Annotated in this window: 113 protein-coding genes, 1 tRNA gene and 2 pseudogenes (2 of these 116 cut by a window edge); 51 read left to right on the top strand and 65 right to left on the bottom strand. The window is 68.0% G+C overall.

Going from position 1 to position 111,528, the window contains the following annotated elements:
- From N1027_RS06880 to N1027_RS06865, 4 genes are all read right to left on the bottom strand, one after another.
- Window positions 1–248, bottom strand: partial view of a hypothetical protein gene (locus N1027_RS06880; RefSeq protein WP_259506431.1) — the 5' portion only. The gene continues 367 nt to the left of window position 1, outside the view; only the first 248 of its 615 coding nucleotides appear in the window; the start codon lies at window positions 246–248; the stop codon falls past the left edge of the window.
- A 92-nt stretch (window positions 249–340) separates the two neighbouring features.
- Window positions 341–643 carry a YbaK/EbsC family protein gene (locus tag N1027_RS20265; RefSeq protein WP_443669351.1) on the bottom strand — a complete coding sequence of 101 codons (303 nt, stop codon included), beginning with the start codon at window positions 641–643 and terminating at the stop codon, window positions 341–343.
- Between the two features lie 263 nt (window positions 644–906).
- Window positions 907–1,497: an NADPH-dependent FMN reductase gene (locus N1027_RS06870; protein WP_259506429.1), complete on the bottom strand. Its 591-nt coding sequence runs from the start codon at window positions 1,495–1,497 to the stop codon at window positions 907–909.
- A gap of 152 nt (window positions 1,498–1,649) precedes the next feature.
- The gene (locus N1027_RS06865) at window positions 1,650–2,162 is read right to left on the bottom strand and encodes a hypothetical protein (RefSeq protein ID WP_259506427.1); all 513 of its coding nucleotides are present in this window, start codon (window positions 2,160–2,162) and stop codon (window positions 1,650–1,652) included.
- Window positions 2,163–2,271: 109 nt separating this feature from the next.
- Between N1027_RS06865 and N1027_RS06860 the strand changes: the two genes are divergently transcribed.
- Complete coding sequence (locus N1027_RS06860) at window positions 2,272–3,240, top strand: aldose 1-epimerase family protein (RefSeq protein WP_259506424.1); 969 nt, start codon at window positions 2,272–2,274, stop codon at window positions 3,238–3,240.
- A gap of 20 nt (window positions 3,241–3,260) precedes the next feature.
- Here the strand turns inward: N1027_RS06860 and N1027_RS06855 are convergent, their stop codons facing one another.
- On the bottom strand, window positions 3,261–4,766 hold the full coding sequence (locus tag N1027_RS06855; protein ID WP_259506423.1) for an MFS transporter: 1,506 nt from the start codon (window positions 4,764–4,766) through the stop codon (window positions 3,261–3,263).
- A gap of 96 nt (window positions 4,767–4,862) precedes the next feature.
- Here N1027_RS06855 and N1027_RS06850 point away from each other — a divergent pair, with 96 nt between their 5' ends.
- The gene (locus tag N1027_RS06850; protein ID WP_259506422.1) at window positions 4,863–5,486 is read left to right on the top strand and encodes a TMEM175 family protein; all 624 of its coding nucleotides are present in this window, start codon (window positions 4,863–4,865) and stop codon (window positions 5,484–5,486) included.
- Between the two features lie 25 nt (window positions 5,487–5,511).
- Here the strand turns inward: N1027_RS06850 and N1027_RS06845 are convergent, their stop codons facing one another.
- Entirely contained in the window at window positions 5,512–6,768 is a 1,257-nt protein-coding gene (locus N1027_RS06845; protein ID WP_308199782.1) for an MFS transporter, read from the bottom strand.
- A gap of 61 nt (window positions 6,769–6,829) precedes the next feature.
- On the opposite strand from N1027_RS06845, the gene N1027_RS06840 reads away from it, so the two are divergent.
- Window positions 6,830–7,561 (top strand): GntR family transcriptional regulator, encoded by a 732-nt coding sequence (locus tag N1027_RS06840; RefSeq protein ID WP_259506421.1) that lies wholly within the window; start codon window positions 6,830–6,832, stop codon window positions 7,559–7,561.
- A 121-nt stretch (window positions 7,562–7,682) separates the two neighbouring features.
- Here N1027_RS06840 and N1027_RS06835 read toward each other — a convergent pair whose 3' ends face one another.
- The gene (locus tag N1027_RS06835; protein ID WP_259506420.1) at window positions 7,683–8,438 is read right to left on the bottom strand and encodes an alpha/beta fold hydrolase; all 756 of its coding nucleotides are present in this window, start codon (window positions 8,436–8,438) and stop codon (window positions 7,683–7,685) included.
- Window positions 8,439–8,581: 143 nt separating this feature from the next.
- Here N1027_RS06835 and N1027_RS06830 point away from each other — a divergent pair, with 143 nt between their 5' ends.
- The 5 genes from N1027_RS06830 to N1027_RS06810 all read left to right on the top strand — a co-directional run bounded on the left by N1027_RS06830 (window position 8,582) and on the right by N1027_RS06810 (window position 11,655).
- Window positions 8,582–9,013 (top strand): YchJ family protein, encoded by a 432-nt coding sequence (locus tag N1027_RS06830; RefSeq protein WP_259506419.1) that lies wholly within the window; start codon window positions 8,582–8,584, stop codon window positions 9,011–9,013.
- Between the two features lie 25 nt (window positions 9,014–9,038).
- Window positions 9,039–10,253: an alpha/beta fold hydrolase gene (locus tag N1027_RS06825; RefSeq protein ID WP_259506418.1), complete on the top strand. Its 1,215-nt coding sequence runs from the start codon at window positions 9,039–9,041 to the stop codon at window positions 10,251–10,253.
- Window positions 10,254–10,327: 74 nt separating this feature from the next.
- Window positions 10,328–10,582 (top strand): hypothetical protein, encoded by a 255-nt coding sequence (locus N1027_RS06820; RefSeq protein WP_259506417.1) that lies wholly within the window; start codon window positions 10,328–10,330, stop codon window positions 10,580–10,582.
- A gap of 11 nt (window positions 10,583–10,593) precedes the next feature.
- Window positions 10,594–10,941, top strand: a complete 348-nt coding sequence (locus N1027_RS06815) for a hypothetical protein (protein ID WP_259506416.1) — start codon at window positions 10,594–10,596, stop codon at window positions 10,939–10,941.
- A gap of 75 nt (window positions 10,942–11,016) precedes the next feature.
- On the top strand, window positions 11,017–11,655 hold the full coding sequence (locus tag N1027_RS06810; RefSeq protein WP_259506414.1) for a DUF5701 family protein: 639 nt from the start codon (window positions 11,017–11,019) through the stop codon (window positions 11,653–11,655).
- A 55-nt stretch (window positions 11,656–11,710) separates the two neighbouring features.
- Here N1027_RS06810 and N1027_RS06805 read toward each other — a convergent pair.
- Window positions 11,711–11,784: transfer RNA gene (locus N1027_RS06805), tRNA-Arg, on the bottom strand.
- Between the two features lie 222 nt (window positions 11,785–12,006).
- Here N1027_RS06805 and N1027_RS06800 point away from each other — a divergent pair.
- Both N1027_RS06800 and N1027_RS06795 read left to right on the top strand, forming a co-directional pair.
- Window positions 12,007–12,396 (top strand): VOC family protein, encoded by a 390-nt coding sequence (locus tag N1027_RS06800; protein WP_259506412.1) that lies wholly within the window; start codon window positions 12,007–12,009, stop codon window positions 12,394–12,396.
- A 48-nt stretch (window positions 12,397–12,444) separates the two neighbouring features.
- A complete protein-coding gene (locus tag N1027_RS06795; protein WP_259506411.1) occupies window positions 12,445–15,525 on the top strand; it encodes a DEAD/DEAH box helicase in 3,081 nt (1,026 codons plus the stop codon).
- Here N1027_RS06795 and N1027_RS06790 read toward each other — a convergent pair.
- A complete protein-coding gene (locus N1027_RS06790; RefSeq protein ID WP_259506410.1) occupies window positions 15,522–16,043 on the bottom strand; it encodes an NADPH-dependent FMN reductase in 522 nt (173 codons plus the stop codon). The genes N1027_RS06795 and N1027_RS06790 overlap by 4 nt on opposite strands.
- An 82-nt stretch (window positions 16,044–16,125) precedes the next feature.
- A complete protein-coding gene (gene ald / locus N1027_RS06785) occupies window positions 16,126–17,250 on the bottom strand; it encodes an alanine dehydrogenase (RefSeq protein WP_259506409.1) in 1,125 nt (374 codons plus the stop codon).
- Between the two features lie 143 nt (window positions 17,251–17,393).
- Here ald and N1027_RS06780 point away from each other — a divergent pair, with 143 nt between their 5' ends.
- Both N1027_RS06780 and N1027_RS06775 read left to right on the top strand, forming a co-directional pair.
- A complete protein-coding gene (locus N1027_RS06780) occupies window positions 17,394–17,915 on the top strand; it encodes an Lrp/AsnC family transcriptional regulator (protein WP_259506408.1) in 522 nt (173 codons plus the stop codon).
- A 20-nt stretch (window positions 17,916–17,935) separates the two neighbouring features.
- Entirely contained in the window at window positions 17,936–18,475 is a 540-nt protein-coding gene (locus N1027_RS06775; protein ID WP_308199781.1) for a gluconokinase, read from the top strand.
- A 62-nt stretch (window positions 18,476–18,537) separates the two neighbouring features.
- Here N1027_RS06775 and N1027_RS06770 read toward each other — a convergent pair whose 3' ends face one another.
- From N1027_RS06770 to N1027_RS06735, 8 genes are all read right to left on the bottom strand, one after another.
- The gene (locus N1027_RS06770; RefSeq protein WP_259506407.1) at window positions 18,538–21,564 is read right to left on the bottom strand and encodes an alpha/beta hydrolase; all 3,027 of its coding nucleotides are present in this window, start codon (window positions 21,562–21,564) and stop codon (window positions 18,538–18,540) included.
- A 254-nt stretch (window positions 21,565–21,818) separates the two neighbouring features.
- A complete protein-coding gene (locus N1027_RS06765) occupies window positions 21,819–22,361 on the bottom strand; it encodes a nucleoside deaminase (protein ID WP_259506406.1) in 543 nt (180 codons plus the stop codon).
- Window positions 22,362–22,551: 190 nt separating this feature from the next.
- The gene (locus N1027_RS06760) at window positions 22,552–23,772 is read right to left on the bottom strand and encodes a cation:proton antiporter (RefSeq protein ID WP_259506405.1); all 1,221 of its coding nucleotides are present in this window, start codon (window positions 23,770–23,772) and stop codon (window positions 22,552–22,554) included.
- A 77-nt stretch (window positions 23,773–23,849) separates the two neighbouring features.
- On the bottom strand, window positions 23,850–24,962 hold the full coding sequence (locus N1027_RS06755) for a bifunctional 2-methylcitrate synthase/citrate synthase (protein WP_259506404.1): 1,113 nt from the start codon (window positions 24,960–24,962) through the stop codon (window positions 23,850–23,852).
- Between the two features lie 51 nt (window positions 24,963–25,013).
- A complete protein-coding gene (gene prpB, locus N1027_RS06750) occupies window positions 25,014–25,919 on the bottom strand; it encodes a methylisocitrate lyase (RefSeq protein ID WP_259506402.1) in 906 nt (301 codons plus the stop codon).
- Window positions 25,919–27,427 (bottom strand): MmgE/PrpD family protein, encoded by a 1,509-nt coding sequence (locus N1027_RS06745; protein ID WP_259506401.1) that lies wholly within the window; start codon window positions 27,425–27,427, stop codon window positions 25,919–25,921. Before N1027_RS06745 ends, prpB begins: the two co-directional genes overlap by 1 nt.
- Entirely contained in the window at window positions 27,424–28,131 is a 708-nt protein-coding gene (locus N1027_RS06740) for a GntR family transcriptional regulator (protein WP_259506400.1), read from the bottom strand. Before N1027_RS06740 ends, N1027_RS06745 begins: the two co-directional genes overlap by 4 nt.
- 219 nt (window positions 28,132–28,350) lie before the next feature.
- Window positions 28,351–29,730: an ATP-binding protein gene (locus tag N1027_RS06735; RefSeq protein WP_259506399.1), complete on the bottom strand. Its 1,380-nt coding sequence runs from the start codon at window positions 29,728–29,730 to the stop codon at window positions 28,351–28,353.
- A 206-nt stretch (window positions 29,731–29,936) separates the two neighbouring features.
- Between N1027_RS06735 and N1027_RS06730 the strand changes: the two genes are divergently transcribed.
- From N1027_RS06730 to N1027_RS06715, 4 genes are all read left to right on the top strand, one after another.
- Complete coding sequence (locus N1027_RS06730) at window positions 29,937–31,190, top strand: methyltransferase domain-containing protein (RefSeq protein ID WP_259506398.1); 1,254 nt, start codon at window positions 29,937–29,939, stop codon at window positions 31,188–31,190.
- Window positions 31,191–31,231: 41 nt separating this feature from the next.
- Window positions 31,232–32,110, top strand: a complete 879-nt coding sequence (ypfJ, locus tag N1027_RS06725; protein WP_259506397.1) for a KPN_02809 family neutral zinc metallopeptidase — start codon at window positions 31,232–31,234, stop codon at window positions 32,108–32,110.
- A gap of 47 nt (window positions 32,111–32,157) precedes the next feature.
- Window positions 32,158–32,511: a tryptophan synthase subunit alpha gene (locus tag N1027_RS06720; protein ID WP_259506396.1), complete on the top strand. Its 354-nt coding sequence runs from the start codon at window positions 32,158–32,160 to the stop codon at window positions 32,509–32,511.
- A 118-nt stretch (window positions 32,512–32,629) separates the two neighbouring features.
- Window positions 32,630–32,932, top strand: coding sequence for a Fe-S cluster assembly protein HesB (locus N1027_RS06715; protein WP_259506394.1), 303 nt, complete (start codon window positions 32,630–32,632; stop codon window positions 32,930–32,932).
- A 48-nt stretch (window positions 32,933–32,980) separates the two neighbouring features.
- On the opposite strand, the gene N1027_RS06710 is transcribed toward N1027_RS06715, so the two are convergent.
- The 3 genes from N1027_RS06710 to N1027_RS06700 form a co-directional block, all read right to left on the bottom strand.
- Entirely contained in the window at window positions 32,981–34,408 is a 1,428-nt protein-coding gene (locus tag N1027_RS06710) for a pyridoxal phosphate-dependent decarboxylase family protein (protein WP_259506393.1), read from the bottom strand.
- Window positions 34,409–34,498: 90 nt separating this feature from the next.
- On the bottom strand, window positions 34,499–34,762 hold the full coding sequence (locus tag N1027_RS06705) for a hypothetical protein (protein ID WP_259506389.1): 264 nt from the start codon (window positions 34,760–34,762) through the stop codon (window positions 34,499–34,501).
- Between the two features lie 107 nt (window positions 34,763–34,869).
- Complete coding sequence (locus tag N1027_RS06700) at window positions 34,870–35,034, bottom strand: hypothetical protein (RefSeq protein ID WP_259506387.1); 165 nt, start codon at window positions 35,032–35,034, stop codon at window positions 34,870–34,872.
- Between the two features lie 105 nt (window positions 35,035–35,139).
- Between N1027_RS06700 and N1027_RS06695 the strand changes: the two genes are divergently transcribed.
- From N1027_RS06695 to N1027_RS06685, 3 genes are read left to right on the top strand one after another with little or no spacing between them, the layout of a single operon-like run.
- Window positions 35,140–35,373 carry a hypothetical protein gene (locus tag N1027_RS06695; protein ID WP_259506385.1) on the top strand — a complete coding sequence of 78 codons (234 nt, stop codon included), beginning with the start codon at window positions 35,140–35,142 and terminating at the stop codon, window positions 35,371–35,373.
- Window positions 35,374–35,393: 20 nt separating this feature from the next.
- Entirely contained in the window at window positions 35,394–35,897 is a 504-nt protein-coding gene (locus N1027_RS06690) for a tetratricopeptide repeat protein (RefSeq protein ID WP_259506383.1), read from the top strand.
- A 46-nt stretch (window positions 35,898–35,943) separates the two neighbouring features.
- The gene (locus N1027_RS06685; RefSeq protein WP_259506382.1) at window positions 35,944–36,129 is read left to right on the top strand and encodes a hypothetical protein; all 186 of its coding nucleotides are present in this window, start codon (window positions 35,944–35,946) and stop codon (window positions 36,127–36,129) included.
- Between the two features lie 39 nt (window positions 36,130–36,168).
- Here the strand turns inward: N1027_RS06685 and hpaD are convergent, their stop codons facing one another.
- Genes hpaD through N1027_RS06655 form a run of 6 tightly spaced genes read right to left on the bottom strand, consistent with a single transcriptional unit; the run spans window position 36,169 to window position 43,837 of the window.
- The gene (hpaD, locus tag N1027_RS06680; RefSeq protein ID WP_259506381.1) at window positions 36,169–37,233 is read right to left on the bottom strand and encodes a 3,4-dihydroxyphenylacetate 2,3-dioxygenase; all 1,065 of its coding nucleotides are present in this window, start codon (window positions 37,231–37,233) and stop codon (window positions 36,169–36,171) included.
- Window positions 37,234–37,262: 29 nt separating this feature from the next.
- Window positions 37,263–38,777, bottom strand: a complete 1,515-nt coding sequence (gene hpaE / locus N1027_RS06675) for a 5-carboxymethyl-2-hydroxymuconate semialdehyde dehydrogenase (protein WP_259506380.1) — start codon at window positions 38,775–38,777, stop codon at window positions 37,263–37,265.
- Window positions 38,774–39,742, bottom strand: coding sequence for a 4-hydroxy-tetrahydrodipicolinate synthase (gene dapA, locus N1027_RS06670; protein ID WP_259506379.1), 969 nt, complete (start codon window positions 39,740–39,742; stop codon window positions 38,774–38,776). The genes hpaE and dapA overlap by 4 nt, the downstream gene beginning before the upstream one ends.
- On the bottom strand, window positions 39,739–40,410 hold the full coding sequence (locus N1027_RS06665; RefSeq protein WP_259506378.1) for a GntR family transcriptional regulator: 672 nt from the start codon (window positions 40,408–40,410) through the stop codon (window positions 39,739–39,741). The genes dapA and N1027_RS06665 overlap by 4 nt, the downstream gene beginning before the upstream one ends.
- Entirely contained in the window at window positions 40,407–41,858 is a 1,452-nt protein-coding gene (locus tag N1027_RS06660; RefSeq protein ID WP_259506377.1) for a fumarylacetoacetate hydrolase family protein, read from the bottom strand. Before N1027_RS06660 ends, N1027_RS06665 begins: the two co-directional genes overlap by 4 nt.
- Before the next feature lie 38 nt (window positions 41,859–41,896).
- A complete protein-coding gene (locus tag N1027_RS06655; RefSeq protein ID WP_259506376.1) occupies window positions 41,897–43,837 on the bottom strand; it encodes an FAD-binding monooxygenase in 1,941 nt (646 codons plus the stop codon).
- 102 nt (window positions 43,838–43,939) lie between these two features.
- Here N1027_RS06655 and N1027_RS06650 point away from each other — a divergent pair, with 102 nt between their 5' ends.
- Window positions 43,940–44,284, top strand: a complete 345-nt coding sequence (locus N1027_RS06650; RefSeq protein WP_259506375.1) for a cupin domain-containing protein — start codon at window positions 43,940–43,942, stop codon at window positions 44,282–44,284.
- Window positions 44,285–44,333: 49 nt separating this feature from the next.
- Window positions 44,334–45,308 carry an aldo/keto reductase gene (locus N1027_RS06645; RefSeq protein ID WP_259506373.1) on the top strand — a complete coding sequence of 325 codons (975 nt, stop codon included), beginning with the start codon at window positions 44,334–44,336 and terminating at the stop codon, window positions 45,306–45,308.
- Window positions 45,309–45,318: 10 nt separating this feature from the next.
- Here N1027_RS06645 and N1027_RS06640 read toward each other — a convergent pair whose 3' ends face one another.
- The 4 genes from N1027_RS06640 to N1027_RS06625 form a co-directional block, all read right to left on the bottom strand.
- Window positions 45,319–46,362: an NAD(P)-dependent alcohol dehydrogenase gene (locus N1027_RS06640; protein ID WP_259506372.1), complete on the bottom strand. Its 1,044-nt coding sequence runs from the start codon at window positions 46,360–46,362 to the stop codon at window positions 45,319–45,321.
- 101 nt (window positions 46,363–46,463) lie between these two features.
- Window positions 46,464–47,015, bottom strand: a complete 552-nt coding sequence (locus N1027_RS06635) for a MarR family winged helix-turn-helix transcriptional regulator (RefSeq protein WP_259506371.1) — start codon at window positions 47,013–47,015, stop codon at window positions 46,464–46,466.
- The gene (locus N1027_RS06630; protein WP_259506369.1) at window positions 47,012–47,908 is read right to left on the bottom strand and encodes an N-acyl homoserine lactonase family protein; all 897 of its coding nucleotides are present in this window, start codon (window positions 47,906–47,908) and stop codon (window positions 47,012–47,014) included. Before N1027_RS06630 ends, N1027_RS06635 begins: the two co-directional genes overlap by 4 nt.
- An 81-nt stretch (window positions 47,909–47,989) precedes the next feature.
- Complete coding sequence (locus N1027_RS06625; RefSeq protein ID WP_259506367.1) at window positions 47,990–48,508, bottom strand: putative immunity protein; 519 nt, start codon at window positions 48,506–48,508, stop codon at window positions 47,990–47,992.
- A gap of 111 nt (window positions 48,509–48,619) precedes the next feature.
- On the opposite strand from N1027_RS06625, the gene N1027_RS06620 reads away from it, so the two are divergent.
- Together N1027_RS06620 and N1027_RS06615 are read left to right on the top strand one after the other, a co-directional pair.
- Entirely contained in the window at window positions 48,620–48,793 is a 174-nt protein-coding gene (locus tag N1027_RS06620; protein WP_259506365.1) for a CsbD family protein, read from the top strand.
- 120 nt (window positions 48,794–48,913) lie between these two features.
- Window positions 48,914–49,488 (top strand): annotated as a pseudogene (locus N1027_RS06615) (metallophosphoesterase family protein).
- Here N1027_RS06615 and N1027_RS06610 read toward each other — a convergent pair.
- Window positions 49,439–49,696, bottom strand: coding sequence for a hypothetical protein (locus tag N1027_RS06610; protein WP_259506363.1), 258 nt, complete (start codon window positions 49,694–49,696; stop codon window positions 49,439–49,441). The pseudogene N1027_RS06615 and the gene N1027_RS06610 sit on opposite strands and share 50 nt — an antisense overlap.
- Before the next feature lie 272 nt (window positions 49,697–49,968).
- On the opposite strand from N1027_RS06610, the gene N1027_RS06605 reads away from it, so the two are divergent.
- The 4 genes from N1027_RS06605 (at window position 49,969) to N1027_RS06590 (ending at window position 52,984) form a co-directional block, all read left to right on the top strand.
- Window positions 49,969–50,409, top strand: a complete 441-nt coding sequence (locus N1027_RS06605; protein WP_259506361.1) for a hypothetical protein — start codon at window positions 49,969–49,971, stop codon at window positions 50,407–50,409.
- Window positions 50,410–50,514: 105 nt separating this feature from the next.
- Window positions 50,515–51,267, top strand: coding sequence for an alpha/beta fold hydrolase (locus N1027_RS06600; protein ID WP_259506359.1), 753 nt, complete (start codon window positions 50,515–50,517; stop codon window positions 51,265–51,267).
- The gene (locus N1027_RS06595; RefSeq protein ID WP_259506357.1) at window positions 51,264–51,947 is read left to right on the top strand and encodes an alpha/beta hydrolase; all 684 of its coding nucleotides are present in this window, start codon (window positions 51,264–51,266) and stop codon (window positions 51,945–51,947) included. Before N1027_RS06600 ends, N1027_RS06595 begins: the two co-directional genes overlap by 4 nt.
- Window positions 51,944–52,984, top strand: a complete 1,041-nt coding sequence (locus N1027_RS06590) for an NAD-dependent epimerase/dehydratase family protein (protein ID WP_259506355.1) — start codon at window positions 51,944–51,946, stop codon at window positions 52,982–52,984. The genes N1027_RS06595 and N1027_RS06590 overlap by 4 nt, the downstream gene beginning before the upstream one ends.
- Here the strand turns inward: N1027_RS06590 and N1027_RS06585 are convergent, their stop codons facing one another.
- Entirely contained in the window at window positions 52,985–55,777 is a 2,793-nt protein-coding gene (locus tag N1027_RS06585) for a helix-turn-helix transcriptional regulator (protein WP_259506353.1), read from the bottom strand. It abuts the gene before it with no gap.
- Between the two features lie 139 nt (window positions 55,778–55,916).
- Between N1027_RS06585 and N1027_RS06580 the strand changes: the two genes are divergently transcribed.
- From N1027_RS06580 to N1027_RS06570, 3 genes are read left to right on the top strand one after another with little or no spacing between them, the layout of a single operon-like run.
- On the top strand, window positions 55,917–56,840 hold the full coding sequence (locus N1027_RS06580) for an alpha/beta fold hydrolase (RefSeq protein WP_259506351.1): 924 nt from the start codon (window positions 55,917–55,919) through the stop codon (window positions 56,838–56,840).
- Window positions 56,837–57,865, top strand: coding sequence for an SLAC1 family transporter (locus N1027_RS06575; RefSeq protein ID WP_259506349.1), 1,029 nt, complete (start codon window positions 56,837–56,839; stop codon window positions 57,863–57,865). The genes N1027_RS06580 and N1027_RS06575 overlap by 4 nt, the downstream gene beginning before the upstream one ends.
- A 30-nt stretch (window positions 57,866–57,895) precedes the next feature.
- Complete coding sequence (locus N1027_RS06570; RefSeq protein WP_259506347.1) at window positions 57,896–58,300, top strand: nuclear transport factor 2 family protein; 405 nt, start codon at window positions 57,896–57,898, stop codon at window positions 58,298–58,300.
- A 21-nt stretch (window positions 58,301–58,321) separates the two neighbouring features.
- On the opposite strand, the gene N1027_RS06565 is transcribed toward N1027_RS06570, so the two are convergent.
- The 3 genes from N1027_RS06565 to N1027_RS06555 are packed head-to-tail and all read right to left on the bottom strand — an operon-like array spanning window position 58,322 to window position 61,752.
- Window positions 58,322–59,509, bottom strand: a complete 1,188-nt coding sequence (locus tag N1027_RS06565) for a fumarylacetoacetate hydrolase family protein (protein ID WP_259506346.1) — start codon at window positions 59,507–59,509, stop codon at window positions 58,322–58,324.
- Window positions 59,506–60,963 (bottom strand): aldehyde dehydrogenase (NADP(+)), encoded by a 1,458-nt coding sequence (locus N1027_RS06560; RefSeq protein ID WP_259506344.1) that lies wholly within the window; start codon window positions 60,961–60,963, stop codon window positions 59,506–59,508. Before N1027_RS06560 ends, N1027_RS06565 begins: the two co-directional genes overlap by 4 nt.
- Before the next feature lie 51 nt (window positions 60,964–61,014).
- Window positions 61,015–61,752 (bottom strand): FadR/GntR family transcriptional regulator, encoded by a 738-nt coding sequence (locus N1027_RS06555; protein WP_259506342.1) that lies wholly within the window; start codon window positions 61,750–61,752, stop codon window positions 61,015–61,017.
- 131 nt (window positions 61,753–61,883) lie between these two features.
- Here N1027_RS06555 and N1027_RS06550 point away from each other — a divergent pair, with 131 nt between their 5' ends.
- From N1027_RS06550 to N1027_RS06535, 4 genes are all read left to right on the top strand, one after another.
- Window positions 61,884–63,140 carry an ABC transporter substrate-binding protein gene (locus tag N1027_RS06550; RefSeq protein ID WP_259506341.1) on the top strand — a complete coding sequence of 419 codons (1,257 nt, stop codon included), beginning with the start codon at window positions 61,884–61,886 and terminating at the stop codon, window positions 63,138–63,140.
- A gap of 71 nt (window positions 63,141–63,211) precedes the next feature.
- On the top strand, window positions 63,212–64,132 hold the full coding sequence (locus N1027_RS06545) for a carbohydrate ABC transporter permease (RefSeq protein ID WP_259506340.1): 921 nt from the start codon (window positions 63,212–63,214) through the stop codon (window positions 64,130–64,132).
- Window positions 64,129–64,962 carry a carbohydrate ABC transporter permease gene (locus tag N1027_RS06540; RefSeq protein WP_259506339.1) on the top strand — a complete coding sequence of 278 codons (834 nt, stop codon included), beginning with the start codon at window positions 64,129–64,131 and terminating at the stop codon, window positions 64,960–64,962. Before N1027_RS06545 ends, N1027_RS06540 begins: the two co-directional genes overlap by 4 nt.
- A 14-nt stretch (window positions 64,963–64,976) precedes the next feature.
- Window positions 64,977–66,161: a mandelate racemase/muconate lactonizing enzyme family protein gene (locus N1027_RS06535; RefSeq protein ID WP_259506338.1), complete on the top strand. Its 1,185-nt coding sequence runs from the start codon at window positions 64,977–64,979 to the stop codon at window positions 66,159–66,161.
- Between the two features lie 14 nt (window positions 66,162–66,175).
- Here the strand turns inward: N1027_RS06535 and N1027_RS06530 are convergent, their stop codons facing one another.
- On the bottom strand, window positions 66,176–67,102 hold the full coding sequence (locus N1027_RS06530; protein ID WP_259506337.1) for a serine hydrolase: 927 nt from the start codon (window positions 67,100–67,102) through the stop codon (window positions 66,176–66,178).
- Window positions 67,099–68,061, bottom strand: a complete 963-nt coding sequence (locus N1027_RS06525; protein ID WP_259506336.1) for a LysR family transcriptional regulator — start codon at window positions 68,059–68,061, stop codon at window positions 67,099–67,101. Before N1027_RS06525 ends, N1027_RS06530 begins: the two co-directional genes overlap by 4 nt.
- 115 nt (window positions 68,062–68,176) lie before the next feature.
- Between N1027_RS06525 and N1027_RS06520 the strand changes: the two genes are divergently transcribed.
- The 3 genes from N1027_RS06520 (at window position 68,177) to N1027_RS06510 (ending at window position 73,403) form a co-directional block, all read left to right on the top strand.
- The gene (locus N1027_RS06520) at window positions 68,177–70,699 is read left to right on the top strand and encodes a transglycosylase domain-containing protein (RefSeq protein WP_259506335.1); all 2,523 of its coding nucleotides are present in this window, start codon (window positions 68,177–68,179) and stop codon (window positions 70,697–70,699) included.
- Between the two features lies 1 nt (window position 70,700).
- Window positions 70,701–72,497, top strand: a complete 1,797-nt coding sequence (locus N1027_RS06515) for a peptidoglycan D,D-transpeptidase FtsI family protein (protein WP_259506328.1) — start codon at window positions 70,701–70,703, stop codon at window positions 72,495–72,497.
- A gap of 72 nt (window positions 72,498–72,569) precedes the next feature.
- Complete coding sequence (locus N1027_RS06510) at window positions 72,570–73,403, top strand: enoyl-CoA hydratase-related protein (RefSeq protein WP_259506326.1); 834 nt, start codon at window positions 72,570–72,572, stop codon at window positions 73,401–73,403.
- An 85-nt stretch (window positions 73,404–73,488) separates the two neighbouring features.
- Here the strand turns inward: N1027_RS06510 and pbp4b are convergent, their stop codons facing one another.
- Entirely contained in the window at window positions 73,489–76,116 is a 2,628-nt protein-coding gene (gene pbp4b / locus N1027_RS06505; RefSeq protein ID WP_259506324.1) for a penicillin binding protein PBP4B, read from the bottom strand.
- 415 nt (window positions 76,117–76,531) lie between these two features.
- On the opposite strand from pbp4b, the gene N1027_RS06500 reads away from it, so the two are divergent.
- A complete protein-coding gene (locus N1027_RS06500; RefSeq protein ID WP_259506322.1) occupies window positions 76,532–77,260 on the top strand; it encodes a hypothetical protein in 729 nt (242 codons plus the stop codon).
- Window positions 77,261–77,797: 537 nt separating this feature from the next.
- On the opposite strand, the gene N1027_RS06495 is transcribed toward N1027_RS06500, so the two are convergent.
- From N1027_RS06495 to N1027_RS06485, 3 genes are read right to left on the bottom strand one after another with little or no spacing between them, the layout of a single operon-like run.
- Window positions 77,798–78,367 (bottom strand): TetR/AcrR family transcriptional regulator, encoded by a 570-nt coding sequence (locus tag N1027_RS06495; protein ID WP_259506321.1) that lies wholly within the window; start codon window positions 78,365–78,367, stop codon window positions 77,798–77,800.
- Complete coding sequence (locus N1027_RS06490; RefSeq protein WP_259506320.1) at window positions 78,364–78,909, bottom strand: carboxymuconolactone decarboxylase family protein; 546 nt, start codon at window positions 78,907–78,909, stop codon at window positions 78,364–78,366. Before N1027_RS06490 ends, N1027_RS06495 begins: the two co-directional genes overlap by 4 nt.
- On the bottom strand, window positions 78,906–79,340 hold the full coding sequence (locus tag N1027_RS06485) for a hypothetical protein (RefSeq protein ID WP_259506319.1): 435 nt from the start codon (window positions 79,338–79,340) through the stop codon (window positions 78,906–78,908). Before N1027_RS06485 ends, N1027_RS06490 begins: the two co-directional genes overlap by 4 nt.
- 271 nt (window positions 79,341–79,611) lie before the next feature.
- Here N1027_RS06485 and N1027_RS06480 point away from each other — a divergent pair, with 271 nt between their 5' ends.
- The 3 genes from N1027_RS06480 (at window position 79,612) to N1027_RS06470 (ending at window position 82,669) form a co-directional block, all read left to right on the top strand.
- Window positions 79,612–80,316 carry a helix-turn-helix transcriptional regulator gene (locus N1027_RS06480; protein ID WP_259506318.1) on the top strand — a complete coding sequence of 235 codons (705 nt, stop codon included), beginning with the start codon at window positions 79,612–79,614 and terminating at the stop codon, window positions 80,314–80,316.
- Window positions 80,317–80,428: 112 nt separating this feature from the next.
- Entirely contained in the window at window positions 80,429–81,082 is a 654-nt protein-coding gene (locus N1027_RS06475; protein WP_259506312.1) for a hypothetical protein, read from the top strand.
- A 1,278-nt stretch (window positions 81,083–82,360) separates the two neighbouring features.
- Window positions 82,361–82,669 carry a helix-turn-helix domain-containing protein gene (locus N1027_RS06470; RefSeq protein WP_259506310.1) on the top strand — a complete coding sequence of 103 codons (309 nt, stop codon included), beginning with the start codon at window positions 82,361–82,363 and terminating at the stop codon, window positions 82,667–82,669.
- 43 nt (window positions 82,670–82,712) lie between these two features.
- On the opposite strand, the gene N1027_RS06465 is transcribed toward N1027_RS06470, so the two are convergent.
- The 6 genes from N1027_RS06465 to N1027_RS06440 form a co-directional block, all read right to left on the bottom strand.
- A complete protein-coding gene (locus tag N1027_RS06465; protein WP_259506308.1) occupies window positions 82,713–83,165 on the bottom strand; it encodes an ester cyclase in 453 nt (150 codons plus the stop codon).
- A 30-nt stretch (window positions 83,166–83,195) separates the two neighbouring features.
- Window positions 83,196–83,651, bottom strand: a complete 456-nt coding sequence (locus tag N1027_RS06460) for an SRPBCC domain-containing protein (RefSeq protein ID WP_259506306.1) — start codon at window positions 83,649–83,651, stop codon at window positions 83,196–83,198.
- Between the two features lie 67 nt (window positions 83,652–83,718).
- Complete coding sequence (locus N1027_RS06455; RefSeq protein WP_259506304.1) at window positions 83,719–84,408, bottom strand: DUF998 domain-containing protein; 690 nt, start codon at window positions 84,406–84,408, stop codon at window positions 83,719–83,721.
- Window positions 84,409–84,488: 80 nt separating this feature from the next.
- Window positions 84,489–85,052 (bottom strand): TetR/AcrR family transcriptional regulator, encoded by a 564-nt coding sequence (locus N1027_RS06450; protein WP_259507920.1) that lies wholly within the window; start codon window positions 85,050–85,052, stop codon window positions 84,489–84,491.
- Between the two features lie 71 nt (window positions 85,053–85,123).
- Complete coding sequence (locus N1027_RS06445) at window positions 85,124–85,909, bottom strand: maleylpyruvate isomerase N-terminal domain-containing protein (RefSeq protein WP_259506302.1); 786 nt, start codon at window positions 85,907–85,909, stop codon at window positions 85,124–85,126.
- Window positions 85,910–86,127: 218 nt separating this feature from the next.
- Window positions 86,128–86,736: a TetR/AcrR family transcriptional regulator gene (locus N1027_RS06440; protein ID WP_259506300.1), complete on the bottom strand. Its 609-nt coding sequence runs from the start codon at window positions 86,734–86,736 to the stop codon at window positions 86,128–86,130.
- 96 nt (window positions 86,737–86,832) lie between these two features.
- Here N1027_RS06440 and N1027_RS06435 point away from each other — a divergent pair, with 96 nt between their 5' ends.
- On the top strand, window positions 86,833–88,029 hold the full coding sequence (locus N1027_RS06435; protein WP_259506298.1) for an epoxide hydrolase family protein: 1,197 nt from the start codon (window positions 86,833–86,835) through the stop codon (window positions 88,027–88,029).
- A 19-nt stretch (window positions 88,030–88,048) separates the two neighbouring features.
- Here N1027_RS06435 and N1027_RS06430 read toward each other — a convergent pair whose 3' ends face one another.
- Together N1027_RS06430 and N1027_RS06425 are read right to left on the bottom strand one after the other, a co-directional pair.
- Window positions 88,049–88,573 (bottom strand): GrpB family protein, encoded by a 525-nt coding sequence (locus N1027_RS06430; protein ID WP_259506297.1) that lies wholly within the window; start codon window positions 88,571–88,573, stop codon window positions 88,049–88,051.
- A gap of 45 nt (window positions 88,574–88,618) precedes the next feature.
- Window positions 88,619–89,485: an AraC family transcriptional regulator gene (locus tag N1027_RS06425; RefSeq protein ID WP_259506296.1), complete on the bottom strand. Its 867-nt coding sequence runs from the start codon at window positions 89,483–89,485 to the stop codon at window positions 88,619–88,621.
- Window positions 89,486–89,995: 510 nt separating this feature from the next.
- On the opposite strand from N1027_RS06425, the gene N1027_RS06420 reads away from it, so the two are divergent.
- A complete protein-coding gene (locus N1027_RS06420; RefSeq protein WP_308199780.1) occupies window positions 89,996–90,610 on the top strand; it encodes a pentapeptide repeat-containing protein in 615 nt (204 codons plus the stop codon).
- A 9-nt stretch (window positions 90,611–90,619) separates the two neighbouring features.
- Here N1027_RS06420 and N1027_RS06415 read toward each other — a convergent pair whose 3' ends face one another.
- Window positions 90,620–91,042, bottom strand: a complete 423-nt coding sequence (locus N1027_RS06415; RefSeq protein ID WP_259506294.1) for a hypothetical protein — start codon at window positions 91,040–91,042, stop codon at window positions 90,620–90,622.
- 253 nt (window positions 91,043–91,295) lie between these two features.
- On the opposite strand from N1027_RS06415, the gene N1027_RS06410 reads away from it, so the two are divergent.
- From N1027_RS06410 to N1027_RS06400, 3 genes are all read left to right on the top strand, one after another.
- Window positions 91,296–92,147: an alpha/beta fold hydrolase gene (locus N1027_RS06410; RefSeq protein ID WP_259506293.1), complete on the top strand. Its 852-nt coding sequence runs from the start codon at window positions 91,296–91,298 to the stop codon at window positions 92,145–92,147.
- Window positions 92,148–92,226: 79 nt separating this feature from the next.
- On the top strand, window positions 92,227–92,703 hold the full coding sequence (locus N1027_RS06405; RefSeq protein WP_259506291.1) for a RidA family protein: 477 nt from the start codon (window positions 92,227–92,229) through the stop codon (window positions 92,701–92,703).
- A gap of 167 nt (window positions 92,704–92,870) precedes the next feature.
- Window positions 92,871–93,710 (top strand): alpha/beta fold hydrolase, encoded by an 840-nt coding sequence (locus tag N1027_RS06400; protein WP_259506289.1) that lies wholly within the window; start codon window positions 92,871–92,873, stop codon window positions 93,708–93,710.
- 30 nt (window positions 93,711–93,740) lie between these two features.
- Here the strand turns inward: N1027_RS06400 and N1027_RS06395 are convergent, their stop codons facing one another.
- The 3 genes from N1027_RS06395 to N1027_RS06385 form a co-directional block, all read right to left on the bottom strand.
- Window positions 93,741–96,485 carry a helix-turn-helix transcriptional regulator gene (locus tag N1027_RS06395; protein WP_259506288.1) on the bottom strand — a complete coding sequence of 915 codons (2,745 nt, stop codon included), beginning with the start codon at window positions 96,483–96,485 and terminating at the stop codon, window positions 93,741–93,743.
- Between the two features lie 152 nt (window positions 96,486–96,637).
- A complete protein-coding gene (locus tag N1027_RS06390) occupies window positions 96,638–97,471 on the bottom strand; it encodes an NAD(P)-dependent oxidoreductase (RefSeq protein ID WP_259506286.1) in 834 nt (277 codons plus the stop codon).
- Window positions 97,472–97,491: 20 nt separating this feature from the next.
- Complete coding sequence (locus N1027_RS06385; RefSeq protein WP_259506285.1) at window positions 97,492–98,421, bottom strand: SDR family NAD(P)-dependent oxidoreductase; 930 nt, start codon at window positions 98,419–98,421, stop codon at window positions 97,492–97,494.
- A gap of 158 nt (window positions 98,422–98,579) precedes the next feature.
- Between N1027_RS06385 and N1027_RS06380 the strand changes: the two genes are divergently transcribed.
- Window positions 98,580–99,338, top strand: a complete 759-nt coding sequence (locus tag N1027_RS06380) for a GNAT family N-acetyltransferase (protein WP_259506284.1) — start codon at window positions 98,580–98,582, stop codon at window positions 99,336–99,338.
- A 31-nt stretch (window positions 99,339–99,369) separates the two neighbouring features.
- Here N1027_RS06380 and N1027_RS06375 read toward each other — a convergent pair whose 3' ends face one another.
- The 5 genes and pseudogenes from N1027_RS06375 to N1027_RS06355 all read right to left on the bottom strand — a co-directional run bounded on the left by N1027_RS06375 (window position 99,370) and on the right by N1027_RS06355 (window position 101,556).
- Entirely contained in the window at window positions 99,370–99,639 is a 270-nt protein-coding gene (locus N1027_RS06375) for an RNA polymerase sigma factor (RefSeq protein WP_259506283.1), read from the bottom strand.
- A 71-nt stretch (window positions 99,640–99,710) separates the two neighbouring features.
- A pseudogene (locus N1027_RS20110) lies at window positions 99,711–99,884 on the bottom strand (hypothetical protein); the annotation flags it as partial.
- Window positions 99,881–100,459, bottom strand: a complete 579-nt coding sequence (locus tag N1027_RS06365; RefSeq protein WP_259506282.1) for a hypothetical protein — start codon at window positions 100,457–100,459, stop codon at window positions 99,881–99,883. The pseudogene N1027_RS20110 and the gene N1027_RS06365, both read right to left, overlap by 4 nt.
- 102 nt (window positions 100,460–100,561) lie before the next feature.
- On the bottom strand, window positions 100,562–101,059 hold the full coding sequence (locus tag N1027_RS06360) for a hypothetical protein (protein WP_259506281.1): 498 nt from the start codon (window positions 101,057–101,059) through the stop codon (window positions 100,562–100,564).
- A 35-nt stretch (window positions 101,060–101,094) separates the two neighbouring features.
- Window positions 101,095–101,556, bottom strand: coding sequence for a MarR family winged helix-turn-helix transcriptional regulator (locus tag N1027_RS06355; protein WP_259506280.1), 462 nt, complete (start codon window positions 101,554–101,556; stop codon window positions 101,095–101,097).
- Window positions 101,557–101,618: 62 nt separating this feature from the next.
- Here N1027_RS06355 and N1027_RS06350 point away from each other — a divergent pair, with 62 nt between their 5' ends.
- Both N1027_RS06350 and dinB read left to right on the top strand, forming a co-directional pair.
- Entirely contained in the window at window positions 101,619–101,987 is a 369-nt protein-coding gene (locus N1027_RS06350) for a VOC family protein (protein ID WP_259506279.1), read from the top strand.
- A gap of 151 nt (window positions 101,988–102,138) precedes the next feature.
- Window positions 102,139–103,335: a DNA polymerase IV gene (dinB, locus tag N1027_RS06345; protein ID WP_259506274.1), complete on the top strand. Its 1,197-nt coding sequence runs from the start codon at window positions 102,139–102,141 to the stop codon at window positions 103,333–103,335.
- Window positions 103,336–103,369: 34 nt separating this feature from the next.
- Here the strand turns inward: dinB and N1027_RS06340 are convergent, their stop codons facing one another.
- From N1027_RS06340 to N1027_RS06330, 3 genes are all read right to left on the bottom strand, one after another.
- A complete protein-coding gene (locus tag N1027_RS06340; RefSeq protein WP_259506271.1) occupies window positions 103,370–105,532 on the bottom strand; it encodes a CapA family protein in 2,163 nt (720 codons plus the stop codon).
- Window positions 105,529–106,650 carry an alanine racemase gene (alr, locus tag N1027_RS06335; protein WP_259506270.1) on the bottom strand — a complete coding sequence of 374 codons (1,122 nt, stop codon included), beginning with the start codon at window positions 106,648–106,650 and terminating at the stop codon, window positions 105,529–105,531. The genes N1027_RS06340 and alr overlap by 4 nt, the downstream gene beginning before the upstream one ends.
- 164 nt (window positions 106,651–106,814) lie before the next feature.
- Window positions 106,815–107,759: an MBL fold metallo-hydrolase gene (locus N1027_RS06330; RefSeq protein ID WP_259506269.1), complete on the bottom strand. Its 945-nt coding sequence runs from the start codon at window positions 107,757–107,759 to the stop codon at window positions 106,815–106,817.
- 140 nt (window positions 107,760–107,899) lie between these two features.
- Here N1027_RS06330 and N1027_RS06325 point away from each other — a divergent pair, with 140 nt between their 5' ends.
- On the top strand, window positions 107,900–108,883 hold the full coding sequence (locus N1027_RS06325) for a helix-turn-helix domain-containing protein (RefSeq protein WP_259506268.1): 984 nt from the start codon (window positions 107,900–107,902) through the stop codon (window positions 108,881–108,883).
- On the opposite strand, the gene N1027_RS06320 is transcribed toward N1027_RS06325, so the two are convergent.
- Entirely contained in the window at window positions 108,790–109,374 is a 585-nt protein-coding gene (locus N1027_RS06320) for a dihydrofolate reductase family protein (RefSeq protein ID WP_308199779.1), read from the bottom strand. The two genes, N1027_RS06325 and N1027_RS06320, sit on opposite strands and share 94 nt — an antisense overlap.
- A gap of 68 nt (window positions 109,375–109,442) precedes the next feature.
- Here N1027_RS06320 and N1027_RS06315 point away from each other — a divergent pair, with 68 nt between their 5' ends.
- Window positions 109,443–110,009: a TetR/AcrR family transcriptional regulator gene (locus N1027_RS06315; RefSeq protein ID WP_259506266.1), complete on the top strand. Its 567-nt coding sequence runs from the start codon at window positions 109,443–109,445 to the stop codon at window positions 110,007–110,009.
- A 71-nt stretch (window positions 110,010–110,080) separates the two neighbouring features.
- Here the strand turns inward: N1027_RS06315 and N1027_RS06310 are convergent, their stop codons facing one another.
- Both N1027_RS06310 and N1027_RS06305 read right to left on the bottom strand, forming a co-directional pair.
- A complete protein-coding gene (locus tag N1027_RS06310; protein ID WP_259506265.1) occupies window positions 110,081–111,328 on the bottom strand; it encodes an MFS transporter in 1,248 nt (415 codons plus the stop codon).
- Between the two features lie 168 nt (window positions 111,329–111,496).
- On the bottom strand, window positions 111,497–111,528 hold the 3' portion of the coding sequence (locus N1027_RS06305; protein ID WP_259506263.1) for an SDR family NAD(P)-dependent oxidoreductase. It continues 718 nt past the right edge of the window; the window shows 32 of its 750 coding nt (coding positions 719–750); its start codon lies beyond the right edge, outside the window; the stop codon is at window positions 111,497–111,499.

Genomic DNA, 111,528 nt, shown 5'->3' with positions numbered 1-111,528 from the left:
ATGGAGCAATAGGCCTGGCCGAGGCTCTCCGGATGCGACCACACCGCCGCCGCGTCGGCCTCGGCGAGCGAACTCCGACGCCCGATGCGCACGGTCGGGGTTCCGGTCGCGGCAGCCGCGGCGACCATCGATTCACCGGCCGCCAGCACATCCGACGGCGTGAAAGAGGTGAACTCCGGCCAGGCCGCAAGATCGGGATGCCGCAATTGCCGGCGCTGATACCACCGGATCGAATGGGAAAGACTCATCCCTCCATCTCAGGCCCCGACGTCGACCCGAGGGCGCATCCTCACGTTTCCCTCGCGCGGTGCGCCGCGATCCTGACGAGCTCCTGCCGCGATCAGCCCTCGATCGGCTTCGCCAGCCCCTCGACCACCTCGACGCCCGGCAACCCGGCCAGCACGGCGCCCGGAAGAATCAGCTTCGACCGCCGGATGCCGCTGCCCACGATGATGGCCGGGCTCGACGCCGCCCGGCCGTCCACGAGCACCGGCCAGTCCGATGGCAGCCCGATCGGCGTGATCCCGCCGTATTCCATGCCGGTGAGACCCACGGCGCGGTCCATCGGCAGAAACGAGGATTTACGCACGTCGAGCCGCCGGCGCACGGCGCCGTTGACGTCGGCGCGGGTGGTGGCGAGCACGACGCACGCTGCGATGCGCTCCTCGCCCTCCGCTTCCCCGCCACCACGACGCAGTTCGCGAGGGTGTCGGCGGCGGGCCCGTAGCTCTCCTGGGTCGCTGCCGTGTCGGAGACGGACGGATCGATCTCCACCACGCCCACCTCATCCTGAACCCCGGATGCGACGAGCGCTTCCCAGACCGGCGGAGCGACGAGATCGGGGCGGGTGGCGACGGGAACGGTGGTCAGCGCACCGAGCGTGAAGAGGGCCATGCCACGATTCTGCTACGCCGCAGTGTGCTGGGCGGACTGCCGGCGCTGCAGCGACTCGAGCGCCGAGCCGAGCACCACCAGCTCGTCGGCCACCGCCGCGAGGTTCCGTTCCTGCGCCTCGATCGGCTGGAACGCGCCCTCGTCGTCGAGCTGACGGGCGGCGAACGGAATCTCGACGGCCGCCGAGGCGGGCACCAGCCCCACGGCGGCGAGCACCGGCTTCAGTGCGAGCACGCCGCGCGTGCCGGCCGAGATGCCGCCGTAACTCACGAAGCCCACGGGCTTCCGGAACCACTCGTTGTGCAGGAAGTCGATCGCGTTCTTCAGCGCCGGCGAGAAGCTGTGGTTGTACTCGGGCGTCACGAACACGAAGCCGTCGGCCGCGTCGACGCGCTCGCTCCACTCCAGCGTGTGCTGGTGCGTGTAGTTCTGCAGTCGTGGATGGTTCGGCTCGTCCATCAGCGGCAGCGCCACCTCGGCGAGATCGACCAGATCGACCTCGACTCCGTCGTGACCGGCGAGGGCGTTGCTCACCCATTCGGCGATCGGCAGTCCGATGCGCCCCGGGCGCACACTTCCGACCACAACCATGATGCGTGTCATGCGAGAACCCCCGCTGTCTCCGGTCACCCGGCTCGATGTGTGATTTCGTTCAGCTGCATTAACGACATCAGGTGGGAACGAATTCCCTCGAGCAGGACTTTCGGAGACAGCGGGGGTTCAGCGGAGGCGGATGGGCCCCGTCCAAGCGGCGGTCAGTTGCAGGTGACAGGGACGCCGTTGACGATGTGCTCTCCCGGACCGAGGTCGCCACAGGTGGCGATCAGCGCCGAGGTGCCGGCGACTATCGCGACGATGAGGATGATGATCCCGATGATCGAGAGCACGATGCCGACGATCGAGATGATGAGACCGGCCTTGGCGGGGCCATTCGGCACACCGGCAGCCTTCGATTGGCGCCCGCCGATGATGCTGACGATGAGACCGGCGACGGAAGCCGCGAACGGGATGATGACGAGCCCTACCAGAGAGAGCACCAGACCCACGATGCCGAGCGTCTTGCCCGGAACCGGAGCGGCGGGGGCGCCGTAGCCCGGCTGATAGGCCGGGGCTCCGGGTGGGGGCGCGGACTGGTATTGCGGAGCCGCCGGCGGCGGAGGTGGAGCGGCGTCGTACGGCGGTGCCGCGGGAGGCGCCGGCGGGGGAGGCGGAACAGGCTGCTGCGGCGGAACCGAAGCGCCGCTGGGCGGCTGATTCTCGTCGGTCATGAGCGGACTACCCTTCTCTGGACGAACCAAGATGATTCGAACAGTACCGCTAAGCGGCTTCCCCGTCGCGGTTTTCGCCGGTCCGGCGCGTTTCCGCGGAGGCGCTAGCGTGGAGGGCGAACATCCGTTGCTGAAGGAGAACCCGCCCGTGGCCGCAGTCCGCCCCTTGTCCGGCGCCCGCATCGATCTCGAAGCGGGCGACTATCGCGCCTCGATCGCTTCGATCGGCGCCACTCTGCGCGTGCTGCAGCACCGCACCCGAAACCTGGTCGTGCCGTTCGAGGTCGACGAACAGCGCCCGGCCTACCGCGGCGTCACCCTCGCGCCCTGGCCGAACCGCGTGGTCGACGGCCGGTACACCTTTGCTGGAGTCGAGGAGCAGCTCGCCCTCACCGAGCCGGCCCGCTCGCACGCTCTGCACGGACTCGTCTCCTGGCTCGACTTCGGCATGGTCGACCGCACGCCCGAGAGCGTCTCGCTGGTGGCCGCGATCGAGGCGCAGACGGGATATCCGCACCGCCTCGAACTGCGGGTCGACTACCGACTCGACGAGGAGGGTCTGCACCAGACCGTCACGGCACGCAACCCGGGCGCCGAGCCCGCCCCCTTCGGAACCGGACCGCATCCGTATCTCGTCGCCGGCCCCGGCCACGTCGACGACTGGACCCTGTCGCTCCCCGCCGAGGAGGTGCTCACCGTCACTCCTGAACGGCTCATCCCGATCGGGCTCTCCCAGGTCGCGGTCGAAGACGGCGGCGTCTTCGACTTCCGCGAAGCCCGCACCATCGGCGACACCTTCATCGACCACGCCTTCACCAATCTGCATCGCAACGGCGGCACGGCCGTCGTGGCCGTGACGGCACCCGACGGCACGGGCGTCGCCATGAGCTTCGGCCCCGAGTGCGAGTGGGTGCAGATCCACACGGCCGACACCCCCGTGCCCGAGACCAGCCGCATCGGCCTCGCCGTCGAACCGATGACCTGCCCGCCGGATGCGTTCAACTCCGGTCACGACCTCATCGTGATCGCTCCGGAGGAGAGCGCGTCGGCTAGCTGGACGATCTCGGCGATCGGCTAGGCCCGAACCTCAACCCCCAGTCAGGCCGCCTGCGCGGCCGGGCTGACCTCAGCGGCGGTGTCATCCGCATCCGGAAGGCTCGCCCGGCGGTAGGCCTTGTGGTGCCGCGGGATGAACACCGTGAACACCACTCCCACCACGGCGGCGACGGCGGAGATCACGAACGCCAGTTGGAACGCGGATGCGCTCGGCGTCGTGACGTCGCCGACGGTCACCAGATTCGTGGAGAGCACCACGCCGAGTACCGCACTTGCCACTGTGGAGCCGAGCGTGCGCATCACCGAGTTCAACCCGTTCGAGGCCGCCGTCTCGGTCGCCGGCACGGCGCCCATGATGAGGTTGGGCATCGAGGCATACGCGAACCCGACGCCGAAGCCCACGGCCGTCGCGATCACGATGGTGTGCCAGACCTCGCTCATCAAGAAGATCGCCAGCACGTAGCCCACGGCGATGATGGCGATGCCGAGCAGCAGGCTCGTGCGCGCTCCCCGAGCGCGGGTCAGGCGGGCGGCGACGGGCGACATGGCCCACATGATGAGGCCGCTCGGCATGAGACAGAGGCTTGCCACGAGCATCGTCTGGCCGAGCCCGACCCCGGTGCCGGTGGGCGCCTCGAGGAGTTGCGGCAGCACGACCGTGCTGGAGAAGAAGGCGAAACCGACGGTCACCGAAGCGAGGTTCGTGAGCAGCACGGTGCGACGTGCCGCCACCCGCAGGTCGATCAGCGGACTGGTCGTGCGCAGCTCGAACCAGCCCCAGAGCACCAGCACCACGGCGCCGCCGATGATCGTGCCGAGCGTGGCCGGGCTCCCCCAGCCCCAACTGCCGCCCTTCGAGACGCCGAGCAGGATGCCGACGAGACCGATTCCGAGACCGACCGCGCCGATCACGTCGAAGCTGCCCTCACTCCGCAGTGTGCTGACCGGAATCAACTTCCACACCAGCAGGAAGCCGAGCGCCGCCAGCAGGCCCGACACCACGAACAGGAAGTGCCAGTCGAGGTACTGCGAGATGACCGCGGAGACCGGCAGACCGACTGCACCTCCGACGCCGAGCGTGGCACTGACCAGAGCGACCGCACCACCCAGCCGGTCGCGGTGCAGCACGTCGCGCAGGATGCTCACGCCGAGCGGGATCACGCCGATCCCGGCCCCTTGCAGGGCACGGCCCACGATCAGCGGCAGGAGGCTCGAGGAGAGTCCCGCGATCACCGAACCGGCCACCACCAGCACGAGAAGTGCGAGCACGACGCGGCGTTTGCCGTAGAGATCGCCGAGCCGGCCCGCGATCGGTGTGGAGACCGCCGCCGCGAGGAGGGTGACCGTCACCGCCCAGAGCGAGTCCTCGACCGAGACGTTCAGCAGCTCGGGGAGCTCCGGCACCAGCGGCGTGAGCAGCGTCATCATGAACGCGGCCACGAGGCCGGTGAAGGCGAGGGCGAAGACCACCGCTCGCTGGTTGACGGGTCGGCGCAGCCGTGCGCGTTCCGCCTCGGTCGGCCCGTCGTCGTGTGTGCTGTCAGTCACGAAAGTAATTGCCCCCAGTCAAGTAGTCAGGGGGGTCAACCTCACCTCGTGCGGGAGTATTCCACCCGGATTCCGCGGATCGCGATAATAAGGGGCATGCACACTGAGCGCGGCTTCGATCGGCTGGTCAACTTCAGCGACGCGGTGGTGGCGATCGCGATCACCCTGCTCATCCTGCCGCTGGTCGACACCGCGACCGAATTGAACGACAAGACGGTGTCGGAGTTGCTGGTCGACAACTGGCTGAAGCTGCTCGTCTTCGTCATCAGCTTCGCCGTGATAGGGCGGTTCTGGCTCGCCCACCACCGCATGTACGAGAACATCGCGGGCTACAACAAACCGCTGCTCTGGGTCAACCTCTTCTGGCTGCTCACGATCGTCTTCCTGCCCTTCCCCACCGAGCTGATCGCGGCGGGCAGCGGCGACAACTCCCCCGCGACCTCGGCGCTCTACGTCGGCACGATGGTGCTGTCGAGCTTCTCCGGCACGGGACAGATGATCATCATCCTGCGAAGCCCCGAACTGCAGACGCCCGAGGCGCGCGGCACGCTGACCCTCGTGCCGTCGCTGGTCGCGTCGTCGATGATGTTCGCGGTGTTCCTCGTGGTCGTGATCTTTCCGCAGCTGGGATTGTTCTCCCTGTTCGGGCTCGCCCTGACGGGGCCTGTGCAGGCCATCGTCGAGCGCGTGCGGAGGCGCTCCGCGACGCCGGTGGCCTGATCACCCCGCCGACCGGGGCCGCGGTTCAGAGGCGGTCGTGTTCGGCGGAGGCGCGCGGGATGAGCGGCACCGCCACCGCCGGGAAGAGCGCCACCGCCACGAAGGCGAGCGGGAACCCCACCAGCCCGATCAACGCGCCCACCGCCGGCCCCACGACCGAGGCGCCGACGAACTGCGCGGTGTTCTGCGCCCCGAGCGCCCGGCCGGCCCAGGCCGAGCCGGCGACCTCGGCCACCGAGGTGAAGGCGAGCCCGTTGTCGGCCACCGTGATCGTGGTGGCGAGCACGAACATCACGGCCACCACCGCCCACGGGGCCGACACCACGTCGAGGCCGGCGAGCACGAGCATCGCCGCCGCCGCCGCGATCGCGACGTAGGCCAACGGCCGAACCCGGCTGCCCATCCGGTCGCTCAGCACGCCAACGGCGATACGCCCGAGCGCGCCCACGAACTGCGCGACACCCACCAGCACCCCGGCGGTGAGCGCATCCAGGCCAACATCGGTGATGAGCCAGACCAGCCCGAAGGTCGAGAGGGTGAACTGCGGCACCACGAGCAGCACCGAGACGGCGTGGATGCGCCACAGGAAGCCGCTCGAACGGTAGGGGTTCTGGGGGCGACGAGTGGGCGCATCCGTCGATCTCGCCCGGGGAACGGATGCACGCGGCGGATTGATGACGCCGATCGCGCAGGCCACCGCGAACACCGCGGTCATGACGAACGGCACCGCCAGCGCAGCGCCCACGCCTGCCGTGCTCGCGAGGGTCGGCACCAGCAACGCCGAGATCGTGACGCCGAGCGGCTGCGCCATCTGGCGCACACCCATGGCGAGGCCGCGGCGGTCTTTGGGGAACCAGCCCACCACGACGCGCCCGCTCGCCGCGTTCGCGCTGGCGGAGGCCGCGCCGCCGAGCAGGAGGAACAGCCCCAGCGCGATGTAACCTTGCGCCTGCATGGCCCCGAAGGCGGCGAGCGCGGTGAGAGCGAGGCCGCCGGCGATCACCCATTTCTCGCCGATGCGGTCGGCGAGGGCGCCCCAGGCGATCAGGGTGAGCACCATGCCGATGGTGGGCGTGGAGGCCAGGAACCCGGCTTCGGCGAGCGTCAGGCCGCGTTCGGTGTGGAGCAGCGGGATCAGGAAGGCGGGGGTGCTGACGAAGACGGTGCCGGAGATCTGGGCACCGAGCCCGAGGGCGAGCACGGTCCAAGCGCGCGCCGCTCGCGGAAAGGGGGCGCGCGGCGCGGCAGCGCGTGGTGCTGGGGTTCGGAGGTCATCGTGCACTATCCTGACGGTACACCATTTTGGTATACCACCCTGGTGTACCGTTCGCGATCGGGAGCAGATGACCCCCACCAGCCCACCCACCCCCCAGGGTTCCCTCGCCGACCCCGGATCGCAGACCCTGCACCTCTACGAACGGCTGCGCTCCGCCGTGCTGAACCTCGACCTGATGCCCGGCGAGCGACTCACTGAACGGGGTCTCGAGGCCACCTTCCACGCCTCGCGCACACCCGTGCGCGCCGCGCTCATGCGCCTCGAGACCGAAGGGCTCGCGCAGCGCGACGGGCGGGGGTGGATCGTGGCGCCGATCGACATCGACGAGATCCGCGCGTTGGCCGAACTGCGCGAAGCCGTCGAGACGGCAGCGGTGCGGTTGGCTGTGCTGCGCGCATCCGACGCCGACGTCGCTGGGCTCGCCGAACTGCTCGAGACGGCGCGACCAGGGGGCGACGAGGAGGAGGTCGTGCGGGCGGGCGGCGACTTCCACGTCGAGCTCGCATCGCTCTCGGGCAATGCGCCGATGACGGACGCGGTGCGCGGCGCGATGACGCGGCTCGCCCGCACCCGGTGGCTCGAGGTGCGCACCGCCGAGTCGCGGGAGCACGCGTGGGGCGAACACCGCGCCGTGGTCGACGCATTGCGGGAGCGCGATGCCGAGCAAGCGGCGCTCCTGCTCGCGTTGCACATCCGGTCGACGAACGAGAGGCTCGTCGATCACCTGGCCGGCGAGCGCCGCCGCCTGCGGGCTACCGGCCTCTCGATCGTGGAGGCCCCACCGCGCTCCACACCGTAGTGGCGTTCCCCTCGCGCCACGCCGGACTTCTCCAACCCTCCCGGCAGCCCCCGCCCGTAGCAGCCGCGGCCGCCATCTCGTTTGGAGAAGTCCGCACCCCGCACTCACCTGAGGCCGCGAGTCAGGGGTGGGACTGCAGGAACTCCACCGTCGCCTGCTTGAAGACGCGCGAGGTGATGGCGTCGAGGTGGTTGCGCCCGGGGAGCGACAGGAACGAGGCGTGCGGGATGCGTGCCGCGAGCTGTTCCGATTCGGCGGCGATGTCGTCGTCGCTGCCCGCCACGATCAGCATGTCCTGGCGCGGAATCCTCGCCGCCGGGCGGAACTCCCGCCGTCGCACCGCCTCGGCCAGTCGCAGCAGCGCGTGCGGATCGTTGTCGCGCGTGGCCCGCATCATGGCGAGGTAGCGGGCGGTCACCGGTTCATCCACCGCTGCCGACCGTTCCACCGCGGCGCGCGCCTGAGCCAGGTCGAAGCCCACGAAGGAGCCCGACACCGGAAGCCCGCCCAGCACCAGCGAGCGCACGCGGTGTGGATGCCGCAGCGCGAACTCCCAGGAGAGCCGTGCCCCCAGCGAGTAGCCGAGCAGGTGAGCGTGTGCGACGCCCGACTCGTCGAGCACCGCCACCAGATCGGCGAGGAAGCGCGACGGACCGTAGGCGCTGATCGCCCGCGGCCGATCACTCTCGCCGTGGCCCCGCAGATCGACGGCGATGCCCGAGAAACCACCCTCGGTGAGCGGACGGGCCCAGCCGGCCCGCAACCAGTTGCCGTCGCGGCTCGACGCGAAACCGTGCACGAGCAGCACCGGCGGATGCGTCGGGTCGCCGAACCGCTCGTAGGCGATCCGCACGCCCTGCGACAGAACGACAGGCACCCTTCGAGCCTAAACCGCCCACGCGACAGCCCAGCCCGGTGCCCGAATCCCTGGCGGGTCGCGGCCGGCGCTCTACAGGGCGCCGCACGCCCGCCGCGATCCGGCACTCGCCCAGTGCCCCGACCGTGGCCGATAATGAACGCGTGCCACCCGCATCCGACGCCGCCCGGCCGATCGCCGACACGGCGCGTTGCCCGTGCCTGAGCGGAGACGTCTACGGCGAGTGCTGCTGCCCGTTCCACCGCGGCGAGTCGCACGCTCCCACCGCCGAGCGGCTGATGCGCTCGCGGTACTCCGCCTTCGCGGTGGGCGACCCGGCCTACCTGATGGAGACGTGGCATCCTGACTCCCGGCCGGGCGATCTCGAACTCGACCCGGCCATCCGTTGGTTCCGGCTCGACATTCTCGGCCGTACGGGCGGCGGAGTGTTCGACTCCGAGGGAACGGTCGAGTTCGAGGCATACTACCGCGTGCGCTCGACGGCCCCCGACGCTCCCTCCACGTCTGGCTCGCAGCACGAGAACAGTCGTTTCAGGCGCACCGGCGGCCGGTGGTTCTATGTCGACGCCGCCTGACCCCGATACGAGACGTCGAGGGCGTGTGATCCGCCGCATCCTCACCGGCGTGGGTCTGGTGCTCGCCATCGGGCTCGGACTGGCGATCGCCTCCGGGTTCTGGACCGCCGACCGCCGCATCGCAGAAGGGGCTCTGGAGGAGGCGACCGAGGCGCCGTTCTATCGGTTGCCCGATCCGGTGCCGTCGGCCGCACCGGGAACCGTCCTCCGTTCCGAACCGATCCTCAGCGCACCGAACGGCGCGAAGGCCTGGCGCATCCTCTACCACTCCACCGATGTGCACGGCACCGACATCGTGGTCTCCGGCGTCGTCGTGGCGCCCGACGCCCCGGCCCCGCCCGGTGGCCGACCGATCGTCTCCTGGGCTCACCCCACCACGGGTGCCGCCCAGCGCTGCGCGCCGTCGCTCGGCATCGACCCCTTCGACCTCATCGAGGGACTGCCGCAACTCCTCGACGCCGGGTACGTGGTGGCGGCGTCCGATTACTCGGGCATGGGGGCCGCCGGTCCCCCCTCTTACCTGATCGGCGACACCGAGGGCAACAACGTGCTCGACGCGGCCCGCGCCGCCCGCGCTCTCGACGGCACGGATGCCGGCACCCGCCTCGTGCTCTGGGGCCACTCCCAAGGTGGCCAAGCCGCGCTCTTCGCGGGGCAGCGAGCCCCGGACTACGCACCCGAGCTCCAGCTCCAGGCGGTCGCGGTCGCGGCTCCGGCCACGAACCTCGCCGAGTTGCTGAAGGCCGATGTCGGAGACGTGTCGGGCGTGACGATCGGGTCATACGCCTTCGCGGCATACTCCTCCGTCTTCGGTCCGTCGACGCCGGGCACGACGCTCGACTCCATCCTGACGCCGGAGGGCGCCGCGGCGACCGACACGATGGCAGGCCTCTGCCTGTTCGGCCAGAACAAGCAGTTGCACGACATCGCGACACCCCTGATCGGCACGTACCTCGCGAGCGACCCCGGCACCACCGAGCCCTGGGCCACCCTGCTCGCCCAGAACACCCCGGGCGGAACCCGGCTGCCCGTGCCGTTGTTCGTGGCGCAGGGCGACACCGATCAGCTGGTGCGCCCCGAGATCACGGCGCAGTTCGTCGCCGAAGAGCGCGCGCTCGGCACGGAGGTGACGTACGAGACCATCGGCGACACCGGGCACGGGCTGGTCGCGCTGCGGGCGGTGCCGAAGCTCGTCGACTGGCTGAAGACCGCGGCCGCTGACGGCACCGCGGGCCGCTGAGTCTCGCGAAGAGGGTTGCGGATGCGCGAAAGCGGCGCACGATGGAGAGCACCGAGACGAGATCGGAGCTCCCCATGACCGCACCGAGCGACCGCGACAAAGACCCCAACCTCGACGAATACGCCTACGAGCACCGAGTGGAGGACTCCCGCGACCCGGACTACCCCGATGGCTCCGGCACCGGTACCGGGGGCTGGGACGATGCCGTCGCCGGCGCCGACGAGCACGCCGACAACCCGCATCCGGATGCCGACGGCGACGTGACCGACATCGACGACCCCGCCGCTCCCGACGACCCGACCGGCGTCATCGATCCTAAAGCCGACTGAGAGGACCGACGATGGTCGTGAAACTGAACCGCGCCGCCGTCTCCCACGCGCGCTCGCTGATCGAGGCGGGCGACGTGGTGCACGACGAGCACGACGGCTGGGGCAAGGCCGCGCCGAGCGCCGCCGACGAGAACGCCTTCATCGACAAGCACGGCTACGGGGAATACGCGAAGTGGTTCCTCGGCGTCGACTCCGAGAAGTCGGAGGAGACCAAGGGCCGTTACAGCTTCCCGTACGGCGACTTCACGAAGGTGCGCCGTGGCGGTGTGATCGCGGCCGAGGATCGTGCCGCACAGAACGACCACGACGACATCGCGAAGGCCGCGAAGCGTTTGCTGAACCTCATCGACGGCGAGTAACACCACTCCGGGAACATTCGGCGCGCGCCGGAGGTTGCCTCCAGCACTCCCCGCAACGAAGAGGTGCTGCCGAGCATGACCATCACGCCCGTTTCGATGACCCCCACCCCGACCGTGCGCGAGCAGGTCGATCGCCTGATCGAGGCGGGTCTGCCCGCTGCCGCAGGCATCAGCGCCGAAGAGCTGCGCAGCCTCGCATCCGGTCTTCGCGCGGGGCCTGACGCCATCCTGGCCATCCACCCGCGGCTCGCCCCGGCGAGCGCTTTGGTGCCGCTTCTCACCCGCAACGGGAAGCCCGGCTTCGTGGTGGGCGACATGGCCGACCTCGACGAGTTCACTGCCGTCGATGGCGTCGACCTGCCCGATCGCCCGCTCTACCTCGTCCACGACATCGATCGAGGCGACGACATGTCGAACTGGAGCCCCGCCGAGGCGCTGCCCGAGATCGTGGCGCGCGGTCGCCGGCCGCTCACGGTGCACGAGGGAATCAGCTGGTTGCTGCAACAGCCCGAGCAGCTGCAGCCGGGCAAGTGCTTCATGACCATCGGATCTCGGCTCGTGCGCGACGGCGCCCTGGATGCCCGCACTCCCGCCCTCTGGATCAGCGGCGGCACCGGCCGCGACGGTCGCGCGCGCCGCGGCGCCCCGAAGCTCGGCTGGTGCTGGGCCCGCAACCGTCACACCTGGCTCGGCTTCGCCTCCACCCCGCGCTGAAACGACGAAGACCCCGAGTCGATGACTCGGGGTCTTGCTGTGGTGGCATGTTCTGTGCGCCCTAAGGGATTCGAACCCCTGGCCTTCTGATCCGTAGTCAGACGCTCTATCCAGCTGAGCTAAGGGCGCAGTATGCGGATGACTTCTCCGCACGAACATCAGAGCCTAGCACGCCCGGAATGGGCGTCAAAGTCAGCCCCCTGGCCCCGCCGTTCTGGGGCGCGTACCCTCGGGATCACGACGAAGCGGGGACACCGACCCGCGATTCACGACGCCCTGTTCAGCCCTGCCGCGATTTGCCTCTCGGCGCTCCTCACCGAGTCTCCACTCAATGACGAGGAGACGATTGCGATGCTGAAAGAACTCCACACCGTGCTGCCCGCGAGCGACCTGCAGCGGGCGCGAGGCTACTACCACGACAAGCTCGAACTCGACCCGAACGAAGAGCTCGACGGCGTGCTCATCTACCGTCCGGACGAAGGCTCCGCGTTCGAACTGTACGAGACCGAGAACGCCGGCACCGCCCAGAACACCCAGATGGGCTGGATGACCGACGACCTGAAATCGGAGGTGAAACGGATGCGCGACCACGGCGTCGTCTTCGAGGAGTACGACTTTCCCGAGATGACGACCGTCGACGGCATCGTGACCATGCCCGACGGATCGATGGCCGCGTGGTTCCGCGACAGTGAGGGCAACTTCCTCTGCGTGTCGCAGCGGGCGCCCGCGATGGGCGGCTGAGCGGGGCGACCGGACCCCAGTGACGGAGGCTGGTGAGACGATGGACTCATGCCCGACGCCTCTCCTGCCTCCCGCGGCAGCAGCTGGCAGTCCGTCGTCGGCGCGCTGGCGAACGGCGGCGCCCGTGGCACCGATGCAGGCGCCGACGGCAGGACCACCCCAATGGGCCTCCAGTTCGAGGTGCGTGAGCTCTCGCCCCGCACCCACGACCGCTGGCGCGGCCCCACCGCCAAGACGGCGACCGACCCCGAGGCCGACCCGACGACCCGGGCGCCCCGCCGGCTGGGGGTGCGGCCGGTCATCCGGGCCGCATCCGGCGCCTACGTCAAAGCCAACGTCACCTGGGGCTCCTTCGCGCACCAGGTCAACCGCCTCAATCTCGATCCCGACCACCATCGCTGGTTCGCCCAGTTCGCCGCCCTGCACCGCGCGACCCGCGACGGGCTCACCCCGCCGGAGACCGACTGGCTGAACCTCGACGATTTCGCCAGCCCCCTGCTCTGGCAGCTGCTGGCCGAGGGTCAGCGCCGCGGCATCGAACTGCTCACCTCGGCGAGGGGCGGGTCGGTGCGGGTGCTGGGCCGCGCATCCGTGGGCCTGGATGCGCGACTACGGCCGGGCGGCGCGCTGCAGCTCACCCCGACGGTTGCGTTCGGCGAGAGCTCGAGCGAGAGGGCCGACACCTCCGTCGACGCCGGTGCCAATACCGGCGCGGATGCGGCGACCTCCATCGACTGGCCCGCCACCGACACCGGCCCGATCGGCGACCACGGCGTCTACGGCTACGCCCGCCTCGGCGAGCGCCCCGAGATCGTGCTGGCCCCGGCGAGCACGACGCTCACCCCGGGTGAGCTGCGCCTGCTCGGCCAGCCGACGCTGCGCATCCCCGCCGCCGAGACGGCGCAGTTCTTCGACGAGTACTACCCGAGCCTGCAGCAGGGCGTCTCCATCACGAGCCCCGATGGCTCGCTCGAGCTCCCTGAGGTGCCGCCGCCCGTTCTCGTGCTCACGGCCCGCTTCCGTTCGGGCGACGTGCTGCAGCTCGACTGGGATTGGGTGGGCCAGCGCGACGACGCGGCCGAGCGGCGCATCCTCGCCGAGACGGCCATCGAGCTCGACGCGGTGCTGGTGCGGTTCCCGCCCCGCATCGACCCGCTCTCCCCGTCGCTGACCCTTCGCGGCGTCGAGGCTGCGGCCTTCGCCGAGCGCGCCCTGCCGATGCTCGACGGGCTCGCTGGCGTGCGCGTCGACGTCATCGGACCCCGACCGGCCTACCGCGAGCTCGACGGGCATCCCGACGTCACCATCACCATGGTCGAGTCGCTCAAGCGCGACTGGTTCGACCTCGGCATCGTGGTGAACATGAACGGCTACCGAATACCGTTCGGCCCGCTGTTCAAGGCCCTCGCGAAGGGCCAGACGAAGCTGCTCATGGTCGACAAGACCTACCTGCGACTCGACCACCCTGCCTTCGATCGCCTGCGGGAGTTGCTCGAGGAGTCGGGCACGCTCGACGAGTGGGAGACCGGCGTGCGCATCAGCAAGCACCAGGTGAGTCTCTGGAGCGACTTCGACGACCTCGCCGACGAGTCCATCGAGGCCGAGACCTGGCGGGCCGCCGCCGCGGGTCTCCGCGACGTCGAGTCGGTCGAGCCCACGCCGCTCCCGGCCGGGGTGAACGCCGTGCTCCGCCCCTACCAGAAGGCCGGATTCGACTGGCTCGCCTTTCTCTGGCGCCACCGCCTCGGCGGCGTGCTCGCCGACGACATGGGGCTCGGCAAGACGCTGCAGACCCTCGCGCTCATCGCTCACGCTCGCGAGACGGCTGCGGCGGCGGCCGAGAGCACGACGGCGACAGCGCCCACATCGACGGGCGGGCCGGATGCCGCGTCCCGCCCGTTCTTGGTGGTGGCCCCCACGTCGGTCGTGTCGAACTGGGCCGACGAATCGGCCCGCTTCACCCCCGGCCTGACGGTGCGCCCCGTCACCGCGACCCAGGCGAAGAGCCCCGCCTCCCTGAGCGAGGTCGCCCACGGAGCTGACGTCGTCGTGACCAGCTACACCCTCTTCCGCCTCGACTTCGAGGCCTATCAGGCCCTCGATTGGGCGGGCCTCGTGCTCGACGAGGCGCAATTCGTGAAGAACCACGCCTCGAAGGTGCACGCCCGCGCCCGCGAGCTCGACGTCGACTTCACCCTCGCCATCACCGGCACCCCGCTCGAGAACAACCTGATGGAGCTCTGGTCGCTCTTCGACCTGGTGGCTCCCGGCCTCTTCCCGAGCCATGTGCGCTTCGCCGAGCACTACCAGCGGCCGATCGAGCGTGGCATCGACCCGCGGTTGCTGACGCGGCTGCGGCGGCGCATCCGGCCGTTCCTCCTGAGGCGCACGAAGGAGGCGGTGGCGCCCGAGCTGCCCGAGAAGCAGGAGCAGGTGCTGCACGTCGAACTCGCGCCCGCGCACCGGCACCTGTACGACACGGTGCTGCAGCGCGAGCGGCAGAAGCTGTTCGGTCTGATCGAGGATCTCGATCGCAATCGCTTCATCGTGTTCCGCTCGCTGACTCTGCTGCGCATGCTCAGTCTCGACGCGACGCTCATCGACGAGGCGCACGCATCCGTGCCGTCGTCGAAGCTCGAGGTGCTGGTCGAGAACCTGGGCGAAGTGGTGGCCGAGGGTCACCGCTCCCTCGTGTTCAGCCAGTTCACGTCGTATCTGGCGAAGGTCGCGGCCCGGCTGGATGCGGAGGGCATCTCCTACGAATACCTCGACGGTTCGACCCGCCGGCGCTCCGAGGTGATCAATCGCTTCCGCGAAGGGGATGCGCCGGTTTTCCTCATCAGCCTCAAGGCGGGCGGTTTCGGCCTCACCCTCACCGAGGCCGATTACGTCTACCTGCTCGACCCGTGGTGGAACCCGGCGAGCGAGACGCAGGCAATCGACCGCACGCACCGCATCGGGCAGACGCATCCGGTGAACGTCTACCGGCTGGTGGCCTCCGACACGATCGAGGAGAAGGTGATGGCGCTGAAGGAGCAGAAGGCGAAGCTCTTCGACGCCGTGCTCGACGACGACGCGCTCTTCTCGCAGGCGCTCACGGCCGACGACATCCGGGGCCTCCTCGCCTAAACCGTTGCGGACGCGACGGACGCGAGCCGGGAGAGATTGGCCGCATACTGCGCGGCAGCTGCGCCCACGATCTCGTCGAGCTGGTCCATCTGCCCGGCGACGAAGTAGAACCCGCGCCCCGGCACGATCGCGCCGAGTTCGACGAGCAGCGGCGCGAGATTCACCGTGGGCCCCATGGAGTGGGTGAGGTCGGCCCCGGTCAGAACCGGGATGGCGGTGACCCCCGCCAGGCCATTGGCCGGATACCGGTCGAGGAACGCCTTGAGCAGTCCCGTGTACGTCGCCTTGTAGGTCGGGGACGCGAACACCACGAGGTCGCTCGCGGCGACGCGCGCGTTGAGCGCCGCCATCGGCTCCGAGGGCCAGGCGAAGATCTCGGCCGTGTGATCGGCGAGGTCGATCACCTGGAGCTCATAGCTCCCGGGCTGCAGCAGCTTCTGCACGAGCGTCTCCGCCACCGTGCGGGTGCGGGACTCGGGCTTCGGATTTCCGACGACGACGGTGACGCTGAGTGTCATGAGTTCCCTTCCAGACCGGCGGACGGTGTTCTCCCAGTATCGCCCGCAGCGCTCGCCCCCGTCGGGAGCCGGTAACTCTCCGTCACAGGGCCTGTAGCTCGACCAGTTCTGCCAACGGCGTGTAACCGAAGTGTGGGAACGCGTCGGCCGTGCCCGCATGAGTGAGATGCCCGGCCACCGTCGAGACGGCGGGCGCGAGCGCCGCGTTGCGCGCCACCGCATCCTTCCAGCCCCGGTCGGCGAGCTGCACCACGTAGGGCAGGGTCGCGTTCGTGAGCGCGAAGGTCGAGGTCGATGAGACCGATCCGGGCATGTTCGCCACGCAGTAGAAGATCGAGTTCTCGACGCGATAGGTGGGCTCGTCGTGGGTGGTGGGGCGAGAGTCTTCGAAGCAGCCGCCCTGGTCGATCGCGATGTCGACGAGAACCGAGCCCGGCTTCATCCGGCTCACCAGTTCGTGCGACACCAGCTTCGGGGCCTTCGCCCCCGGCACCAGCACAGCGCCGATCACGAGGTCGGCCTCGAGCACGCTGCGCTCGATCTCGTAGGCGTTCGACACGACCGTCTTGGCTCGGCCGCCGAAGACCTCGTCGATGTGTCGCAACCGCGGAATCGAGAGGTCGAGCACCGTCACGTCGGCTCCTGCGGCGAGCGCCTGGGCCAGCGCGTTCTCGCCCGCCATGCCGGCGCCGATCACGGTGACCTTGGCCGGGCGCACACCGGGCACGCCGCCGAGCAGCACCCCGCGACCGCCCTTCGAACCCATCAGGTGGTAGCTGCCCACCATCACGCTCAATCGGCCGGCGACCTCGCTCATCGGGGCGAGCAGCGGCAGCGATCCGTCGGCCAGCTGAACGGTCTCGTAGGCGATGGAGGTGGCCTTCGATTCGAGCAGCGCGCTCACGAGAGGCTCGGCCGCGGCGAGGTGCAGGTAGGTGAAGATCACTTGGCCTTCGCGCATCCGGGCGTATTCGGGGGCGATCGGCTCCTTCACCTTCACGATCATCTCGGCGGTCCACACGGCGTCGACGTCGACGACGGATGCGCCCGCCGCCTCATACTCCGCGTCGGCAATCGCCGCACCGAGCCCTGCGCCCTGCTGAACCATCACCTGGTGCCCGTGCTTCACGAGCTCGAATACCCCCGACGGCGTCATCGCCACGCGGAATTCGTTGTTCTTGATCTCTTTCGGAACACCGATGATCACGGTCGTTCTCCTTCTTCACTGCGGGACGGCTTCTTCGCTTTCTGCACTGAAATTATCGAATCGATTTGGATGGATGTCACTGCTTCCGAATATAATCCGATGGAGGCGCGAATCTGAGCGCAATAGTTCGAAAGGTTCGACGGATGCCCGCAATCGACGAAATCGACGAGCGCATCGTCTGGGAACTCTGCCGCGAGGCCCGCCTGCCGAACAAGGTGCTCGCCGAGCGCGTGGGCATCGCACCCTCCACCTGCCTCGTGCGGGTGCGGGCACTGCACCAGAGCGGCGTGCTGCGTTCGTTCCACGCGCAACCCGACTGGGCCTCGTTGGGTCTGCCGATCGAGGCGATCGTGGCGGTGCGCCTCAAAGCGCAAGCCCGGGCGCAGATCAAGACCTACGCCCAGCGAGTCATCACGCTGCCCAATGTTCTGAACGTGTTCTTCCTCGGCGGGGCCGACGACTTCCTCATCCACGTGGCCTGCACCTCCACCGGGCAGCTGCGCGATTTCGTGGCCACGGAGCTGAGCATGGACAACTCGGTCGCCTCGACCCAGACCAACATCGTGTTCGACCACCTGATCGGCGTGCAGCACATGCAGGAGGGCTCGAGCTGGAGTCAGGTGCGCGAGGCCGTCGCGGCGCCACCGGCGCGCGCACTCCCCTAGGCACGCTCTAGGCTCGACGGGTGACCACGGATGCTTCGCCCGCCACCGCCCGGATCGTCGTCATGGGGGTGTCCGGCTCGGGCAAGTCGCTGATCGGCTCGGGTCTCGCCGCGCGCCGGGGGTGGGCCTTCATCGACGGCGACGACCTGCATCCGGAGCTCAACGTCGCGAAGATGACCGCGGGCATCCCTCTCACCGACGACGACCGCTGGCCGTGGCTCGACATCGTCTCGGCGACCCTGGCGGGGTCGACCGACGGCATCGTGATGGCGTGCTCAGCCCTGCGGCGGGCCTACCGCGATCGCATCCGGGCCGCCGCTCCCGACGCCGTCTTCCTTGAGCTCACGGGGTCGCGGGAGTTGCTGTGGCAACGGATGTCGGCCCGCCCCGGCCATTTCATGCCGGCCTCGCTGCTCGACTCCCAGCTCGCCACGCTCGAATCGCTGGCCCCTGACGAGGCGGGAGCGCAGGTGAGCATCGAGGGCGGTCCGGCCGAGGTGCTCGACCGGGTGGATGCCGCGCTGCGCGACGAAAGGCCCCCGGTTCCAGGAACGGAATGATCCGTTCCCTTTGCCGGGGGCCTGTCGTCATCGCCCGGTGGGAGCCGCGGCGAATCGGAGTGTTACTCGGAGTCGTGCCCCGCCATCGAACGGCGGCGACGGAGGAAGAACACCAGCACTCCTCCGGCGATCAGCACGATCGCCATCGCCGACCAGCCGGCGACCTGGAAGCCGGTGGAGGCGAGCGAACCCGAACCCGTCTCGGTCGAGGCGACGTCGGAGGCCGCCGATCCGCTCCCGGCGCCGCCACCGGTCACCGGGGGCGCCGGCGTGGCGGAGGGGGTCGGAGTGTCGGTCGGGGTGGGGCTGGGCGTGGGCGTGGAGATCGGCGCATCCGGGTCGACCACGGTGATCGTCGCGTCTGCCACGAAGGCCGATCCATACCCGGTGGCGACCAGCTCGTGGTCACCGAACGCGGTGTCCTCCGGAACCGTGGTCGTGAACGACACGGTGCCGTCGGTGCTCACCACCGAGCCGAGGTCGACCGGGTCGGAGTGCAGCGCGAGCGAGGTCGACTCGCCGACCCGGAAGCCAGAACCGGTCACGGTCACCGTGTCGCCCGGCTTCGCCGACGCCGGCGTGACCGTCAGGGTTCCCGGCTCGGCCAACGCTTCGGCGCAGGCGTCACCCGGCACTCCCACGGCGGGAGCGGACTCGATCGGCGTTCCGGGCTCCGGAGTACCCTCCGGCGGAACGGTGCCCCGCGGCGGCTCGGGCTGCACGACACCGTCGTCCTCCCTCACCTGCAGGTAGCCGTAGGAGTCTCCGATGGTCGACCCTTCCTGGGTGTTCGCGATCGTCATCTTGAACTTCGCCGTCGGCGCCGTGCTCGTCGTGGTGTCGCCGTTCATCGGAACCGGAACGGCGATGCAGACCTGACCCGGCTCGAAGGTGAGCTTCTTCATGGCGAGGTCGACCTTGCCGTTCGCGGTGCCGACGGCGCTGAACCAGGCCGTCGTGGGCACATCCTGGGCTCGCGAGAGCACGACGGGCACGTCGACCGTGCTGATTCCGTCACCCTCGTCGACGTTCACGTCGGGGATCGAAAGGAACGGACGCGTCGAGATCTTCGCGGTTCCGACCGCGGGAGCCTTCAGCGCCGAGAGATCGGAGAGCAGCACGCCGCCGGCGGCACGGGGCGCGGTGAACCGCACCTCCTGCACATCCGCCAGATCTACACCGGCGAAGGCCGACAGCGGGATCTCGATCTGCTGCAGCAGCAGCTTGCGGAGCGGCGACACGGTGCCCGGGAGCACGCTCAGCGCGTCACCGTAGGCGGCAGCGTCGACCGAGACCAGGCCGCCCTTGCCGTCGGCGAGACTCACCGTGAGGTCGGTGCCGTCGACGACCGTCTCGTCAGGCGAGACCCGGAACGACAGCTTCTCGTAGTCGCTGAAATCCTTGGCGCCCTTGGTGGTGGGCACGCGGAGTTCGCCGGCCCCAGCGGTGTCGCTCGCGGGCGTCGTGTAGGTGAAATGGAGCGCCGTCGTCGCGGGCACCGACTGCGCGAAGCTCGCCGCCGTGTAGTCCGGCATCTGCGAGGTCGTCAGAGCGGTGGTCGCACAGGGCGCGAGCACACCGGGCACCGGACGGTTCGCCTGGCTCTCGCAGGTGGCGTAGGTGCCGGCGCCGAGCACCCGAACCGTGGTGTCGGGCTTGTCGAAGTCGTTCACGTCGAGCCGCAGCGAGGCCGGCAGCGAGGCCGACACGCGGATGTCGGCACGGCCCACCGAGGCGGGCTTGGCGTCGGAACCGTCGAACATCGGCAGGAACTGGTTCTCGGCACCCATGGTGAGTCGGAAGAAGCCGGCGATGTACGCCGTGCCCACCGCATACTGCTCGTCGTCGGTCAGACGCGTCGGAGCCGTGCCGTAGCCGCAGATCGGGTTGGTCTGCGTCCTGTCCTGAGCCGCCCAGTCGTCGGACGACGAGTAGGGGTACTTGCTCGGGGTCCACGAGGTGTTGAAGAAGTTGTGGTCGGCTCCCATCACGAGCAGTGACGAACGGAGCACGTCGTCTCCGTAGGCGTCACGGGAGTCGTCGAAGAAGTGTTGACCCTGCTGGTTCGACACGTCGCCGTCGCAGTACGGCAGCACCACGGCCATCGGCACGTCGGGCAGCGTCATGCGGCCGAAGTCGGTCGGCGCGAGCGGGAGCACCGCTTCGATGCCGAACGGATGCGGCAGCTCGGCGTTCAGCAGAGCCGCGCGAACCACGCCGTCACCACCACGCGAGTGGCCCATCAGCCCGACGTGCTGCAGGTCGAGGCGACCCTTCAAAGCGGCGCTCACCGGCGCCGGTGCAGTGCCGTCGTCTGCCTGCTGGAGGAGGGCCAGATGATCGAGCACCAGCTGCCCGCGGGCCACCGCGCCGTTGTCGTCGGAAAGGGTGCCGTCGAGCGCGTTGATGGCGTTGGCCGAGATCGACACGACCGCGTAGCCCTGGCTGGCCAGGGCCTCGGCGGAGGCGTTGTAGCCGAGGTAGCTCGCAACGTCGACCTGGTCGTCGTTGCAGGGCCAGGAATCCGGGTTCCGCGTGCCACCCGAGCAGGAGGTGTGGCGTCCGTGCAGGAACGCGACCACGGGGCGTTCGCCGGCGGCGCCGACCGGCATGAAGACGGCTGCGCGCATCTCGCCCTTGCGACCGAAGCCGCGGATGTCCTCCGCCTCGTCGCCGAGGTCGTAGTCGAGTCGCTCCACGGAGAACTGGCCGTGGGTGGCCGGGTCGTCGGCCAGCGTCGCGGGCTGGGCGAGACTCATCGACTCGCTGAGCGACGTCAGACCACCTTCGGTCTCCGCGACGGGCGGCACCGTCGGGTCGCCCTCGCCGTCCCAGCCCTGGTCGATCGCCGAGGCGGTGGCCACCGCCGGGTCGGAGGTGGTGAGGGTGAGGGTGAGCCCGTCGAGCGACTCCTGGGCGATGCCGAGGTCGACGCCGTCGGCCCACAGGGTCGGCGCCGCACCCCGCAGCTCGATCGGCTCTGCGAGTGTCTTCGTGACTTCATACCCGCCGGGAACCGGGTTCACGACCCAGTCGGAACCCTGCGCCACGACGACATCCTCGGTCGCGGCGAAGGCGGGGGTGCTCATGAGCACCGGGGTTGCGGCAAGGCAGAGCGCTGTTGCAAGCGCGATCTGCCTCCATTTTCGAACGGAGGTGGACAAGGTGCTCCTCAGCAATAGGAATGGGATGCCCACCTCATTCGCCTCGCGCGGGAGCCCCACCTCCGGCGCGTGCCCGACGGTGGGTTGTTCGAAACAGTACTGAGTCCAGCAATCGTCGAGTGTCGATTAAACAGGCGGGAAACAAAGTTGTTACTGTTTGTGTACTTTCGAGCTCAGGATCAGTCCCAGAAGTCGCGATGCACGTCGGTTGCAGCCGGAAGCGCCACCGGACCGACGACCTCCACCGGGCGGCCGCCGCGGGCCAGAACCTCGCGGCTCGGCAGGGCGAGTGTCGGCACGCCGGACTGCTCCGACACGAGGGCTCCAAGCGCCTGCTCCGACAGCGCGAAGACCACGCGCGGGATGCCGGCCCAGTAGATGGCTCCGGTGCACATCGCGCAGGGTTCGGTGCTCGTGTAGAGGGTGCTCGTGGCGAGCTCGGCCATCTCGAGCCGCTGACCCGAGTCGCGCACGAGGTTCGTCTCGGCATGCCCGATGGGGTCGTGGCCGGTGTTCACGGTGTTCATCGCCTCGATCACGGTGCCGTCGGTGGTGGCGAGCAACGCGCCGAACGGGTGGTCGCCGCGGTCGCGGGCCGCCTGCGCGAGCGCGACGGCGCGCTCGAGGTGCTCGCGGTCGCCCGCGTCGAGCTCGTCGGGGTCGAGCCCGGTCGAGCTGGTGGGGCGGTGCGGGTCGGATGCGGCGGAGTCGGATGCGGCCATGCCTCAGCCTGACACGGATGCGCACCGGCCCGCGATCCGGCCTCGCCGGACACCCGTCATCCGACACCCGTCTTCCGACACCGGACTTCTCCAACCGTGGCGGCAGGTGCACCGCTCTGCGGGCGAGGTGGGCGTCACGACGGGAGTTGTCCGCGGCATCGACCGCCGAACGGCCGCGACGCCGCCCGCGTCAGCCCTCCACGGGCACGTGCACGGTCTCGTCGGGCGGCAGGCGTTGGCCGTGCAGGGCCTTGCGGCGGCGGCCGAGCGCGACGAGCGGGAACAGCAGCACCGAGAGCATCCCGGCTCCCACCAGCGCCGACGCGGTGCCCGGCTGCAGCACGCCTTCGTCGAGCCCGATGTCGGTGACCGCCACGATGATGGGCAGACCCGTGGCGCTGAACAGCGCGAGCGCCGCGCGATCGTTGCCGGATGCGCCCGGCGGCGCCGCGAGCAGGCCCGGCAGTCCGCGCACGAGGAGGAACAGCACGAGGAACACCGGCAGCAGCAGCAGAGCGTTCGGCGACGTGAGGAGTGACGTGAGGTCGAAGGTGACCCCGGTGTAGACGAAGAAGATCGGCACCAGGAAGCCGAACGCCACCGCCTCGAGCTTCGACTCGATGATCTCCTTGTCGGCCACGGGGGCACCGGCCAGCAGAACCCGGTAGAGCACGCCCGCTGCGAAGGCGCCGAGCAGCATGTCGAGCCCGAGCGTGATGCTGAGGCACACCAGTGCGGCCACGAACAGCAGCACCAGTCGCACCGCGAACTGGCCGCTGGAGTGCCGGGTGGCGGAGATGATGGCGTGCAGCCGGGTGTGCGGCCCTCGCGAGGCGAGCCAGATGGCGAGCCCGGTGATGACGACGAACGCCATCAGCACGAGCGCCGCGAGCAGCGGTTTGCGACCACTCAGAAAGAGCGAGATCGCGATCAGCGGCCCGAACTCGCCCGCGGCGCCGACCGCGGTGACCGCACGCCCGAACGGGGTCGACAGCTCGCCGGCATCCCGCAGCATCGGCATGATCGTGCCGAGCGCGGTGGAGGTGAGGGCCACGCCGATGAAGATGCCCGCCTCGACCGAAGGTGCGAGCAGCAGGCCCACGACGAGGCCGAGTGCCAACGAGATCACCCAGCCCAGGCTCGCCCGCCCGAGCGGCCGCCCCTTGATGGCCCGGAAGTCGATCTCGTTCCCGGCCATGAAGAACAGCATCGCGAGCCCGAGATTGGCGAGCACGCCGATGAACTCGTCGGCCGGCACCCAGCCGAGCACGCTCGGCCCCACCAGGAGGCCCAGCAGGATCTCGAACACCACGAGCGGCACCTTCGCCACCCGCCCCACCGCGGCCGCGACGAGCGGCGCCAGCACGGCGAGCAGCGGCACCATGACCAACGCGACCGGATTCACGTCCATGCCGACCCTCCCCGTCGTCAGGGACAGTCAACACGATCCGCGCCGGTCGCGGGGGTCACATCCGTCGCACCTGGGCGTCAGCCGGCGAGGTGGCGCTCCTCGGGCCCGTTGTACTCCGAGAGCGGGCGGATGAGCGCGTTCGACGCGAGCTGCTCCATGATGTGCGCCGTCCAGCCCGTGATGCGCGCCGCCACGAACAGCGGCGTGAACATCTCGGTGTCGAAGCCCATCAGGTGATACGCCGGCCCCGACGGGTAGTCGAGGTTCGGCTTGATGTTCTTGCGCGCCTGCATGGTCTCGTCGAGCGCCGTGTAGAGCGCCAGCAGATCGGGGCGATCGTACTCCTCGATCAGCGTGTCGAGCGCCGTCTTCATCGTGGGCACGCGCGAGTCACCGTTCTTGTAGACCCGGTGCCCGAAGCCCATGATCTTGCGTTTGGACGCCAGGGCGTCGTCGAGCCAGGCTTCAGCGCGGTCGGCCGACCCGATCTCGTCGAACACGTGCATCACGGCCTCGTTCGCCCCGCCGTGCAGGGGGCCCTTCAGCGCACCGATCGCAGCGACGACCGCCGAATAGAGGTCGGCGAGCGTCGAGGTCACTACGCGCGCGGTGAAGGTCGAGGCGTTGAAGGAGTGCTCCGCGTAGAGGATCATCGACACGTCGAAGGCGTCGACGACCACGTCGGAGGGCACCGAACCGAACGTCATGTTCAGGAAGTTCGCCGAGAAGCCGAGCGAGGCATCCGGTTCCACCAGGTCTTGCCCACGCCGACGCCGCTGGTCGTAGGCGACCATCGCCGGAATCTTGGCCAGCAGCGTCACCGACTTCGCGAGGTTCCCCTCGGGTGACGAGTCGTTCCACGAGGGGTCGAGTGCTCCCACGACGCTGACGGCCGTGCGCAGCACGTCCATCGGATGCGCCGTGAGGGGCAGTTCGTCGATGATGCGCTTCACCGCCGGGTCGAGCGCCCGCTGCGAACGCTCCGCCTGCTCGAAGGCTGCGAGCTCGGCATCGGTCGGCAGCTCCCCGTTCCACAGCAGATAGGCCACCTGCTCGAACGTGCAGTTTGCCGCCAGTTCTTGCACCGGGTAGCCGCGGTAGAGCAGCGAGTTCGTGTCGGGGTTGACCTTCGAGACCGCGGTGTAGTCCACCACCACCCCGGCGAGTCCCTTGCGGATTTCCTCTGTCATCTCACTCCTCCGTGCATCAGATCATGCGTCGCGCAGTCAAGGATGCGCCGTTCAGCGCGCATCCGGAACATCGAAATCGAAAATGGACGTGTCGAAGGCGTTGTAGGCGGCGTAGTCGAGCAGCTCGTAGAGCCGAGCCCTCGTCTGCATCGTCGGAACCTCGCTCTTCAGCGATCCTTCGGCCACCAGGGTATCGAGGCCGCGCTCGGCCGCGCCCATCGCGATGCGCAACAGCGACACCGGATAGATCACGAGGTTCACGCCCACGTCTTTCAGCTGCTGCGTCGAGAAGAGCTCGCTCTTGCCGAACTCGGTCATGTTGGCCAGGATCGGCACCGACACGGCTGCGCGCATCGCCTCGAACTCGCCGAGGTCGGCCATCGCCTCGGGGAAGATCGCGTCGGCGCCTGCATCCACCAGTTGCTTGGCGCGGTCGATCGCCGCACCGAGGCCGTCGACTCCGCGCACATCGGTGCGGGCCATGATGAGCAGGTTCGGGTCGCGACGAGCGTCGGCGGCGGCACGGATGCGCTTCACCGCGGTGTCGGCGTCGACCACGGCTTTGCCGTCGAGATGTCCGCAGCGCTTCGGGTTCACCTGGTCTTCGATGTGCAGGCCCGCGATGCCGGCGTCTTCGAGGGTCTGCACGGTGCGCGCCACGTTCATCGGCTCGCCGAATCCGGTGTCGGCGTCGATCAGGGTGGGCAGGTTCGTCATCCGCGCGATCTGCGCGCCGCGACCGGCCACCTCGCTGAGGGTGGTGAGTCCGATGTCCGGGAGCCCCAGGTCGGCGGCGATCACAGCGCCCGAGATGTAGACGCCTTCGAAGCCCTTCTCCTCGATCAGGCGGGCCGACAGCGGGTTGAAGGCCCCGGGCATCCGGAGCAGTTCGCCGGAGTTCAGGGCGGCACGGAAGGCGGCGCGCTTCTCGGCGGCGGGGATGGTGGAGTACAGCATCAGAAGAGTCCCTTCGGGAGCGGAATCGACTCGAGAAGGCCCGGGCGCGCTGCGACGGTGAGGCCCGGCAGCTCGGCGGCGTCGAGCTCGGGCAGGCGCTGCGCGAGGGCGAGGAAGCGGGCGATCTCCGCATCCTCCACCACGCCATCGGCGAGCGTCTCGAACTTGCGGATGTAGTCGGCCCGGGCGAAGGGGCGGGCACCGAGCGGATGCGCATCGGCCACCGCGATCTCGTCGGTGACGGTCGATCCGTCGGTCAGGATGATCTCCACCCGGCCGCCGAACGCCTTCTCGGCAGGATCGTTCGAGTGGTAGCGGCGGGTCCACTCGGGGTCTTCGAGGGTGCGCACCTTCTGCCAGAGCTCGACCGTGTCCGCCCGGCCGGCACGCTCGGGCGCGTAGGAGTCGACGTGGTGCCACGCGCCGTCCTGCAACGCGACGGTGAAGATGTACGGGATCGAGTGGTCGAGCGTCTCACGGCTCGCGGTCGGGTCGTACTTCTGCGGGTCGTTGGCGCCGGATCCGATCACGTAGTGCGTGTGGTGGCTGGTGTGGATGGTGACGCTGCCGATGTTGGCCGGGTCGATGAGTTCAGGATGCTCGTTGTGGAGCTTTCGGGCCAGGTCGATCCAGGCCTGTGCCTGATATTCGGCCGAGTGCTCCTTGGTGTACGTGTCCAGGATGGCGCGCTTGGCCTCGCCCTTGGCGGGCAACGGCACGCTGTAGCGCGCATCCGGTCCGTCGAGTAGCCACGCGATCACGCCGTCTTCACCCTCGTAGATCGGGGTGGGGCTGGTCTGGCCGCGCATCGCCCGGTCGACCGCTTCGACGGCCATCTTGCCGGCGAAGGCGGGGGCGTGCGCCTTCCAGGTGGAGATCTCGCCCTTGCGCGACTGGCGCGTGGCCGTTGTGGTGTGCAGTGCCTGGCCGATGGCCTGGAAGATGGTCGTGGTGTCCAGTCCGAGCAACGTTCCGATGCCGGCCGCGGCGCTCGGGCCGAGGTGCGCGACGTGGTCGATCTTGTGCTTGTGCAGGCTGATCGCCTTCACCAGGTCGACCTGGATCTCGTAGCCCGTGGCGATCCCTCTGAGCAGCGCGGAGCCGGTGCTCCCGGTGTGCTGGGCGACGGCGAGGATCGGCGGGATGTTGTCGCCCGGGTGGGAGTACTCGGCCGCGAGGAAGGTGTCGTGGTAGTCGAGCTCGCGCACGGCGACGCCGTTGGCCCAGGCCGCCCACTCGGGGTCGAAGCGGCCCTCGACGCCGAACACGGTCGATCCGGGCGTGTACGGGTGGTCGAGCGCCTGCGCCCGAGCCGCGACGGCGGGGGCACGGGTGATGGAGGCGGTGGCCACCGCGGCGTTGTCGATCATCCGGTTGATCACCATCTCGGTGACCTCCGGCGTGACCTCGACCGGGTCAGTGGCGACCTCGGCGATCTTCCACGCCAGTTGCTCCTCGCGCGGGAGATTCTCGTCGCTCGGGTGAACTCGTACCTCGTGCAGATTCATCGCGGTGTCGCATCCTTTTCTCGCACTGCTGTGCTGTCTATCAGGGAAGGGTTGCCGCCGAGTGAACGGTCGAGCGAACCCAGGGTGGATTGGAGGCTCCGGTAGAGGTGCACCCGCGTCGCGTCGGCGGCAAGCCGGGCGTCGCCGTCGACGATGGCGTCGACGATGAGCAGGTGCTCCCGCGCGGCCTCGAGCAGGCGCGCCGGGTTGTCGCGCGAGAGGCGGCGGAGGCGTGCGAGGTGCGTGCGCACCGCGGTGAGGGCTGAGACGAGGAAGGGGTTCTGCACCGCCTCGTCCACTGCGTCGTCGAAGCGCGCAACCAGGTCGTAGTAGGAGTGGCGGCCCGGATCGGGGTCGGCGAGCAACGCGGGCACCTCGCGGAACTCGTCTTGCAGAGCTCGGAACGGGGGCAGCTCGCGGCGCAGCGCTGCCAGCGACGCCGCCTGCGACTCGAGGGCCTGGCGCAGTTCGAACAGCTCGGTCACGTTCTCGGCTTCGACCGGGGTGACCACGAGACCGCGACCGCCCTGCGGCGCGGCGAGACCGTCGGCCACGAGGCGGGCAAGAGCTTCGCGCACCGGGGTGCGAGAGATGCCGAGGCGGCCGGAGAGCTCGACCTCGGCCAGCACGGTGCCGGGCGCGAGATCCCAGGAGAGGATCTCATCGCGGAGAGCGGCGTAGGCCGTCTCGCTCGCGCGCGCCATCAGCGGCCCATCCCCTGTGTATACATTATGGCCACTCTACCTCCGCGAAGGGCCCTTCTCAAGCTCTTCTGTATACAGAGCGCGGGATGCGGTGGACGCATGACGAGTCGCCATCGTCATGATGACCGTTTCGGGGGGAGGAGATGTGAACGACGGCTGTATACGGGGTTCGTTCGCTTCTCCTCCTCCCGAAACGACGCTTGCTGCCGGGTGAGGCGGTCAGCGCATCGGCACGCGCACGTCGACTCCGCCCTCCTCGGTGAGGCGGGTGCGCATGCGGGCCACGGTGGGAGCGGGCACGAAGCCGCCCGCGAAGAGCGCCTCGCCCTGCCGGAACGCCGGCGATCGCTCGAGCAGCGCAGCGGGCGCGAAACCGAAGATCGTGGCGAGTTCGGCGAGGTCGACCGGCGAGCTCATCTTCATCAGTGCCAGGTTGTCGCACTGCGACAGGATGCCCGAATGCACTTTCGAGGGCCGTTGCGTCGACAGCAGCAGCCAGAGCCCGAACTTGCGCCCTTCGGCGGCGATCTGCACGATGCGGTCGCGCACGGCGCGGCCGAGCGGGCTGTCCGGATCGGGTGCGCAGAGGTTGTGCGCCTCGTCGATCACGATCAGGATCGGGCGGCGCTGCTCGCGCTTTGCCCAAAGGTCGTCGAGCACCGACAGGGCGACGACGAGGTGCTCGTCGGGGAAGGTGAAGCCGCCGATGTCGAGCACGGTGGCATCGGGGCGCTCCTCGAGAGCGTCTGTCACGGCCTCGGTGTCGCCCGACCAGAGGTCCCACTCGAGCAGGCGGAGGTTGTCGATGCGCAGGGCGAGGGCCACCGCGGCGGGGTCGCCGGTAGCGCGCAGGCGCGGAATGATCTGGTCTTGATCTTCGATGCCGTACTCGAGCTCGAGGTGCATCAGCGCGTTGTACTCGGCACGGTCGGTCAGCGGATCGATGCCGAGCACGGCGGCCCGGGAGCGCATACTCATCTCGGTGAAGCGCACCCGGAGCGGATCGCCGCCGGCATGCTCGGGGCGCAGCACCCGGATGGCGCGGCCGGCCAGGGCGGTCTGGTCGGCTGCGTCCTGCTGCGTGGCCTCGCGCAGCTCGCGCAGGCGCACGAAGTCGCCGTTCGGGTCGAACACCACCATCGGCAGGCGGGTCGCGACGAGCAGTTGCTCGAGAACCACGCCGAGGGCGTAGGTCTTGCCCGATCCGCTCTGACCGCACCAGAAGGTGTGCCGGTTGAAGCGGCCCGGAACGAGGCGCGCCGCCACCTCGGGCGATTCGTTGAGCTGCCCGATCGCCAGGGTGGCTCCCGCGTCGGTGAAGATGTGGTCGATCGCGTCGTCGCCCGCCTCTGTGACCTCGGCGATGCGGAACGGCGCTCCGACCCGGCTGCGCATCCGGCCGTCGTCGCCCACCAGGCCGAGCAGGCGGCCGGTGCCGGAGTGCGCGCCGTCGACCGTGACCGAGACCGCGTCGACCTGACCGAGCTGAATTCGCCCGTCGGGTTCGGTGAGCGCCACGAACCCGCCGGGCACGAAGGGCACCCCGTCGAAGTGGTCGAAACGAAAGGAACGGCCGTCGAGCGACGAAGCGTGGGTCATGCGGAGCTCCTCAGCGAGGCACCGGAGCCGGTGCAGGCGGGATGCGCCCCTTCACGCGTCCTGCCGCCGATGCTAGCCGACGCCCCACCGCACACCGCTGACTTCTCCAAGCGTCGTGGCATCCGCGCCCCCATAGCTCGCCGGTGGTCGCGACGTTTGGGGATCTCCGCCGATACCGGCCGGGAGGGTTCGTAGAATGGGGGCCCATGCAGTGCTCCTACTTCGACGCCGGGCTCTGCCGGTCGTGCACGCACATGGGGCAGCCCTACGCAGAGCAACTGGCCGCCAAAGACGCCCTGTGCCGGAAGCTGCTGGCCGGGTTCGGTGCGATCGACTGGCTGCCACCCGTGGCGAGCACCGAAGCCGGTTACCGCAACAAGGCGAAGATGGTGGTGGGCGGCACTCTCGAACGGCCGACGCTCGGCATCCTGGACGGCCGCGGGCAGGGCGTCGATCTGCAGGGGTGCGGCATCCTGATGCCCGGGATCCAGGATGCGCTCCCCGCGCTCGCCGCCTTCATCACGCGCGCGGGCCTCACCCCCTACAACGTGCCGGACCGGAGTGGCGAGGCGAAGTACGTGCTCGTGACGGAGGCGCCCGGCGGCGAACTCCTGGTGCGCTTCGTGGTGCGGAACGAAGCCACGGTGGATCGCATCCGCGAGCACCTGCCGTGGCTGCAGGAGGTACTGCCGCGCGCCGTCGTCGTGTCGGTCAATCTGCTGCCCGAGCACAAGGCGGTGGTGGAGGGCGACCGCGAGATCGTGCTGACCGAGCGGGAGACCCTCACGATGCGTCTCGGCGAGGTGGCACTGCACCTGCGGCCACAGAGCTTCTTCCAGACCAACACCGCGGTCGCCGAGCAGCTCTACGCTCAGGCGCAGCGCTGGGTCGACGAGGCCGCGCCGAGCTCCGTGTGGGATCTCTACTGCGGCGTGGGCGGCTTCGCCCTGCACGTGGCCGCGCCCGGACGCCGGGTCGTGGGCGTGGAGACGAGCGCCGACGCGGTGGCGAGCGCCCGGCTGAGTGCGCGGGACGCCGGGCTGTCCGACACGACGTTCGAGGTGGGGGATGCGACCGCGTTCCTCGGCGGGAGCGCCGGCGTGACCCAGATCGCCGGTGTGGGCGAGGGCGACAACGCGAGCGCAAGCGCGGGAGGCAGCGCCGGCGTGGGCGCGAGCGAGATCGCGAGCGCGCGAGGCGGCGCCGGCCCCGGCGATACCGCTTTCCCCCGGCCGGAGCTCGTGATCGTCAACCCGCCCCGCCGCGGGATCGGGCCCGACCTCGCGGCGCGGCTCGACGCATCCGGAGCCCGCACCGTCATCTACTCGAGCTGCAACCCGGTCTCACTCGCGAAAGACCTCGCTGCCATGCCCTCGTTCGTGGTGCGTCGAGCGCGCATGCTCGACATGTTTCCGCAAACCGGGCACCTCGAGGTGATCACCCTGCTCGAGAGGCGCTGAGGTTCTCGCCAGGCGGCGTCCGACGGCGTAGCGTTTCGGCCATGACCTTCAACGACAACTCGAAACTCGATTCGGGCAAGGTCTCCAAACGCGGGCGCAACGCGGCGATCGGGGGCGGAAGCGCGGTCGTGGTGGTGGGGTTGTTCATCCTCTCCCAGGTGCTCGGCATCGACCTCATGGGGATCGCGGGCGGGGGCGGGGTCGGGGTCGGCGGCACGCAGACCGAGGAGACCCTCGACTGCCCCAGCGGGGCCGCCGCGAACGCGAGCACCGACTGCCTCATGGTGGGCGCGGCCACCTCGCTCGACGTCTACTGGGCCGACACCGCACCGGCGCTGGGCGTGGAATACAGCACCCCCGAGTTCGTGCTCTTCGACCAGGCGACGAGCACCGGATGCGGCCAGGCCTCGAGCGCCACCGGCCCGTTCTACTGCCCGCCGGATGCGACCCTCTACGTCGACACCTCGTTCTTCGACGAGCTCCGCAGCCGCTTCGGAGCGAGCGGCGGAACGCTCTCGCAGATGTACGTCGTGGCGCACGAGTGGGGGCACCACGTGCAGCAGCTCGCCGGCATCCTGGGCAGCACCGATCATTCGCTCACCGGCCCGGCCTCCGACTCGGTGCGCACCGAACTGCAAGCCGACTGCTTCGCCGGCGCCTGGACCGGCGCGGCCTCGACGATCGAAGACGAGAACGGTGTCACCTTTCTTGAACCGGTGACCAGCGAGCAGATCGCGGATGCGCTGAACGCCGCCTCGGTGATCGGCGACGACCGCATCCAGCAGCAGAGCCGGGGGCAGGTCGACCCCGAGAGCTGGACACACGGGTCGAGCGCCTCGCGGCAGCACTGGTTCGAGACGGGTCTCACCGGTGGCCCCGGTGCGTGCGACACCTTCGGCGTGCCCGCCTCCGAGCTGTGAGGTGCGCTCGATTGGCTACCGGGGCGGCGCGTGCTTAGGCTCGGGGGGTGAGCACGAACGAGCATCTTCCCCGCGGGCGGGCGAGTCTCGAGGTGCTGCGCGCCGAGGCGGCCGACGAGCTCGACACGATCGTGCACGAGCGGTTGCTGGCGGGTGAAGACCCGTGGGACTTCATGGAAGAGCTCCCCACGGTCGACGAGTTGGTGGTCTACCTGCTGCGTGCCGACAACATCAACGAGAACGGCGGTCAGCGACCCGGGTCGTCGCGCAACTATCGCGTACTGCGGCAGATCGCGCTCGATCACCCGGGGCTCACGCGCGCGGTCTGGCGTCTGATCGGCGACCAGGGCGCGTTTCCAGAAGGCACCACACCGGCGAACCTGGGCCGCACATCCGGATGATGCACGGGTCGCGGCACTGGCGAGTTCGGTGTGAATCGCCGCAAAGCTCCCTGATTCGGGGTTGAGACGGGCGGGTGTTCTCGGAAGGGTGGGGACCTCCCAACCGGAAGGAGAGCCCATGCTCACCCTCACCGAAAACGCCGGCGCCGTTGTGAAGAACCTCGCCGACCGCACACTCGCCGCCTCGGGCGACAGCGACACCACGACCGCGGCGGAGGGCGGACTGCGCATCTCGACCGCCGACAGCAGCAACTTCGAGGTCGCCGTCGCACCGCGCCCGCAGCCGACCGATCAGGTCGTCGAGTCGTCTGGGGCCCGCGTCTACCTCGAGCCAGGAGCCGCGGATGCGCTCAGCGACAAGGTGCTCGACGCCGAGGTCGACGAGAACGGATCGGTGCACTTCTCCCTCGGCGTGCAGTGATGCCACCCACCTGACCGCTCCCCACTGACGCCCCTCCCCCTGAGGGGGTCAGGGGGCGATCGGCACCGAATCGAGGGCGCGCTCGACGGCGGAGATCGAGAGTTGCACGTCGCGCGCATCCGTCGACCAATTGCTGACGGAGATGCGCAGCACGTCGCGCCCGCTCCAGCGGGATCCCGACATCCACACCTCTCCCTCGGCGATCAGGGCCTGCGTCACGGCCCGGGTGCGCTCGTCGCTGCCGAAGCTCACGCACACCTGAGTGAACACAACGTCGTTGAGAACCTCGACTCCCGGCAGCCGGCCCAGCGCCTCCGCGAGGTGGCGCGCGGTGGCGACCAGCCGCTCGACCAGATCGACCACGCCGTCTCGCCCGAGCGAGCGGAGCGCGGCCCAGACCGGCACGCCGCGCGCCCGTCGCGACAGCTCGGGCACGCGTTCGAACGGGTCGCTCACGCCGACCCCCTCGTGGACGAGGTAACTCGTCTCCATCGTGAACACCGCCCGCAGCAGATCGGCGCGACCCACGATCGCGATGCCGCAGTCATAGGGCACGTTGAGTGTCTTGTGCGCATCCGTCGCCCATGAGTCGGCGAGTTCGACGCCGTCGAGCAACGTTCCGCGGAGGGTCGGGCTCGCGGCGGCCCATAATCCGAACGCGCCGTCGACATGCACCCACGCCCCGTGACGACGGGCGATCGCGATCGACTCGCGCAAGGGATCGAACGCTCCCGAGTGCAGATCGCCGGCCTGCAGCACCACGATGCGCGGACCCCCGTGACCGCGTTCGACGCCTTCCGACGCATCCGTTTCGGCCAGCGCTGCAGCGAGCTCGTCGGCCCGCAGTCGCCCCTGCGCGTCGGCGGCCACGACCGTCGGCCTGCCCAGCCCCAGATATCGCAGGGCGATGTCGACGGATGCGTGCCGCTCCGCCCCCACGAACACCCGCACCCGGGGTGCGCCGCTCAGCCCCTCGGCGTCGACGTTCCAGCCCGCTCGGTCGAGCACCCAGCGGCGGCCGGCGGCGAGACCGACGAAGTTGGCGGTGGTTCCTCCGGTCGTGAAGCCGACTCCGGATGCGGTGGGCAGGCCGAGCAGGTCGAGCACCCACCGGCCGGCGACCTCCTCGAGTGCGGCGGTGGCGGGTGTGGCGTAGCGCAGTGCCGCATTCTGGTCCCACGCCCCGACCAGCCAGTCGGCGGCCAGCGCTGCCGGCAGGGTGCCGCCGATCACCCAGCCGAAGAACCGGCCGGAAGGCATGGCCATGAGGCCCGGTTCGGCCACCCGGGCCAATTCGTCGACCACATCGGCGGCGTCGCGCGGGGCATCGTCGAGCCGGGCTGGGAACTCGGCCTCGATCTCGTCGGCCGTGCGACGGGGCCGAACCGGTCGCGTCGGCATCGACGCGAGCCATTCGAGCGAATGCACCCGCGCCCGGTCGAGGGCCTTGCGGTAGTCGTCGTCGGCGGCGGACACGGCTCCACGCTACCCCCGCGGACGCGGCCGATGGAAGGCACCGACCCGGCGGTCAGGCGCCCGAGGTCAGCGTGAGCGACAGCCTCAACGTCAGCGCCGGAAGATCTCGACCAGCCGCTGCCACGGCGAGGACTTGCTCTGTGCGCCCGGCAGCCCGGAAAGCTCCTGCACCTGAACGTGCTCGCTCATGAGCACCGTGCCGGCTTCGGGCCGGATGTTCGATGCCCCGCCGCCGCTCAGCGAGGGTTTGCCGCGCTCGACCCAGCTGAGATAGGCGGCATACGGATCGGAAGAGTCCTGCTCCGCGACCACGGCAGGCTGGGAAGAAACGCTACGGCGGTAGTGTCTGCCCATCCTGATCCTCCTACAAGAATCGTCGCGTGTTTGGCGCGTTTTCGCACCACACGTCTCGATTCGTTACCTGTTTGTTTCATGTGTACACCTCGCAGCGAGGCGCTCCATCAGGCGGAGAGGGGCAGCAGCTCCTCGTGCTCGATCTCGTCGAAGCTCCACACGAGACCGTCTCCCCGGCACTCGATGCACAGCTCCACCAACTCGTCGACGAGGGCCTGCATCGGGTCGGCGCCCGAACCCTCGCAGCGTTCGCAGATCTCCATGTTGTTCATGTCGCCATTGTGCGCCGCACCACCGACATTGGAAGCGGCCACGCCGTGCGCACCCGTTTCGCTCAGTCGGCCCATCCGATTCGGCGAGCGCTCCGAACCTCCTTCATGGGCGAACCCGACATCTACTTCGTGCAGGTCGACGACACACGCTGGCACGTGCTCAGCCGACGGCACGCGGCACTCGGACCGATCGGCTGGGTGCGTCAGCGTCAGGTGTTCGAGGGAGGGCCGATCGGCAGCCCGCGAGCGAAACGTCTGTGGCTCTCACTCGAGGCGAGCCGCGACTGGTTCGCGGCTCAACTGCAATCCCCGTCCGGGAGAAATGCCGCGAACGGCTGACCGGGTGCGAGACTGGGCGGATGGAACCGATCGCCCCCGAATGGGAGGCGCGCGCCGAGCAGCTCTGGCAGCGCTTCGACGAGCTCGACGAGGACGCCTTCGTGGAGGCGATCGATTCCCTGACCTCGGAGTTGCCCGACGGCAGTGCGGTCGCCGCCTTCGAGCGAGCCGGGGCTCGCGATTCCACGGGACGCACCGGGGAGGCGATTCCTCTTTATCGAGCAGCACTGGCCGCCGGTGCGGATGCCGGAGCACTCGACTCGTCGCGCCGTCGGCAGGCCACCATCCAACTCGCCAGCTCGTTGCGGGCCCTGGGTCGGGCCGAAGAGAGCGTCGAACTCCTGAGTGCCGAAAAAGGGCAGCCCTCCGACGAGCTCGACGATGCCGTGGCGGGATTCCTGGCACTCGCGCTGGCGGATGCCGGGCGCGAGCGCGAGGCGGTCGCGGTGGCGCTCACGGCACTCTCGGGGCATCTCACCCGGTATCGCCGCTCTCTCTCGGCGTACGCCGCAGCTCTCGCCTGAACGGCGACCATGATCTTCGTCGCCGGCTCCTGCCAGGCGGCACACCATGAAGGACGAGGACCCCCTGAAAGCCACCAAACCCCCGAAGGCCACGAAACGCGGTCGCTTCCACCGGCCTGAACTCGAGACGCGCTGGGAACGGCTGTCCCGCAATCGCGGTGTGCAGGGGATCGCGGGCACCACCCTCCTCGCCGGCACCGCTGCGCTCGTCGTGGTGGCGCTCAGTCGTTGACCCGGTGGTCACGAGTGCGGCGCCGACCGGGCGTTGGGCTCAGAGCGACGAACCGAGCTTGAAACCCTGCTCGGTGTCGCCGGCGCGGGTGTAGGAGAAGCCGTCGGCGCCGACGGTCACAGCCAGTTCACTGGCCTCGGTGCGGGCGGTGACGGGCTGCGGGCGACCGTCGAGGTCGAGCACGAGCGAGGCTTCGGTGTACCAGCTCGCCACGACGGGGTTCCCCCACCAGTCGCGACGCTGGTTGTCGTGCACGTCCCAGGTGACGACCGGATTGTCGGGGTCGCCCGTGTAGTAGTCCTGCGTGTAGATCTCGACGCGGTGGCCGTCGGGGTCGCGGATGTAGAGGTAGAACGCGTTCGAGACACCGTGTCGGCCGGGGCCGCGCTCGATGCAGTCGGAGCGACGCAGGGCGCCGAGCTTGTCGCAGATGGCGATGATGTTGTGCTTCTCGTGCGTCGCGAAGGCGATGTGGTGCATCCGGGGTCCGTCTCCGCCGGTGAGGGCGGTGTCGTGCACCGTGTTCTTGCGCCGCAGCCACGCGGCATAGGTCACACCGTCGGAGTCTTTGATGTCTTCGGTCACCCGGAAGCCGAGGTCTTCGAGGTAGGCGCGGCCGAGCGGCACATCGGGGGTGACCTGGTTGAAGTGGTCGAGGCGCACGAGCGCGCCGGGGCCCTGCAGTTCGTAGCGCCAGGCGAGCCGCTCGACGTGCTCCACCTGGTGGAAGAACTCGTACGGGAAGCCGAGCGGATCGACGACCCGCACCGAGTCGCCGACACCCGCGACGAAGCCGTCCTGCCGCCGCTCGGTGCGGCAGCCGAGCTCGCGATAGTACGCCTCGGCGAGATCGACGTCTTCGGGGCTCCGCACCCGGAAGCTCAGCGCCGCGACCGCGGCGACCGGTCCTTGCCGCAGCACGAGGTTGTGGTGGATGAACTCCTCGAAGGTGCGCAGGCAGATGACGTTCTCGTCTTCCTCCGTCACCACGAGGCCGAGGATGTCGACGTAGAACTCGCGCGAGCGAGCGAGGTCGGTGACCACGATCTCCATGGAGGCAGAGCGCAGGATGTCAGGTGGGGTGGGAAGGCTGTCGTTCGTCATTGAACTGTCTTTCGTGAGGAGGATCGAGGTCAGTGGGCGCCGAAGCGGGGCGTGTGCACCGGGCCGAGGGTGATGTGCACGGCCTGCTGGTCGGAGTAGAAGTCGAGCGAGCGGTAACCGCCCTCGTGGCCGAGCCCGGAGGCCTTCACCCCGCCGAACGGGGTGCGGAGGTCGCGCACGTTGTGCGAGTTCAGCCACACCATGCCCGAGTCGACCGCCTGGGCGAAGAGGTGGGCGCGCTCGAGATCCGTGGTCCAGATGTATGCCGCCAGGCCGTATTTCACGCCATTGGCGAGGTGGAGGGCCTCCTCCTCGGTGTCGAACGGGGTGATCGCCACGACGGGTCCGAAGATCTCTTCCTGAAAGGTGCGAGCCGACGGCGCCACGTCGACGAACACGGTGGGCGCGACGTAGTTGCCGGTCGGCAGGTGGGCCGGTCGACCGCCGCCCGCCACCAGGCGCCCCTCGCTCTTGCCGATCTCGACGTAGCTCATCACCTTCGCGAAGTGCTCCGGATGCACGAGCGCCCCCACCTCGGTGGCAGGATCGTGCGGGTCGCCCACCACGATGTCGGCCGCGCGGGCGGCGAACCGTTCCACGAATTCGTCGTAGACGGGCCGCTCGACCAGGATGCGCGACCCGGCCGTGCACCGCTCGCCGTTCAGCGAGAACACCCCGAACAGCGTCGAGTCGATCGCGGCGTCGAGGTCGGCGTCGGCGAACACCACGGCGGGTGATTTGCCGCCGAGTTCCATCGACATGCCCTTCAGCGTGGGCGCGCAGTTGGCGAAGATGACCTGCCCGGTCGAGCTCTCGCCGGTGAACGAGATGAGCTGCACATCCGGATGCTTCACCAGAGCGTCGCCCGCCTCCTCACCGAGCCCGTTCACCAGGTTGAACACCCCGTCGGGCACCCCCGCCTCGCGGAAGATGTCGGCCCAGAGACTGGCCGAGAGGGGCGTGAACTCGGCCGGCTTCAGCACGACCGCGCATCCGGAGGCGAGCGCGGGGGCGAGCTTCCAGCTCTCGAGCATGAACGGGGTGTTCCACGGGGTGATGAGACCAGCGACGCCCTTGGGCTTGCGGTTGACGTAGTTGAGCTGCCGCCCCGGCACCTTGTAGGCGTCATCCGTCTGCGCCACGATCAGGTCGGCGAAGAAGCGGAAGTTCTCGGCAGCCCGCTGGGCCTGCCCGAGCGCCTGGGTGATCGGGAGCCCGGAGTCGAACGACTCCAGCTCGGCGAGCCGGGCATCCCGCGACTCCACGATGTCGGCGACGCGGTTCAGGATGCGCGACCGGGCACGCGGCAGCATCCGGGGCCACGGCCCGTCGTCGAAGGCGCGGCGGGCGGCAGCGACGGCGCGGTCGATGTCGGCCATCTGACCTGCGGCCGCCTGCACGTAGCTCGTGTTCGACACCGGGTCGAGCACGTCGAAGGTGGCTCCGCCGACGCTGTCGACGAATTCGCCGTCGATGAAGTGCCGGATGCGGTCGGGCAGGCCCTCGGGCACGTGCGGGATCGCGGGGCTCTGTGGGGAGGTCATGGTCGCTGTGCTCCGATGCTGGAGTCGCCGAGGCCGAATTCGCCGACGGGAGTGAGGTAGTCGGCACCCTGCTCGAGCAAGGCCCGGATCTTCGTCAGTCCCGCCTCGGTCGGCGTGATGAGGGGCGGCCGCACGTGGCCCGAACGGATGAGCCCGCGCTGCTCGAGCACCCATTTGCCGGGCGCCGGGTTGGTCTCGACGAACAACAGGTCGACGAGCGGATGCAGTCCGTAGTGGATCTCGCGCGCCCCCTCGATGTCGCCCGCCTGCCACAGCTCGTACATCCGCGCGTGGGCGGCCGGGGCGATGTTCGCGGTGGCCGAGAGGAATCCGGTGCCGCCGAGTGCGAGCAGCGGAAGGCAGAGCAGCTCGATGCCCGACCACACGATGAGGTCGCGGCCGCAGAGTTGGATCACTCGGGAGAAGTGCTCGAAGTCTTTCGTGGTCTCCTTGACGCCCACGAAGTTGTCGACGTCGCGGTAGAGGCGGGCGATCGTCTCGGGCGCGATGTCGACCGCGGTGCGCACGGGAACGTTGTAGGCGAGGATCGGCAGGTCGGGGAACTCGGCCGCGATCGTCTTGTACCAGACGTAGAGCGCCTCTTGCGTGGGCCGGGCGTAGTAGGGCGTGATGATGAGCGAGGCGTCGATGCCGGCATCCCGCGCTGCCGCCGTCAATTCGATGGTCTCGTCGAGCTTCGCACTGCCGGTGCCGGCCACCACGGGCACCCGGCCCGCCCCGGCGGCGATCACGGTCTCGATCGCGGCCAGGCGCTCGGCGTTACTCTGCGCCGCGGGCTCACCGGTCGAGCCTCCGATGGAGAGCCCGTGCGTGCCGTTGGCGAGTTGCCAGTTCACGAGGTTGGCGAGGCTCTCGTGGTCGACGGCGCCGTCGGCGGTGAAGGGAGTCATCAGAGGGGCGATCGATCCGCGGATCGACTGGGGGTTCGTTCGGAAGCTGGTCATCGCCTGGCGCTTTCGGTGTGGTGGGCGGCCTGGTAGGAGAGGAGGGCGTCGAGCGTGCCGGTGCGGTGGGCACGGGCGGCGAGTTCGATCTCGAGCGGCGGGGCGCCCGACTCGATCAGCTGCAGCAGTCGCTCGTGTTCATCGACGGACTCGCGGGCGCGGCCGGGCACGAAGCTGAAGGTCGAGTCGCGGAGCACGGCCAGACGCTTCCAGCCGCGGTGCACGAGGTCGAGCACGTGCGGGTTCGGGCAGTGCTCGAAGAGCACCGAGTGGAACGCCCGGTTCAGCTCGGTGAAGCGGCGCGGATCGAAATGGTCGAGGCAGTCGATCATCTCGGCGTTGATCTCGCGGGCGCGCCTGAGGTCGCTCGGCGTGACCAGGGGAGCCGAGAGTGCGGTGGCCGCGCCCTCCACCAGGCTCAATGTCTCCATCGTGTAGAAGTACTCGCGCTCGTCGACCATCGCCACCTGGGCGCCCACGTTGCGTTCGAAGGTCACCAGCCCCTCCGCTTCGAGGCGGCGGATGGCCTCGCGCACGGGCACCACGCTCACGTCGAGTTGCTTCGCGATCTGCCCGAGCACCAGGCGGAAGCCGGGCGTGTAGCTGCCGTCGTCGATGCGGGCCTTCACGAAGGCGTAGGCGCGCTCGGACTTGCTGCTGTCGCTCACCGCGTCTCCTCGTCGAAGCGCTTCTTCCACTCCGCGTTCATCGGGTAGAGACCGTCGACGCTCTCGCCCGCCGCGACCTGCGCGGCGATGAACGTCTCTTCGCGCTCCTGCGCGATCGCCGCGTCGACGACCTCTTGCACGAGGCGCGGCGGGATGACGAGAACACCGTCGTCGTCGCCCACGATGACGTCGCCGGGCTGCACCGCTGTGCCCCCGCAGGCGATGGTGAGGTCGGTGTCCCACGGCACGTGACGACGACCCAGAACGGCGGGATGCCCGCCCTGCGAATAGGCGGGGATCTCGAGCGCCGTCACCGCGGCCAGGTCGCGGATGCCGCCGTCGGTCACGATCCCGGCCGCGCCGAGCACCTGAGCGCGCAGCGCGAGGATGTCGCCGACCGTTCCGGTGCCCGCTTCCCCCCGGGCCTCGATCACGAGCACGTCACCCGGCCCGAGCGAGTCGAAGGCGCGTTTCTGGGCGTTGTATCCGCCGCCGTGCGACTCGAAGAGGTCTTCGCGGTTCGGGAGGAAACGGAGGGTGCGCGCGCGGCCGATCATTCGCTCTCCCGGATGCGTCGGATGCACGCCGTCGATCGTGACGCTGTCGAGCCCGCGTTTGCGCAATTGCGCGCTGAGCGTCGCCGTGCCCACCGAGGCCAGCTTCGACCGCAGTTCGGGCGTGAGCTCGAAGGGCACCGGAAGCGGTGGCAGCCCGGCCGCCTCCCGGCTGCCCCAGGCCTCGACCCGCTGCAGGTCGTCGATCTGCGGGCCGGCCCCGAAGGCGCCGGGAGCCACCGCACCCTGCACCACGTGCGTGACGAGCCGGCCGCTCGAGGGCGCACCCGGCGCATCCGGAGCGTCGACCTCGACCTCCACCGTCTGGCCGGGGATCACGACGCTCGAGCCGGCGGGCGTGCCGGTGAGGATGACGTCGCCGGGCTCGAGCGTGATGAGCTGCGAGAGGTCGGCGATCAGTTGTTCGAAGGGAAAGACGAGGCCGGCCGTCGTGTCGTCTTGCACGAGTGCCCCGTCGACCCAGGTGCGGATGCGCAACGCGGCCGGATCGACAGAGCGCGCGTCGATGAGGTCGGGCCCGAGCGGGGTGAAGCCGTCGCCGCCCTTCGAGCGGAGATTCGACCCCTTGTCGGCCGATCGCAGGTCGTAGACGCCGAAGTCGTTCGCCGCGGTGACCGACGCCACGTGCGCCCAGGCATCCTCTCGGGCGACATTCTTGGCGGGCTCCCCGATCACCAGGGCGACCTCGCCCTCGAAAGCCAGCAGTTCGGTGCCCGCGGGCCGTTCGATCACGCCGCCACTGGCTGCCACCGAGGTGCTCGGCTTGAGGAAGTAGGAAGGCTGCGCGGGCATGCGGCCTCGCTGGGCGATGCGGCTCGGGTAATTGAGGTGAACTGCGATGATCTTGCCCGGACGACGGTCGTTGTCGGTCATGCCAGGATCGTATATCTTTTGATACACGCTGGCCAGGGTCACTGTGTGATGGGCACCATGTTGCCTGCGAAGAACTCGGCCAGCTCGGTCGTGGCGGTGAGCGGAAGCACGTGCGCGACGTACTGGTCGGGTCGCACCACGACGACGCATCCGTCGTGCTGGTCGATCCCCCGCTGCTGCCGGATGTCGTCTCCGGGAGCGGTCGCGTAGACCTTCTCGTAGTCGATCAGCCCGAACGGCCCGGTGCGAGGCAGGAAGATCGGCGGCACGGCGCTGATGTCGACCTCGATGTGCGCCTGCGGGTAGACGACCTTGACGTCGAACACACTGTCACGGTCGGCGCCCGTCGGCGTGAACGTCATGACGGGCGACTGCGACGAGGTGCCGAGCCACTCCGCCCACATGTCGAAGGCCCGGTCGCCCTCCGGTGTCGCCACCGCGGCTCCCGGAAAGGCGTAAAGACGCCAGCGGCCGTCGGCGCGCGCGTGGTGACCGAGGTGCACGGGATTGCCGTCGGCCACCCGCACGACGGGCGCCGACTTGAAACGCTTGCCGATCGGGAAGCCCGTGGCGAGCCACTGGTGCGTCGCATCACCGATCAGCATCGAGGGCGGGTATTCGGTCATGAAGCCGGCCGGGAACTCGGCGGTGCTCACGTAGAACCGGCCCAACTCCTTCGGGTCGGCGAACTCCTCGGGCTTCTTGGCCATGAGGGTCGACCACTCCTTGTCGAAATCGATCAGGTTCTGCGCGATCACCTGGCGCTCGGCGGAATAGGTGTGGAGCAGGCTTTCGGGGCTGCGCCCGGTGAGCACAGACGCGAGCTTCCAGCCGAGGTTGAAGCCATCTTGCATCGAGACGTTCATGCCCTGGCCGGCCTTGGCGCTGTGGGTGTGGCAGGCATCGCCGGCGATGAAGACGCGGGGAATGCGATCGGGCTGCCCGTCGGACACATCGTCGAACTTGTCGGTGAGACGGTGGCCCACTTCGTAGACGCTGTACCAGGCGACATCCTTCACGTCGAGTGTGTAGGGATGCAGGATGCGGTTCGCCCGGGCGATCGCGGCCTCGACGGTGGTGGTGCGCACGGCGCCGTTGTCGTCGGCCGCCACCTCGCCGAGGTCGACGTACATGCGGAACAGATGGCCGCCCTCCCTCGGGATGAGGAGGATGCTGCCGGCCTGCGACTGGATGGCGCACTTGGTGCGGATGTCGGGGAAGTCGGTGACGGCGAGCGCATCCATCACCGACCAGGCGTGCGCAGCCGACTGGCCGACGAGCTGCCGGCCGATCGCCTCGCGCACACCGCTGCGCGCGCCGTCGCAGCCCACGACGTATTTCGCGCGCACCGTGCGCTCGTGGCCCTCGCGCTCGCCCGCAGTCGCCCGCAGAGCGACGGTGATGGGGAACTCGCCGCCGGCGCCGTCGGCACGCGCCGCGCCGTCGGCACGCGCGGCACTGTCGGCCACCTCGAGGCCGACGAACTCGAGACCGTAGTCGGGCGTCATCCGCGTCGGCGACGAGGCCATCACCTCGGCGAAGTAGTCGAGCACGCGCGCCTGATTCACGATGAGGTGCGGGAACTCGCTCACTCCCGTCGCGTCGTCGACGGGCCGGTCGCTGCGCACGATCTTCGACGGATCGGCGGCATCCGGAGTCCAGAAACTCATCTCGGTGATGCGGTAGGCCTCGTCGATGATGCGGCCCGCGAAACCGAAGGCCTGGAAGGTCTCGACGCTGCGCGCCTGGATGCCATCGGCCTGGCCGATGGCGAGCCGCCCCGGCCGGCGCTCCACCAGGCGGGTGGTGATCTCGGGGAACTGGGAGAGCTGCGCCGCGAGGATCATGCCGGCGGGGCCGGCTCCCACGATCAGCACGTCGACCTCGTCGGGGAGTTCGGCTGGGCGATCGACCCCGGTGCCGGCGGCGGGGCTCACCCGCGGATCGCCCGACACGTAGCCGTGGTGGTGGAACTGCATGAACTGCCTCGCATGTCATCGTCGACGTGTGTTCCATTATCGACTGCATCAGGCGCCCTCCGGGCCTAGCCCTACGGCCCGAAACGGGCGTACAGTCTCGCCATGGTCACCGACGACCCCGTGCTGACGAACCCCGAGCATTACCGCACGCTCTGGGAGAACGAGTTCGTGCGCGTGCTCGAATACCGCGACGAGGCCGGCGACAAGACCACGCCGCACGAGCATCCGAACACGGTGATGGTGACACTCAGCGACTTCGCACGCACACTCTCCGCAGGAGGACGCGTCTTCGATACCGAACTCGCGGCGGGTGAGGCCGTCTGGCTGCCTGCGCAAAGGCACTCCGGCGAGAACACGGGCAGCACTCCGACGCACACGATCCTCGTCGAGCTGAAGGGCGCGGCGGCAGGCGATCCCGGGGGCGGAAGCCTCGGGCCCTCGACCTGAGCCGCGACCGGCCTTCACCCCACCGCCGAGCGGGGATACAGTCGGAAGGGTGAGCGACGCGCAGCACGACCACGACGAAGGCGACGGCGACCTCTCTTCCCGACTCGGCCTCGGGCTCGCCGCGATCGGCCGGCCGGCCTACATCACGGTGGGCCGCGACGGCGACCTCGGTGCGGGCAGCGAGCGGTCCATCGAGGCGATGCGCGACCGTGCGCACGGGCTGCTCGAGGCGGCCTGGTGGCTGGGCATCCGCTACATCGACGTCGCACGCTCGTACGGCCTGGCCGAGCAGTTCCTGGGGTCGTGGCTCGCCACGAATCCGGCGCGCCGCGACGAGCTCACCATCGGCTCGAAATGGGGCTACGACTACGTCGGCGAATGGCGGATGGATGCGCCCACACAGGAGCGCAAGGAACACAGCCTGGCCATGTTCGAGCGGCAGTGGCCCGAGACCCAGGAGGCGCTCGGCACCGATCCCGACGTCTACTTCGTGCACTCGCTCACGGCCGACAGCCCCGTGCTCACTGACGAGGCGCTTCTCGACCGGCTGCGCACGCTCGCCGAGAGCGGCGTGCGGGTGGGGTTCTCCACGAGCGGCCCCGAACAGGGCGCCGTGATCGATGCGGCGTTGGCGTTGCCCGACTCGCCGTTCACGGCGGTGGAATGCACCTGGAACCTGCTCGAGCAGTCGGCCGCCCCCGCACTCGAACGCGCGAACGAAGCCCGCTGGCTCGTGGTGGTGAAGGAGGTGCTGGCCAACGGCCGACTGAGCGCAGAGGGCGGCGGCGAACCGGATGCGTCAGCGCTGGCCGCGCGCGACGAGCAGCCGCTCGAGGGGCTCGCCATCGGCGCCGCGGTGGCGCATCCGTGGGCCGACATCGTGTTGAGCGGAGCCGTGACCCGCAAGCAGTTGCGGGTGAACCTCGAGGCCAAGGCCCCGGCCGTCTCGGAGGAACGACTCGAGGCCCTCGCCGAACCGCCCGAGCAGTACTGGGCGGAGCGCGCCGCGCGCCCCTGGGCCTGAGCCCGGGAGATCAGCGCAGGGTCGCGACGTCGATCACGAAGCGGTAGCGCACATCCGAGGTGAGCACGCGCTCGTAAGCCTCGTTGATGGAGTCGGCCGCGATGAGCTCGGTGTCGGGAGCGATGCCGTGCTCGGCGCAGAAGTCGAGCATCTCCTGGGTCTCACGGATGCCGCCGATGCTCGATCCGGCGAAGGAGCGACGGTTGCCGAACAGCGTGAAGACGTGGATCGGCAGCGCCTCGGGCGGAGCACCGACGTTCACCAGGGTGCCGTCGAGCGCGAGCAGGGAGAGGTAGGCGTCGATGTCGATGACCGCGCTCACGGTATTGATGATGAGGTCGAACTCGTTCGCGAGCGAGGCGAACGTGGCCGGGTCGCTCGTGGCGAAGTAGCGGTGGGCACCGAGGCGGAGGCCGTCGTCTTTCTTGCTGAGCGTCTGCGACAGCACGGTGACTTCGGCACCCATCGCGTGCGCGATCTTCACCGCCATGTGGCCGAGGCCGCCGAGACCCACGACGGCGACCTTCTTGCCGGGGCCGGCGTTCCAGTGGGCGAGGGGTGAGTAGGTGGTGATGCCGGCGCAGAGCAGCGGCGCGGCGGCTTCGAAGGGGATGTTCTCGGGCACGCGCAGCACGAAGTGCTCGTCGACCACGACGTGGGTGGAGTAGCCGCCCTGCGTGATGGTGCCGTCTCGGTCGACGGAGCCGTAGGTTCCGGTGTTGCCCTTCAGGCAGTACTGCTCCTCGCCGGCGAGGCAGTTCGCGCACTCGCGGCAGGAGTTCACCATGCAGCCCACACCCACGCGGTCGCCGACCTGATGGGCGGTGACGTCGGAGCCCACCTCGGTCACGAAGCCCACGATCTCGTGGCCGACGGTCAGCGGGTATTGCTGCGGCCCCCAGTCACCGCGCACGGTGTGGATGTCGGAGTGGCAGATTCCGGCGTAGGCGATCTCGATCAACACGTCCTTCGGGCCGAGGTCACGGCGCTGGACGGTGGTGCGGACGAGGGGTTCGGTGGCGGACGGGGCGGCGTAAGCGTTCACGGTAAGCATTGCTGTCCATTCAACCCTGTCCGGCTGGGTGCAGCGACACGGGGAGCGGCACCCGGCGTCGTTTCGGGAGGAGCTGAGCGCAGGCGGTACGACGGCCTGGCTCAGCGGCCGACCCCGCGACCTTCGAGCGCCTCGGCCGCTGGGGTGCCGCCCGCGAGCGCAGCGAGCAGTGCGATGGCCGCGTCGACGTCGGTCTGGGCGCGCGAACCCGAGCCTCGGCCCTCATCCGCATCGCCATCCGGACCCGGCTTCTCACCGCGCGTTGCACCCGCACCCGCACCCGCAGCGGCCTCCAGTGCCGCATCGATCTGCTGGTACAGCTGCTCCTCGATCGCGCGCACCGCGGTCTCGGCCGCTCGACCCGCCGGCGTGAGCGACAGCGTGACCCGGCGCCGATCATCCGGAGCCACCTCCCGCGAAACCAGCCCGGCATCCACCAACCGATCGATCAGCCGGCTCGGATTGGTGCCGTTCTCGCAGATCAGCAGCCGGCCCACGTGCTGCAGACTCAGCGGTCCGAACTCCGCAACGACGCGGATGGCCTCGGCTTGCGACGGCGTCAGCCCGAGCGGGCGGAGAGCCGAGGCGAGCTGCCGATCGCCTTCACGCTGCAGAGCGAGCACGAGATAGCGGATCTGCTCGGCCCGCCTCATCCGCGTGCCTTGCCCGCACCGACCGCGCGCACCGCATCCGCGGCGCCCGGATCGTGGGCCGCGGCCACGATGAGCCCCGGCAGCCGTCGCGTCAACTCGTTCACGGCGCTAGTCGATTCGCGCAGGCGCGCACGGTTGCCGACCCCGGGAAGGTGGCCGCTCTCGAGGCTGTGCACGTCGTAGCTCAGATCGCCGACGAGGAGGATGGGCGCGGAGCCTGCCCGCCGCACGAGCAGCGAGAGCGAACCGGGGGTGTGTCCCGGAGTCGGAAGGAGCACGAGACTGCCGTCGCCGAAGAGATCGTGGGCGCGGGCGAACGGCCGCACGGATTCGTCGGCGGGCTCCCAGCTCACCGTCTCCCAATTCAGGCCCTCGAGTCGGATGTGCGACTCGAGCAGTCCGGCCGCTTCGGGAAGCGGTCGATCGAGTGTCGCCCACTCCGCCGGGTCGACGAGGATGCGGGGGCGGTGCGCCCCGGGGTCGGTGACCTCGCCCACCCGTGCGAGCTCGCCCAGTCCGCCGATGTGGTCTTGGTGCAGATGGGACAGCACAGCCACGTCGACGTCGGACATCGCGAGCCCGATGCGCTCGAGCCCCGCCGTCAAGGTCTGGTCGGCGTCGATCGCGAAGCGTGCGAGGCGCCGGTAGAGGAGGCCGGTCGGGCCCGCTGGGAAGTAGGCGGGATCGGTCACCGAGGCGCGATCTTGACCGGTGTCGAAGAGCACCACTCCGCGGTCGTGCTCGATGACGTAGACGTTGATGGGCCGTGGCGCGGTCCACCGCCGAGAAGTCATCAGCCACCAGGCCATCGGAGCGCGGCTCGCCGCCGCGTGCTCGGGCCGGATCTCGACCTGCCCGGTGCTGAACACCTCGATCCTGCGAATCGGACTCACGGGCATCCTCCCTTGTATTCCACGTCATCATATGACACGACATACAATCGCTACAAGCTATCTCGCGATGCGGTGGGCGACTCAGTCGAAGGCGCCTCGGAACTTCGTGGCGCGGCGGCGCATGTCGTCGAGCACCAGCGCCCGGATGCCGTCGGGCAGCGCCGCGACCTGCCACTGCTTCTCGCGCGTCAGGCGCTGGAGGTCGTCGGGGTGAGCGATGCGGATGCTCCGGAGCGCGTAGAAGGCACCACCGAGTTCGTGGTCGGCCATGTGCGCCGTGGCGACCGCATGCCCGGCGGCACGGGCCGCCTCCGCAGCGGCGCCCGACGCCTCGCGCGCGGCGGCGTGGGCGCCGTACGCGTGCTCGCGAGCCGTGGTCATCGACACTTCGCCGGCAGCCCAAGCGCGTGCCGTCGCGATCGCCGACGCGGGGCGCGCATCGTGAGGGCGTTCCCGCTCGAAGAGCGGAAGCACCCGTTCGGCACAGTCCGCGGCCCACAGCGCCAGCAGCCGGTGCGTCTCGTCGTCGAGCAGTCCGCCGCGCCGCCGGCTCACGAATCGCGGGTCGCGACTGCCGCTGTAGCTCGCCGGGTTCACCATGCCCACACCCTACGACCCTGGAGATTCCTGAACGGGGGTAGCCGATTTCGGCGACCGGAGCAGACTGGAAAAGTACCGCGAAAAGCGGTTTCGACACAGGAGGAACCTCACATGGGTGCAGACGACAAGATCAAGAACGCCGCCGAAGACCTGGGCGGCAAGGCGAAGGAAGCCTTCGGCAAAGCCACGGGCGATGACTCCAAAGTCGCCGAGGGCAAAGCCGACCAGGCCAAGGCCGACGCCAAGAAGGCCGGCGAGAACGTCAAAGACGCGTTCAAGCACTGAGTCGGACCAGTGCCGGTCGAATTGCCGGCCAGGTGAGGGGCGTCGCGCGCGAAGCGTGATGCCCCTCACGTCTGCCCGGGCCGAACGCGTCCATCCGTGAGTGCGTGGCAGGCTGGCCGCATGGCCACCCGATTGCTCGTGCTCGCCGACACCCACGTGCCCAAGCGCGCCCGGCGTCTGCCCGACGCGGTCTGGGCCGCGGTCGACGAGGCGGATGTCGTGCTGCACGCCGGTGACTGGGTCGACGTGGCGACCCTCGATGCCCTCGAGGCACGCGCCGCCGGCTCGTCGGCGTCGTCGGCAACAACGACGGACCGGAGCTGCGAGCCCGCCTGCCCGAGGTGGCGCGGCTGGAGATCGAGGGGCTCCGTTTCGCGGTGATCCACGAGACCGGCCCTACGAGCGGTCGTGAGACACGAGCCGACGCCGCGTTCCCGGATGTCGACGTGCTCGTCTTCGGCCACAGCCACATCCCCTGGGATTCGACGACCCCCAAGGGCCTGAGACTCCTCAACCCGGGCTCGCCCACCGATCGTCGGAGGCAGCCCCGCTGCACCTTCCTCACCCTCACTGTCGAAGCCGGCGCACTGCGCGACCTCACCTTCGTCGACCCCGCCGACTCCTGCGCGACGGCGGGTCAGGAGGTCAGAGCTTCGGCAATTTCGCGAGAGCCGCGTCGGCGTTCGACGCGCTGACGCCGAGCCTCTGCACGAGCAGTTCGCGCGCCGGGCCCTGGTCGCCTTGCTTCAACGACTGGTATGCGGCATCCGCTTCGCCACCCAGGTCGGACGTGGGTTTCTTCGTGACGCCGAGCTGGTCGGCGAGCTCTTGTGCGGTGGCGACGCCGTAGGCGTCTCTGATCGCGGCGGGAAGGCGGTAGCCGCCCAACTGTCCGAGGTCCATGAGAATCCCTTCACTCTCGATTCGATGCCCTCACCGTACGGCGGGGTTCCTCGAGCGCCAGCGGGCTCGACAACCCTCCGATGGTGCGGTATGGGCACCACGGATGCGGCTCGCGGATGCTGTCAACCCCCTACGAGCGGATGTCGCGGCGCCCGGGCCCGGCGCGCTCGACCCTGATCGCCCGGCCCGGCATCTCGTGGCTACCGGTCGCACTGATGCGACATCCGCGTCAAGCCGGTGTGCAGAGTGGGGCGCGGGGCCAAGGTGGGAGCATGAAGCCCAGTCGCGCACGACTCACGGGCCTGCTGGTCGTGCTCGTTCTCGACCTGGCCGGCGTGACGACGATCGGCATCATCGCGCTGACGGTCATGAGCGGGGCGACGGATGCGACCCAGCGCGTCGACGGGGTCATGGTCGCGGCCTGCGCCGGGGTCGGGGCAGGCGCCTGGTTGCTTGCCGTCGTGGCGGTTGCCGCCGCCTCGGCGGGCGTCAGACCGCGAGCCGCCCGGCGGTGGGTGTGGGTGGGACTCGTGCTCAACACGATCGGCTCGGTCGTGGTCGCCATCACGGCCGCCGTCGTGGTCGGGCCGGGGGTCGGCGACGGCCTCGACACCGTCTCGGCCGGGCTGGTGGTGGCTCTGACGCTCGGCGTCTTCGGTGCCGTCGTCAGCCTGGCCTACCTGCTGCTGCTCCGCACCCGATCCGAAGCCTGACCGGCATCCGATGGTCGGCGGCCCTGCACGCCGCGTCAGGGCGACTTGCTGCCGATGCCCTGTCAACCCGGTGCGCGTACGCGCTCGGCGGCCGATGCTGGGACGATGACACGTCTCGTTGCGCCTGAGGTCGTCGTGCACACCGGCCCCGCGCACGGCCGCACCGATGTTCCGTTCGTGATCATCCCGGGGCTCGGGATGTCGCACCGCTACAGCGCGCGTCTGCACAACACCCTGGCCCGCACGTCGACCGTGCACTCCCTCGACCTCTCCGGTTTCGGCGGGGTGCCGAAACCGGCTGCTTCACGGCTGACCGTGCCCGACTACGCCGAGGCCATCGCGCGGGCGCTCGACGACCGCGAGGTGCGGCGGGCGGTGATCATCGGGCACTCGATGGGTGCGCAGTTCGCCGTGGAGCTGTCGCGCATCCGGCCCTCACTCCCGGAGCGGGTCGTGCTGGCCGCGCCGGTCGTCGACCCGCGCCGGCGCACGGCCCGGCACCAGACCCTCGATCTGCTGCACGACCTGTTTCTCGAACCGGCCCCGACCGTGGGCCTCGTCACCGGCGACTACGTGCGCACCGGCCCCCGCTGGTTCTTCACCGAACTGCGCTCGATGCTCGAGTACCGGATCGTCGACGAGGTCGGCGCGGTGACCTGCCCGGTTCTCGTCGTGCGCGGCGAGCACGATCCCATCGCCCGCCGCGCCTTCTGCGAAGAACTGGCAGCCCGTGCCGTCGACGGCGAGCTGGCGGAGATCGCGGGAGCCGCGCACGTGCTCCAGCACACCGATCCCGAGCGCTTCGCCCGGATCGTGAGAGCGTTCGCCGATATCGACATGCAGGGCTTGCCTCGATGACCTGGCGGTGGCAGGACCGGGCCGCGTGGTGGGTCAAGGACTACCTGATGGCGGCGGGGCTCCTGGTCACCGGAATCACCTCGCGAACCGACCCTCGCGTCTACCGCTCCGGCACCGGGCGACCGTGCATCGTCATCCCCGGAGTGTACGAGACCTGGCACTTCATGCAACCGCTCATCGAAGCGCTGCACGACCGGGGGCATCCGGTCTTCGTCGTCTCCGACCTGCGCAACAACAGCCGCCCGGTGCTCGAGGGCGCCGAGGTCGTGGCCCGCTTCGTGGCCGACCGGGGCTTGGAGGACGTGTTCATCGCCGCCCACAGCAAGGGCGGGCTGATCGGCAAGTACGCGATGCTGAAACTCGATCCGGATCGTCGTCTGGTGCGGATGGTGGCGATCGCCACACCGTTCTCGGGCAGCCGCTACGCCGACTGGGCGCCGAATCGCACCCTCCGGGCGTTCCGGGCGAGCGATCCGATCACGTCGATGCTCGCCACCGAAGATCTCGTGAACGATCGCATCACCTCGGTGTTCGGCGAGTTCGACCCCATCATCCCGGAGAGCAGCGTGCTGCCGGGCGCCCACAACGTCGGGCTGCCCACCGGCGGCCATTTCACGATCCTCCGCCACCCGCGCACGCTCGAGATCGTGGTCGACGAAGCCGGCGCGGAGGCGGCATGAAGATCGTCGTCGTCGGGGCATCCGGCAATCTGGGAACGGCGCTGCTGCGCCGGGCGCTCCGCGATCAGGATGCCGCGCACCAGACCCCGAGCGAACTCGAACTCGTGGGCGTCTCCCGTCGTGCCCCGCTCGCGGCCGAGCCCTACTCGTCGGCCCACTGGCACGAGATCGACATCTCCCGGGCTGCCGCCGCCGACCGTCTGCGGAGCGTGTTCACCGGGGCCGACGCCGTGGTGCACCTCGGCTGGGCTCTGCAACCGAACCGTCACGAGGCGACGATGGCGAGCACGAACGTTCGCGGCACCCGCGCCGTGCTCGACGCCGTCGCGGCGGCCGACGTGCCCCAGGTGCTCGTGGCGTCGTCGGTCGGCGCCTACAGTTTCGGGCCCAAGCACACGCGGGTGTCGGAGGACTGGCCGACCGGGGGCGTGCAGAGCTCGCACTACGCTCGGCACAAGGCCATCAACGAGCGGGCGATGGATGCGTTCGAGCGTGCGCATCCGGGGGTCGTCGTGACCCGCATCCGGCCCGGGCTCGTCTTTCAGCCCGACGCGGCCCGCGAGATCGCCCGCCTGTTCGCGGGCCCGCTGGTTCCGGTTCCGCTCCTCGGCCTGTTGCGCCGCCTGCCGGCGCTGCCGCTTCCCACCTCGCTCGTGTCGCAGGCGGTGCACGCCGACGACGTCGCCGACGCGTTCTGGCGGGCGATCGATCGCCGGGCGGGCGGGGCGTTCAACATCGCGGCCGAGCCGGTTCTGGGCCCGGCCGAGGTCGCGGAGGCACTCGGGGTGCCTCGCGCAGTGCCGCTGCGGCGCCAGGTGCTGAGGGCGTTGGTCGACGTGAGTTGGCGACTGCATCTGCAGGCCACCGATCCGGGATGGATCGACCTGGCGACATCCGTTCCCGTCCTGTCGACCGACAGGGCTCGCGCCGTGCTCGGCTGGGAGCCGACGGTGTCGTCGACGGAGGCGTTGCGCCAGCTCGTCGACGCGTTCGCAGCCGATCGTGGCCACCGCCCGTCGGCGTCGCTCCGCGGGTGACTACGACGAGAACGCTCGGCCGAGTTGGCGGCGAGAGGTGATCGACAGTTTTCTGAAGACCTTGCCGAGGTGGTATTCGACCGTGGAGGTGGTGAGGAACATCCGGGCCGCGATCTCCGCGTTCGTGGCTCCCCCGGAGGCGAGCCGGGCGACCTGCGCCTCCTGAGCGGTCAGCCCGAAGTCCGCTCGACCGTCCACTGCCGCGATCGGTCGTTGGCCGGCGGCGAGGAGCTCGTTCCGCGCTCGTCCGGCGAACGCCGTCGCCCCCATCGCCTCGAACATCTGCCAGGCGGTGGACAGGTGCACCTGGGCGTCGCTCCGGCGTCTCCTCCGTCGGAGCCACTCGCCGTACAGGAGGTGGGAGCGCGCCAACTCGGTGCGCACCGAGGTCGGGAGAAGTCGGTCGATGGCCTCCTCGAAGAGGGCAGCCGCCTCGGAGTCGTCGGCCAGGATCGCCGTCGACCGGGCCAGCATCCCCATCGCCCACGGCGTTCCGCTGGCCCGTGCTCGGTCGCTGAGCCGTCGGAGAGCCGCCTCGGCCATCTCGACCTGCCCCGTGCGTGCGGCCGCCTCGACGAGCTCCGGAAGAATGCGGTTGCCGAACCCCGGAGGATCCCGGTCGTAGATCTCCCGGGCCGAGGTGAGCGCCTCGCCGTAGTTGCCGAGCCCCATCTCCAGCACGGTCAGGCCGAACCACGAGAAGACCTCCAGGATCTCGGCGCCCTGCTGTCTCCCCCAGCTCGCTGTCGACTCCGCCATCTCGCGGCTCTCGCGCTCCCTCCCCTGCCACGCTCTGACCTCGAGCAGAACACCCGTGGTCGCCGGCGGCGGAACGCCGATGAGCGCGGAGATCTCGGCCGCCTCGAAGTAGCTCTGTTCCGCGTCGTCGATCGCGCCGGTCCAGCATTGACCGACACAGCGGCCGGCCAGGATGACCCGGAGCGCTCCGAGCACGCCGTGTTCGCGTGCGACGGCGAGCGCGCGTTCGAACATCGCGGCACGGCCTTCGTCGTCCCAGACGTCGTCGGCGGCGAACCAGCCCAGGATGATGGTCGAGAGCGCTCCGACCCCCACCCGCTCGTCTGCGAACAAAGCCCGCACCGACCGCTGCAGCAACGGCACCGCCGGTTCGTACCCGATGGCCAATCGCGTGGCCAGTCCGTGCAGCAGCAGGTCGCGCCCTGAAGCCGCGGGGCCCGTTGGGAAGGGGTGGGCGAGCGTGGCACGGGCGATGTCGGTCGGGGTCATCCCGACCGTGTGGTCGCGGGCGACCAGGGCCGCCTGGAGGGCGTCGAAGAGCATGTCCCTGGCGGTCGCATGATCGTCGGGGTCGAGCGATGCCACCGCACCCAGGAGGATAGCGGGAACGTCTTTGTGACGGGAGAAGAAGACCGCTATCGAGGCACGCAGGCGTTCGACGTCGACGTGCCGTCCGTCCGCATCCAGTGCCGGAGCCGCCCTGTCCAGCAGGGCTTCCGCCAGGATGCCGTCTCCGGACGCCAGGTAAGCCCGAGCGGATGCGAACAAGCGCAGGCTGCGATCGCGCGCCGCCGGGGACAGGTCGGCGGCACGACCGAGGAACCGGGCCTGGGCGACTTGACCACCGCGTCGCTCCGCGCGCTCGGCCGAGCGTTCGAGGTCGGCGGCCACTTCTTCATCCGGAGCGGTGGTGGCGGCGGCCCGATGCCACGCCGCCAGATCGGGGTCGCCGTCGTGCTCGGCGATGGTCGCCAACGCGGTGTGCGCGAGGCGGCGTTGCTGCGGCTCGGCTGCCGCATACACGGCCGACCGGATGAGCGGATGGCGGAACGCCACCGTGTCGGAGAGGGAGAGGAGGTCGAGCTGTTCTGCAGCGTCGACCGCTTCGCCCGGCAATCCGAGGAGCGCTGCAGCGCCCCAGAACACCGACACGTCGTCGGTCGACATCGCCGAGGCGAGCAGCAGCAGCGACCGCGTCTCCACCGGCAGGGTCTCCCATTGACGCAGGAAGTGGGCGTTCAGACCTCCACCGGCCGGCAGTTGCGGGGGGAGCGGCAGCCGGCCCGCCAGCTGATCGCTCGTGAGTCGATCCACGAGTTCAAGCATCGCGAGCGGGTTCCCGTCGGTCTCCGCGACGATCCGGGCGGCCACCAGGGGGCTGGGTGCGGCGCACCGGGCGGTGGAGATCAAGAGCGACGACGCGTCGTGGTCGAGGCCCGCGAGGTGGCGGGTCGGCAGTCCGCTCAACGCCCCCAGCGAATCCTGGTTCTCCCGACCCGCGAAGACGAAACCCAAGGCGTCGGCGTAGGCGCGGCGGGCGACGAAACCGAGAACGTCGAGGGACTCCTGGTCGAGCCACTGGGCGTCGTCGATGACGCAGACGAGCGGCGTGCGCTCCGCCTCCCGGGCCAGGAGGCCCAACGCCGCGAGCCCGATGAGGAACCGCGGCGGTGGATTGTGGTCCAGCACGCCGAACGTGGTGAGCAGGGCGTCGCGTTGCGGGGCCGGCAACCGCGCGAAGTCGTCGTGGAGGGGCGCGAGGAGGCGATGGAGCCCCGCGAACCCGAGGCGGAGCTCCGACTCGATGCCCACGAGCCGAGTCACCCGGATGCGCGAGGAATGGGTGTCGAGATGCTGCAGCAGCCGCGTCTTGCCGACCCCGGGTTCACCGAGGAAGACCACCGACCCGCTGTACCCTCGCGTGACCAGATCGGTCAGTTCGTCGAGCACGCGACATTCCGCCACACGGCCGACGAACGGCCCTTGGGGAATCTCGGACATCTGCTCACCGATTCCGTCTCGGGTGACGGTCAATTGCCTCACGGTAACCGGGCGGACAGAGGCGGCGCAACCCCGTTCCGGTTGCGGGAGACTGGGGTCTTTCCTGGATCCGGCAGGTGCCTCGAGATGGTCCGATTGCAGCACAGGCCGACTCGACGAGGAGCTGACTCCGATGCATCTGCTGGAGGAATACCCGGTGCGGCACATCCGCACCGGTCCGCTCGACGTCGCGTATTTCGACGTCGGGCCGGAAGAAGGCGATCCGGTCATCCTGTTGCACGGGTTCCCTTACGACCCCCACAGTTTCAGCGCCGTGACAGAACTCCTCGCCGACGACCGCCGCAGGATCATCGTTCCGTACCTGCGCGGCCACGGACAGACGATGAGTCTCGACGCCGCCGGTCGATCCGGCGAACAGGCAGCGCTCGGGGCCGATGTCATCGAGCTGATGGATGCGCTCGGCATCGGCAGCGCCGTTCTCGCCGGCTTCGACTGGGGCGGCCGAGCCGCCTGCGTCGCGGCGGCGCTCTGGCCCGAGCGCTGCGCGGGGATCGTCTCGGTGACCGGCTATCTCATCCAAGACATCGCGGCCGCGTCGAAGCCGCTGGCGCCCGCGACGGAAGCCGGATTGTGGTATTTCTTCTACTTCGCCACCGAGCGCGGCCGCGCCGGTCTCGACATCGGTCGCCGGGAGATCGCCCGCGTCATCTGGGCCCGCAACTCGCCCGAGTGGCCCTTCACCGACGCCGACCTCCAGCAGGCCGCGGCGGCCTTCGACAACCCCGACTACGTCGAGGTCGTCATCCACTCCTACCGGCACCGACTCGGTCTGGCGCCCGGCCACCAGCGATACGTCGAGCTCGAGCGGAGGCTCGCTGCCGCCCCGACCATCGACGTGCCCGCCGTGACCCTGGACGGCGGCGCCGACGGGAACTTCCCCGCCACCGACGGTGTCGGTTACTCCCGGCACTTCGTGGGCGAGCATCGGCATCACGTGATCCCGGGGGTCGGGCACAACCTTCCGCAGGAGAACCCCGAGGCGTTCGCGGCCGCGATCGGCGAGGTGGAACAGCTCGCGAGAGCAGCGCGGCGATGACCGCCCTGGTTGGGCGAACGCGCACCTTGCCGCGCATCCCACTCAACACGCTCGCCATCAGCTTCGGGATCGCCGGCCTCGCGACGCTGTGGTCCACCGCGACCGCTGCGCTCGAGTTGCCCGTGATCATCCCGGTCGTGTTGTGGTGCGGCGCCGGTGTGGCGTGGGTCTGGACCATCGTGGCGCACCTGACGCGGGGCGCCCACAGCTCGGACACCCTTCGCTCGCAACTCGAGCATCCGGCTCAGGGCCCGATCGCGGCCATCGTGCCCGCCGTGGGGATGCTGCTGGGGGCTCAGCTCCACCTGATCTGGCCGGTCGGGGGCACCATGCTCGCCCTGGCCTCCCTGATCGTGGCCACCCTCTTCGCGGGGTGGCTGCTCGCCTTCTGGCACAAGGGCCGCCTGAACCCTGAGGCGTTCCACGGCGCCTACCTTCTGCCGACCGTCGCCTCACCCTTGATCGCATCCACCGTCTCGGCCCGACTCGATCTACCGCTCCTCGCGATGGGCGCCTTCGCCGTGGGCATCTTCTTCTGGGTGGTGCTGGTGACCGTGCTGCTCTCGCGGCTGGCCTTCTTTCCGCCCCTGCCCGATCCGCTCACCCCGACGCTGGCCATCCTGCTCGCCCCGCCCGCGGTCGCCGGGATCGCCTGGTTCGCCATGAACGGGGTGCATCCTGACGCGTTCTCCGCCGGCATGCTCGGTCTGCTCGTGCTGATGGCCGTGATGCAGCTGTTCCTCATCGGCACGTATCGACGGCTGCCCTTCTCGCTGGGGTTCTGGTCGTTCACCTTCCCGGTCGCCTCCGCGACCTCCTACGGCATCGACTGGCTCACGATCGAGACGTTCGACGGCTGGCAGCTCGTGGCGATCCTCATCGCCGCCGGCGCGACCGCACTGATCGCCGCCATCGGCCTGCGCTCGATCGTGCTGGTGAGCACCGTTCGCCGCGGCGTGCGCCGAGCCGAGCAAGCTCTCCGGCGCGCAGACGACGCCGTCGCGCTCCGATTACACAGCCGATGACGAGACAACCACGAGGAGAACAGGAAGATCATGAATACCGATGATGTGGTCAATCGATTCCTCCAGCGCGTCGGCGAGCAGGACGCCGACGGGATCGCCGACCTCTTCGACGAGGAGATCGACTGGTACGTTCCGGGCAACGAGGCGTTGCCGTGGACCGGCAGGAGGTCGAAGCGCTCGGAGGTGCCGCACTACTTCCACGCCATGTGGCCGGCCTTCTCACCGGGCAAGAGCGTGGTCGAGGTCGAAGCGGTGCTGGTCGACGGCGACCATGCCGCCGTGTTCGCGCACTTCTCCCACGTGGTGCACGTCACGGGCAGACCGTTCTCCACGCCGAGCGTCTTCCACATCGTAGTGCGCGACGGGAAGATCGTGAAGATGCACCTCTACGAAGACACGGCCGCGGTGAGCGACGCCTTCATGAACAGACCGTGAGCCGGCCGCCGACCCGGGTCATCACTCGCCCGACGACGGCACCGCTCGGCGCAGGTAGTCGAACAGGGCGGCGATGCCGAACTCCCACCGCGGAATGTCTTCCGACCGGCCCACGACGTTCAGCAACGTCCCGAGCTGGGGGCTGCTGATCGTGACCCGGTCGCCGAGCCGGTGCGTGAAGCCGCGCCCCGGGGTGTCGCGGTCTTCGGTCGGGGTGAAGAGGGTTCCGGTGAAAAGCGCGAAGCCGTCGGGATACTGGTGGTGGGCGCCGTGCGTGGCGCTCACCAGCTCCTCGAAGTCGCGGCTGATCTCGGCCATGTTGCTCGTGGCGTCGAGCGTGAACGCGTCCTCACCCTCGATCTCGAGATGGATGACCTCGTCGCGCAGCGAGTCGACGCTGAAGTTCCCGTCGAAGAGTCTTATGAACGGGCCGACGGCCGTCGATCCGTTGTTGTCCTTGGCCACCCCGAGCAGCAGGGCGCTGCGGCCTTCGACGTCGCGGAGATTCACGTCGTTGCCGAGAGTCGCCCCTCGAGGAACACCCGCGGAGTCGACGACGAGCACGAGCTCGGGCTCCGGGTTGCTCCAGTCGGAGAAGCTCGGCACACCGACCGCCTGACCGTAGCCGACAGCGGAGAGCACCGGCCCCTTCGTGAACACCTCCGGGTCGGGCCCGATGCCGACCTCCAGGTACTGCGACCACATGCCGCGCTCCACGAGCACCGATTTCACCTGCTCGGCCTCGGCGCTCCCGGGCCGCACGGTCAGGGCGTCGGCGCCGATCGCCTCGAGCAGGGTGGTTCGCACCTCGTGCGACCGCGAGGAGTCGCCGCGGGTGTGCTCTTCGATCAGGCGCTCCACCAGGCTCTTCGCGAAGGTCACACCGCAGGCCTTGATCACCTGCAGGTCGATCGGAGCGAGGAGGCGCGGCGCATCCGGTGCCGCGGGAGCATCCGATTCGTCTGCAGCATCCGTCGACGAGGCACGGAGAAGAGCCTCGAGGGTCCAGTCCGCGCGGGCCGGCGCCGAGGTCACGAGATCGACCGCGTCGTCGCGCTCGAGCAGCTGGGAGACCGTCGGAAACCGGTCGGTCAGGTCGGACACCACACCGCGGTGCACGCCGACCACTCGTGGCCCGCCGCTCAGCGGGTCGAAGACCCGACCGACCAGCACGGCGTCGCCTCCGGGGAACACGGCTGACGCGTTCATCGGGCAGCAGCTCTCTGCGGTGTCACGAGCACACCGTCGACGCGCTGCGGGATGCCGAGCGGATTGTCGTCTCGAAGGCCGGGCGGAAGCAGATCCTGCGGCAGGTCCTGGTAGGCCACCGGCCGCTGGAACCGGGTGATCGCCGCCGCACCGACGGAGGTCGTGTCGGTGGTGGCCGCCGGGTAGGGGCCGCCGTGCTGCTGCGCGTAGCTGACCGTGACCCCTGTGGGCCAACCGTTCCAAAGAACGCGCCCACTCCGCTCCGACAGGGCCGCCAGCAGATCGTCGACCTCGTCGTCGGGCTCCCCGTGCACGGTGCTCGTGAGTTGCCCGCCGATCAGGGCGGCGATCGCGCCGAGCTGCGCTTCGTCGGCATACTCCACCACAACGCTGGCGGGGCCGAACGCTTCATGCTCCAGGAGCTCCGGGCGCGCGAGAACCGTCTCGGCGGCCACGCGCAACAGCGTGAGCGGAGCCTCCTCGGCGATGGACGGTCCGCCCACCACGGCGACGAAACCGTCCTCCGCCGCCAGCTCGTCGAGCGATCGTTCGAACGACTCGCGCAGCTGCGGTGTCAGCATCAACGTCGGGGCATCGCCCCGCTTCCGGGCCGTCTCGGCGATGGTGCGGGCAGCGTCCGCCGAGGCGGGTGCGACGAGGAATCCCGGTTTCGTGCAGAACTGGCCCCGCCCGAGGCCGACCGAGTCGAGGTAACCCTCCGCGATCGCCTGACCGCGCAGTTCCCACGCCCGCGGAGTGACGAAGACCGGATTCGTGCTGCCGAGTTCTCCGTAGAAGGGAATGGGTTCCGGTCGTGCCGCGACGAGGTCGAACAGCGCGCGACCCCCTCGGGTCGACCCGGTGAATCCGACGGCTTTGACCAGCGGATGCTGCACCAACTGCACGCCCTCGTCCTGGCCCTCGACCAGCGCGAACAGACCCGACGGCGCGCCCGCTGAGCGGAGAGCGTCGACGACGATGCCGGCGGTGAGCCGAGCGAGGCGGGGATGAGCCGGATGCGCCTTGTGCACCACCGCGCAGCCCGCGGCGAGCGCAGAGGCCGAGTCTCCGCCGGCCACACTGAACGCGAACGGGAAGTTCGAGGCGCCGAAGACGGCGACCACCCCGACGGCCTGCCGGATGGATCGCAGATCAGGTCGCGGGCCCATTCCCCAGGAGGGATCGGCGTGGTCGATCGTTGCTGCGAGATGGGAGCCCTCGACGATCTCGTCGCCGAGGAAGCGCAGCTGGAAGGCCGTGCGGGTGAGTTCGCCGTTCAGCCTCGCCGCGGCGAGGTGCGTCTCTTCCTGGGCCAGCTCCACGAGCTCCGCACGGTGCTCTTCGAGCGCCTCCGCCACGGCGACGAGCCAGCCCCGCCTGGTCGTCGGCGACGCGCTCGACCCCTCCCGGTAGGCCCGGTCGGCTGCTGTCACCGTCTCGTCGATCTCGATCACGTCGTCGTGCCCCGCTTTCCTTCTTTTCGCGTCAATTGCGATTAAAACATACTAATAGCGTCGCGGATCGGAGGAGCCCGGGTTCAACGGAGGCTCTCCACTGGTGAGATCCTGGTCGGATTCCCGCAACGCATACTGCATCGCCGCCTCGGCGATCGGGGTGGATCCCTGCCTGATCGCCTCGAGCACGGCGCGGTGATCAGGCACCGGATCGTGCCAGCTGGCACCCGGATGATGCTGGATGCGGTTGCGGGCACTGAGCGCGTGGATCACCACGGTGTCCAGTCGTACGAACAGCTCGTTGTGCGTCGCCGCGAGGATCAGGAGATGGAAGTCGAGGTCGGCCGCGGCCAACCGGTCGACGTTCTCCCCCGCCTGACGAAATGCGTCGAACGCCGCATCCAACTTCGCCAGGTCGTCTGGCGTGCGGTGGGAGGCCGCCAGCCCTGCAGCGGCGGGCTCGATGGCGTTCCTCAGCTGCGAGAGGTCGCTCAGCAGCTGGTCGTCGTCGCGGCGCGCCTCCCGCCGCCACATCATCACATCGGTGTCGAGGAGCTTCCAGGAGTCACGGCTCGTGACGAACGTTCCCCGCTTCTGCCAGGAGTCGATCAACCCCTTCTCGCGGATGACTCGCAACGCCTCCCGCACGACCGTCTTGCTCACCTTGAGTTCGGGCTCGAGCGCTTCGACGTCGATGCGCGTGCCCGGGGGGTAATCACCGCGCACGATGCGCAGGCCGAGCTGTTCCACCACTTCGCGGTGCAGTCCGCGCCCAGGGTACTCAGCCATGGAGACCGACTTTAGCGGGCACGGACCGCATTGCGGGAGCTTTCACTTGTATTTTCCATATTTATCATTATTATTCCTAACAGCGCGGGAACCTTCCGCCTTCTCATGCACCGATTACAAAGGAGTAAGTGATGCCTTCTCGCCATTCACGGCGGATGCTCGCCACCGCAGCTGTGCTCGCCGTCAGTGCGGCGACGATCGCCGGATGCTCATCCGGCGGCTCCCCCGACAGCACCGACGGTGGCACGGTCACCGTCACCTTCGCCGCCTCGACCCTCGGCGATCCCGGTCGTGGACCGGGCCTGCAGGCGATGATCGACAAATTCAACGCGAGCCAAGACGGCGTGAAGATCGAAGCGGCGTCTGTTCCGTACCCCACCTTCGGTCAGACCGTCCTCACCCAGCTCGGCGGCGGCGAAGGCCCCGACATCATCCGCTTCGACATGCCGGAGTTCGAGGCAGCGGCATCCGCGGGCCTGCTCGAACCGCTCGACGACAGGGTCGACGCCGAGAAGCTCAACCTGCAGCCGGGCCCGGACAAGTACATGACGGTCGACGGCTCCCGCTACGGCGTGATCTTCGAAGACGCCAACTACGGTCTCTTCTACAACGCCGACCTCATCCCGAACCCGCCGACCACCTTCGACGAGTTCGTCGACATCGCCAAGTCGACCACCAACGGCGACGTCTACGGCCTCGCCTTCCGTCAGACCCAGGCCGAAGAGGCGGGCGTCTGGCAGGACATCTTCAACTACGTCTACGGGTTCGGCGGCGAGTGGTCCGATGGCGAGAAGCTCACCTTGAACTCGCCCGACGTCGTCAAGGGCCTCGAGGCCTACCAGCAGATGTATGACGCGAACGTCATTCCGAAGGGCGCCGACGCCGCGACCTTCCGCAAGATGTTCGCCCAGAACAAGGTCGGTATGGAGCTCAACAACGGCGGCTACGTCGTGGCCACCAAGAACGCCAACCCCGACCTGAACTTCAGCGTCGTGCGGATTCCGTTCCCGGTGAAGAAGCAGGGCGCCCTGATCGCCCCGATGGTGATCAACGCGAACAGCGAGCACAAAGACGCGGCCATGACCTTCATCGACTGGATGCTCGAGCCCGAGCAGCAGGTGGAGCTCCAGGGGGTGCTCGGCGCCAGCAGCGTCGCGACACCGACCGAGCGCAGCGCTGAGAGCCTCGCGGAGGCCCCGTACCTGTCGGTCTTCGACGAGCTCACCGATTCCGGTGTGCCTCAGATCGTGCTCGGCTTCGGTGCGCAGACGCCCGACATCCGCAAGATCGTGGTGACCGAGGTTCTCGCCGCGCTGCAAGGGCAGCAGGACATGCAGACGGCGATGGACAAGGCGCAGGAGCAGGCCGAAGCCCTCGTCGGCGGCTGATCGCCCGGGGCGGGGCCCACAGGCCCCGCCCCGCATCCGACCCCCGACAGCAGACCGAGAGTGGTAACGACATGAGCCAGACCGGCATTCGCCGCGGGAGATTCCGGCGCAGCCCGCTCGGCAGCAAGTGGACCCCGTATATCTTCCTCGTGCCCGCGATGGCATACATCACGATCTTCCAGCTGGTTCCGCTGCTGCAGGAGATCTATCTGAGCTTCACCAAGACGAGTCTTCTCAACCCGGGAAGGAACGTCTGGGTCGGCTTCGAGAACTACATCGCCACCTTCCAGAGCGAGTCGTTCCAGCAGACCATGCTGGTGACGCTCGTCTACGTGGTGGTGTGCGTCGCGGGCAGTGTCGGCATCGGGCTGCTCGTGGCGCTGCTGCTGAACTCCCGGTTCCCAGGCCGCGGCATCGCCCGCGCTCTCGTCACCATTCCCTGGGCGGCGCCCGGCATCGCCGTCGCCGTGATCGCAGTGTGGATGCTCAACGCTCAGTACGGGGTGCTCAGCCGCTTCCTGAGCGGGCTCGGCGTCGCCGTGGGAGAAGGCGGGGTTCTCGACGACCCGAACCTCGCGCTCCCCGCGATCCTCATCACCACCGTCTGGCAGCTGTTCCCCTTCACCGCTGTCGTTCTGCTTTCGGCCCTGCAGTCCGTGCCCGACGAACTCGTCGAAGCGGCCCATGTCGACGGCGCGGGCCGATGGTGGACGTTCCGTGTGGTCACCTGGCCGGTCATCCGCCCGACGATCGGGCTGATCGCCGTGCTCATGGCGATCTGGTCCATCCGCCGCTTCGAACTGATCTGGCTGATGACGCGCGGCGGACCGCTCGGCACGACGAAGACACTCGTCATCGACCTGTACTCGCAGGCCTTCGACTCGAAGCAGCTGGGAACGGCTGCCGCGATCGGAATGGTCGGGATCGTCATCTCGCTCATCATCGTCGTGGGCGGGCGCCTGGTGGCGAACGCCGCGGAGAGGAACTCATGAAGACCCGCGCCCGATTCGGGGTCACCTTCCGGGTGATCGCCGTGCTCATCCTCTTGGGCATCGTGGTGTTCCCGCTGTACTGGATGTTCGTCACGGCTCTCACGAGCGACGAGCAGTTGTTCAGCGGCACCACCCAGTTCCTGCCCGACTTCTCGCAGATCGGCATCTTCGCCGAGGCGCTCGCTCAGGGCGACGTGCTCCGGTGGCTGCTCAACAGCTTCATCATCGCCACCGGAACCATGGCCGTGACGCTCGCGCTCGGCATCCCGCTGGCCTATGCGCTGTCGCGCTTCTCGTTCGGCGGCAAGGTCGTGGTGGGCATCGCGCTGCTGTTCACCCAGATGCTTCCGGAGGCGCTTCTGGTCGTGCCCCTGTTCGCCATCTTCCGCGAGACCGGGCTCCTCAACTCGATTCCGGGTCTGATCCTGGCCGATTCCGCGTTCGTGCTGCCGGTCGTGGCGCTCATCCTCAAGGGTGCGTTCGACGGGGTGCCGCGCGAGGTCGACGAAGCGGCACGGATGGACGGCGCGCGACCGGGGTCGGTGCTGCTGCGCATCCTGGTGCCGCTGATCACCCCGTCCATCGCGGCGGCGGCGGTGATCGCCTTCTTCACGGCCTGGAACGAATACGTCTTCGCCGTGACCTTCATCTACGACAAGAGCCTGCAGCCCGCGTCGGTCGGTGTGGCGGGGTACATCGGTGAGCAGGACACCTCGATCCAGACCATCATGGCTGTCGCGCTGATCTTCACCCTGCCGGCCGTCGCCTTCTACCTCTTCGCTCAGAAATACGTCATCGGCGGCATGACCGCCGGCGCTGTCAAAGGATAAGGAACCAAGAATCCATGAAGATCACCCGACTCGAGACACTCACCGTCGACTTCTATCGCACCAATCTCGTGATCGTGCGGCTGCACACCGACGAGGGGATCATCGGTGTCTCGGAGGCCACGCTCGAGGGCCAGGAACTCGCGGTGCAGGGTGCGGTGGCGATTCTCGGCGAAGCCGTGAAGGGCAAAGACCCGACCCGCATCGCGCAGACGATCTACGAGCTCAGCCGCGACGCCTACTGGCGCGGTGGCCCGGTCACGATGACGGCGTTGAGCGCGCTCGAGACGGCGATGTGGGATGTCACGGCACGCTCGCTCGGGGTTCCGGTGCACGCGCTCCTCGGCGGCCGGACGCGCGATCGGGTGCGCGCCTATGCCAACGGCTGGTTCTCGGGCGCGGAGACCCCGGAGGACTATGCCGCGGCCGCCGTCGACACGATCGCCACGGGGTTCCGGGGTCTGAAATGGGACCCGTTCGAGGCATCCGATCTCATCGTCGCGGATCGCGATCTCGACCGGATGCTCGAGTCGGTCGCCGCGGTGCGAGACGCGGTCGGTGACGACATCGAGCTGTTCATCGAGGGCCACGGACGATTCGACGTGCCGACGGCGATCAAGGTCGCCCGAAAGCTCGAGCGCTTCAATCCGGTGTTCTTCGAGGAGCCCTGCCCGCCTGACGGAATCGATGCACTGGTCGAGATCCGCTCCAAGTCGCCCGTGGCGATCGCTGCCGGAGAGCGCTGGTTCGGCCGCAAGGAATTCGTTCCCGTGCTCGCGCGCCAAGCCGTCGACTACGTGCAGCCCGACGTGACCCACGCCGGCGGACTGCTGGAGCTGAGCTTCATCTCCACCCTGGCGGCGGCGTACTACGTGCCGTTCGCGCCGCACAATCCGAGCGGCCCGCTCAGCACGGCCGCCACCCTGCAGTTGGGTGCCACGTTGCCCAACTTCCGCTACCTGGAGATCATGGCGACCGACGTGCCGTGGCGCTCGGAGATCTCGAACGAGGCGCTGACCCTGACCGACGAGGGCGACATCCTCATCCCCGAGGGCATCGGTCTCGGCATCGAACTCGACCTCGACGCCATCGCGGAGCATCCGTACACGCCGCATCCGATGCGGATCTTCGACGACGCCGTGGCCGACATCAGGCCGGAGGGCGCCCGCTCCTACTTCAATCTCTCGCGGGTGGGCGCCTGAGCCGTCGGGACGACCTACCGGAGACGCTCGACCGCTGAGCGGGCCGCGGCCCCGATCGCCAGATCGACGTCCTGCTGCACGGTGGCGCGAGCGGTCGAGCGAGTCAGCGCCGCTATGGCGATCTGGTCGGCTGAATCCGTTTCCACCACACCGATCTCGTGGCGCAGGTTCAGGAACGTCCCGGTCTTGGCGCTGATCGAGTAACTTTCGGCACGCAGATCGCTGGAGAGCCGGTGGTTGAAGATCTGCGTGGACATCAGGCGCCGGAGCGACTGCGTGGAGCGGGGGTCGGCGATGCGGTCGAGCCACACACGTTCGAGGAGGTCGACGAGGGCCTCTGCGCTGGCCACGGTGGCGTTGGCGGCATCCATCGTCTCGATCGCGTGGTGCTCCCCGGGCCGGTCGCCTCTGATCGCCAGTTCCATGGCCATCCGGAAGTCGTCTCCCGCCGCCCCGGCCGCGCAGTCGTACATGCGCTGGAAACGATGGCGGAACACGATGTCGTGACACCCCCACTCCCGCAGCCGGTCATTGACCGCATCGATGCCGACCAGATCGAGCAGGGCGTCGCCCGACGCGTTGTCGCTCACGGAGAGCATCGACGCCAGAAGGTCGGCGACCGCGATCGTGACCGGGTAGCGGAATGCCGACAGCCCCGTGAGGCCGACGCTGCTGGTGGCCGGGTCGATCACGATCGACATGGACTCGTCGATCGAGCCCCGCTCGATGAGATCGAGCAGCACCAGAGCCAGCGGCACCTTCGCCACCGAGGCGATCGGCACGGCGGTCGTCTCGTCGAACCCGAACTGCTGACCGGTGCGGATGTTGCGTGCCAGAAAGTGTCCGGAGACCCCGAGGGACTCCCAGTCGCGGGCGATGGTCTCGGCCACCGCCAGGTGCTCGGGCGCGGTCGAGACCAGGTGCACGGGGAACGGCGTCATCGCCAGGCCTCCGTGAGCGTGTGGCGATTCGGCTCCCCGTCATCCGTCTTCCGCCGCGACGACCCCGCATCGAGGGCCGAGCCGATGAGAGGGGCAAGCTCAGAGGCCAGTTCTGCCAGGCGGGCGTTGCTCCGGTGGGCCGGCGCGACCTGCACTTGGTAGGTTCTGCGGATCGAGCGGTCGGCCAACGGCGACCAGGCCAGTCCGTTCCGGCGGGCGAACGCGCGGGTGCAGACCAAGAGATCGGCGGAGGCGAAAACGGCGGCGATGGCACTCGTCGTGGAGTTCTCGACCTCGATCTGCGACACGACAAGGCCGGCTTGCGCAGCTGATTTCAAGAACGGCTCCCGGAAGAGGGGAATGTCGTCTTCCGCCGACAGCAGGATGCGGCGTGCTGGGCTCCGGTCGCGGCGGTGACGTCGTAGGTCGGCCAGATGCACGGGGCGATCCCGATCGGTCGACGCCGAGGTCGACCCGAGGCCCAGCTCGACGGTATAGCCCACCAGGTCGATCGGCACCCGCACCACGGTCACCGCAGCAGCCCCGTCGCGCACGGCAGTCTCCCGCTCGAGGGCGGTGAGGAACTCGACCTGCAGTCGGGAACCCGCGTTGGTGGCGGCCGTGATGAGCCGGGCGATCGCGCGCGGATCGCAGTCGTGCGGAAGCGCGAGGAGCACGGTGTCCAGACCCTGTGCCGAACGGATGAACGACTCCAGACGATCGGCGCGGCCGAGCAGGTCGCGGGCCGGGTCGAGCAACGTTCGGCCGAGCTCCGTGACCTCGATCTGACGGTGTGATCGATCGAAGAGTTCGCCGCCGATCTCGACTTCGAGTGCCTTTACGCGGCGGCTCAGGAGCGGCTGCCCGATCATCAGTTCCTCTGCCGCGCGAGAGAAGCTGCGCGCCTCCGCGACAGCCACGAAGGTGCGCAGATGCAGGAGTGCATCGACAGACCACATATGCCTATTCTGCATGGTTTGCCCCATCATGCGACTTGGACATGTGCCGAACGTGCTTGCTCTAATCGAGAACGGAGCCCACCAGGGGGCTCGGAACCGCGAAAGGCGACCTCGTATGGCTCAGCGACCGATCGGATCAGCACTCGGTGCCCTAGGCGGAATGGTGGGCCTCGCCGTCGTGGCCGGCGTGCTCGTGACGGCTCTGGTGACGCCCGCACTCGCCGTGACCGGGCTCGCCACGAGCTCGTCGATCGGCATGTTCGAGAATCTGCCCGGCTACATCAAACCCGATCGTCTGGCCGAGAAGACGAACATCTACGCGGTGGACGGCGCCTCGAATCCGGTGCTCCTCGCCTCCGTCTTCGATCAGGATCGGGAGGAGGTGGGCTGGGATCAGATCTCGCAGTTCGCCAAAGACGCCGTGGTCGCGACCGAGGATCCCCGCTTCTACACGCACGGCGGTGTAGACCTCGCGTCGGCCGCCCGGGCCGCGATCGAGAACACGGTCGAGAGCGAGGGACCGGGTGCCTCGACGATCTCCATGCAGTACGTGCGCAACATCCTGGTGCAGCGCGCGACCGAGATCGCCGACGAGGGCGAACGCGAAGCCGCCTTCGACGACGCGACGAAGACGACGATCGATCGCAAGCTGAAGGAGATGAAGCTCGCGATCGGCCTGGAGAAGGAGTACTCCAAAGACGACATCCTCCTGGGCTACCTGAACATCGCCTCGTTCGGCGGTCGCGTGTACGGCATCCAATCGGCCGCCAAATACTACTTCGGGGTGAACGCGTCGGAGCTCACCCTCCCGCAGGCCGCCAGCTTGATCGCGACCGTGAACGAACCCAACGGGTTGCGCATCGACCTCGCGGAGAACCTCGACGCGAACACGGCGCGCCGGAATGACGACGTGCTGGCAGCGATGCTCGCCGAGCACCGCATCACTCGAGCCCAGCACGACGAAGCGGTCGCCACCCCGGTGACGCCGGTGATCACTCCGCCGTCGACCGGCTGTCAGAGCGCCAACGGCATCGGGGCCGGCTTCTTCTGCGACTACGTCACCAACATCGTGCGCAACGATCCCGCCTTCGGAACCGACGCGGAGACCCGTTGGGCCGACTTCAAGACCGGCGGATACCAGATCTACACCTCGCTCGACGTAGACCTGCAGCAGAACGCGCAGAACGTGATGAACGAATACGTTCCGATGGCGTCGGAGGTGCTCGATCTCGGGGCGTCGCTGGTGACCGTGCAGCCCGGAACGGGGCGGGTGCTGGCGATGGCCCAGAACAAGTACTTCAATCAAGACCCGGAGGTGGCGGCTCCCGACAACACGGCGCTGAACTACAGCACCGACTTCGACCACGGCGGCTCGACCGGCTTCCAGGTGGGCTCGACCTACAAGATGTTCGTTCTGGCCGAGTGGCTGAGGAACGGGCGATCGCTGAGCGAGGTCGTGAATGGGAGCCCGCAGCGCTTCAACCAGGCCTCCTTCGCCGACAGCTGCAACGGTGCGGCCAGCGGCTCGTACGCCCCGAGCAATGACGGAGGCGCCAACCCCGGCCGGGTCACCGTCACGACGGCCGTGCAGGATTCGGTCAACAACGCCTTCGTCGCCATGGCCCAGAAACTCGATCAGTGCGCCATCCGCAAGACCGCCGAGGCCTTCGGCGTGCATCGGGCCGACGGGAGCCCGCTGACCGAGTACGTGGCCGACGTGCTCGGCACCAACGAACTCGCGCCGCTCACGATGGCGGCCGCGTTCGCCGCCATCGCGAACAACGGCACCTACTGCTCCCCCGTGGCGATCGACCGCATCGTCGATGCGGGCGGCGAGGAGCTGCCGGTTCCGGTCTCCACCTGCAGCGAGGCCGTCGCTCCCGAGATCGCGGCGGCGATGGCCTACGCGATGACGAGAGTGGTCACCGCCGGCTCGGGCACGCTGTCCGACCCCGACGACGGCATCCCGCACATCGGCAAGACCGGCACCACCGACCTGGAGAAGGACACCTGGTTCGTCGGCTCGAGCACGAAGCTCACCACCGCCGTGTGGGTGGGCAACGTGCAGGGCACCGTGTCGCTGCGGCACAACACCATCGCCGGTCGCAACGGCGGCGATCTCCGCCATCACGTCTGGCGCGAGTACATGACGATCGCCGATTCGAAGTACGGAGGCGATGCCTTTCCCGAGGCCGATGCCGCCTTCGTTCGCGGGTCGCAGCTCCGGGTTCCCGACGTCACCGGCCTGACGGAGGACGACGCCCGCCAACGATTGTCGGCGTCGGGCTTCGATGCCGACGTCGCGGCCGCGATCGATTCCTCGGTGCCCGGCGGCCGCATCGCTGCCAGCACGCCGGCGACGGGAGAGTCGGCATCCGCTGGTTCGACGGTGACCCTGGTGCCGAGCAACGGAGCCTTGCGCGTCATGCCGGATGTCGTCGGTCAGACGACGGCGGCGGCGACCTCCGAGCTCGCCGCCCTCCAACTAGGCCCGGTGACGTTCGTCGGCGTGAGCGGCGGGGTCGAGACCCGTGGCGGCACCGTGCTCGGTTCCTCCCCCGCCGCCGGTGTCGATGTGCGCCCCGGCGACCGGATCGCGCTCACCGTCGCACCCGCCGCGGCCCCTGCCGGCGGTTGACGTGCCATCGGCAACGCGCCGGTCGACGCGGCGTCGCACCGCGATCGCCGGCATCGGAGCGGCGGCGATCGGCGCACTGTTCGTCTTCCGGCTCGTCGACATCCAGGTCGTGCGCGCCGATGCGCTCTCCCGTGCTGCCTCCGAGACCCGTGGGGTGACGGAGGTCTCGGAGGGTGTGCGCGGCGACATCCTCGACTCCGCCGGCACGGTTCTGGCGAGCACCATCTCGACCTTCACGATCACGGTGTCGCCGCGCGCGGTCGCCGACTTCACCCGAGAGCGCGACACGGCGAACGGGGAACCCGCCCTCGAGACGGTGACTCCGCACCAGGCGGCCGGTGAGCTCGCCGGCATCCTCGCGCGCCCGACCGGCGACATCCTGTCGATCCTCACCGACGACCCGTCCCTCGATTTCGCCTATGTCGCACGCGACATCGACGCGACCGCCTTCGAGGCGGTCAAGGAGCTGGAGATCCCCTGGCTGTATTACGAGTCAGAACCCGAGCGGGTCTATCCGATCGGCTCGGTGACGGGCAACATCGTCGGCTTCTACGACAACGACGGCGCCTCGATCGCCGGCGTCGAACAGCTGGAGAACACCTGCCTGAGTGGATCGGACGGCACCGTCACCTACCAGCGCGGGGCTGACGGCGTCGCGATCCCCGGCACCCGGTCACACGCGGTGCCGCCTCAGAAGGGCGGCTCGGTCACCCTGACCATCGACAGCGACCTGCAGTGGTTCGCCCAGACCGCGCTGGCGGAACGGATGTCCGAGGTCGGGGGCGCGTGGGGAACCGCGATCGTGCAGCGAGTCGACACCGGCGACCTGCTGGCGGTCGCCGACTACCCGAGCGTCGACCCGGCCCGCATCGACGACACCCCTGAGCAATTCCGCGGATCGATCGCTTTCCAAGCGCCCTACGAACCCGGTTCGACCTTCAAAGCACTGACTGCGGCCTCGCTCGTCGACGCCGGAGTCGCCACCGCTGCGACCGAAGTGGAGTCACCCTTCATCTACACCGATCCGAACGGCGCGTCGTTCCGCGACAGCGAGTTCCACGACGAACCGCTCCGCCTGACGCTCGCAGGAGTCGTTCAGGAGTCGTCGAACACCGGCCTTGCGATTCTCAGCAAGGGCCTCACCCCCGACCAGCGATTCGACGACATGCTGCGATTCGGGCTGGGCGAGCCCTCCGAGGTCGGCTTCCCGGGCGAATCCGGCGGCATCCTCCGCACGCCCGCCGAATGGGACAACCAGACCGAACTCGTCACCACCTTCGGGCAAGGGCTGTCCGCCACCGCCATCCAGATGGCGAGCGTCTACCAGACCCTCGGAAACCAGGGCGTGCGGATGCCGGTGCGACTCGTCGCGGGCTGCAGCACGGCCGACGGCGCACCGCATCCGAAGGGCGCCGCCGACGGCACGGCGGGAGGTGTGCGGGTGATCTCGGCCGACACGGCACAGAGCGTGGTGGAGATGCTCGAGACCGTGGTCGAGGGCGGATACGCCGCATCCGAACTGCAGCTCGCGGGCTACCGCGTGGCCGCCAAGACCAGCACCGCCGAGATGAGCGACGGCAACGGCGCCTACAGTTCGAGCTTCATCACCTCCATCACCGGGCTCTTCCCAGCCGAAGCTCCGCAATTCGTCGTCTCCGTCACGATCGCCCAACCGGTTTCCGTCGATTCTGCCCTGGCACCGGCACCGGTCTTCCACGACCTCGTCGCTCAGCTCGCCAAAGACCACCGGGTGCTGCCCTCGACCGAACCGGCACCCGAGCTGCCGACCCGATACTGACGGCGGATTCACCGGATATGGGCGAAGCCGAAGAGCAGGATGGTCTCACGAGAGCGATTGAGGAGCCGTGACATGGATGACGCTACGCAAGACCCGACCCGCATGGCCGAAGTCCCGCTGACGGGAGGGGCGAGAATCACGATCGAACGTCGCGGGCACGTCGTGCTCATCGGAATCAACCGTCCCGACCGCGACAATCGTTTCGATCCCGACGCCTACTACGGGCTCGCCAAGGCCTACTACGACTTCGACAACGACCCGAGCCTCCGGGTGGCCGTCGTGTTCGGCCACGGCCGATCGTTGTCGCGGGGAGTCGACGTGGATGCCTTCAACGCTCTGACCTCGACGGGGCAGCATCTCGAACTGACAGACGGCATGGCTGATCCCTTCTTCAAGTCCGCTCACCTCAGCAAGCCGCTCGTCTTCGTGGCACACGGCGACACCTGGAACATGGGTCATGAACTGTTCCTCACAGCCGACATCCGCGTCGCCAGTCAAGACGTCGAGTTCGGTCAGGACGAAACCACCCACGCGCGCTTCCCCGGAGGCGGTGGAACCATCCGCTTCCCCCGTGAGGTCGGGTGGGCGTCAGCGATGCGTTACATCTTGACCGGCGACCATTGGGGCGCCGACCAGGCGGAGCGGATGGGCATGGTGCAGTTCGTGGAATCCGATCGCGAAGCAGCGATCGCCAAGGGGATCGAGGTGGCCGAGAAGGTCGCCGCCTGCGCCCCCCTCGGCATCAAGACTTCTCTGGAGTCGGCGCACCTGGCGATCGACGAGTCGGAGGCCGCAGCGTTCGCGAAACTCGACGAACAATACGGCGCGCTCTACCGAACCGACGACTTCGCCGAGGGCCGACGCGCCGAGGCGGAAGGCCGGCCACCCGTCTACTCCGGGCGCTGAGCCTCGGCGACCACCCTTCCGCGGCCGCGGGCGGATGCCCAGCCGAAGCTGCAGCATCCGCCCGCGCCGTTCCGGGAGGGAACGATCAGTGCGAAGCCCGTCGGCGTCGCACGAGAATCGCGGCACCGAGAGCCGCTGCGAGAAGCGCCAACGCCGCCCAGCCCCCGATCGCGAGGCCGGTGTTCGCGAGGTCGCCACCGGATGCCTGGGCGCCGCCGGTCGAATCCGGGGCGCCGGGGTCGGAGCCGGGCGAGGTGCCGGGGCCTGTCGGCGGGACGGTCGGCAGCGTCACCGCAGCCTCCTCCACCGTGACCGTCGCCGTGACGCTCAGTTCGGTCTCCGGGTCGGATTGGGTCACGCCGACCGGCAAGGAGAACCGGCCGACAGCATCGTACCGACCCGCCGTCGACGCGTCGTAGTCGGCGAGCGCCCAGCTCAGCCCGACCGTGTGGGTCGCTCCATCGGCATCCGTGACACTGGTCGTGGGCGACAGCGCCGCGATGGCATCCTGCTCGCTCGTGCCGTTCGCCACGGTGACGCCGTCGACCGGCGACACCGACGCGATCGGGTTGTACTGCGTCGATTCGCCGTTCAGCGCGCGGTACACGTGCGCCGAGATCGGCACGAGGTCGGCGACCGGGTACTGCGCCCCTTCGAAGCCGTTCGGCGGCGACACCACGGGCGAGTGACGCATGTTGGTGAGGATGGTGATCGTCATCTGATTGAGCGGATCGATGATCGTGAGCGTTCCCGTCCAACCCTGGTGGCCATAGGTGCTGCGGCTCGGCCCCCAGTTGAAGTAGTAGTAGGCCGAGGCGCTCTTGGAGTGCACGCGCCATCCGAGACCGATCGTGGCGCTGTCGACCGTGGCCGGGTTCAGGCTGAAGGGCGTGGTGAACTGCTGCGCCACGTCTTGGCTGAAGAACTGCTGGTCGCCGTAGATGCCTCCGTTGAGCATCAGCTGCGTGAGCACGGCCATGTCGGCGGTGTTCGAGAACAGTCCGGCGTGGCCGGCCACACCGGCCATGGAGTAGTAGGCCTTCTCGTCGTGCACCTCTCCCTGCAGCGTGTAGTGCCGCATGGGCACCGGGCTGCCGTCGGGCAAAGCTCCGAATGAGATGTTGCCGTCGCGGGTGTTGCCGTTGAGCTCGGTGGCGGCGATCTGCGAGGGGTCGATGCCGTGGTCCAGCGGGCGATACATCGTGTGCTCGAGGCCGAGCGGCCCGTAGAACTCGTCCTGCAGGTACTGATCGAGCCGCTTCCCGGTGATCTGCTCGACCAGAAGGCCCAGGATCATGAAGTCGACGTCGCTGTAGGCGAAGGTGGTGCGTGGCGTGTACATCAGTGGCGTCTTCGAGATCACGTCGATGATGCCCGTGCGGTCGTCGGCGTCGTCGGTCTGGTACCAGAGGTCGCCCGCAGAGGCGCGGTTCGGGTACTCCGGGTCGGGGATCAGGCCGCCGTTGTGATGCAGGATGTCGCGGATGGTGACCGTCTCCTTGCCCGTCCGCACGGCGGTGATGCCGCCCGGGCCGCCGACGGTCCATTTGCCGGTGTACACCGAGTCGGCGTCGGTGAAGTTCTGCCAGCCCGGAAAGCTCTGCAGGGTGCGGTCGAGGTCGAGCTCGCCCTGGGAGACCAGCCGCTGGATGGCGTAGTTCGTGGCGTACATCTTGCTGTTCGAGGCGAGGTCGAAGAGGGTGTCGGTCGTCGCCGGCTCCCATTCGCTCTCCGGAAGGAGCGTTGCCGGCTGGATCTCGCCGTCGACGACGGTCGTGCCGTACTTCTTGGCGTATCCGTAGGCCGAGTTCTTCACGACCTTGCCGTCTTTGGTCACCACCACGGCGACCGCCGGGCCGCCGTCGTCGACCTGCGCCTGGATGTAGTCGTCCAATTCGGCGAGCTTGTCGGGCGAGAACCCGACCGATTCCGGGTCTGCCGTCTCGAGCTGGTCGTGGGCGGCGAACTGCGGGTGCAGCAGGAACGCGCTGTCGCCCTTCACGAGCGTGCGCACCTGGAACAGCTTCTCGACGGCTCCGAACGAGAGGTAGTACTTGCCGCCTTCGGCGAAACCGTCGACGTCGTCGAAGACGAGATCGGTGTAGTCGTTCAGCATATTGCCGGTGACGTTCGAACCGATGCGGTCCCGGTTCACGTCGATCTCGAAGTAGTCGCGGTCGCGGTGCACGGTGAGGATGTCGGCGGTTCCCGTGGCGGCGCCGTCGAACAGGTATCCGTTCTTGCCGTAGGAGAACGTCAGGCCGACCAGGTCGGTGAGGTCTTCGACCGCCACGTACGCCTTGCGGTCACGCTTGACCAGAAGTGAAGGATCGATCAATTGGGGTGCCTCGTAGGCACGAGCGTCTCCGTCGACCACCCACGCCTCGGCGGTGCCGCCGTCGGCTCGCACGATGCGGCGGTCGTCGGGAAAGGCGGCGTCTTCGGTCATCGTGAAGCCGAGGTAGGCATCCGCCTGCTCCCCCGGAAAGGTGAAGGTGTCGACGGAGCCGAAGTCGTCGACGCTGCTGTCGGTGCGCTGGCCGGCAGTGCCGCCGACGGCAGCAGTCGTGATGGCGTGCTGGTAATCGCCGCCGGGCTTGTAGTAGTGCACGGTCAGGTTCGTGGCATCCGCCGCGAAACTCGGTGTGACGGTGAGCACCGATGCGCCGATGGCGGCAGCGGCAGCGAGGGCGAGCAACCTCGAGGGCTTCATGTACGCGGCTCCAAATGTATCGATCAACAGGACCCCGGAGCCGCCGCGGGAAGAGGCACTTCGTCGTGGCCTCCGGGGATGATGAAAAGTACCATTAACGGTCATCGCAGTGAAGATTTATTTCAAACTCATCTCCACGCTCCTGAGCGGCGAATCGTTAACGTCGATTTCATACGGGGCGGCGACAATCATCAGCATGGACGAGACAGGCGAGGTCTACGCCTCTCTCGCGACGCTGATCGCCCTTGTGGTGGTGACGGTCGCGGTGGGGATAGCCGCCGCGCGTCGACAGTGAACTTGGTCTTCTCGAGAGGGCGTGGGGAGATCATCCGTCGGAGCAGGGGTCGACTAATCATCGGTTGTCGCTTAGCGTCGAAAGACGGGTCTGTAGTCCGCAGCTGAAGGAGTGACGAAAATGGAGTCCGCACCGATGCGCTTCGCCGGTTTCCTCCCGGAAGATGCCCCTGATCCGCGGCTCGCGCAATCGGAGAGGGTCAAGCTCATGCCGGTGCCGGTGATGGGATTCATCCCGCAACCGTCACTCGACGACGTGCATATGGAGAGCACGATGTCTTCGCAGGGCGAGAGCGGGATGTCGCAGATGGCGGTGAGCATCAATTACACCCTCTGGCGCAATCCACTCGACCGCTCCGACCCCGTGAATCTCGCCGATCTCGACGAATCGACACGTCGGGCGCTCGACGTGCCGACGCCGCACCTTCGCCCCGCGTGGCTCATCGAGCAGGTCAAGTGGATGCGCTACCCGATGCTGTGGGAAGCGGTGCGAACGGCCTGGCATCGCGACCCCACCGAGCTGTCAACACCGTCGTACCTTCTCGTCGAGCACGCCAATCACATCCTGATGAACCGTTTCCGCAAAGAGCTGGGACTAGGCGACATCAGCACTGGTCGTTTCGCCGCTCGACTCACCGAGCGCGCCGTCAACCCACGGGCAACCGCGGTCGTCGAGGGCATCGAGGTGCCGGCGATGGAGATCGACACCGACCCGTTCGTGTACGCAATCGGGGTGGAGCTCGCCCCCGACACGGTTCTCACCGCGGTGATCCCTCGCGACGAGCTGCAGCACGTCAACATCGAGTTCGCCCAGCGTGTGTCGCCGACCGCATCGGCCCCGTCACCATGACGTCGGAGCTCGAACCACGCCATCACACCCCTGGCGTGCGAACGGTCATCACAGCCGTGTGGTGGAAGTTCAACGGTCTCGCAGCGTCTCTGTACGTTGGGGCCGCCTCTCTCATCGGATTCGAGGCTCTCGCGCTCATCCTGGGATTCACAACAGCGTGGCCCATCGCGATCCCCGTCGTAGTCGGCCTGCTGGCCCTCGTCTTCTTCACCCTTCGATCCATCGGCCAGCTCTGGCACGCGATTACAGGCCGCCCGGACCCCAAACCCTCTGCGACGCGCCAACAGTTTCGGAAGTGCTCGTGGGCTGTCCATCCAGGCCGGACTGCGACGCGAACTCGACCTCTACTTGGGCTTCGAACTTGCGTTGAATCAGGCCAGGTGACAGCTCGACCACGGTCCCGGGTCTCTCGGTGAAACCGGTCGCTGCAAGCTTCACGAATGCAGCCTCGTCGTTCTCAAGCCAAAGTCCGTCTCGCAGAGACGCAACGATGGTTTCAGCCTGCTCCCCAGTCGTGCACACTGAGGGACCCTTGGGTCAGCTGGAGAAGGCTCGAATCACCAGCTCGCCGTAGCGTCGCCAGATCTTGGGGTCGCGCTCGCCCAACCGCGTCAGCTGCATGGCAACCCCACAGACCAGCACGCGCAGATCCTGCAGGGTGGCAGCTCCTAGTAACGCCCCGGCAATTCGCGAGCGCTGTTGGGCTTCGGCCAGGGTCTGGAGCAGCGCCGATGTGGCAGACGATTGGTCGTCGGCCAGGCGTTCGGCGAGCAGCCGGTCACCCGCTAGCACGTCGAACAATTCCAGCATGGCGTTGTGGAACGCACGCTCCGGACCGCTCGACTCAAGCGCGATGACCATTCGCCGTTCTGCCTCTTCGAGCCTCGTTTGCGTTATCGACTCCAACAGAAGTTCTTTGGTCGCAAAGCTGCGATAGACCGTGGCCTTGCCGACCTGCGCTTTGGCAGCGATCTGTGGCACGGAGGCTTGCGTTCCGAATTGTCGAAAGATCTCGATCGCGGCGGCGACGACGCGTTCGTTGTTGCGACGCGCGTCCGCACGCCTCGGTGAGGAAGGTTCTGATGCGGGGGTCGACCGGATCGTCACGGGGCGTCCAGCACGGGTTCGTCGCCATAAACCGTAGTCAGCTCGACGTCGAGAGTGGTGGTGATCCGGCCGAACGACCAGTAGTAGCCCACCACTTGAAGCACCTCAGCGATCTCTCGATCGGTGAGGTGGCGCCGAGCCTGATCGAACACATCGTCGGATACGCGGGGCTGGCGCACTATCTCGGAGGTGAGCGCCAGAAGCGCGCGATCACTTGCGGATAGCTCTGCGCTGTCGAATTCGCCGAGGCTGATGAGCCCGGCGACGCGATCCTCTACGCCCGCAGCCCTTGCCATGGTCTCGTGTTGACCGGCCACGAAGACACTGTCCGTCAGGTGCGCCACGGCAAGGATCACCACCTCGCGGGAGCGCGCCGGCAACTGGAGCGATGTAAAGAGTGCCTTCGCCAGTTGCACGAACGGTTTCACCGTACCGGTCGAGAGCGACATCATCTCGACCATCGGGTCGGGCGGAAGCGTGGCGACGAATTCGCGCACCTCGACGGGGAACGTCGCGGGGTCTTGGGCGGCCAGGCGGGTCATCGCGACGGTCCGATCTCGCCGGCATCCACATCGACCGAGTCGGCACCGGCTGCAGAAGCGGGCCTCTCAGCCTCGAGGGAGAAGCCCGTCTCGCTCAGGTGCCGGAACCGGCCGTCTTCGGCAAACGTGCCGAAGATCGCGATCTCGCGGTGCTGAGTCGACCCGTTGTTCAATGTGAGGTCGAGCACGTGTCGCTCGGCGTAGGAATCACCCACTCGCAGCTCGTCGATCACCCGCACACTGCCGGATGCGACCTGATCGCGAGTGCGCGCCACCATCTCGGTGAACTCCTCACGATCGAGGGTCTTGCCGTCGCTGCGGTGGGTGTAGTCGGGTGCGTAGTAGCGGTCGATGACCTGTTGCAGGGCGACGCCTTGCTCAGGGTTGAAAACGAGGTCATCAAGCGCCGCACTGATACGTGCGTTACTCATATCGGGATGCTTTCAGAAAGAGGGCGGATAAGTGGACTACCAAGTCCGCTATCGATAGTAGCGGACTTCAGAGTCCGTTTCAATGCCAGGCTCTGAAAAGCGCTCGAAGACACGCTCCGCCGGGATTTGCCTACCTCGCCACCGTCTTCATTCCCGCCACGTTCATCTCCGATTCATCCGGCGCGCAGATGCTCGTCCATCAGTGCGATTCGGCCGAACCCGCGTCTGTCTGGCCTGGCCCACCACATGCATTGGACACAGGTGAAATGAGATGAATGCCATCGATCTGACTCCCCATCGGGAGGAGCTCCGGCGGCTGCTGCTGCAGCCCGTGTTTTTCGAGAAGCACAAGGGCGGGGACCTGTCGGAGGAGGCCCAGTGGCTGCTCGACCAATACGCAGAGATCGTTCCATTGACGCTCGACGACGTGATCAGCTCCGTCAGCCTGGGCACACCCCTATCGGCCCAGACGCGCGAGGCCATCCGGAGCAGCGCGCTGCGATCGCGCGGACTGTCCCTGCCCCTCGGGGTGGTGCTCCGCGGAGCCAAGCCGGCCCTGCGCGCGCTGCTAGCACTCCTGCGCACCCGGATGCCAGCGCTCACAGCATCCGAGGTCGCCCTCCTTCTCGGCCGCGCCGCGCTGATCGGGCACGACATCACTGCGTGGTGGGTTGAAGATTGGTTGCCGGGCGGCGGGCTGCTCCAGGCAGAAGCCCCTCCCGTCGAATCGGTCGCGGTCGCGGAGGGCGATCATGTGCCCGATGATCCGGCGATCCAGATGGTCGCGCTTGCGGCAGCCGGGGAGTCAACCGATCAGATCGCCGCGTCGACGGGCTACAGCCGACAGGCGGTCAAGTGGCACCTCTCCCGACTGATGCGCTCGTGGAGCGTCGGCAACCGATCCGCACTCGTCGCAGCAGCGTTTCTGCGAGGCGTATTAATACCGCTCCGTCGTCCGGATCGCAACGAGGACTAGACCAAAGGCCAAACCTCTGTTGCGAGGCTCTGTGGAGACTGCCGATCGTTGCAGACTCGGAACGTGTCGCACGCGTCACGAACGAGATCGGCTACGAGAGACAGGAATGACTATGAAAAACACCATTCGCACCCGCCTCGGATTGGGAGGTGCGGCCGCTACCGCTGCCCTCGTACTGGCGGGCCTCGCCGGTCCGGCGGCCACGGCGCAGGCCTACGGCACCTCGCCGGAAGAGCTCGCTTCGGCCTGCACCGACGGCATCGGCGAGGCCAATATCTCGGTGAGCTGCACCTTCGAGGCCGCCTATGCCTCCAGCTACTTCCAGGAATGGCACCGCTATGGCGACCCGGTCACCAACTGCGCTGGAGGTTCGAACGACGTGGTGTCGCAGATCGTCGCCTCCCGCACCTTCACCGAGACCTGGAGTGCTGGTGGAAAGTTCGGTGTCTCGGGCGGCGGCATCAGCATCGAGGGGAACTCGTCATATTCCGCATCGACGGCGACGACGACAGGCGTCAACCGCACACTCGAGGCCGGCCCAGGGGAGAAGGTCGCTGCCACCGTGGGCACCACCTTTGCGGTCGAAGAGGGGCGCATGCGGGTTGACATCTACGACAACGGCGGCGGAGGCGACCAGACCTTCACGGACACGTACTACATCGAGGGCACTCAGCGGACCGTCCCGACGGGCGCCCAGGAGCAGGGGCAGGATCAGGTGCCCTGCGGTCAGAAGTTTACGATCGATCCTGAGCAGACGCCGGTTTGACCGATGGTCTGTGCCACAAATGATGCGTAGCGCAGAGAACGACGTCGAGCGCGGGCTCCACTTCATCTTCCTCGGCAACCAGAGCTGATTCGTTCCGGTGTATTTTCAGGGGGCACTCGACTGGTCACGATGGGCCTGGCGCGCGTCAGAAGCGTGAGAAGGTCACGGCCGGTGAAGGATCGATCTATGAACAGAACGATCGGTCCTCAGCACCCTCCTACGGACGATGATCGTCGCGTTTCCCTCGATGTCGGCTGCGCCGAACCCTTGGAAGCTGTAGCTCCTGGGCCCCCGGTCTGGACGCTCCTCGCGAACACGGTCTCGTCCGGCAGGAGGCCGGAGAAGCGGACCGGAGGCCAGGGCTGGCCGGCGACGAGCTGGTCCGGCTCGATACAGGAGGAATTCGATCATCAGCTGGCTGAATACGACCGGATCCGCGAAGCCCGAAATCGAATCATCGCGCGAGTATCGAGGGAAGCTCCCTCGGGCCATAGCTCGTCGGCTCACCCGCCTAGTGGTAATCATCGGCTGTCGAAGTTAGCCTGGGTACATGAGTCAGACACGCGGGGACGGCAGAAACCCGGTGATCGCAGGGCTTCTCGCCATCGCGGGTAGCTTCGCCGCCGCGATCTCCGGTCTGCTCTCGGGCGGGATGATGCCCCCTGGCAGACCCCCCGAAGCAAGCACGCGAAAAAGGCCAGCCGAATACCGGCCTTGACTCGTGGAGGGCGTGCTCGGCTGGAACCTGGTGCTCATCGGCGTAGTCATCGCCATTGCTGCGCTCGCCATCGGCGCTGTGGTGCTGTGGAAACGTGTCTTCGGCCAGCGCTAAGGCCGTTAGTTTCCGCTTGGCGTCTCGGTGCGGCGGAACCGCCCGCCGATGCCCAATAGGCTCTCTCAAATGGTGTGGACTTCGGAAACTTGGGAGCCAAGTTTCTCTCATTGGTACAACGGTCTGGGCGAGTACGAGCAAGCGGCTCTACGAGTTTCGTGTCCGACAGAGCCTTCGGGCAATTCGTCAGTACGGCGGCCTGAGAACGCCTGAGAGCGAAGCAAACGACAAGACTGTGGTTCTGAGGCTTTTCTGTCATTTCTACGGCGACAAGGTTGTCCTGCTTCTGAGCGGCCTCGACAAGGTCAAGAACGAGAGGGCTCAGAACAAGGCGATTCAACGTGCAAAGAAGCTCCTGCGAGCTTTCCACGAGGAGCGGAAGCGCGAGAAGAAGCGATCAAAGCGAGGGCTTTGACTGCTCATGGGTCATAACCCATAATGGACGTATGCCTACTCGACCGTTCCGTGAGATCCGCGATGCAGCTCGCTCTCAGTGGAGCGACGACGCCCGTGCTGTCAACGATGCCGCCGCGGCCTACTTCGCAGCCATTTCCGAACAGCAGATTGCGATCGGCAGACAGATCGCCGAGCTCCGCGTTCTTCGGAAACTCAATCAGAAACAGCTCGAGGATCTCAGCGGGATCAACCAATCCGAGATAAGTCGGATCGAGAATGGCTTGGGCAATCCTACGGAAGAGACTCTCGTGAGGATCACCACGGCACTGGGCGCTCGAGTCACCCTTCAGCCGGTCTGAGGCCCTCGGCGGATCGCCGCCCAACGCCAAGCCGCCCGCTGCGTCAACCAGCGCCGACCTGCAGCTGGGTCATCAGGTCGAGGGTGTCGGCGTTGAGCCAGTACTCGGCGACCTGGCTGCCGGCGACGCGGAGGATGTCGGTGCCGTGGAAGGTGACCTCGGTTCCGACGGGTGCGCCGGCACTCGGGATGCCTCCCCCGTAGTGTCCGGTTGCAACCCAACGGACGACGACGTGATCGTTGTCGGCGATGGGGCCGACCTCGACGGAGAAGACGAGGTCGGACATGAGTGAGTGCATCTGGGCCACGAAGTTCTTCATTCCGGAGACGCCACCCACGGCGCTGCCGTCGCCGCCGTCGAACATCGCGGCGTGAACCCGGTTGTCGATCGCGATGATCTCATCGGCGATCGCGAGGTCGCCGTTCCACAGGTCGACCCATTTGTCGACGAGGGCGGTGGCCGCGTCGTTGGTGGTGGTGGTGTCAGTGTTGTTCATGATTCTCTCCAGTGGTGGTGTATCGGCTGTTCAGCGGAAAGCGCGGGCTGTCTCAGGGAGGGATGCTCGCGCCTCCACCCGGCTCTTCAATGCCCGGTTGAAGACGGCGTATCCGCCTTCGTCGTGGTTCTTGGCGAAGAATTTCTCGAACGGGCGAGTGAGGGCTCCGGAGAACGTCTCGGAGTTGTTCACCTGGGTTGAACCGTCGGCATTGCGCACGAGGGTGAAGCGGTGTTCCCCGAGGAACAGTCCTGCCGTGAGCAGCTTCGCCGACCACCGCAGTTCCTCGTCGGGGGTCGCGGCGGTGACGGTCGACGTGAACCAGAACCCCGGCATCCGCATTCTGAGTTGTGAGCCGAGCTCGGGCGTGCCGTCGATTCGGGAGAAGTTGCTCCACTCTCCATAGGCCGGGAAGTCCGAAAGCACGTCCCAGACTTGCTCGGGGCTGGCGGCGATGTCGACTGTGGTGGCGAATACGATGCTCATGATTCTCTCCAGTGGTGGCGATGGTCGGTGTGCAGGTGATCTGTGACTCTCCGAGAGCGAACCGGGCTCAGTTGGCCCTTACCGCGGGGGCGGTGGTTGAAGGACGAACGGGTGCGCGACGGCCACGGAGCAGGGCAATCGCGACGGCGACCTGCCAGATGACGATGGTGTAGACGGAAGCGCGTTCGATGGCACCCGATGGCAGACCAGCGCCGAAGGTGAGGAGAAGGGTGACCATGGCGGCCAGGCCGAGCGCCCCGACGACGACGCTGGCGATACCGATCACTCGTGTTTCAGGCGTCTTGCGCCAGTGGATGCCGAGCACGAGCGCGAGCAGGTTCGCGCCGAGGATGGCCAGAGTTGCTCCGGTGAAGTGAAGCGGAAGGGTACCGTTCTGCTGCGCCTGGAGAGAGCCGTGGAAGGAGCCGACGAGGACGTACCCGATCGTGACCAGGAGCGCCATCACGACGGTGAAGGTGCGGGTGCGGCCGGTGAGGGTGCGCGAGAGCAGCAGGGTTCCCAGTCCGAACAACAGCCCTTGGATGATGAACCCGGAGTTCATGACGGCGTTGAGGGGTGAGTTCAGCCCCCGGCCCTGGAACACGCCCGCCGTTGCAGAACCGAGGTCGCTGATCCAATTGTCGGCGTAGCTGTAGGCGGGTTGCTTCCAGGCCGAAGCGGCGATCGCTTCAGCGGCCAGGTAGACCGCGGAACCAAGGAGATAGGCGGTTGCAGAGAGAGGACGGAGGAGGTTCATGAGATTCCTATTCGTTAGTGACTGTCTGAACAGTCACTTTTGGACCCAGACACGTGCCGGGAAATCGAGGGTGGTGTGGTCTAGAGGTGACGGATGCCGTGCGAAAGGGTTCGTGCCCAGGTCGAGTCGATGTCGAACAGGTCAGCCTGAACGATGAGATGGCACAGCTGCCCGTAGGCGATGAACCGTTGAACTGCGTCAGTGTCAGCACCGGATGCCTTGGCGACGGTCTCGGTGGTCTTAGCCAGACCCCGCCGAACGGCGTCGCGGATCTCCGGAACGTCGCATGCGCTCGTCGCGTGCACCTGGAGTGCGATGAGGTCGCGGTCTGAGACCAACTCGATGTACGCATCCGTCATCGCGGCGAGCTTGTCCTCCGGATTCGTGGAGGAGGTCCTTCCTGCGCCGGCGAGCATGGCTGCGGCGACCTGGTCATAGCAGTCGTCGACCGCGTCGACGAAGAGCCCGAGCTTGCCGTCGAACAAGCGGAACACGTAGGCGGTCGACACCTCGGCCGCGGCGGCGACGTCGGCGACCGGGGTCGCGCGATATCCACCCTGTGCGAACACGCGCACTGCATGGCCCAGGATTCGACGCCGCTGCGCCTCCGCTGTGGACCTCGTGCCGGTGTCCCTTGTCTTCATCTGCATGTGACTGATTGAACACTAACAAGCGACGGGCTGTCAACCAGACACTCTGCGCACGCCGTCGGTCGTCACGCGGACGGGTCCCAGGCCGCGAGGCGATCGAGGACACGTCGATCGCCGTCGAACTCAAGCGAATCCAGCGGTGGGCGGCCGTAGAAGAACAGAACCAGGTCACTTGCCGTGCCCCGGGCAGAGACGTCGGCCGCGTCGGGGTTTCCGCCCGCAGCGGGCGCCAGCCTGGCGACCTGTGCCCCGTCATGGGACAGCCGGAGGCGCCAGGAGTGACCCTCGGCGGCGTGGTAATCGACGATCGCGGGCTCGTGTGGCCAGGCGACCGTCGTGGCGCAGAGGGTGAACTGGCAATCGTCGAAACCGTCGAGGGCGATCTCCTCCGGTATCGGCCGCGGGGCACCCCCGACGAGCTGCACGTCGTACGTGTGCACCGCGATCTCGTGGAGCTGGCGCCGCGCCCAGGCCCCGGATGTCTGTGGTGACGGCGAGTCGTCCCACCAGGTCCAGCAAGGCCGATCCGGGCCTGCCTCCTGCAGCACACTCGACAGATGCTCGACGGACTCGACCCACCAGAACAGCAGAGCCTCACGCTCCCGGGGTGCAGCCGTACCGCCTCCCCAGACGGACTTCTCCGGCGGACCGTCCGCAGCCCCGGCGGCGACGATGGCGGCCGCTTTGCGACGGCCCATGCCGACGTGGTGCACGTGATCGAACAGGGTGCGCGAGGGATGGGTGGGCATCTGAACATCGAGGCTGGGCGCCGCGGCGACCGCTGCGCGGAAGGCAGCCGACCGTTCGTCGATCAGCCGCAGCTGTTCAGGGAACGTGAGAATCGTGCGCATCCCGCCGTTCTACCACGGTGCTCCGCCGACCTGACAGCGATTGACGTCGCCGCCCGTCATTCACAGTGCATGGTGACCGGGGGCGAGCGGTGCCGGGCATGATGATCTCGCCGATCACCGTCTCGCCATCCGATTCGTACACGGGAACGGAGCGCCCTGGTATGTCCTCACGCCCCGCGAATGTTACAGATGCGCCACGCGGGAATGCGGAAGCTTCCTCACTCTCTCCGGTGAGCCGGGTGGCGCTCGACCAACGCCCGAGCACGCGGTTCTGGAACTCCGAGCAGGAGCAAGCTCGTCATCGTCGGGGCGGCGACACCGAGCGTCCCGCGGGTCAGGTCACTGTCGACGATGGCGAACACCGCCGACCAGGCCACCTGGCTGAGGACATCGGCGGGCAGGTGCCGACCGAAAGCCCCCGAGCTCTGGCCTCGCTCGACCAGATCGGCAAGAGTCTTCTCGACCGGCGCGAGAAGAGCATGGATGTCTTCTCCGAACTCACCGCGTCGAAGCACCACCAGCACCCGGTAGCGGTGCACCAACGGCCAGAGACGGGCGATGAAGTCGGCCCATACCGCGTCGGCCGCTTCGTCGACGCTGGTGTCATCGGCGAGGATCGTGGCCAGCTCTGTCACCGCGCGCTTCGTCAACGCCAGCACGAGGTCTGCGCGGGACGGGAAGTAGCCGTAGACGGTGCGCCTGACGACGCCGGCAGCCGCGGCGACCTCGCCCATCCCCGCGTCAGGGCTCTTCCCGAGCACGTCGATGGCCACGTCGAGGATGCGCTCCTTCGTGTCAAGGACGCCGCGCCCTCGTGTGATCTCCATGCTGCGATCATTGCACACCTGTGTGCAATGACGTAGTCTGCACACCGGTGTGCAATGACTGCTGCGCACATTGATCGAGCCGAGGAGAGACACGCCATGACGACATCCACCCCCACCGCCACCTCGACAGAGATCCGCCCGTTCCGCGTCGCGATCCCCGACTCCGAGATCGCCGACCTCGCTCAGCGGCTGGTCAGGACGCGATGGCCGGCGCAGGAGACTGCGGCGGACTGGTCGCAGGGCGTCCGGGTGGAGAATGCCCGATCGCTCGTCGCGTACTGGGAGCGGGAGTACGACTGGCGCCGCTTCGAGTCGGACCTGAACGCCTTCCCCCAGTTCGTCACCACGATCGACGGGATCGACATCCACTTCATCCATGTCCGATCCCGCAACCCCGGCGCGATGCCTCTGCTCCTCACGCACGGATGGCCGGGTTCGAACGCCGACTTCCTGAAGCTGATCGGCCCGCTCACCGACCCGGTTGCGCATGGCGGGGCTGTCAGCGACTCGTTCGATGTCGTCATCCCATCGCTTCCCGGATTCGGGTTCTCCGGAAAGCCGACCGAAACCGGCTGGGACGTCGCTCGAGTCGCCCGAGCATGGGCGGAACTCATGCAGCGTCTCGGCTACCAGGAGTGGTCGGCCCACGGTGGCGACTGGGGTGCCGCCGTCACCACGACTCTCGGGGCACTCCGACCCGAGGGCCTCCTCGGAATCCACCTGAACACGCCGTATGCCTTCCCCGAGCGGATTCCCGAGACGCTGACGCCCGAAGAGCGTCGCGCGGTGGACGGCCTGGCCCTTTACGCCGGCCCGCTCGGCGGATCGAATCACCTGCAGGGCACGAAGCCGCAGACCGTCGGATTCGCGTTGGCGGACTCGCCGGCCGGGCAAGCGGCTTGGATCTACGAGAAATATCAATCCAAGACGGACAACCACGGACTGGCGGAGGATGCCCTCAGCGTCGCCGCCATACTGGATTCGATCTCGCTCGCCTGGTTCACTAACAGCGCTGCCTCGTCGGCCCGCATCTATTGGGAGAACCGATCGGCCACCATGGCCGGTCCGAAACTCGCGCTGCCCGTCGCTGTGACCGTGTTTCCACGGGACATCCCCCGGTTGCCGCGAAGCTGGATCGAAGACGCCTACAGTGACCTCGTCCACTTCGGCGAAGCCGACCGGGGCGGACACTTCGCCGCTCTCGAGCAGCCCGAGATCCTCGTCGATGAGATTCGCGCGGGGCTGAGGACCCTCCGCGACCAGACCACCCTGGACGAACACGACCTCGCGTGAGGGATAGCGCTCGGCTGAACTATTTGTCCCACGCGGTGGTGGGCGGGAGCCCGCGGGCCGCGCGTTCCTCGTTCAACAACTCCTGGATGAGGGTGGACTTCAGAGCCGTGTAGGTCCGCCCGTCGGCGACGCCGGCAAGCGAGTTCTTCAAGGCCTGGTAGCGACGCCGGGCATCCGGATCGTTCAACAACTTGTCACGGAACACCCGCTGGTTGCAGTCATCCCACTGCGGTGCAGTGAAGGCGTGCAGGATGTGTGTGCGCCTGTCGCCCTCGACCCGCACGTACACGGCGTGGTTCTGTGGCCCACCGGAGTGACGGTGGTAGCCGAGGGTCGCCAGGGGAACACCGAGGGCGAACGGGTCAACGGCCGCCGCAACACGGACGGCCATGTCGATGATCGGTTTCGCCAGCAGCCCCGGCACGGCCGTGCTGCCGATGTGCTCCACCGCATCGACGTGAGCTCCCAGTGCTACCACGACGCGCGCCGACTCGAGACGGAAGTCGTCGGCCCAGTGCGCTTGGTGCTGCTGCAATTCGACCATTGGAATGAGCGTAGGAGATCACGACCCACAGCACGGGGCACTCGATCATGCGCGTTCCACCGGGAGCCACAGCTCGCAGGTGGCCGTGCTGAAGTCGTCGGCGCGGTCGAGCACCGCGACGATCGACGGCCCGGGGCGGAGCCGCCACGGGTTCGACGGAAACCAGTCCGTCGCGGTCGCCGCCCAGACCGCCTGCAACGCGGCCGGATGCGCTCCCTCGGTGCGGAACACCGCCCACATGCCGGCCGGAACCTCGATCGAGTCGAGATCGTCGGGCACCATGGTCGTGTCGGTGACGGCGACGCCGTGCAGATAGGTCAGTTCGCTCCCCTCGGTGTAATCCGGGTCGACGTCGGCGCTCACCTGGAGCAGACCGGCCGGTTCGGTGTCACCCAGCGCCTTCAGCCGTGCGTGCTCCGCAACCGGCAGAGAAGCGATGTGGGCTTGGATGTGAGGGTTGATTCCCTCATGGATGAGGGGCACTCGGGTGGCGTGGCCGACGAGGCGGAACGCCGGTCGTTCAGTGATGCGGGTGTCCATGGTGATGTTCCCTTCTACGGTCAGGTGGAACCTGAGCCGCGGTTGCGTACGAAGGGGGCCGCCATCTCGACGCACGTCGCCGGGGCCGACACCGTGCACAGCGCGGAACGCGCGACCGAACGCTTCGGCCGACCCGTAGCCATAACGCACCGCGATGCTCAGCAGATCCCCGTTTCCGAGAACGTCTGCCGCCGCGACCGACATGCGGCGGCGGCGGATGTATTCCGACAGCGGCATACCGGCAAGTGACGAGAACATCCGCCGGAGGTGGTACTCCGTCGTGCCGAGGTGCGTAGCCAGCGAAGCCACATCGAGGTCGTCGTTCAGACGATCCTCGACCAGCTCGACCAGTCTGTTCAGCTCTGCGATCATGGCGCCTCCTTCGACACCTAGACTTCCGGGTCGTCTCGACCGGCACCCTACTATCGCCGTCCGATCGGATCATGCTCGGGCGGTACGCTGCCATCAGTGACACGTTCTTTCTCTCTGTGACCCAGAGACCCTCCAGCGACACCCGTTCGCTCCTCCGACGAGGGGCGGTGATTTCGTGCGCCCGGATCGGGAGCTCCCTGCGGAGTTCCCCAGCCCCCTGGCCCTCTCTCGACATCACCCCAGAAAGACCGTCCAGTCATGACCTCCACCGACTCTTCTTCGGCAACCGCTGACGACCGCTCGACCCTCCGCGCGAACTGCGCCGACTGCTTCGCCCTCTGCTGTACCGCGTTGGGGTTCCAACGATCCGCCGACTTCCCGATCGACAAGCCGGCTGGGCGCCCGTGCCTGAATCTGGCAGACGATTTCTCCTGCTCGATCCATTCATCCCTCCGACCACGAGGCTTTCGCGGATGCACCGTCTTCGACTGCTTCGGTGCGGGCCAGTACGTGTCGCAGAAGCTGTTCGGTGGAGCGAGCTGGAGGGAACGCCCCGATACCGGCGCCACGATGTTCAGGACTTTCGCCGTCGTGCGACAGCTGCACGAGATGCTCTGGTACCTCGCCGAAGCCTCCGAACGGGCGACCACCACGGAGCTCTCGGAGCCACCATCCCACCTCCGAAGCGAGATCCTCGGGGTTCTCGACGGAGAAGCGTCGCAGATCCTCGCGGCAGACATCGAGCGCATCCGCGGGGAGGTGCGGCAAGCGCTGATCGACGTGAGTGAGGAGGCGCGCGGCGGCTACGATGCCCGTGCCGGGGCGGGCGTGAGCGACGATCTGCATCCCTCCGCAGACCTGGCGGGTCGCGACCTCCGATCGAGTCGGCTGTGCGGAGCCGATCTGCGGGGCGCTTACCTGATCGCCGCGGATCTCCGACGGGCCGACCTGGCGGGTGTCGATCTGCTCGGTGCAGATCTGCGCGACGCTCGGCTCGAGGGAGCAGACCTCTCCAGAGCGCTGTTCCTCACGCAAGCGCAGCTCGATGCAGCTCGGGGCGACGACACCACCGTGCTACCGGCCGCCCTCACTCGGCCGCGGCATTGGTCGACACGTCGTCGATGACCCCAAGCCTTATTGGGGGCTCTCGACATAGAGATGGTCGGCAACCTTCGTCCACTTGTCGCTGCCGGCATCGATGTCGATGGTGCTGAGCATGTACGTCGGTTCGCCCTCCACGCCGAGGGTCACGGGAAGGACGCTGCCGCACCCCGCAGAGCTGCCACCGTATTCCGGAACCATGACGAGGCACGTTCGGCCAGTGTTGTCGCCGCTGCCTTTCGCTGCGTAAATGGTCATCTCGTCGCCGACCCAGAGAAGGCGCGTGGACGTGGCGACGATTCCTATGCCGGGAAAGGCGGATGCGGGCAGGGCGTCTGAGTCGGTCTGGTCGCGGATGAACACGTCGAGTTCACCACTCGCGGTGCAACCGACCAACCCGACAGCCATCGCGGCTGCAAGCGCCACGGTGATGCGAGTCGATCTTTGCCGCGACATGGGGCAAGGCTATTCGACGAATGTCGCCGCGGGTCGACCGACATTCCGCGACTCTGGCATGCGCGTCGGATCGTGTTGGGTGTCCGTCAAAGGGCCACGACACCACTTCGGGCGCTGGCTAGCGTGCTGTTCAGTCGCGGATCCGTGGCCCGTCCGCCAGGTCGGCGCCCGGCTGCTTCCACCCCCCATACGGCGCCATGGCGCCCATATCCCCATCCCGATCCGGCGCCATGGCGCCACGTTAGGCACAACAATGTCCATTTCCAAGCTCCCCTCCAAGCTGGCCACGGTCGGTATCGCGGCCGCGGCGGTGCTCGCACTGGGCCTCGCGGCTCCTGCTGCGGCCAATGCAGCGCCGGCCGACAACTCGGGCTCCGCCAAACCCACGATCGTGCTCGTGCACGGCGCCTGGGCCGATGCATCCAGCTTCGCCCCCGTCACCGCGGCTCTGCAGAAGGACGGCTACACCGTCTTGAACGCACCCAACCCGCTCCGCGGCGTCGCCACGGATGCGGCGAGCGTTTCCGCGTTCATCAACCAGGCCACCACCGGTCCGGTCGTGCTCGTCGGTCACTCCTACGGCGGCACGGTCATCACCAACGCGGCCACGCAGACCCCGACCGTGAAGGCACTGGTCTACATCGACGCGTACGCCCCCGACAAGGGTGAGACCGTCGTGCAGCTCACCGGCGCCCAGCCCGGCTCGCTCCTGGCCGTTCCCGACCCGAGCACGGTGTTCAACTTCGTGCAGTTCCAGAACGACACCCAGACGGCGACGTACAACGCCGCTTACGTCAAGCCGGAACTCTTCCAGAAGATCTTCGCCGCCGATCTGCCCAAGAAGCAGACGCAGGTGCTGGCCGCCAGCCAGTCGCCTCTCGCCACCGATGCACTCGGAACCCCATCGGGAGACCCGGCTTGGAAGACCATCAAGAGCTACTTCTTCATCGGCACCAACGACAAAGTCATCCCTGCCGCTGAACAGCTCGACATGGCGAACCGCGCACATGGCGTCGTGGTGAAGGCCAAGGCCGACCACCTCTCGATGCTCGAGGTTCCCAACAAGGTCACCGACATCATCGAAATGGCCGCGCAGAACAAGTAGCGCCGCTCGACTCCGGGGCCCGATGGCGCTGCGCCATCGGGCCCCCATCGACTTCGCAATGCGACGAAAGGGAACCACAATGCTCAGCGACCCCATCGACAGGCCCGAAGACATCCTCTCGAAGGCAGGCAAGGCGCTCCCCGCGATCAGCGCGCCCGCCGCAACATACGTGGCCGTCAAGGTCGCCGGCGACATGGCCTACGTCTCCGGGCACGGGCCACTTCGCGACGGATCGGCGGTGTTCACCGGAAAACTTGGCCGCGATTACTCGGTCGAGCAGGGAAAGGCTGCTGCAGCGCTGACGATGTTGTCGCTGCTGGCCTCGGTGAAGGCTGAGATCGGCGAGCTCGATCGCGTGATCGAGGTCGTGAAACTCCTGGTGCTGGTGAACGCGACAGACGACTTCTCAGAGCACCACCTCGTCGCCGACGGCGCGAGCGAACTCCTGATCCAGCTCTTCGGCGATGCCGGCCTCCATGCGCGTTCCGCGATCGGCGTGAGCTCGTTGCCTTTCGGCATCGCGACCGAGATCGAAGCGATCTTCCGCATCGACTGACGACCGAACGCGACGAACGCCTGCGAACGTCGGCGAGCACCCACCCTTTCACCATCGGGCCCTCCCTCGCTTGACACTGGGGTGTCTCCAGGATTCGGCCGTGGGCGCAACGTGGTGCTATTGCGAGACATCCGGACTCGAAGAGGAGTTCCAGCAAAGGAGCACTGATGACCACCATCACCGTCGGAGAAGAGAACTCGGCACCCATCGAGTTGTATTACGAGGACCAGGGCACCGGTCGCCCCGTGGTCCTTCTGGCCGGCTGGCCGTTCGATGCCCGCTCGTGGGAGCCCCAGCTGCATCCCCTGCTGGATGCCGGGTATCGCGTCATCCGCATCGACCGACGCGGGTTCGGCCGCTCGAGCGCCCCGATCACCGGCTACGATTTCGACACGCTCAGCGCCGACGTCGACGTCGTGCTTCGGAAGCTGGATCTGCGCGACGTCACACTCGTGGGCTTCTCCCTCGGCACCGGCGAAGTGGCGAGATACATCGGCCGGTTCGGCACGGAACGGCTCCGCAGCGCCGTGCTGATCGAAAGCCTGACCCCGACGTTCGCACACAGCGACGACAACCCGAAAGGTGTCGACGAGGCAGGGGTCGAAGGAGTCCAGCAGGCCATCCTCGACGACCGCTTCGCCTGGCTCACCGGCATGATGGGCAACTTCCTCAACCTCGACGACTATCAGGGCACCCTCGTCAGCGAAGACACCGTGCGAGCGATGTGGTCGGCCGGCGCGGATGCGTCGCCGTACGCGACTTGGGCGTGCCCGCGGGGGTGGCTCGAGGATTTCACCGCCGATCTCGAACGGTTCGACGTGCCGGCGCTGATCATGCATGGCACGGCCGACCGCATCCTGTCCATCGACGGGCAGGGGGCCAGAGCACACGCAGCTCTCCCGGCGGCCCGCTACGTCGAAATCGACGGCGGTCCCCACATCAACCCCGTCACCCACACCGCAGAGGTCAATCAGGAGATCCTGCGATTCCTCGAAGACCCCTCGTAGCGATCGCGGAACACGTGGCTCAGGGGCGCGTCACTGCATGACGTGACCCAACTGCCTCCGAGAGGTGATGTTCAACTTCTTGAACACTTTGCTCAGGTGATATTCGACCGTCGATGTGGTGAGGAACATCTGAACCGCGATCTCCGAGTTCGTTGCGCCGGTGGCAGCGAGGCGAGCCACCTGCGCTTCTTGCGGGGTGAGTCCTGGATCGGCTCTGCCCCGACCCGTCACCTGCACCGTTTTCAGGCCGGTCGCCAGAAGTTCGGAGCCGGCACGGGCGGCGAATGCGCCGACACCCGTCGTCTCGAAGAAGTGGTGGGCGGTGGACAGCTGCACCTGCGCGTCGCGCCGTCGTCTCTGACGGCGAAGCCACTGGCCGTAAAGAAGCTGCGTTCTGGCGACCTCGACCCGAAGCGAGGTCTGGAGAAGGAGCTCGATCGACCTGAGATAGAGGCGTTCCGCGTCGGAATCATGGGCCAGGATCGCCCGAGAGCGGGCGAGCATCCCGAGAGCCCAGGGCGTCGCGCTCGCCTCAGCCCGTTCTTCGAGCTTCGCCAGTGCTGTGGCCGCCGCCTCCGGCTCGCCTGCTCGAGTGGCTGCTTCGACGACCTCCGGAAGAATGGTGCTGCCGAAACCGAGTGTGTCCCTCTCGGAGATCGCGAGCGCGAGGCCCAGCGCCTCGGTGTAGTTGCCCAGTCCCATCTCCAACACAGTCAGGCCCGACCAGGCGTACATCTCGAGATAGAGCGAACCCCACTGCGCACCCCAGGCAGCAGCCTCACGTGCGTGCTCCCGGCACTCCTGCTCCCGCCCCTGCCAGGCCCGCAGATGAATCGCGGGCCCGAGCCCGACGGGTCGAGGAAGACCCATGAGCGCCGTGATCTCAACGGCTTCGAAGCAGCTTCGTTCTGCTGCAGCCATCTCCCCTGCCCAGCAGTGAGAAACGCACTGTCCAGCCAAAGAGACTTGCAGAACGCTCAGCACCCCGTGCCGGCGTCCTGCCTCGACCCCTCGCTCGAAGAGCGCCCGTCGACCGTCGTCGTCCCAGATCTCGTCGGCAGCGAACCAGCCCGCTACAGGCGATGAATGAGCATCCAACGGCTCGTTCCCGTCAGCGAAGAGAGCCCTGACGGAGTCTCGAAGGAGGGGCACTGCCTGCGAGTACCCGAGTGCGAACCGGCTCGCAAGCCCCTCGAGCAACATGTCCCGCGCGGAAACCGGCGGCTCCTTGTCGCGCAGATAATCGATGACCGTACGGGCGATCTCCTCGGCGGTCACGCGGTCGGTGTCGTCTCGGGCGCCCAAAGCGGCGCGGAGCGCCTCGAACATCATGCCCCGGATGAGGTCTTCGTCGAACGGGTCGGCGCTGCCGATCGCTTCCAGCAGAATCGTCCAGGCATCTCGGTGACGATGGTGGAACATCGCCAGCAGCGCGCGCATCCGTTGAACGTCGACGTGTCTTCCATCCGCTTCCAGCCGGGGAGCGACTTTGTCGAGCAGCGCCTCCGCGAGGATGCCGTCGCCGGCCGCGAGATAGGCCTCCGCAGCTCCGAACATCCGGTCGCTGCGCTCTTCCGGTGCGGGAGAGAGTTCGGCCGCTCGTGCGAGGAACCGTGCCCGAGCCAGCTGACCCCCGCGGCGTTCGGCGCGTTCCGCGGATCGTTCGAGATCGGCGGCGACATCCTCATCGGGGGCACTGGTGGCAGCCGCCCGGTGCCATGCAGCGAGGTCGGCGTGGTCGTCCATCTCGGCGATCGTCGCCATCACGCTGTGTGCCAGCCGCCGTTGCCGAGGTTCTGCCGCGTGGTAGACGGCCGATCGAATCAGTGGATGACGGAACGTCACCGTGTCGCCGATGGACAAGACATCGAGGTCGTGAGCGCCGTCTGCCGCATCGTGCGGTATCCCGAGCAACGCGGCGGCACGCCACAATGTGGACGGATCGTCCGTCGACATCGCAGAAGCCAAGACCAGCAACGACCGGGTCTCCGGCGACAGCACTTCGAGCTGACGTAGGAAGTGTGCGGTGAGCCCGCGCCCGGTGGGGAGTTGCTGCGGGAGCGGAAGTCTGCCGGCGAGCTGCTCCGATGTCAGCTGGTTGAGCAGTTCCAGCATCGCGAGCGGGTTCCCGTCGGTCTCTGCGACGATGCGCGCTGCGACCGACGAACTCACCGCGCCGGGTCGCACAGATTGGAGCAGAGAGTGTGACGCTTTCCGCGCCAGCCCCAGCACATGATGAGTAGGGAGCCCGTGGAGTGCCTCGAGAGCGTCGTAGTGCTCCCGCCCCGCGAACACGAATCCCAAGCTGTCTGCGTAGACCCGCCGCGCCACGAAGCTCAGAACCTCGAGCGATTCCTGATCCAACCACTGGGCGTCGTCGATGACACAGATCAGCGGACCGGCCCGCGCTGCTGCAGCCAGAACGCTCAGAGCCGCCAGCCCGAGCACGAATCTCGGCGGAGGCGGCTCGTCGAGAGCACCGAACGTCGTGAGCAGAGCGTTGTGCTGCGGCACCGGCACATCAGCGAAGTGTTCCCGAAAAGGCAGGAGGAGTCGGTGGAGAGCTCCGAAGCCGATGCTGAACTCCGATTCGATGCCCACCAGACGGATGATCTGCGCCGGCGACTCCGTGAGATGTTCGAGCAGGCGCGTCTTGCCCACACCGGGCTCCCCGAGGAAGACGAGCGATCCGCTGAGGCCAGTGCTGACAGACTCCACGAGCGCGTCCAACAGCTGGCATTCAGGCTCGCGACCGATGAGCGGTGGCTCAGTCATCGCGCGAACCCATACAACCCGAACATGGCTTACCCGTCCTTCGGTGCCGGATAAGGGCCATTCATAACGAAGTTCTCTGTGCACCACAACCCTCAAGGGCCGAACGCGACTGGCCGAAGTCCCTGGTGTCTTCCGCAGCTGCGGAGGTGCTGCTAGCGGGTGATGAGGGCGGCGAGTTTGGGCAGGTCTTCGGCGCCGCTGATGGCGCGCTCGGTGATGACCCCGACGGTTGGTCCGTGGCCGTCGAAGGCCTCGCGGAAGATGTCCATGTCGATCAGCTGCAGTGTGCTGAGATGCTCGGCGTTCTCGGTCGTGATCGCGGAACCGAGCGACTGGAGGGCTCTGCTGGAGGCGGTGCCGTTGCGCAGCACATCGACGAGAGCGTCGATGTCCACGTGCTCAGCGACGGCGAGGTCGAGCAGGTCGCTGATGTTCTTCTGATTGGCCATCAGCATGGCATTGTTGATCAGCTTGCCGACCTGGCCCGCGCCAGCACCTCCCATGTAGGCGATCGTGGCTGAGAACGTCTCCAAGACCGGGCGCAGCTTCTCGACGACTTCGGGGTCGCCGCCGACGATGGTCGTGAGTTGTTTCTCAACGGCTCCGGCGTGACCCCCACTGACCGGGGCGTCGACAACGCGCACGTCGCGTGCTGCGGCCAAGCGGGTCAACTCCACGGCTGCGGCGGGGAGACCCGTGCCGAAGTTGATCAAGACGGTTCCGGGGTTGAGAGCATCGAGGAGTCCGCCCCCGGTCAGCACCTCGGTGTTGTCCTTGTCTTCGCTCAGGCACAGACCCACGATGTCGCTGACGGCGCCCAGCTCGGCGGGCGTGGCGTGCGGCGTGTAAGGAACGCCCTCGAGGGCGGCGAAGCGGCCGCTGCGCGACCAGACGTGGAGGGGGTAACCGCCTTCGGCGATGGCTCGGGCGATGGGCCCGCCTTGGTCACCCAGACCGATCCAGCCGATGGTGGGTTGTTCAGACATGTCAGCATCCTTTCGTGGTGCTAGTCGACGGCACTCTGGCTGATCTGCCAGAGCCGATCGGCGTTGTCTTCGTCGAGCGCGTAATTCGCGACTTTGGTGGAGAAGATCGTCAGATCCTCGGGTCGGTGGTCGGTGACTTCCGCTTCCTGGTTGTCGTTGAAGTAGCGTCCGCTGATTCCGTCCAGAAGCGGGGATGTCGCGAGGAGGAGGGTTGTGGCGGCGCCCTGTTCTGCTGTCTTCTGCTGATCTTCGGGGGTGGCGAGCGTGCCGCCCACGTGACGCTGGAGGGGTGTGGCGATGGCTCCCGGATTCAGCGTGTTCACCGTGATGCCGTCGTGCGCCCACCGCAGGCGCGCGCCGACGCCGAAGAGAATCACGGCCGTCTTGGACTGGCCGTAGGCCAACCGGGGGTCGTAAGGACGGAAGTTGAAGTTGATGTCGTCGAAGACGACGGGAGAGAACAGGTGGGCTGACGAGCTGACCGAAACGACGCGAGCCCCGTTGGCCGAGGCCAGCGAGTCGTGCAACCCGGTTGCGAGCGCGAAGTGGCCGAGATGATTGGTTGCGAACTGCGTTTCCCAGGTCTGGGCCAGCGACCGGTCCTGGATCGCCATGACTCCAGCATTGTTGATGAGGAGGTGGAGAGGTTCGTTCCAGTTCCGGATGAATCGGCGCACGGAGTCGGGTTCTGTGAGTTCGAGTTCGCGAACGTCGATCTTGTCGTTACCTGTTTCTGCTGCGATGCGTTGTGCGACGTCGCGGCCCACGTCGACATTTCTCACCGCGATGGTGATCGTCGCACCGCGCCGGGCAAGGGTGGTGGTGGTCGCTATTCCGATGCCGGAGGCGCCTCCCGTGACGATGGTTCGTTTGCCGGTCAAATCCACGCCGGCGCTGACCTCATCGGCGGTCGAGCGGGAATCGAAGGGGGTGGTGATTCGTGGTGACATGGTCCGGTGTTCCTTTCGTTGTAGCACTGATCAGTCACCATCTGACCAGGTGCGGTCTCCCCCCGAATCTATGAAGCACCCCAGTAACGAGCCCCTCTACCGGTAGCGGTTCGAGGCTGAGCGAGATGTTCCCAGGTGGGCTTTCCTAGGATTGCGGGATGACCTCCCGTGACTTCTTCGTCGACGCCTGGCGCGACGCCCTGACTCGACTCGCTTCAGCCCTCGGAGGTACCGCATCCGCAGCTACGCCGGGAATCTTCACCCTCACCAGTGGTGTGCCGATTCCGAACCTCAACGGGGTGCTCGCACTTGACCGCGATCCCGATCCGACAGTCGTCGCCGCGGCTGTGGCAGCATACGAGGTCACCGGGCCCTGGTCGCTGCAAGTGCGAACGACCCCATCCGCCGCCATCGTCGAGGCCGCAACCGAGCGCGGGTTGACGATGGCTGTGCCGCTTCCCCTTCTCGGCCGCGACCTGGGTGAGGCACCCGGCGAGCGCGCGCTGCCGAAGGGAATCACCGTGAGGGCCGTCGACCCGGGCGACACTGCGTACGGCGACACTCTCGCCGATGCCTTCGGTGCGCCACGACCACTGCTGGCGCCTCTGGCCTCACCCGCCGTGCTCGGCGCGGCCGGCATGCGCGGGTTCCTGGTCGAGGATCAGGGTGTCCCGGTGGCCACCAGCTTCGGCATCGTTTCCGGAGACACGGTCGGACTCGTCAACATCGCGGTCGTGCCCTCCCATCGGCGGCGCGGTCTCGGCGCTCTCGCAACCGAAGCGGTGATCACCGACGCAGTTGCCCGTGGCGCGCGCTCGGCGTACTTGCACGCGACCCCGCTCGGCCTCCCCCTCTACGAGCGCTTGGGCTTCGAACTCGAAGAACAATGGACGATGTTCCTGCCTGCAGCGTCCTGAACCACACCCGGTTCTCGCTCGTTCTGTCTCGTCAGAGTTGAGCGTCTGCTCCTTGTGGTCTGAGGTGCGCATGGAGGGTGATGCGCGCGCGTTGGTAGCGGCCGCGGGCTGTCGATTCCCGGATGCCCACGATCCGCGCGGCCTCGGGGAGGGTGAATCCTTCCCAGTGGATGAGCATGACCAGTTCGCGTTGACCGTCGGGGAGGGCTTGCACGGAGGCGCGCACGTCAAGGAGCTCTGCGGATACGCCGCTCGTCGTTTCGGCGCCCGAGAGGTCGAGTCGAAGCCGGTCGGCGAGCATCTCGCGGGCCGCGCACCACGTTGGTAGTTGAGGTGCACGTTCCGCGCGGTCACGAACATCCACATGCGTGCGGGCTCGTCGACCTTGGGGAGTCGGTCGATGTGTCGCCATGCGGTGACGAAGGTCTCGGCCAGGAAATCGGCGGCGTCTTCTCTGATCGCGACCCGCCGGGTGAAGTAGCTGAGCAGGTCGGCCGCCAGCAGCTCGTGGAGCCGGCGGAGGCGGGCGTGGGCCTCGTTGCTCACTCGCCGGCTCCATCGCGGCAGTCGACGCGCGAGGTGATCATCATGCCGGGCGCAATCAGACCGGCGTCGCTGAGGTCGCCCTGAACCTGAGCTGCAGTGAGGGATGCCAGCAGCGTCGGGGTCGCTGATCCGTCCGCGACGAGCTGCTTGCGCTGCTTCGCCCAGATGTTGCTCGTGTCGGCATCCAGGGCCGACCAATCGTGCGCGTGCAGAAAGGACTGCGCCTTTTCGACTGCAGCGTTGAGTTCTGCCGAAGCGCCCGGGTCGGCTTCGGCCCAGAGCGCCATGAAACACACCTGCCCGCCGGGGTCTTCACCCACCGGGAATTCCTGCACCGACAACGCGTCGGCGTTCTTCCACGACCAGTCGAACATCCCCGTCGCAGCCGCAGTGGTCGCACCACCACCGAGCACGAGGATGCTCACCACGGCGGCGACGATCCCCCACCGCTTCTTGCGCCGCGGGTGAGCCGCCGCCACGACGACGGCAAGAGCTCGCGCGGAGCGGGCCGCCGCGGAATCGTCACGGCATCGCTCGGGAGCTGCGCGCTCCAGCGCCTCATCCAGTTCATCCACCTCGGCCACCCCTCATCGATCGTCTCGCATAAGACATGTCCGGCAGAGCCCGAACCTTAATGCGGATCGCTACACGGTCACCCGGCGAGGGCTGACCCGCTACTAACGGAGGATCTCCACCATCAAGACCCAGGCGTTCAGGAGCGAGACGATGAAGATCGCGATGAAGCCCCAGGCCACGTGGAAGAGCCCGTCAGGGTTGGCCGAGATCAGCAGGATGCTTCCCACCAGCACGCCGGAGAGCTGGCCGACGTGGAGAACGATGGTGGGTATGGTGCGGGAGAGGCTCGGGCCGTCGTGGCTGCGCAGCATCCGCACCGCCGCGTCCGCCTGAAAACCGAGGGCGATGACGGCGAAGGCCAGCACCACGATGCCGAGCTTCACCAGGGATTGCTGCGGGATCAGCATGGCCAACGCCGACACCAGGATGACGGCGATCGCCGCGATGGTGGAGCCGGCGCGAGCCGGCAGGGCCGAGCCCGCGAGGATCTGCTTCACGTTGACCGAGATCGCCACGATGATGAGGCCCGCGAGGGCCCCCGCGGTTCCGGCGGAGGCTGACGCGAAGGTCTGCCAGCTGACGAGATCGGTCGCATCCATGGCGGAATCGTATCGGGACGCCTCGCAGCGGCACGCTAAGAACGCGCTTCGTTCTCGTCTCCGGTGCGCAGGGCGTGGATCATGCTCTGCAGGATCGCGTACGCGCTCGACTGCTCGTCTTGCGTCAGGCTGCCCAGCATCCTGAGCTCGACGGATCGCACCGCGACGGTCGCTTTCGCCAGACTCCGCCGACCGCGTGGCGTGAGCTGCGTGGGAAGCACTTTGCCGACGCGGGCCTCCTCTGGCCGGGTCACGTATCCGTCTCGTTCCAGGGTTTGCAGCAGCACGTTCATCGATTGCCGGGTCACGAAGGCTCCCCGCGCGAGCTCGGAGTTGGAAAGGCCCGGGCGTTGTGCGAGCAGTTCGAGGCAGGAATAGTGCGTCACCGTCATCCCGAGCGGGCGCAGCACCGCCTCCATGGCGGCGCGGAGGGCGCTCGAGGCCTCTTTCAGCAGATAGCCCAGTGACGTCGGCAGATCGACTCCGTCTTGACTCATGTCAGTATTCTGACATACTCTGGATGATGTCAGCTAACTGACACGACAGAAGGAAGCAATCCATGCCCGTCACCGGTCCCGACTTCATCTCCCTCCAGACGCGCGATCTCGACGCGTCGCGGGCGTTCTACGAGCAGTACCTCGGCCTCGTGCATTCACAGGCCGGCCCCCCTCATGCGGTCGTCTTCGAGACGACGCCGATCGCGTTCGCACTGCGCGACATCGTTCCCGGCACCGATCTCGCGTCGGCCCCGCAGCCCGGCATCGGAGCCGCGATCTGGCTCCACGCCACCGACGTCCAGGCCATTCACGACACCCTCCTCGCCGACGGCCACACGATCGTCTCCGCACCGATCGACGGCCCCTTCGGTCGCACCTTCACGTTCGCCGACCCCGACGGCTATCACGTCACCCTCCACGACCGGGCCTGAGGCGCCGCGCAGCTCGCCCCGGCCACGGTGCCAGCAGACGACGCCGGCGATCGTCATCCCGCGGTAGTGCTCGAGCACGTCGCGAGCGATAGTGGGTGGAGTGTCGCTGGTGCGTGCGACGATCCACCCAGGAGCGAGCGCGGGAGGCAGGATGCGAGGCGAGGCAAGCGTGCTGCATGCCGATCTCGACGCCTTCTACGCGTCGGTCGAGCAGCGCGACGCGCCCGAGCTGCGCGGCCGACCCGTCATCGTCGGCGGCGGCGTGGTGCTGGCGGCCAGCTACGAGGCGAAGGCCCGCGGAGTGCGCACGGCCATGGGCGGTCGGCAAGCGCGCGACCTGTGCCCGGATGCCGTCGTCGTGCCGCCGCGAATGGATGCGTACTCCGCGGCCAGCAAAGACGTGTTCGCGATCTTCCGCGATACGACACCGCTCGTGGAGGGGCTGTCGATTGACGAGGCGTTCTTGGAGGTGGGTGGTCTGCGGCGGATCGTCGGCACACCCGAACAGGTTGCGGTGCGCTTGCGCGACCGCGTTCGAGCGGAGGTCGGGCTTGCGATCTCGGTCGGTGTCGCGCGCACCAAGTTCCTCGCCAAGGTCGCCAGTGCCGTGAGCAAGCCCGACGGGCTACTCGTCGTGGAGCCGGATCGAGAAGAGGCGTTCCTCCTCCCGCTCCCGGTGGAACGACTGTGGGGAGTCGGCGCCGTGACCGCCGAGAAACTGCACCGCCTGGGCATCTCCACCGTTGGCCAGCTGGCCGAGCTCGAAGCCGCGACCGCCGAGAGATTGCTGGGGCGGGCGACCGGCGCCCACCTCCATGCGCTGGCCAGGTTGCGCGATCCGCGCCCCGTCGACACCACCCGCCGCCGCGCATCCATTGGTTCTCAACGTGCTCTCGGCAGCCGCCCGCGCACGGCCGACGAACTCGACCTCATCCTCACTCAGATCGTCGATCGACTCGCCCGGCGCCTCCGTGACGGCGACCGGGTGTGCCGCACGGTCGTTCTGCGGCTTCGTTTCGGCGATTTCGTGAAGGCCACGCGATCGCGCACCGTCGGCTCCGCATCCGATCGCACCTCGGTGCTCCTCGCCGTGGCGCGTGAGTTGCTCGCCTCTGCGCAACCGGAGATCGCGGAGCGGGGCATCACCCTAATCGGCGTCTCGTTGTCGCAGTTGGCACGCGCCGACAGCCTCCAACCGGAACTGCCCATCGACTGGAACGACGACGCGCGCCTCGACACCGTTCTCGACGCCGTGCGCGATCGCTTCGGAGCGACGTCGGTCGCGCGCGCCACCCAGCTCGATCGCGATCCGGGCTGGTCGACGCCGCTGCTCCCGGAACACGAGTGAGGAAACACCACGATGGCCCTCTGGGGCACCTCCGCTATCCCGCGGGGGCGAGGCTGCCGTCCGGTTCGATGCGCGGTGCGGTTGTCGGAAAGTCGCGTCGACTGAACTCGTCCACCAAGGCGGCGGCACGGCCGTCGGGATCGGGCTGGGGGCTGCCGCCCGTGTGATCGAAATGCACCGACTGCATCCGGCCGCGCACGAAACTGCCATCGGAGCGGAGACTGACGTCGAGGTAGACGCCGTAGCGGGTGGCCTGTTCCGCTCCGAACACACCGCCGCCGCCGAAGTTGCCGAGGCTGTAGGCGATGAGCCGACCGTGGTAGAACTCGGCTCCCCGGAGGGTATGGGGGCCGTGGCCGAGCACGAGGTCGGCTCCGGCGTCGATCGCCGCATGGGAGAAGGCGATCACATCGCCGCGGTTCTCGCCGTACATCTCCTCCGGACCGGGGGTGACGACGTTCGCATCGGGCCCTTCGGCACCCATGTGCGCCTGCACGACCACCACGTCGGCGGAGGCCGCCGCCGAACCGACCACCGTGCGCACGTGCCTCAGATCCGTGACCGGGTTGGTGCCACGGTAGGGAGCGAATCCGATCATGGCCACCGTGGTGTCGCCGATCCTCGTGCAGACGATCTCGTCCCGTTCCCCCACGGCACGGATGCCGTTCGCGGCGAGGTTCGCTCTGGTGTTCGCGTAGCCGTCGACGCCGAAGTCACTGGTGTGATTGTTCGCCATGTTCAGAAGGTCGAAGCCGGCGTAGTACTGCGCAGTCTTCGGTTCGCTGCGAAAGGCCAGGCAGTCCGTGTCAGAGCCGCACTTGACGAAACCGGTGTCGTCGGAGATCACCTGCTCGAGGTTGCCGGTCACGAGGTCTTGAGTGAACCAGGGCCGCACGGCTGCGAAATAGCCGGCCCCGCCGTCGAGTGGCACGGCGTGCCCGATGTCGTGGATGAGCAGGTCTCCGGTGGCACCGATGCTGACTTCATCGGGCCGGGCGGCAGGGTGCGCAGCCGCATCGGGCGCACAGCCGGGAATGGCGGTCGTGCGCATGGCCACCACCCCGCACGCGACCAGCAGCATCACCGCGACGGCGGAGCGCCAGGGTGCACGGCGTGCCGCGAGGCGGGAGCCGCCGACCGTCGGGGTGGGCGCACGCGGTCTTCTGCGCGGCAGATCGAACAACCACGAGAAGCCGTCGCGGGTGAGGAACCGGTTGAGCAGCACAGACACGGCGATCACGACGGCCGTCAGCAGTACCGGCATCGTGACGGCCGCGACGAGCTGCACCGCAACCCGCGCTCCCGACAGCCACTCGGCCAGGAGGAAGTCGGCCAGGGCGAGCAGCGGCATGTGGAGCAGATAGATCGGCAGGCTGCGTCGACCCAGCCACGTGAATCCGGCTCCCACGACAGGCGCCCGCGCCAGCGTCGGGGCGATGGCCAGGCCCATTGCGACCCCGAGCACCGACACGAGCGGCCACACCCCGGGCAGCGTCTCGGTGCCGGTGAGTCGCATCGCTGCAAACGCGATCAGGAATCCGGCGATCACCATCGTGGTCTTCGCCGGTGTGAGGCGGTGGATGGAGAGTCGGATCTGCGGAGCCAGATGGAGCCCCAGCAAGAAGAAGGTGAAGTTGTAGAGGAGTGAACCGCGGTTGCTGACGATCTCGATGAACCCGGCCGAGACGGCGATCGACAGGACCGCGGCAGCACTGATGACGAGCCAGGGCCGCACGCGCGACAGAGCCTTGGCCACGAGGAAGTAGACCGCCAACGCATAGAGATACCAGGTGTCGGGTGGGCTGATCGTGACGAACTCGACGAACTGGCCGACACTGCGCGGCACCAGGGTCGGGAAGTCGGGGAAGGCCCACAGCGTGGCTGCGTGGATGAGCGTCCACAGCAGATAGAGATAAAGGAACCGGATGACGCGTGTGCGGGCGACCTCCGACCAGGCGCGGGTGTAGGCCTTCGCCGCGAAGTAGCCCGACACCAGCAAGAACAGCGGCATCAGGAACGTCCAGATCACATCGCCGAAAAGTCCCCAGATGCCAGGGATCGGCACGCCGATCTGCCAATCGATCTGGAGGTAGCTCTTCATGACGACGTGCCACAGAACCACGAGAATGATCAGCGCGCCCTTGAGCGCGTCACCCCACGCCTCTCGGGTCGTGGTGGTGGGTGAAGAGTCTGTCATCGGTGGTTCTCCGGTGTCTTCGTGCGATGGATGCGGCCGACGCGCATCCCGACGCGGGTGACGATCTCGTGCTCGATGGTGTCGGCCCAACCGGCCCATTCGGCAACGGTCGGTTCGCCGTGCGCACCCGGGCCGAACACGGTCACGCTCTCGCCCGGGGCGATGCGGTCGTCGCCGGTATCCACGACCATCATGTCCATCGAGAACCGCCCGACGAGCGGACGTCGCCGGCCGCGCACGAGCACGTCGGCGCGGTTCGACGCGGCGCGCGGGAGTCCGTCGCCGTAGCCGATCGGCAGAAGAGCGAGATTCGTGCGGCGATCCGCCACGTGGTCGAGCCCGTAGCCGACGCTCGTGCCGGCGGCGATCTCACGCGTCGTGACGACGTGCGTGGTGAGAGACAATGCCGGCCGGAGGTGGTCGGTGGTGCCGGAGGGGTCGATTCCGAACAATCCGGCGCCGATGCGATGCACACCGAACCCGGAACCGACTCCGGTGAGCGTCGCGGCCGTCGCCGCGAGATGGGTGACCGAGGGAGCCAGACCGCGCCGCCGCGCCGTGCGCACGGCGTTGGCGAAGATGAGGCGTTCGCGCTGGTTCTGCGGGTGGTCGGGCCGGTCGGCGCACGACATGTGCCCCATCACCCCGACGACGCGCACGGAGCCGAGCGCCTCCAGCTCGCGAGCGATGTGGCACAGCGTCGCCCAGGCGTCGGTGGGGGCGCCGTCACGCGCCATTCCCACGTCGACGTGCAGGTGCACGCGGGCGCGCTGCCCGACGAGGGATGCCGCGCGACCGACGGCGTGCAACAGCGCGAGGCTCGACACAGCGATGTCCACCTCGGCCTGCACCGCGGCCCCGAAGTCGGCATCGATGGCGTTGAGCCAGCTGAGGATCGGCGCGCGCACCCCGGCGTTCCGCAGCTTGAGTGCTTCGTCGATCGACGTGACGCCGATCGAGGTGGCACCGGCGTCGAGCACCGACTGGGCGATCGCGCCGTGACCGAACGCATCGGCCTTGAGCACCGCCATGAGCTGGTTGCCGGTGACCGACGCGAAGTAGGCGGTGTTCGCCCGGATCGCGTCGTCGTGCACGACGAGCTCGGAGGTCGAGGGCATCACCGGGCCGGGCCGTCTGCGACGACTCGTCGCGAGGTTGCTTCATCCATGCAACCAGCGTTCAGCAGATCGGAATCCAGATCGTCATCCGCAAGAACAAAGGTGTTGGTCGCTGGGACGAGATCGCCTCGTCCGAGCGGCCCCCGCGGATGCCCGGGGTCCCGTCAGATCGCGTCGAGCGGCTGCCAGCCCGCGATCTCGAATCCGTCGCCCACCGCCCTGACCGTGAACCCACCGTGGCCGCCGAAATGCGCGGCGAACAGGGGCAGGTTCTTCTCGGCCGCTTCGGTGAAGATCCGCCGACGCGTCGTGTTCGCCTGCGCGACGTCCTCATCGAAGCAGCTCGAGGTGTGCGCATCCACGACCTGAGCCGGGCTGTGCACCGTGTCACCGATGAACAGCGCCTCAGCATCTCCCGACCGCAGCCTCAGGATGCTCGCGCCCGGGGTGTGACCGGGCGCCGCCTCGAGGGTCAGCGCGTCGTCGATCCGGAATTCTCCGCTCCAGGACGTGACCAACCCGGCGTCGAGGAGGGGCTGGATGCTGTCGGCCCAGACGGTGTGCGATCCGGGCCCCATTATCGTGGTGTTGTTCGCCTGCGGATTCCAGAACGCGAGGTCCTCGGCCGGCATCAGGTAGCTCGCGTTGGGGAACGTCGGAACCCACTCCCCCTGCACCAAGCGGGTGTTCCATCCGACATGATCGGCGTGCAGATGGGTGTTCACGACGAAGTCGACCTCCTCGGGGATGACCCCGGCGTCCGCGAGACGCTCCAGGAACGCCGTCTGCAGGTGGGACCAGCTCGGCACGTCGGCGCGGTCTTTGTCGTTGCCGATCGCGGCATCGATCAGCACGGTCTTTCCCCCTGAGCGCAGAATCCAGGTCTGGAACGCTGTTCGCGCGGTGCTCGTCATCGTCGAGTCGCCGTCTGTTTCGAGAAAATGGGGGCGAAGCAGGTCTTCATGGCCTTCCCACGCCGACGGATCCGTGCCCGGGAAGAATTGCTCGGGCTGCATGCCGATGCTCCCGACGCTTTCGACCGCCCGGGTCACGACGACGTCGCCGAATGTCAGGGTCGAGCTGGTCTCGAGGCTGGTGATGGAATTCATGCGTCACGCCCGTTTCTCGCCACGTCTGTCGTGGTCGACGGTTTCCACGATGCGTGGTGCGGCCGCATCGTGGAATCCCCGCTCGTGCCTATCCCCATCAAGGAGGGTCAGAACACAGCGTGGCCCACGAGACTGGGGTGATGGCATCGACGGATACGACAGCGCTCGCGGATTTCCTGCAAGCGAGCCGAGCCCGAATCACCCCGAAAAGTGCCGGTCTCACGAGCGGCGACCGCCGTCGGGTGGAAGGGCTGCGCCGCGAAGAGCTGGCGATGATCGCCGGGGTGAGCGCCTCGTACTACACGCGACTCGAGCAGGGCCACTCGGTGAACGCATCACCCCAAGTGCTCGACGCCCTCGCGAGCGCACTGCAGCTCACTGATGCGGAACGCACCCACCTGCACACTCTCGCGACCAGGAAGCCGCTGAGGGCGGCCGTCAAGAGGCCGCCGGCCGAGCGCGCCGATCCCGCGCTCCTGGAACTCGTAGCATCCCTCGGAGATGTTCCCGCCCTGGTGCTCGGACGCCGATCGGATGTGCTCGCGTGGAATTCGACCGGGCATGCCTTGGTCGCCTCCCACCTCGACCTGAACGCCCCTGACACATCATCGACGCGACCCAACATGGCGCGACTGGTCTTCCTCGACGAACACACACGCGAGTTGTACGCCGACTGGCGAGCCAAGAGCGCTGCCGTCGTGGGCAATCTCCGGCTGGTGGTCGGCAGGCACCCGGATGATCCGGTGCTCGCCTCACTCATCGGTTCTCTCACGATGGCCAGCGCCGATTTCGCGAAGCTGTGGGCAGACATCCGGGTGCAGCCCTGTGCGACGGCCGTCTACGAGATGCGTCATCCCCTCGTGGGAGCCCTCTCGGTGACCCAGCAGACCCTTCGATCCATCGACAACCCGGATCAGACCCTCGTCACCCACACCGCTGCCGCCGGCACTCACACCTCAGACGCGCTGCGCCTGCTGGCCACGCTTGCGTCACCGGACGCGGTGGATGCAGAAAGCGGTCACCTGCGACATCACCCGGCCGAAGGGGCGCGCCGGTATTCGGAGAGCACGACACCCGACTCGAACGCCGTCGTCGCAACCTCGTCGAAGCGCTCCGGCCGGTAGGGGCGCTCCCCGAACAGCGGTATACCGGTGCCGAAGAGCACGGGATTGCGCTTCAGCACCAACCGGTCGATCTCATCGGCCAGCGTTGCGGCCAGTGCTCCGCCGCCGCACAGCCAGATGGATGCCCCGACTTCCTGCTTGAGCCGCCGCACCACCTCTGCCGGGTCATCCCTCGAAACCTCGAGGCTCTCTCCCGTCGCATTTCGGCCCCGGGTGAACACGATCTGGCGCAGGTGCCGGTAGGGGCTCTCGACTCCGAAGGGCAACCCGACCGCGTACGTGTTCCAGCCCATCAGCACGGTGTCGAACATCGATCGACTCTGGGGAATGTGGAGCGCGTCGGCGAAGTCGGTGGGGATCGTGTCGGCGAAGCGCTCGTTGATCACGTCCATGTGGTCTCCCTCGGCGAGGAAGGAGTCGAACTCGCCGTTCGGCCCTGCAATGAAACCATCCAGGCTGACGGCGACGTAGTAGACAAGTTCTCGCATCATGCTCCATTCACAACATCCGTAGTGCTTGGAATGTAGCACAGCTGTAGTGGTTGCGCTAGGGTTCAGACATGGCCAAGAACGAGGACCGTCGTCGCGCGCTCACCGACGCCGGACTGTCGGCACTCGCACGATTCGGCGCACGAGGTCTCACCCACCGAGCCGTCGATCAGATCGCCGGAGTGCCGGCCGGCACCACTTCGAACTATTTCCGCAGCCGTGACACCCTGATCGCAGGACTTGTCGATCGCATCGGCGAACGGCTGGCGCCGACCGCGGAGGACCTCGAGCGCCGCGCTTCGGCAGACCCGAGCCCGGCGTTGTTCGCCGACTACATCCGCGACATCGTGCGTCGCCTCAGTTCCGACCGCGAAGTGACGCTCGCCCTCTTCGAGCTGAGACTGGAGAGCAGCCGCCGACCGGAGGTCGCCGCGGTGCTCGGCGCCTGGCAACGGGCCGGCTTCGAGGGTGATGTGGCGTTCAACTCGGAGGCCGGGCTCCCCGGTGGTCGACGTGAAATCGCACTCTTCCACTACGCCATCGACGGGCTGCTGCTGGACCGGCTGACGAACCCGATCGACCCGGAGACCTCCACCGACGCCATCATCGACGATCTCGTCGCCGGGCTCCTCCGCTGACCGGACCGCCGGGCAACGCGCCGGCGGGCTCTCACCGATGCGAGAACCCGCCAGAGTGGTGCTGCTTTCGATCAGGCGATGACCGTCTCCGCCTCAGCCGACTCGTCGCGGGCCTCGACGGCGCGATTCCGGCGAGGAGACCGCAGGGCGAAGATCGACACGTTGACGAGAGCGAGGAGGAGCAGAGCGCCGCCGAACCAGAAGGCGGCGGGCACGCCCGCCGAATCGACGATCACTCCTCCGACCGTCGTTCCGACGGCGATGGACACGTTGAGCATGGAGACGAGGAGTGCCGTGCCGGCCTCGGCGTGGTCGCCGGCGATCGTGAAGACCCAGACCTGGAGCGACGCGGGCGCAGCCCCGGCGCCCAGACCCCAGATGACCAGCACGATCAGCGCGCCGACGAGCGACCCCGTGAGCAGCTGTGATGCGATGATGCCGACGAACATGAGCACGATGAAGGTCACGAGCATGACCTTCAGCCGCTTCGCCGCCAGCGCCCCACCGACGAAGTTGCCGATGATGCCGCCGATCCCGAAGGCGAGGAGAAGTGCGCTGATCGTGCCGCCGTCGATACCCAGATTCCCGCCGAGATACGGGGTGATGTAGGTGTAGGAGACGTACTGGCCGACGAACACCAGGGCGACCGTCACGAGGAGCACGACGACCCGCGGGCGCCGGAGCAGGGTCGGCAGTGCGCGGAGTGAGGGTGCTTGATCCATGATGATCTTCGGCACGACCACCAGCTGCAGCACCACCACGACGACGCCGAGAACGGTGGCGATCAGGAACGCTTCGCGCCAGCCGGCGACCGTGGCGATGAAGGTGCCGAACGGCACGGAGACCACCGCGGCGATCGAGAGTCCGGCGAAGATGATCGACGTCGCGGGCCCGATGAACCGTTCGTGCACGAGCTTGGCTCCGAGGCTTCCGGCGATGGCCCAGAAGCTTCCCAGGGCGATGCCGAGAAGCGCCCGCGCGACGATCATCACCAGGAAGTTGGGCGCGATGAGCGCGAGAACGTCGGAGAAGAGCAAGAGTGCGCTCCCGGCGATCAAGAGCTTTCGCCGGTCGGATTTTCCGGCGAGCACCACGAAGGCAAGAGCGCTGAGCGCGGCCACGACGGCGGGAACCCCGACCATCAACCCGGCAACACCTTCGCTGACATCGAGATCGGAAGCGATGGGCTGGAGAAGACCGACCGGGAGAAGCTCGGTGACAGACAGAGCGAACGATCCGATGCCGATGGCGATCACGCCGGCCCACCCCCGGGCGTTCGAGTGGGGAAGCCGGGAGATGGTTGTTTCAGGAGAAGACATGCAGTCCTGCCTTAATGAGAGTTGGTGAGAGTCTGCGAAGCGCCCTCGACTCCGGCTCCGGGGCGGGTGCGTCCTGTTATTGTCGCCATAGTCAAGAACGCTTCGAGCTGTAGAACATCGGCACCGTGTCTTTATTCCCACCCCTGGTCTCGCGGCCTCCCGGCGCGCTCAGACTCCGCTTCCACCGTCCACTGTGAGGA

Source organism: Herbiconiux aconitum (assembly GCF_024979235.1).
Classification (GTDB): Bacteria; Actinomycetota; Actinomycetes; order Actinomycetales; family Microbacteriaceae; genus Herbiconiux; species Herbiconiux aconitum.
Note: the sequence above shows the minus strand (reverse complement) of the source record. Positions and strands in the feature narration are given on the sequence as shown.

Coding starts and splice junctions, on each gene's coding strand:
- N1027_RS06475 (WP_259506312.1), top strand. CDS start 80,429: ATGAAAAACACCATTCGCACCCGCCTCGGATTGGGAGGTGCGGCCGCT.
- N1027_RS06755 (WP_259506404.1), bottom strand. CDS start 24,962: ATGACAGAGGAAATCCGCAAGGGACTCGCCGGGGTGGTGGTGGACTAC.
- N1027_RS06395 (WP_259506288.1), bottom strand. CDS start 96,485: ATGACTGAGCCACCGCTCATCGGTCGCGAGCCTGAATGCCAGCTGTTG.
- N1027_RS06815 (WP_259506416.1), top strand. CDS start 10,594: ATGGTCGTGAAACTGAACCGCGCCGCCGTCTCCCACGCGCGCTCGCTG.
- N1027_RS06695 (WP_259506385.1), top strand. CDS start 35,140: ATGGGCGAACCCGACATCTACTTCGTGCAGGTCGACGACACACGCTGG.
- N1027_RS06790 (WP_259506410.1), bottom strand. CDS start 16,043: ATGACACTCAGCGTCACCGTCGTCGTCGGAAATCCGAAGCCCGAGTCC.
- N1027_RS06740 (WP_259506400.1), bottom strand. CDS start 28,131: ATGGCGCGCGCGAGCGAGACGGCCTACGCCGCTCTCCGCGATGAGATC.
- N1027_RS06535 (WP_259506338.1), top strand. CDS start 64,977: ATGAAGATCACCCGACTCGAGACACTCACCGTCGACTTCTATCGCACC.
- N1027_RS06405 (WP_259506291.1), top strand. CDS start 92,227: ATGCTCAGCGACCCCATCGACAGGCCCGAAGACATCCTCTCGAAGGCA.
- N1027_RS06550 (WP_259506341.1), top strand. CDS start 61,884: ATGCCTTCTCGCCATTCACGGCGGATGCTCGCCACCGCAGCTGTGCTC.
- N1027_RS06530 (WP_259506337.1), bottom strand. CDS start 67,102: ATGACGCCGTTCCCCGTGCACCTGGTCTCGACCGCGCCCGAGCACCTG.
- N1027_RS06440 (WP_259506300.1), bottom strand. CDS start 86,736: ATGGAGATCACACGAGGGCGCGGCGTCCTTGACACGAAGGAGCGCATC.
- N1027_RS06795 (WP_259506411.1), top strand. CDS start 12,445: ATGCCCGACGCCTCTCCTGCCTCCCGCGGCAGCAGCTGGCAGTCCGTC.
- N1027_RS06350 (WP_259506279.1), top strand. CDS start 101,619: ATGCCCGTCACCGGTCCCGACTTCATCTCCCTCCAGACGCGCGATCTC.
- N1027_RS06575 (WP_259506349.1), top strand. CDS start 56,837: ATGACCGCCCTGGTTGGGCGAACGCGCACCTTGCCGCGCATCCCACTC.
- N1027_RS06690 (WP_259506383.1), top strand. CDS start 35,394: ATGGAACCGATCGCCCCCGAATGGGAGGCGCGCGCCGAGCAGCTCTGG.
- N1027_RS06580 (WP_259506351.1), top strand. CDS start 55,917: ATGCATCTGCTGGAGGAATACCCGGTGCGGCACATCCGCACCGGTCCG.
- N1027_RS06415 (WP_259506294.1), bottom strand. CDS start 91,042: ATGTCGCGGCAAAGATCGACTCGCATCACCGTGGCGCTTGCAGCCGCG.
- N1027_RS06660 (WP_259506377.1), bottom strand. CDS start 41,858: ATGACCGACAACGACCGTCGTCCGGGCAAGATCATCGCAGTTCACCTC.
- prpB (WP_259506402.1), bottom strand. CDS start 25,919: ATGCTGTACTCCACCATCCCCGCCGCCGAGAAGCGCGCCGCCTTCCGT.
- N1027_RS06510 (WP_259506326.1), top strand. CDS start 72,570: ATGGATGACGCTACGCAAGACCCGACCCGCATGGCCGAAGTCCCGCTG.
- N1027_RS06520 (WP_259506335.1), top strand. CDS start 68,177: ATGGCTCAGCGACCGATCGGATCAGCACTCGGTGCCCTAGGCGGAATG.
- pbp4b (WP_259506324.1), bottom strand. CDS start 76,116: ATGAAGCCCTCGAGGTTGCTCGCCCTCGCTGCCGCTGCCGCCATCGGC.
- N1027_RS06430 (WP_259506297.1), bottom strand. CDS start 88,573: ATGGTCGAATTGCAGCAGCACCAAGCGCACTGGGCCGACGACTTCCGT.
- N1027_RS06470 (WP_259506310.1), top strand. CDS start 82,361: ATGCCTACTCGACCGTTCCGTGAGATCCGCGATGCAGCTCGCTCTCAG.
- N1027_RS06330 (WP_259506269.1), bottom strand. CDS start 107,759: ATGAATTCCATCACCAGCCTCGAGACCAGCTCGACCCTGACATTCGGC.
- N1027_RS06410 (WP_259506293.1), top strand. CDS start 91,296: ATGTCCATTTCCAAGCTCCCCTCCAAGCTGGCCACGGTCGGTATCGCG.
- N1027_RS06385 (WP_259506285.1), bottom strand. CDS start 98,421: ATGTCACCACGAATCACCACCCCCTTCGATTCCCGCTCGACCGCCGAT.
- N1027_RS06375 (WP_259506283.1), bottom strand. CDS start 99,639: ATGCTCGCCGACCGGCTTCGACTCGACCTCTCGGGCGCCGAAACGACG.
- N1027_RS06490 (WP_259506320.1), bottom strand. CDS start 78,909: ATGACCCGCCTGGCCGCCCAAGACCCCGCGACGTTCCCCGTCGAGGTG.
- N1027_RS06325 (WP_259506268.1), top strand. CDS start 107,900: ATGGCATCGACGGATACGACAGCGCTCGCGGATTTCCTGCAAGCGAGC.
- N1027_RS06765 (WP_259506406.1), bottom strand. CDS start 22,361: ATGGCCGCATCCGACTCCGCCGCATCCGACCCGCACCGCCCCACCAGC.
- N1027_RS06310 (WP_259506265.1), bottom strand. CDS start 111,328: ATGTCTTCTCCTGAAACAACCATCTCCCGGCTTCCCCACTCGAACGCC.
- N1027_RS06465 (WP_259506308.1), bottom strand. CDS start 83,165: ATGAACAACACTGACACCACCACCACCAACGACGCGGCCACCGCCCTC.
- N1027_RS06400 (WP_259506289.1), top strand. CDS start 92,871: ATGACCACCATCACCGTCGGAGAAGAGAACTCGGCACCCATCGAGTTG.
- N1027_RS06870 (WP_259506429.1), bottom strand. CDS start 1,497: ATGACACGCATCATGGTTGTGGTCGGAAGTGTGCGCCCGGGGCGCATC.
- N1027_RS06545 (WP_259506340.1), top strand. CDS start 63,212: ATGAGCCAGACCGGCATTCGCCGCGGGAGATTCCGGCGCAGCCCGCTC.
- N1027_RS06780 (WP_259506408.1), top strand. CDS start 17,394: ATGCCCGCAATCGACGAAATCGACGAGCGCATCGTCTGGGAACTCTGC.
- N1027_RS06355 (WP_259506280.1), bottom strand. CDS start 101,556: ATGAGTCAAGACGGAGTCGATCTGCCGACGTCACTGGGCTATCTGCTG.
- N1027_RS06635 (WP_259506371.1), bottom strand. CDS start 47,015: ATGAGGCGGGCCGAGCAGATCCGCTATCTCGTGCTCGCTCTGCAGCGT.
- N1027_RS06460 (WP_259506306.1), bottom strand. CDS start 83,651: ATGAGCATCGTATTCGCCACCACAGTCGACATCGCCGCCAGCCCCGAG.
- N1027_RS06480 (WP_259506318.1), top strand. CDS start 79,612: ATGAATGCCATCGATCTGACTCCCCATCGGGAGGAGCTCCGGCGGCTG.
- N1027_RS06745 (WP_259506401.1), bottom strand. CDS start 27,427: ATGAATCTGCACGAGGTACGAGTTCACCCGAGCGACGAGAATCTCCCG.
- N1027_RS06425 (WP_259506296.1), bottom strand. CDS start 89,485: ATGATCGCAGAGCTGAACAGACTGGTCGAGCTGGTCGAGGATCGTCTG.
- N1027_RS06620 (WP_259506365.1), top strand. CDS start 48,620: ATGGGTGCAGACGACAAGATCAAGAACGCCGCCGAAGACCTGGGCGGC.
- N1027_RS06800 (WP_259506412.1), top strand. CDS start 12,007: ATGCTGAAAGAACTCCACACCGTGCTGCCCGCGAGCGACCTGCAGCGG.
- N1027_RS06500 (WP_259506322.1), top strand. CDS start 76,532: ATGGAGTCCGCACCGATGCGCTTCGCCGGTTTCCTCCCGGAAGATGCC.
- N1027_RS06600 (WP_259506359.1), top strand. CDS start 50,515: ATGACACGTCTCGTTGCGCCTGAGGTCGTCGTGCACACCGGCCCCGCG.
- N1027_RS06850 (WP_259506422.1), top strand. CDS start 4,863: ATGCACACTGAGCGCGGCTTCGATCGGCTGGTCAACTTCAGCGACGCG.
- N1027_RS06700 (WP_259506387.1), bottom strand. CDS start 35,034: ATGAACAACATGGAGATCTGCGAACGCTGCGAGGGTTCGGGCGCCGAC.
- N1027_RS06735 (WP_259506399.1), bottom strand. CDS start 29,730: ATGACCCACGCTTCGTCGCTCGACGGCCGTTCCTTTCGTTTCGACCAC.
- N1027_RS06555 (WP_259506342.1), bottom strand. CDS start 61,752: ATGGCTGAGTACCCTGGGCGCGGACTGCACCGCGAAGTGGTGGAACAG.
- N1027_RS06570 (WP_259506347.1), top strand. CDS start 57,896: ATGAATACCGATGATGTGGTCAATCGATTCCTCCAGCGCGTCGGCGAG.
- N1027_RS06610 (WP_259506363.1), bottom strand. CDS start 49,696: ATGGACCTCGGACAGTTGGGCGGCTACCGCCTTCCCGCCGCGATCAGA.
- N1027_RS06315 (WP_259506266.1), top strand. CDS start 109,443: ATGGCCAAGAACGAGGACCGTCGTCGCGCGCTCACCGACGCCGGACTG.
- N1027_RS06650 (WP_259506375.1), top strand. CDS start 43,940: ATGGTCACCGACGACCCCGTGCTGACGAACCCCGAGCATTACCGCACG.
- N1027_RS06640 (WP_259506372.1), bottom strand. CDS start 46,362: ATGCTTACCGTGAACGCTTACGCCGCCCCGTCCGCCACCGAACCCCTC.
- N1027_RS06820 (WP_259506417.1), top strand. CDS start 10,328: ATGACCGCACCGAGCGACCGCGACAAAGACCCCAACCTCGACGAATAC.
- hpaD (WP_259506381.1), bottom strand. CDS start 37,233: ATGACGAACGACAGCCTTCCCACCCCACCTGACATCCTGCGCTCTGCC.
- N1027_RS06360 (WP_259506281.1), bottom strand. CDS start 101,059: ATGGATGCGACCGATCTCGTCAGCTGGCAGACCTTCGCGTCAGCCTCC.
- hpaE (WP_259506380.1), bottom strand. CDS start 38,777: ATGACCTCCCCACAGAGCCCCGCGATCCCGCACGTGCCCGAGGGCCTG.
- N1027_RS06840 (WP_259506421.1), top strand. CDS start 6,830: ATGACCCCCACCAGCCCACCCACCCCCCAGGGTTCCCTCGCCGACCCC.
- ypfJ (WP_259506397.1), top strand. CDS start 31,232: ATGACCTTCAACGACAACTCGAAACTCGATTCGGGCAAGGTCTCCAAA.
- N1027_RS06730 (WP_259506398.1), top strand. CDS start 29,937: ATGCAGTGCTCCTACTTCGACGCCGGGCTCTGCCGGTCGTGCACGCAC.
- N1027_RS06685 (WP_259506382.1), top strand. CDS start 35,944: ATGAAGGACGAGGACCCCCTGAAAGCCACCAAACCCCCGAAGGCCACG.
- N1027_RS06450 (WP_259507920.1), bottom strand. CDS start 85,052: ATGAAGACAAGGGACACCGGCACGAGGTCCACAGCGGAGGCGCAGCGG.
- N1027_RS06380 (WP_259506284.1), top strand. CDS start 98,580: ATGACCTCCCGTGACTTCTTCGTCGACGCCTGGCGCGACGCCCTGACT.
- N1027_RS06455 (WP_259506304.1), bottom strand. CDS start 84,408: ATGAACCTCCTCCGTCCTCTCTCTGCAACCGCCTATCTCCTTGGTTCC.
- N1027_RS06655 (WP_259506376.1), bottom strand. CDS start 43,837: ATGCAGTTCCACCACCACGGCTACGTGTCGGGCGATCCGCGGGTGAGC.
- N1027_RS06625 (WP_259506367.1), bottom strand. CDS start 48,508: ATGGTGAACCCGGCGAGCTACAGCGGCAGTCGCGACCCGCGATTCGTG.
- N1027_RS06715 (WP_259506394.1), top strand. CDS start 32,630: ATGCTCACCCTCACCGAAAACGCCGGCGCCGTTGTGAAGAACCTCGCC.
- N1027_RS06320 (WP_308199779.1), bottom strand. CDS start 109,374: ATGATGCGAGAACTTGTCTACTACGTCGCCGTCAGCCTGGATGGTTTC.
- N1027_RS06435 (WP_259506298.1), top strand. CDS start 86,833: ATGACGACATCCACCCCCACCGCCACCTCGACAGAGATCCGCCCGTTC.
- dapA (WP_259506379.1), bottom strand. CDS start 39,742: ATGACCAGCTTCCGAACGAACCCCCAGTCGATCCGCGGATCGATCGCC.
- N1027_RS06760 (WP_259506405.1), bottom strand. CDS start 23,772: ATGGACGTGAATCCGGTCGCGTTGGTCATGGTGCCGCTGCTCGCCGTG.
- N1027_RS06390 (WP_259506286.1), bottom strand. CDS start 97,471: ATGTCTGAACAACCCACCATCGGCTGGATCGGTCTGGGTGACCAAGGC.
- N1027_RS06525 (WP_259506336.1), bottom strand. CDS start 68,061: ATGTGGTCTGTCGATGCACTCCTGCATCTGCGCACCTTCGTGGCTGTC.
- N1027_RS06445 (WP_259506302.1), bottom strand. CDS start 85,909: ATGCGCACGATTCTCACGTTCCCTGAACAGCTGCGGCTGATCGACGAA.
- N1027_RS06590 (WP_259506355.1), top strand. CDS start 51,944: ATGAAGATCGTCGTCGTCGGGGCATCCGGCAATCTGGGAACGGCGCTG.
- N1027_RS06810 (WP_259506414.1), top strand. CDS start 11,017: ATGACCATCACGCCCGTTTCGATGACCCCCACCCCGACCGTGCGCGAG.
- N1027_RS06705 (WP_259506389.1), bottom strand. CDS start 34,762: ATGGGCAGACACTACCGCCGTAGCGTTTCTTCCCAGCCTGCCGTGGTC.
- N1027_RS06485 (WP_259506319.1), bottom strand. CDS start 79,340: ATGAGTAACGCACGTATCAGTGCGGCGCTTGATGACCTCGTTTTCAAC.
- N1027_RS06865 (WP_259506427.1), bottom strand. CDS start 2,162: ATGACCGACGAGAATCAGCCGCCCAGCGGCGCTTCGGTTCCGCCGCAG.
- N1027_RS06770 (WP_259506407.1), bottom strand. CDS start 21,564: ATGAGCACCCCCGCCTTCGCCGCGACCGAGGATGTCGTCGTGGCGCAG.
- N1027_RS06595 (WP_259506357.1), top strand. CDS start 51,264: ATGACCTGGCGGTGGCAGGACCGGGCCGCGTGGTGGGTCAAGGACTAC.
- N1027_RS06565 (WP_259506346.1), bottom strand. CDS start 59,509: ATGAACGCGTCAGCCGTGTTCCCCGGAGGCGACGCCGTGCTGGTCGGT.
- alr (WP_259506270.1), bottom strand. CDS start 106,650: ATGCCCTCGACCTCCGAGCTCGTCGTGCACGACGACGCGATCCGGGCG.
- N1027_RS06540 (WP_259506339.1), top strand. CDS start 64,129: ATGAAGACCCGCGCCCGATTCGGGGTCACCTTCCGGGTGATCGCCGTG.
- N1027_RS06605 (WP_259506361.1), top strand. CDS start 49,969: ATGAAGCCCAGTCGCGCACGACTCACGGGCCTGCTGGTCGTGCTCGTT.
- dinB (WP_259506274.1), top strand. CDS start 102,139: ATGCGAGGCGAGGCAAGCGTGCTGCATGCCGATCTCGACGCCTTCTAC.
- N1027_RS06340 (WP_259506271.1), bottom strand. CDS start 105,532: ATGACAGACTCTTCACCCACCACCACGACCCGAGAGGCGTGGGGTGAC.